Genomic DNA, 115,343 nt, shown 5'->3' with positions numbered 1-115,343 from the left:
AAAGTTATAGATGGCGGACTTGCAGCGCACCCACACATACTAAAAGATCCCGCTCCTTTTGTTGAAGTAGAAACTCTTAACAACAGCTCGGTAGACTTTTTAGTAAGACCTTTTTGTAAGGGCGAGCATTACTTCGATATTCTTTACACTGTGCCAGAGTTAATTAAAAAAGCACTGGATGAAAACAACATCGAAATACCTTTCCCACATCGTAAAGTTATTTTAGTTAACGAAAGCAAAGATTAACTAAATTTAAAACGATTTAAACCTAAGGGCACTTTTAAAGTGCTCTTTTTTTGTGTGAAAAAGTTACATACCTGTGTAACCTTTTCTTTTATAAATCACCTCAAATACTACATTGTTATCTGTACAGCCCTTTTTTACTAGGTTGGATGGCTGGTCTTTATTTTGCATTTGCATAGTCGCTTTTAGCTTTAAAGCTCATAAAAACTATTGACCCATTAAATCAAACTGTATGAAGGACTAAACATGGCTGAATCATTTAAATACTCAGGTAATAAAGGGCATGGCGGTGAATTGCATCAAAAAGCGTCGGATGAACACCCTACTATGACTACCGCGCAGGGCTGCCCTGTAAGTGACGATCAAAACTCATTACGTGCAGGAAAGCGTGGCCCAGGATTATTAGAAGATCACATAATGCGCGAGAAGATCTTTCACTTTGATCATGAACGCATTCCTGAGCGTGTAGTGCACGCTAGAGGCTATGGTGCACACGGATATTTTGAAACTTACGACACGCTTGAAGATTTAACCTGTGCAGATATTTTTCAGCGAAAAGGTGAAAAAACCCCAGTATTTACTCGTTTCTCTACAGTTGCAGGTAATAAAGGGTCTCCAGATTTAGCACGTGATGTACGTGGTTTTGCGGTAAAATTTTATACCCAAGAAGGAAACTGGGATTTAGTGGGTAACAATATACCGGTATTCTTTATTCAAGATGCGATGAAGTTTCCAGACTTAGTTCATTCAGCTAAAGCCGAGCCTGATCGTGGTTTTCCACAAGCGCAAACAGCACATGATAACTTTTGGGATTTTGTGAGCTTATCGCCTGAGTCAATGCACATGGTTATGTGGGCAATGTCTGATAGAGCTATTCCACGCTCTTTACGCTTTATGGAAGGTTTTGGCGTTCATACCTTTAAATTTATTAATGCCAAAGGTGAAGAGAAATTTGTTAAATTTCATTGGAAACCAAAAGGCGGCATGCAATCTGTAGTATGGAACGAAGCACTTAAGCTAAATGGCGCAGACCCTGATTTTCATCGCAGAGATATGTGGGAATCTATTGGTAATGGCGACTTCCCTGAGTGGGAGCTAGGTGTACAGGTGTTTGATCAGCAATTTGCTGATGAATTTGAATTTGATGTTTTTGATGCCACTAAGCTTATACCTGAAGAGCAAGTACCAGTGCAAATTGTTGGTCGTATGGTGCTTGACCGTGTTGTAGACAACTTTTTTGCAGAAACAGAGCAAGTAGCATTTTGTACTCAAAACATTGTACCGGGGCTCGACTTTACACCTGACCCGCTACTGCAAGGTCGTAACTTTTCATACTTAGATACTCAAACCAAGCGTTTAGGTGGTCCTAACTTTACGCATATTCCGGTCAATGCGCCTAAATGCCCAATGCGTCATTTTCAGCAAGATGGCCACATGGCAATGCACAATCCAAAAGGGCGTGTTAATTATGAGCCAAACTCATGGAGCGGCGACGAAAACAACCCGCGCGAATGCCCAGTACATGGCTTTAAAAGCTCAAAGGAACCTGAAGTAAGTGGCGGTGATAAACTGCGTTATCGCTCAGAAACATTCAGCGATCATTACAGTCAAGCTCGTCAATTTTATTTAAGTCAAACAGAGGTAGAGCAGGCGCATATTCAATCTGCGTACGTGTTTGAGCTGTCTAAAGTTGAGCATTTGCCAATACGAGAACGTTTGGTATCGCACTTGGTAAATATTGACGAAACCCTCGCAAATAAAGTTGCCGAAGGTCTTGGCTTGCAAGAAATGCCAGATCCGGCAGAAGCTGCTATGCCAACACGTAAAGACTTACCTGTATCTGATGCGTTAAGTATTTTGAAAAATGCGCCCAACACCTTCAAAGGCCGTAAATTAGGTATTTTAGTAAGTGATGGCTTTAATGCAGACATCTTTGAATCGGTTACCAATGCACTTAAAAGTGAAGGTGCAAACTTTGAAATTATTGCCCCGCAAGTTGGCGGTGCTAAATGCAGTAAAGGTAAGCACTTTAAAGCTGATCAGGTTATTAATGGTGGTCCATCGGTTTTATACGATGCGGTACTTGTACTCACCACCGAAGATGGAGCTGAAAAACTAGCTGCCATAGCAGAAGCTAAAGACTTTGTAAGTGATGCGTATGCACATATGAAATTTATAGGCTTTACAAATGAGGCTAAGCCTTTATTTAAAGCGGCAGGCCTTGATGGAAAAGTAGATGATGGTTGGATAGATTTAGAGGCACATTCAGCCGATAAATTTATAAATACATTGCGTAATTTAAGATATTGGGAGCGTTAGTAAGCTCAATAATTAAAAAACCACAGCATGTAATTGTTGTGGTTTTTTTTAGCTCACCTAGTTAAGGTATTAGTTCAAGCCAACAATAAATATTGGATATATTATGAAGCTTAATGGCGCTTGTCACTGTGGCAAAGTGGTATTTACGGTCAACTCAAAACACCCTTATCCTTACAATTTATGTTACTGCTCTATATGCCGTAAAACCGCAGGGAGCGGCGGGTTTGTTATTAATTTAAACGCGCAATACAGCACGCTTGAGGTTACAGGGCGTGAACACATAACTATTTATCATGCAAAAATAGGCGATAAAATCAGCCCTGCAGAGCGTCATTTTTGTAAGCATTGTAGTGCTAGCTTGTGGTTATACGATGCACGTTGGCCTGAGCAAGTTCACCCCTTTGCTGGTGCAATAGATAGTGAGTTACCCATACCGCCAGAGCGCACTCATTTAATGCTTGGTAGTAAAGCAAATTGGGTAAATGCGCCGATTAATGAAGGTGACAAGCAATTTGAAGAATACCCTGATGAAAGTATTGCTGCTTGGCATAAGCGTTTAAACCTCGAAAAGTAACGCAATTTTTTGTATGAGCTAAGCTTAAATTTAGGGGCAATTAAACGCATATTTAGTTTATTAAATATTAAAAATCACCGCGTAAGTAAAGGAGAATATTATGGCAGTCTCAGCAATACCAAAAGGGTTTCATTCAGTTACACCTTATTTAATTATGAATGACGCACAAAAAGCGATAGATTTTTATTGTGATGCATTTAGTGCTGAACACGTAATGCAAATGCCTTTACCTGATGGTGGAATAGCCCATGCAGAAATAATAATTGGTGATTCGCATATTATGCTTTCAGATAATGGTTCTGAAGAGCATTTAAAAAGCCCAAAAGAGCTCGGTGGTACAGCGCTAAGCCTTATGCTTTATGTTGAAGATGTTGATACCGTATTTAAAAAAGCAATTGAGCTTGGTGCAACAGAAATAAGACCCGTACATGACCAGTTTTATGGTGATAGGACCGGCACGCTACAAGACCCATTTGGTCATATATGGATCATTGGTACACACAAAGAAGATGTTAGTGACGAAGAGTTAAATAATCGTATTGGGAATATAACAAATCAAGAGCAAGACGCATAACTAGCATGCTAATTAGATTTATGTACCTTCCTAATCACGTTGACGGCTTTAATGAAAGGCTTGTAGCTTTTGCTTCAGCTTAACTAGGTTTTACCTTGTTATCGAAACCGTTTTTTTACCTAAATGTGGTTCACTTAGCAAAGCGAATTAGTATTAAATTATTAGTTAAATTTTAGATATAAAAAAACCTCAGCCAATAATTAGCTGAGGTTCAAAAAGTGGTACCAGCGGCCGGACTCGAACCGGCACTCCTTTCGGAAGGGGATTTTGAATCCCCCATGTCTACCAATTTCATCACGCTGGCATAATTTTTCTTTAATCTTTTAAGCATAAAAAGATAAAGAAAAACCACTTAAAATAAAAAGGATACTTATATACCTCTTATTCTGTATCCGCATTATACAAACAAAAGAGGGGGCGGCAAGCCTTTTCTTTTATTTGCATAAACAACTGGTTGATAATTAATCGTTTATAGCAAGGAGACTCCATCGGTAAATTTTTTAAGTCTTTTTGGGCTGATATATAAAGCGAATATTTTGGGTTATGAGTGCTATTAAATTGTTATGCGATTGAATAAATAAGCAATTGAACTATTGGTAATAGTTAATCGTATTACAATAATTATTCCTGCTTTATTCCGATGTTGCGCTTAATTCAGGTATTATTTGTACAACAAGGTTTTTAAGACATTATATATGACTCAATTAAGTGCCAAACAGAACATTCAATCGATTGTTAAAGCAATTAAGGCAGAGGAAGCATCACTTCGTCAAAAGCACCCATTACTTGCACATCAAAATACCTTAGGGTTAATTATTTTATTGCTATCGCTTAGCGCACTAATTGGTGTTGGTGTTTTATATTATTTAGCCATCATACCTGCTTGGGTATGCATAGTACTAGCGGCTATTGCTGCATCTATTTCCCATGAGTTAGAGCACGACCTTATACATAAACAATACTTTAGTAATCAGCCTTTCATGCATAACTTTATGATGCTAACAGTATGGTTAATGCGGCCAAATACTATTAGCCCATGGTACCGACGTAAAATGCATTTACACCATCACAAAACCTCAGGCACACAACAAGACCTAGAAGAACGCTTGGTGGGAAACGGTATTAAAAATCCATTTTTACGTGCGCTAGTTATTGTAGATGGGTTATTAGGGTTAGTTATTTCTACTAAACGTTTTAGAAAAGAAATTAATGGCTTTAGTTTTTCGAGTGTTTTTAATGCGGGGTTTCCGATAGCGACTGCGTATTTCGCTATTTTATATAGCGTTATTTTATTTCATATTGTTAATTTATTTATACCACTTTCGCTAAATTCGCCTAGCTGGGTACTAAGTATAATGAACGTGTTTGAATTTTTAATGGTTGTGCTCATTGTGCCTAATATTATTCGCTCAAGCTCGCTTAATTTTGTTACCTCAAGCATGCATTACTATGGCGGCGTTAATAATATGCTTGAACAAACACACGTACTAACGAGTCGTTTATTTATGCCGTTTCACTTGTTTTGTTTTAACTTTGGTAAAACGCATACCATTCATCATTTTGTGCCAAATCAGCCGTTTTATTTGCGCCAAATGCTAAGTGAAAAAATACTTAAAGTAATGGCGCAACACAACGTGCGCTTTAACGATTTTGAGAGCATTAAAAATGCGAATGCATTTAAATAATTACTCCCAACATAAGGGGAGGTTCTACATTGCTATTCTTATTTTATTATCTAAACACATATAAAAAATAATTTAGACGCACCACGTTACGCTATTAGCTTAACGTGGTATTGCTGTTTTATTTAAAACATCGCATCATGTTTGTAGCACTTGCTCAACTTTGAAAAAATCACTCTAAAGAATTAAACATCTAGCCGAGCATACAAATGAACCGGTGAGCAATTTTTTATATTTTAAAAATAATGAATCGATACTGCCGGTCTTATATCTCGATTCAATCTTCATAAGCATTAAGGATTTAAATAATGGAAATTACTGGAAGCTGTTACTGTGGTGAAATTAAATACCAAGCAAAGTCTCAAAATAACAATGCACTTGTTTGCCATTGTAGCGATTGCCAACGTATGTCGAGCGGCCCATTTAGAGCCGTTAAATTGCAGAGCCAAATTCGGTCGTGTTTACCCAAGGTGAGGCAAAAGAGTTTGTTAAGACAGCGCAAAGCGGTAACAAGCGTGCGCAAGGTTTTTGTGGTACATGTGGTACAACACTTTATGCAACTAACGAAGCTAAAACTGACCGTGTATATGGCTTGCGTATTGGTGCGGTTGATCAGCGTGAACAGTTTACGCCAAGGCTAAATCAACATTGAGCTGGTTGAGCGGCTTACACGAAGTACCTGCGTTTGATACAACCCCACAAAACTAGTTAGTTGGGGCTATTAGTAATACTGATAAAAAATCACTTTTTTAGTAAGCGGTTTGAAATTTATTTTACCAAATGACTGTCTACTTATAAGTCAGTCATTTGGAGAATATTATGTGTAGTTCACCTAAAAGCAGCCGAGCAGTTAAAAAAACAGCCATTAGTTTTAATGATGAGCTTACTCAAGAGCAGCGCTTGCGTTTTGCTGCAAAAGCTAATTTAGCACAAGAGCGCCGTGAACAGCGCGAAGCAACGAATAAACGCTATGAGCAAAAGCACGCGAGTAGTAAACCTTCGTCTGGTTTATTTTCGTGGTTACAGCAGCTAGTTAGCTGATTTAGCTAAAGTGGTGTTTTTACCACTGCCCAAACCACATAATGCACACAGTACTCCGGCAATAGCGCACAACCACAATGGCGCACTCCAACTGCCTGTTGTAGTGTGTAATGCACCAGCTAGCATAGGACCAATAGCCGCGAGCAAATAACCTACGCTTTGCGACATTCCTGAAAGCGACGCTGCTTGTTGCGAATCGTCAGTTCGTAAACTAATAAACGACAGCCCCAATATAAAACATGCCCCAGAGCAAAAGCCCAGCATTAGGGTCCAAACAAAAGCAAAGCTAGGCATATAAAGTAGCCCCAATGCACTGAGTGCACTCAACATGGCTAAAATAAAGCTAAGCGCGCTTTGATCTTTTAATTTTGCCAATAGGGGGATTAATATTAAACCCGGTAATGCAGTCGCTATTTGAAAAGCACCATGATAAGCACCTGCTTGGGTAGCTGAGTGACCAGTTTCGGTTAATATGCTTGGTAACCACGTAATAATTATATAATTTAAAAACGAGTTTAAGCCCAGCAGTAGGGTAATTTGCCATGCTAGTAAATAACGCCATACACTTTTTGACGTGTCGGTGTGTTGATCAATACTCGCGGGTTTTGTGTGCTTACTTAATTGTGACATCCATACAATAATACTCGCCAAAGTAATAAGAGCTGATGAGCCCAGCGCAAGTTGCCATCCTAATCCGTTTAACTGACTAAGCGGAAATACTAAAGTAGAAAACCCACCCGATACCACGCCCATAGTAAGCACGTAGGCTGAGGTCATTAACGCAACCTTTGCAGGGAAGTCGCGCTTAATTAAACTTGGTAATAATACGTTTGCGATGGCAATGCCCACACCAATAATAGCGGTGCCTACAAAAAGCATAGCTGAGGTATTTATTACCCGCGCTGCAACCCCTGCAAGTATAAATAACAAAGCCACAAACAAGGTGCGCTCTAACCCTTGCTTTTTAGCAAGAGTTGCGGCCATTGGCGATACAACCGCAAAGGCAATGAGTGGCAATGTTGTTAAAAAACCAGCTTGCGATGCGCTAAGCCCAAAGTGATTAATAATTTGTTCAAGCACAGGTGCAATACCTGTAAATGTGGCGCGTAAATTTGCGGCAATAAGTAATATGCCAAGCACAAGTAATATGCCAGCAAAGCGTGATTTAGGTGTGTTATTTAACAAAAGGGAAGACCATTAAAGCTAATACTTAATGGGCGCTAGTATAAAGGCTTAGCAAAAACTATAATTTAGAGATAATGACATTAAATAACTAAAAACAGACAAAACTATGTTTGATGCAATTGGCTGGGACGACATTAAAAATTTTGAAACTATGGCGCAGCCTATAATAGCGAAAATAGAGCACGCGCATGCAAGTCACGAAATACCACTACATACCCATCCAAAAGGGCAATTAATTTTAGCGCTACATGGTTATGTAACGTGTGAAGTGTCAGCAAAAATGTGGATGGTGCCTACGCATAGTGCAATTTGGATCCCAGCACAAAAGGTGCATAGTAATAGGGCGTCTGATAACGCGCAGCTTTGTCATTTATTTATTGATAGTAGTAAAAACGGTATGCCGCTAAATACTTGTACTTTAGCCATTACGCCGCTGGTTAAAGAGCTAATGTGCGAGTTGGCTGCGCATAATCAGCACTATACTTTAAATAGTAAAACAGCACGTTTAGCGCAGGTGTTATTTGATCAACTTATTGAAATGCCAGTACAACCACTCGATTTTGTATTATCTAAAAATGAGGTAATTCAAACTATGAGCGATCAGCTCATAAACAAGCCAAACAATCGAAAAACACTACCACAATGGGCTAAGCAGTTTGCATTAACTGAGCGCACATTAGCGCGGTTAATTAAAAAAGAAACAGGTATGACATTTGGAAAGTGGCGTACGCAATTGCATATAATTACAGCCTTAAAAGCGCTTTCTGATAAACAAAGTGTGCAGCAGGTGTCGGAGTTATTAGGATATGAGTCGGTGAGTGCATTTATTACTATGTTTAAAAAGGTAATGAAAAAGTCGCCCATGAAATACATGAGCGACTTAAATCAGTTAAATTAGCTTAGCCCTTAAATAAGCATTACCACGTGTAAGTTGCCGAAAGCATCGCGTTACGAGGTTTGCCAGGGAAGTATCTGTCGCCGGTAAAACTGGTGTAGTCGGCGCGCTCTGCATAAGCTTCATTGGTTAAATTAATAATGCGAGCAAGTACTTCAAGATTACTAGTAACTTGCCACTGCGCACGCAGGCTTAAAATATCATGCCCTTGGTATTTATTTAAGTTTTCTGGGTCGGTGTAGTAGTTACCAACGCGTTGCCACTGCAAAGCAAACTGTGCATTGTTTAGTGCCTGCCATGTTAAATCGAAATTAGCAATATTACGCGGCGCGGTATCTATGTCGTTGCCGTTTATATTTAGACCGTTTAGCACTTGGTTGTCAGTGTAAGTATGCTTTGCGTGCGTGCCTGCAAAGTTGAGTGAGAGTGTATTTGTAAGCTGGTAATCAAGTTCAAGCTCAATACCGCGATGGCGAGAGCTGCCATTATTTACCGTAAAAAAGTCACTATCACGGTAAATCGTATTGTGTTTACTCATAGCGTAAACCGACACACCATAACGTAGTTTTTCGTAAATTCCTTTAATACCCAGCTCTGCATTATTAGCTATTTCGGCGCTTAAATTTGCAGTAGTTTGCTCGCGTTGTAATTGGTATAACTCAGCGGCTTGTGGCGCTCTGTAACCACGAGAAAAGTTCGCATAAAGCGTGTTATTTGTATTGTACTGATAACTCAACCCAAGCTTTGGCGATAAATTACTAAAACTATTTTTCCCACTTTCAGGGCGACTGTATCGGCAACCACCAAAGCCGCATTCTGTGCCATCGTCTTTTGTTCTACCAGCTAGCATATTATTGGTGTAGTCGTACTGCATATGCTCGTAGCGTACACCTGCAGTAAGTAACCATTTATTTAATTGCCAATCAATAGATGCAAAAGGCGCATAAAGCGTCGCGTTTACATCGTAATCGTAATGCTTACCTTGTGGCACTGTAGCAACTAAAAATGCAGAACCTTGAGTGGGCTCATTTTGGCTTTGAGTAAAGTCGGCTTGCGTGTATTCGCCATCAAGACCTAGGTTTACTTTTACATTACTTTGTAAATTATGTTGATAAAGCGATTGCACACCAAAGCCGGTTTGGCTGTTTTTTTCAAGCGGTGTGCCGGGTAAAAAATGCTTAAAAAAGTCCATGCTTTGGTCACGAAAATATAACGTAGTAGAGAGCACATCATCGTTATTTAATTGCCATGTTGCATTGCTCCATGCTCTAAATGCGCGTGCTTTTCTAAATGCGTCTGGGTCAAAGTTTTTTTGCGCGAGGTCTTCGTTTTTATAGCTTTCAAAGCCTGTAATAAATCCAGCCGTTTGCTGATCAAGATTTGTATAAGTAAGGCCTGAGGAAAGTAATAAATTATTATTTGAATAGCGATGGCGAATATTTACTTTTTGTTGCTCTACGCTTTCGTCGTCGCGGTAACCGCTATCGTCGGTAACACTTGCGTTAATGCCTATACCGCTGTTGCCGTAATCTTGTCCTGCGCGTAATTTGTAGCGAGTATAACCGTACGAGCCATAATCTAAGCCAACTAAGCCACCGCCTTGTGTGGTGTCGGGCGTTATTACATTAATAACACCATGCACAGCATTTGAGCCATAAAGTGCAGATCCTGGACCTTTTAGCACTTCAATGCGCTGTGCCATTTCGCTGTGCGCCTCAAATAGCTCGTTTATGTTACAAAACCCAGCGGCTCTAAGTGGTATGCCATCTTCTAAGGTTAATATGCCACCACAAGCGCCAGCGCCCGAAAGTACCGGAGAGCGAAGTGCGGGTAAATATTCTTGGCCATTTCCGCGTTGAATATTAGCTCCTGCTACACGTTGCAGGGCTTCTTCAATATGGGTAGGCGCTATGCTATTTAGCTGCGCTTCGCTGAGTGTACTTATTGATAAAGGGAGTGGGGTAGATAGCGCTTCAATACGTGATGCCGTCGTTGTTATGGTTTCTATTACATCGTTGTTTTGATTATCGGCAAACGCGGTGTGGCTAAAGGGTAATATCAGCGGCAAAAAATAAGGTTTCATACATTCCTTGAAAGTAATCTATATTGCATTGCCTCTATAATATGCGGTTTTAATATGCATTTAAACTTGTTGCGTTAAAGCGTACGTAACCTATAAACCCGATACGTAATTGATAAAACAAAACAAGCCACAGCAGGAAACACCAAAGCCAGCACTAAGTAATGCTTAAATAAAACGTAGCCGGTTATACCGCCTATTAAAAAGCCTGCAATAATGAGTAAAAACATAACGCCTTTACGGGTATCAAATTGCTCACCTTTAAGCGCTTTACCTAGCATTAAACCAAGGTCAGTAAAAATACCGGTTAAATGTGTCGTACGTATAACAGCACCACTGTAATTAGTTGCTAGCGCATTTTGTAACCCACACGCAGCTGACGTTAAAACAATGCCGTAAACGAATGTGTTTTTGAGTAAATAAGCACTCGCAAGTAGCAGCAATCCTTCAATAAAAAGCAAAGTGTCGTAATGACGACCAAGTTTTAATGAGCCACCAGAGAGCAAAAAGCCCGACAGTGCCGAACCCAACATAAAGCTAACAATTATTGAAAGTAACAATAAGGCAGTACTAGGATTAGTTATTGCTTTAATACCAAGTAAAGTAACAGAGCCAGATACATGCGAAATAGCCTGGTGCTCAAATCCTAATAAGCCTACAGCGTTTACTATGCCCGCTATAAATGCGAGCGTAAACGCGCCATATTCAACCCACTTTGGTAGTTTTGTAAACATTGGTTATCTCTTAACGTGTACAGTGTTAATTATTGAGTTTGTGCTTTAAAACGCTTTATTTGCTCATCAACTAATTTTGTATCTATTACGCCACGCTTAAAAGCAATGTAAGTAGGAAACGTAAACTCATTGAGCTGCCTAGCGGATACGTTTTTATATTCCTTTGAGTACCACAAACCCGCTTGATAGTTAGTTATTGCGTATTCAACGCGATTTTTTTCTAGCAGCTCAAAAGTGTCTTTAGTTGAAAGTGAACGAAGCAGATTATTCTCATCAAGGCTGTACTTTTTAGCGATAATTTTGGGAAGAATAACACCGCGTAACATAGCTATAGCGGCTTTTGATAAATCATCAATAAGCAGATTATCTTCATTTAACGTGAATAAACCAAACTTAGTGGTATGCAAAGGCTCGCTAGTAAAGTCTAAATATTCTGTACGCTCTTTATAGTTGGCCAATGAGAAATAGCAGTCGTAATAGCCCAGCTCCATCTCTTTTTTAACACGCGCCCAAGGTAAATGAACAACGTCGATTTTGAGGTTTAAGTTTTTTTCAATAAACTTAATGTAATCAATATCTAAACCTGTAAATGTATCGGCTTTTTCATCGTAAATAGTAAAAGGAGGATAGTGCGTTGTAACGCAGCGCAGAGTTTTACTTGGCGCTGCAAGTAATAACGAGGGAAAAGTTAAGGCTAAAAACAGAAATATTGCGCGCATAAATATAAATTCGATATCTTTTAAAGTACATAACTTGAACGCCAATTATACAGTTACTGAGCTTAATTGCATTGATCTAAGTATTTTTACCTAGCGTATAAGTTAAAATTTGTGAGATATACCATGTTTAACGCAGAGCAGCAGTCACGCATTATCGAAATGGCGTGGGAAGATAGAACCCCCTACGAGGCTATAGAGAAGCTATACGGATTAAAGTATCCGCAGCTGGTGGTTTTTATGCGAGACAATGTTTCAAAAGGCAGTTTTAAAGTGTGGCGTAAGCGCCATGCAGGTCGTAAAACAAAACATTTAAAATTACGCGATCCCGCCATTATGCGAAGCCACTGTAAAACACAATATAAACAACGTTAAATAAGTGTTAGTTGTTTCATATGATGTTCATCCGTGTTTGTTAATCTTTAGCTATTAATTATGCTAGAGATTATTTATGAGAGCACCTATACACACAGTACTAATAGCATTGGCTTTATTTTCAATAAGCGCAGATGCAAAACCGCATAAAGATAAGCATGGTCATAAACACGGCCACAAAAAAGCATCATTCACATAAGCATAACGACAATGTCTACCTTTCTAAAAAAGAGGCTAAGCAGCTAATTCGTGCAGGTTGGACGCCACCAGTGCTAAGTAAAAGCTACCACCGAGGCGACTATTTAGATCGTGATTTATACAAACGAGGTAGAGTGATTGAACGCTCTAGAGATAATGGTACAGTGAGTATTGAAATAGACCGTACAGTTATCCATATGGTGCACGATACTCGAGAAATACTTTCAATTTTAAGTCGCTAAATTAACTTTATAAGGATATTAAAATGCTCATTGCGCTGGCTATAATTATTGGCTTTTTTTTACTGGTTACCTTACTACCTATGTCGTACAGCCAGCATTACTTAGTGCGTAGCTGCGACTTTGTTCGTTTACAGGTTTTTTATATTGCCAGTTTTGTCGCCGTTACTTCGTTGTTTTTATTATGGCAAAGTAGCGAAATAGGTTACGTGTTTATAGCCTTAACCTCATTACTTATAATGATTTTACAAGGTAAATGGATTTACCCGTATACGTGGCTTGCTAAAAAAGAAGTGCAAAGCGCACCTAAGCATATAGATCATAGTATAAGGATTATGTCGGCAAATGTACTTATGTCGAACCATAAAAGTGAGCAGTTAATTAGTCTTGTTGATGAGCATCAACCCGACCTACTTATTACGCTTGAGAGCGATAGCTGGTGGGAAAATAAATTATCAGTCATTAAAAAAAATTACCCGTATTACATAGAATGCCCTAAAGACAATCGTTACGGCATGCACTTATACAGCAAGTTTAAAATTCTCGATGCACAAATATGTGAGCTAATAGAAGAAGATATTCCCTCAATTCATATTTTGTTTGAAAACGATGAAGGCCTGCAAATGCAAGGGCACTTTATTCACCCTGCACCACCAAGCCCGACTGAGGAAGATTCATCACGTCCGCGCGACTCAGAGCTAATAATGGTGGCTAAAGCACTTAAAAACCCTACACGACCTACCATAGTTGCCGGAGATTTAAACGACGTAGCGTGGTCGCGCAGCACCCGTTTGTTTATGCAAATAAGTGGCTTTTTAGACCCTCGAAAAGGCCGTGGTTTTTATAACACCTTTCATGCAGGCTACTTTTTTATGCGTTGGCCGCTAGATCACTTATTTCACAGCGAAGGATTTAAAGTAAAACGTATTAAGCGCTTAGCTAAGTATGGCTCTGATCACTTTGCGCTACTCACTGAGCTTTCTTATGAAAACGCTAATCAGCAATCATTAGAAGATAAATCCGATGAACTTAAGCAAGAAGAAATTCAAGAGCTTGCTATGAATAAGGCAGATAAGCGAAAAGTGCCGAGGTTTGAGGAACAATAATAGCCTCAGTCATACTAATCAAAGCTTAGAACTTGATTATATTTAAGCGCTAATCTTCAGTTTCATCTACAAATATTTAAACTTGAAGTATTGATGAATAATTAACTTATTTCAGCAGATAATTGAATTAAAAGTGAAAGAAGACACAAGTTATCAGATTTGTTAGATTGTAATGTATAGATATTTGGCTGTTGATGCATTAAGGAACCTCATGGACGATAGTACACTAGATAGAATTGCTGAATTTATTTGTGGTAATGGAGAAAACCATCCTGAATATCGTTCTAGCTCAAAGATCACAAATTTTTTTGAGCGATCTGGATTACCTCAATTTATCCATGATGGCTCAACTCGACAGTGGTGGGTACATGAAAAGCTTAAAGAATGTAATCGTGAACAATTAGCTGCTGTTCTCAAGCGTCTTTCATCACCAAAAGAATACAAAGGTGATAGAGATAAAATTAAAAGTGCATTAACCATGCTGAATGAAATCCTCTATGTAGAGGGTTTCAAGATTAAATTAGAAGGTCTTGAACCTAAGTTTGAAAAATTTGATATTAACTTTTCAGATGAAAATGTAAAAACTTCTTCACTTTCTCCAATGCCTGCACCTGATTTTATGGCGTTAGGTCTTGAATCAGAAGTAGGAAAGATACTTGTAGATCGTTAGGAAGAAGCCCAGCGTTGCGTCGATTCTAAAGCCCACCTTTCAGCAATAATAATCATGGGTAGTATGCTTGAAGGATTATTATTAGGAGTTCTTCAAAGAAACCCCGGTAAAGCAAATCAGTGTACTACTGCGCCTAAAGATTCAAAGTCAGGAAAAGTAAAAAGTTTCGCACATTGGAAGCTAGCTGAAATGATTGATGTGGCACATAACGTAGATACCATCTCTCATTTTAAGCTTCAAGGTCGTATTTAACTTTCTTGGAGCTTAAACGCTTCTTGGTTTTTTATTACACCAAAACATATATGAATGAGCTTTCGCATATTTGCACACACAGCTTGCATCGGTGTTTTACCATTATTTATTAACGTTAACTTATGTCGTTTTATTGTTTTATTCCATTGCCCTGCAACAATGGCCGCCATATAAAGTTTACATCGAATTCTGGCTGGCCCAAGTTTACTGATTGATGTTCGCCCTTTTAATTTACCCGATTCATTATGCCGTGGAATTAATCCACAATAAGCCGCCGCTTCTTTGGCTTTATTAAATTTTTTAGCCGCAAATAAATACGTCAGCTCTCTCGATAATATGGGCCCTATGCCAGGGATAGACTCAAGTAGTTTCCTGTTTCTTTTTAAATCAGGTTCATTATCTATGTGGTTATCAATGTCAGATTTAAGCTGTTTAATTTCGTCATCTAAAAATGCGATAGTTACTTTTATCGATTGGCAAACACGCGCGGAAACGTTGCTGAATTCACTTGCTTCTAATCGGTTAGCTTCTCGTTGTCGGTTACTCTCAAGCGCATCTAAACGACGGATAAGGGCTTTAAGCTCTCTAACTTCTAATGCATCAGGTTGCCAATAACTAACGACTGCGTGCTTAGCACAGCCGTAATGAGCAAGCATCGTTGCATCAGATTTGTCTGTTTTATGAATTATGTTTAAAGCGTCTGCATACTTTTTAGCTTTACCGGGATTCGCTAAAATAATATTAAAGCCTTGCTCGTGTAAAAAATACATCAGTGCTTCATGATAAACACCCGTTGGTTCGAGGGTGATAACGAGCTCATTAGCAGCGCTTTTAGTTGTATTTAAAAGCCATTTTTCTATTGCTAAAAAGTCTTGATGCTTGTTTTTAAAGACTTTTGTTTTAATTTTGTTTGTAAGCTGGTCTCTCAACCACGATAAATCAATCTTCTCTTTACTAATATCAATGCCGATAAACATCATCTCTACTTACTCCCCTTGTACATACAGCATCTACTTAAAAAAAATGTGCTTGGATACCATTCAGTTTCTGAGAATAGAAAGTCAGGGCCTTATCTACGGAGCAGTATTAAATACTAGACGCACAGGCAAGCTCACTGACTTCGATGTGATAAATGATAGCTAATCATTTATCAATGAGAGATACAAGGTTGGTTAGGTATGGATGTTAGACAGTTCTCTCATGCACTTAGAGGTTTTCGTAATCTAATACATCCTTATGAGCAAATGGCTAGTAAAATGTACCCTGATGCAGATACATGTGATATTTCTTGGTTAGTTGTTCAGGCCGCAGTAAATGATTTAGCTAGAGCATTGAAAAACGACTAAACACTTAGGTGATATAAGTGTCTACGATTAAATATAAAATTAGACCACGATATTTATTCCCCATTAAAGGCTATGTTTGCAGTCTTTGACTCCTCAGATTAAAAGCGCGATGTAAAATCGCCCCTACGAATATATCTAAAACTCGGTACTGTCTCTTACTAAAAACTAAGTACTGTCTCCTGAAAACTACTTTCTAAAAGCAATCTTCTAAAAGTTATAAAAAAAGCCTAAAAGCGGTTACCACTTTTAGGCTTAGTAGTTTTTGTATTTAAACAGGTATTAAAAATATCTATTTAAAACACTTATTTCATTTATGCAGCTAAATTAGCTAGCGATCATAATGCTTTTAACATTCACAAATTCGCGCATACCAAAGCCGCCGTGCTCTCGACCATAGCCACTGCCTTTAACACCACCAAACGGTAAGTTAGGCTGTGCTAAACCATAGCCATTAATGTTGATCATACCTGTGTCAAAGTGCTTTTTAGCAAGTTCAATGGCTTTTTTCTCATCTTTTGAAAAAATACCACCGCCTAAACCGTAGCGAGAGTCGTTAGCGATACGCATTGCATCGTCGTTGTCTTTCGCTTTTATTAGCGAAGCTACTGGGCCGAATAATTCGTCATCGTACGCAGGCATGCCAGGCGATAAGTTATCAAGTAGTGTTGGTGGGTAGTAGTAACCTGTTTGCGATGGTATTTCGCCACCCGTTACTATGTTTGCACCTGCTTTTACTGATTCCATTACTTGGTCGTGAATACCGTCGCGTAAATCTTCACGGGCCATTGGACCTAAGTCTGTGTCATCTGCCATTGGGTCGCCCATTTTCATGGCTTCAAACTGCTCTTTAATTTGCGCTTTAAAGTCATCGTAAAGTGACTCAACAACAACATAACGTTTAGCTGAAACACACGTTTCGCCGTTATTGATCATGCGACCTGTTACACAGGTTTTAACTGCAAGCTCTAAATCGGCGTCATCGAGTACTAAGTAAGCGTCATTACTACCAAGCTCTAACACTGTCTTTTTAACGTGTTTACCCGCTTCTTCAGCTACTTTTTTACCTGTCGCATCACTACCCGTAAAGGTTACGCCGCTAATTGCTTTGTGTGCAATTAGAGAACTGGCGGTTTTGCCGTCGATAAGTAAATTGTTAAAGCAATACTCTGGGAAACCAGCTTGTTTAAATAGCTCTTCAATTTTTTCAGCCATGCCAAATACGTTACCAGCATGTTTTAATACGGTTGTGTTACCTGCCATGATGTTGGCTGCACTGTAACGAATTACTTGATAAAGCGGGAAGTTCCACGGTTGAATACCTAATAATACGCCCGTTGGTTGGTAGCTAATAATTGCTCGGCCGCCGTCCATATCACGTTCTTCGTCAGCAAGTACTTGTGGGCCGTTTTCGGCGGTGTAACGACAAATAGCTGCACATAGTTCAACTTCTTGAAAGCCTTGCTCGTATACTTTACCCATTTCTTCGGTCATGAGTTTTGCAATAGATTCTTTTTGCTCTTCGAAAAGTGAGGCTAACTTATTAAGATATCTCGCACGTTCAGTGAACGACGTTAAGCGCCATTTTAAGTATGTTTCGTGAGATTTTTCGATTACCTGTTCAGCTTCTTTTTGAGAAAGTAGCGTATAGGTTTCAATGGTTTGCTCAGTTGCCGGATTAATCGTTTTAACTGTGTTACTCATTTCTATCTCCTTACAAATTAATTATCTATAAGGGTGCAAAACAAAAGCCAAAATCAAAAAAGCAATGTTAATTAAATTTAAGTCATTGAAATATAGAGTTCATTTCTTGTTTTTATTCTGCTAATAACTTTTTACTACTGTAAATATATTATCCAAGGCAGTAAAAAGTTCTGATTTATGCAAAAGTTACAAGGGTGATTGCTCATGTTTATTTAACTTATAGAAGTTCTTTAGCAATACGTTTTAATAGGTAGGTTTCTCGTAAAATGGAGAGTCCTTGTTTTTCACTGTTAGCAAGTGTGCGCTCGTTATGTGCAATTGCGTCGTTAATGTTAACCCATTTAGCGGTCATGCCATTTTGCTGCTCGTAATGCTCTAACTGCGCTTTGCCAAACTCGTCGGCAATACTGCATACAAAGCAATACGATTTAATATGAATAATATCGAAATCATCTTTATACCAAGGGCGATACTCTTCATAGAGTCCAAAGGCTTTAACTACACTTATTTGTTGTGCACCAGTTTCTTCGCTTAGTTCGCGAATTAAGCCTTGCTCAATACTTTCGCCGTCATCTACTCCACCACCAGGTAAACTGTAGTCTTCATAGCGGTTTGTATACATTAAAAGTATTTTATTATTTTTAATAACAATGGCGCGAGCCGTTAAACGGGTAAATTGACTGCCTTGGTCAATATTAATACCTGAATGTATTAAGGTTTTTAATTGCTGCATTTCGTCTCCTTTTTTAGGTTTTTAATAATAATAGTTGCTACCATTCTATAAATAGAAACGATTTTAATTATTAATCATAATTTATGATCGATTTTTTTCAGCATACGTAAATATTAGGTTGGTAACATTAATAGCATTTAATCGCTTAAGTTTATTTTAAAAATTAGATTCTGGGCGCACCTTTAAATTAATATCTAGGATGCGTAGAATAAGAAAAAAGCATAGGGATTTATCATGTTAGACATACTTTTAGTAGATGACGACGTTGAATTTAGTGACGTTGTTTGCCACATAGTCGAATTCCTCGGCCACAATATAAGCACAGCTACCAGTTTAAAAGAAGCACATCAATGGTTTGAAAATAATGCCTTTGATCATGTGCTGCTTGATTTTATGCTGCCTGATGGTAGCGGTTTGCACTTACTTGATCACTTAAAAACGATTGGGCAATCTCCAAAAATTACACTTATTTCGGGCCATCCTTCAGTTAAAGGTATTTTAGCTGATATGTGTGAGCCAAATGTAGGGCATTTATTAAAACCATTACAACGTGAAGATTTAGAACTCGTTTTAAATGGCCCTAAAAAAGCAGTTAAAAAAGCAAAGTCGAGCGGTATTGTACGCCACTTTGGCGGTTTAATTGGTGAATCTGAGCCAATGCAAAAGCTTTACAACATGATTGAACGCGTAGCTAAAACAAATGCTAACGTGATGCTTATGGGTGAAAGTGGTGCAGGTAAAGAAGTAGTGGCTCAAGCTATTCATAACGCAAGCCAGTGCGAAGGGCCATTAGTTGCTAGCAACTGTGGCGCACTTTCAAAAGAGTTAATTGGTAGTGAGTTATTTGGCCACGAAAAAGGCGCATTTACAGGCGCAATTGCACGTAAAGAAGGTGTATTTGAGCAATCAAATAACGGTACTTTGTTTTTAGACGAAGTAACTGAAATGCCAATTGATATGCAGCCAAATTTACTGCGAGTGCTTGAAACTAAAAAGGTAACACGCGTAGGTGGTAACAGAGAAATACCAACCAATTGTCGCGTTATTTCGGCCACTAACCGCTCGCTTACCGATTTAGCGCAAAATAATATTATTCGTGAAGATATTTACTTTAGGTTGGCTGTTTTCCCTATTGATATACCGCCGCTACGCGACAGAAAAGAAGATATTCCTTTATTAGCGAAAGCATTTTTAGATCAACTTAATGATGAAAATGGCACTGCATTTAGTTGGACACCCGCACAGCTTAAAGAACTGCAAAGTTATGAATGGCCAGGTAATGTGCGCGAAATTCGCCACGCAATACACCGAGCATTCATTATGAGTGACCCGCAAACTAGCGATATTATTTTACCTGATAACTTAGAGTCGCCGTTTTCACGTGTTAATAACCAAACTGCAGATAAGCCAGTATCAGCAGGGCAAACTATTGAAGAAGTTGAAAAAGAGCTTATTCATGCAACGCTTGACAAGGTGCAAGGTAATAAAACGCTTGCTGCACAAATGCTGGGTATTAGTACTAAAACACTTTATAACCGCCTTAATGCATATGGCGGTATTGGCGAATACAAATAGATTTGAGGAAGGGCATGACATCCGATAACCAAACAGAGCAGCTAAACAAGTTAGTTCACGATGCAAGAGCGCCGCTTAATCGTATATCGATGAATGCAGAGCTTATTAAGTTGGTACTCGAAAACGATATGCCAAAAGATAAAGCGCTAGATGCACTTGATAAGATTATTAACAACTGTCAACAATGCAGTGAAAGTTTACAAAAAATAACTGACTCTCAATAAATATTAAGTGTTGTATAAACGCTAATTCGGGAAGCTAAATGAGCAAACAAGAACATCAAGGGAAAGCGAATATTACTTGGGCAGCTTTTATAGTTGTTGTGTTGAGTATTATTGTGGGTAACGCATTTTTAGCATTGAATACGATTCAAGGTTTAACACAAACCCAAAAAAGTTTAGACAACACTAATATGCTGACAACAGCAATTGAGCAACTACATTTGTCAATAGTGCAGGCTGAATCAGGCCAGCGTGGCTATTTATTAACAGAAGAGACTGACTATTTAACGCCTTACTACGATGCTATTGGACAAATTGAGGCGCAGACAGATCATGTTAAGTCGTTGCACTCTGAAATTGACGGTCAGGCTGAGCGTATTGCTCAGTTGCTTGTACTTGTCGATAGCAAAATTAAAGAGCTGAAGCAAACTGTAAACCTGGCACTTGATGATAGAGAAAGGCGTGCATTGTATGTGTTAAATACACATAAAGGCAGGGAGCTTTATAAGCAAATTAGAGAGTATGTTAATGAAATTCAAGACCGTGAATTACTCTTTAAAGTGAGCCATTTTTCAAAGTTAGCGCAAATTAAGAATGAAGCTAAAATCACGTTTGCTATTACAGCAGTCACAAGCATATTACTTATTATAGGTATGTTTGTAATGACGCGGCTTAATTTAAGAAATGCGGCACGGTATCGCTTTGAGCTTGAAAAACAAAACGAAACATTAGCAACTAAAGTGTCTGAGCGTACACAAGAGCTAACGTTGTATTCTGATGAACTGAGCCGAAGTAACCGAGAGCTTGAGGAGTTTGCTTTTGTTGCAAGTCATGATTTACAAGAGCCTCTTAGAAAAATTCAAGCCTTTAGTGACCGTCTCGAAACCATGTTTAAAGATGAGCTTGGTGAAAAAGGGATTGATTATATTGGACGCATGAAAAATGCGGCGCAACGCATGTCTAATTTAATAAACGACTTACTAGAGTTTTCACGTATTACCACCCGCGGTAAAGATTTTGATGATACAAATTTAAACGACGTTGTAACCGATATACTCAGTGATTTAGAAATTGCCATAGGCGAGTCTAATACACAAGTTGATGTAGAGGATTTACCAGTTATTCAGGCTGATAAGAGCCAAATGCAGCAGTTGTTTTTAAACTTGTTGTCGAATGCTGTTAAATTTAGACGCCCAGATGTAAGTCCACATATAAAAATCAGTTACCAGCATGAAGACATTTTTAGCGAGGATCATAATGCTAATTTAAGCTTTCAAGTTATTACTATAGAAGATAACGGTATTGGTTTTTCACAAGACTATGCCGATAAAATATTTGTACCGTTTCAACGTTTGCACGGTCGCTCACAATATAAAGGCACAGGTATTGGCCTTTCTGTATGTAGGCGTATTGTGGAGCGCCACGGCGGAACAATTACAGCCCAAAGTAAAGACGGTGAAGGTGCAACCTTCATTATAAAACTACCTGTGGAAGCTGAGCTTTTCACATTGCAAGGAGAGGCTTAAATGCCCTATTCAAAAGTAAAACCTATTACTATTTTAATGGCAGACGATGATGAAGATGATCGTTTGTTAACACAAGATGCCCTTGCCGAAAGCCGTGTACTTAACGAGCTTCATTTTGTAGAAGACGGCGTTGAGTTACTTGAATATTTAGAACGTAAAGGTAAGTTTGAAGATAAAACAGTGTCGCCGCGACCAGGATTAATATTACTTGATCTAAATATGCCAAGAATGGATGGCCGTGAAGCGCTTGAAGCTATAAAAGGGAACCCTAATTTAAAGGGAATTCCGGTCGTTATTTTAACTACATCTAAGCAAGAAGAAGATATGGTTAAAGGGTATAACTTAGGTGCTGCATCTTATATTACAAAACCAGTGACGTTTGATGGTTTGGTTGATTTGATGAAAACGCTAGGAAAATACTGGGTAGAGTTTGTAGAGCTACCGACAACATTTAACGATTAATGGAGATTGTATGTTAGATAAAGTGACTCAGTTGCTGCTTGTAGAAGACGATGAAGATGATTATATACTCACCTGCGACTATCTGGACCAATTGGATTCACACACGTTTAACATTCAATGGATAAGCTCCCCAGAGCAGGCAATTGCAACGCTTAGTAAAAATGAGCACGACATTTGCCTGCTTGATTACCGCTTGGGTGCATCTAATGGTTTAGATGTATTAAAAGAGGCCATTGCGAATGGCTTTAGCGGCCCAATTATTATGCTTACCGGGCAGTCAAACGATGAGTTAGACTCGGCAGCGCTTGACGCCGGTGCAGTAGATTACTTAATAAAAACAGAAATGAGTTCGAGCCGTTTTGCACGTGCTATTCGTTATGCACTTGCTCGTAAAGATGTTGAAGGCGAGCGAGTTGAACGTTTAAAAGCCGAAGCTGAAAATCGTTCAAAAGACCGCTTTTTAGCTCATTTGAGCCATGAATTAAGAACCCCTCTATCATCTATTTTAGGTTACACCGAATTATTAATGCAGAGCGATTTTAGTCAGCAAGCAGAAAATGAATTGGGTGTTATTTATCGAAATGGTAAACATTTATTGAGCTTGTTAAACGACGTGCTCGATTTATCTAAAATAGCGGCCGATAAACTCGAACTGACCTTAAGCGAAGTTAACCTTGATAGCATGCTTGCCGATGTATACACCTTAATGCGTGTATCGGTGCTTGATAAAGGCCTTACACTGCGTTTTGAATCTCAACAGCCATTGCCCTTAGTTGCACGACTGGATGCAACAAGAGTTCGCCAAATTTTAATAAACTTAATAAACAATGCGGTTAAATTTACCGATAAAGGCGAAATTGTTGTTAATGCGTGGACGCAGTGGGTTGATGATCGTGAAATGCTATTTTTTAGCATTAAAGATTCAGGCATGGGCATTGCCCCTGAAAAACAAGAACTAATATTTAAGCCATTTGAGCAGATAGCCGATGTGGAATCACGCTCTGTAGGTGGTGCAGGCCTTGGCTTGGCAATATGTGCTGAGTTGTTAGCGCGTATGCACGGTAATATTAGTTTGCACTCTGAAATTGGCAAGGGTGCTACATTTACGATTTCGGTGTATCCAGGTGATATTAGCGAAGTAGAACGACAAGTACTTAATTTTAGCAGCGTTCCACAACTACAAAGTAAATCGGCCCCATGCAAAGTGCATGGGCGAGTATTAGTAGTTGATGATTTACGTGATTTACGCATGTTAGTAGGGCATATGATCAGTACCTGTGGTGCGCGCGTAGATTACGCCGAACATGGGCAGCAAGCACTTGAAAAAGTGCGTATTGCAGATGCGTATAAAGCGCCTTACGATATTATTTTTATTGATATTCATATGCCTGTAATGGGCGGCAAGGAAGCTACCATAGAGCTTAGAAAAATGGGTTACAAAGGCCCAATAATCGCGCTCACTGCCGCTACTATGAAAGGCATACATGAGGAGCTTGCTGCACTTGGCTTTAACGATGTAATACCAAAGCCCGTTGATAGCGCTGCTTTATACCAGTGCCTGCAAGATTATTTAGTCGCGCCGGAGCATGCACCGCAAGCTAAAAATATACATTGTAGTAATGGCTTAACCGAGAAAAAACAACGTTTTTTACTAGTAGAAGACGATCACGATGCAGCGCAAATTACGCAGCTACTTTTAGAAAGTTTAGGTGTTGAGACGGTGATTGCGTCAAGTTGCGCGCAATGTTTACAAATACTTAATCACGACCAGCAATTTAATAAAGTATTGCTAGATATGCATTTACCCGATGGACGTGGCACTGATTTAGGCCAGCAAATTAATGAGCGATATCCAGAGCTTCGCTTGGTAATTGTAAGTGGTGCAGAGCCAGATCCTAGAGAAATAAAAGATTTAAATATAGACCGAGTTTTACTTAAACCTATTAATTTGAGCTTACTTGAAACGCTTATTAGCTAGGGCCTGTTTATCTTTCGAGGTTAAATTTGCAGCAGTATGTTTGGTATTTAGGCAAGGCAGAGCCTGTGTAGTGTGGTTATTCCCCATAAATAGGCGATAACGTAGCACAAATGCCAAACATGCGCTGCCCGAAGGGTTCTGCCCAGGGGCTATTTACTCTTTGTTGCTCGGTTTTTACTTAGCCCACTAGGTTACAAACCTCGCGCCGCGATTAAATAGCCTCTAGATTGAACGAATTTTAATCCTGAAAGGTCAACAGGTCCAATAACTGAGACATTATTTATATGCATTCAATAAAGTTAGTATCTGAAGAATTAATACCATCAAAAGTAGTGTGTGTTGGCCGTAACTATACCGCACATATTGCAGAGCTAAATAACGAAACGCCAGATCAAATGGTTTTATTTAACAAACCAAATAGCGCAATTACTAATACGTTACTTGCAGCTCATAACGGCGATACGCTGCATTATGAAACCGAGTTATGCTTTGTAATTAAAGATAAAAAATTTGTAGGTGTTGGGTTGGGCTTAGATTTAACTAAGCGCACAGTACAAAGTAAATTAAAAAATAAAGGGCTTCCATGGGAGCGTGCTAAAGCGTTTGATGGCTCTGTTATTTTAAGTGACTTTGTCGAACTAACTGATGCTATGAAACACTTTACGTTTGAACTTAAAATTAATAATGAAGTGATTCAGCGAGGTGATACTCATTTTATGCTACATAATCCTGACTCGATTTTACAAGAGATTAATGAATTTATGAGCCTCGAGGACGGTGATGTAGTAATGACAGGCACACCTTCGGGCGTAGGTGAGGTAACGGCTAAAAGTATTTTTGCTGTTGCACTTTATGCTAACGATCAGTGTTTACTTGAGCATCAGTGGAAAGTAAGTAAAAATTAATGACTTGCTGTTGGTAGTGTTTATCAAAGTCGGTAAAGGTAGTTTTAAGCCAAGTATGCTGACTTTGTTGGTACTCAGGTGATTGTAGTACGTTGTTTTTTAGCGCGCGGTTAATTTTTTTAAGCGCTTGCTGTGCAAAATTATTTTGGGCGTTAGCCGCACAACCTATTGCTCCTCTTATAAATTGAACATCATTTTCTTCTATTGGTACACTCTCTATATTCGTAAATTCGCCTTGCTTATTAAAGTAATCGGCCATAAACGGGTAATCAATTGAATAGTCTAAAAATCCGTGACTCAAACGCGCTATAACAGCCTGACTTTCGTTTTCACTGCTCCAACTTAACGATGACTCTTTATCTCGTTTTGTATTTTCGATAATAGTATTAATTTCAGTTGTAAATTTACGTGCAGCGGCTTGTCCATATACGTATTGAGGATCAGTTAATAAATTAATAAGATGAATAGGTGAACCGTGCTTTTTCTCTAATTGTGGCTTTAGCTCTTTTGTCGTGATAATTGAAAATGGAGGATATACCGTTGTTGGATTTGAGTAGTTAAGTAGTTGGTTATTATGTTTTTTATAAATAACACACGGGAAGCATACGTTTTTTCCTTCACTTAAATATTTATTTATACGCTGCTGAGGGACAATTAAGCGGGTATGTTTTACACCTGTTATTGTTCTAATGAGTTGCTCGGTTAGGTTGTCGCAAATACCGCCTTGTGGTGCACTTTCGCTTTTAGCTATATGAAAAGGGGGCGTGTAACTTTGCAGCCAAATAATTTCTTCTAGAGGCTGTAATTTTTGTTCAACAGCATGCGCGTTAAATACAATTAATAGACAAAATGCATAGTATCCGTTTCTCAGCATTGATAAGTGTTCGTTGAATTAAGAAAACTTAATTAAAGTATAGTGTTGGTTGTAGTAGGGTCAAATATTTTAGTTAAAAGCAGCCTTGTTCAAGGCTGCTTTTAACTGGTACATGCTTAATAAGGCATAGGATAGTTTTTAAATATAGTGTTAATCTCACTAAGAATTTCGTCGCTTAACGTGATGTTAAATGCATCAATATCTTCTTTTAATTGGGCTATGCTTGTTGCACCAATAATTGAAGAGGTTACGCCATCTACTTGGTTACACCATGCGAGTGCTAGTTGTGCTGGAGTAATATTGTTTGCATGAGCCAGCTCAACATACTGCTTAGTGGCTTGCTCTGCATTGGGTGTATCTCTAAAAATACCGTTGCGCTGCATGAAGGTCCAACGAGATCCTTCTGGGCGAGCACCGTTTAGGTATTTACCCGTTAATAAACCGGCTGCTAAGGGCGACCACGGTAAGTAGGCAATATCTTCGTGTACACATTGTTCTATTAAATACGGCCAGTCTTTAGCGTGCGCTAAACTAAACTCATTTTGAATAGATACCATACGCGGTAAGTTATGCTCTTTGGCCAAACTTAAAAACTGGCTTATACCCCATGGCGTATCGTCAGATAAACCGCAGTGCTTAATTTTACCTGCTTTAACACATTCATTAAGGCCCTCTAGAATATCAAGCATACTAGCTTGCTGCTCTTGTGTATTTACGTCGGTAAATTTAAGAGTGCCGGGCCATTGTCTGCCAAAGTGCGGGGTAGAGCGGTTTGGCCAATGCAGCTGATATAAATCAATGTAGTCGGTTTTAAGGCGCTTAAGTGAATCGTCTACGGCTTCTATTACCGTTTGGCGCGTAATATTGCCACCATCACGTACCCACGATAATCCATTGCCTGCAATTTTTGTAGCAAGTACCACATCGCTGCGCTTTTGCTGATTACGCGATAGCCAATCGCCAATAATTTCCTCAGTTTTTCCATATGTCTCTGGAGAGGGCGGTACTGCATACATTTCGGCTGTATCAATAAAGTTTACGCCTTGCTCTAGCGCGTAGGCTATTTGTTCATCAGCATCGCTTTGAGTATTTTGTTTACCCCAAGTCATACTGCCTAAACATACTCTTGAAACTTTAATACCACTGCTGCCAAGTGGGCTGTATTGCATGAGAATTCCTTATTGCTCGTCTTGAGAGTAGCTAACTAACGCCGATAAAAGAGGCTCTGCAATGAGGGCTTTTTGGCCTGTTTCAAAATCAAACATAACCACTTTTGAAGTGCCTGTTGTTGTTATAGCGTTTTGTGCGTGACTAAATACGGTGTAATTCATAACAAATCGGTCTGTTTTTATATCAGAAATAGTAACACCGACTGTAAGCGTATCTGGGAATGTAACTGGGCGTTTATAACGAATGTTATTTTCGCTTATTACCGGGCCCACGCCATTAGGGCTTATTGTATCGAACAGATTTATTTTATTTAAGAAGTCGATTCGGGCTATTTCAAAGTAACGTAAATACACTACATTATTTACGTGTTGTAGTGCATCCATATCAGCCCACGCTACGGTGATGTCAGTATGGATAGGGTGCTGATCTTTAAACGTTTGCATTATTTATTGGCCCTTAATTTTAAAGTACTTAGATTATCAACATGGGGTTACGAGCTCAAGGTAATTAATGGCAAGTTTTTTTATAAGATGATTGTACCTATTTAATTTTAGGTCTACAGTTAAATTGCACAGACAAACACAAAAACACACAGAGGTAGAAATATGCAGAACATAATTAACTGGTCCTTAGCTTGTTTGGTTTTTATAGCCTCTTTTACCTGTTACGCAATGGGTAACGAATCAGGCGCTATTATTTTGATGTTAGCGGGGTTTTTTTTCGAGGTTATGTTTTGGTTGCGCGGTTATAAAGAGCAAGAAGGTAATAAGCGCTTTTTTTAATCGCTAACTAGGGCCTGTTGACCTTTCAGGATTAAAATTTGTTCAATCTAGGGGCTATTTAATCGCGGCGCGAGGTTTGTGACCTAGTGGGCTAAGTAAAAACCGAGCAACAAAGAGTAAATTGCCCCTAGGCAGAACCCTTCGGGCAGCGTATGTTTGGCATTTGTGCTACGTTATCGCCTATTTATGGGGAATAACCACACTACATAGGCTCTGCCTTGCCTAAATACCAAACATACTGCTGCAAATTTAACCTCGAAAGATAAACAGGCCCTAGGCTTGCTTATCACATTTGATTCTATAATAATGACTGTATAAATAACCAGTTATTGTTGTGGTGATGAAGAAGTTTATTCACATAGACATGGATTGCTTTTATGCAGCAGTAGAAATGCGAGATAATCCAAAACTTGCATGTGTACCGCTTGCTATTGGAGGCAATAGCCGACGAGGCGTGCTCTCAACCGCTAACTATATAGCTAGAGAATATGGCGTGCGATCGGCTATGTCGAACTATCATGCTAAACAATTATGCCCCGATTTAGTTATTGTCCCTGGGCGCATGGCTGTATACAAAGAAGCTTCAAATCAAATACGTGAAGTATTTAGCCGCTACACAGATTTAGTTGAACCTCTTTCTTTAGACGAAGCCTACCTAGATGTAACAGACAGCACCGCTTGTAAAGGCAGTGCCACACTTATTGCACAGCAAATAAGAGCCGATATTTACAATGCCACCGGGCTCACTGCATCAGCAGGCATTGCACCGATTAAATTTATTGCCAAAATAGCCAGCGACGAAAAAAAACCGAATGGTCAATTTGTCGTTTTGCCTCATGAGATCGATGACTTTTTAGCGCAATTACCGCTGGGGAAAATCCCGGGGGTGGGTAAAGTAACGCTCGAAAAGCTAAATTTAAAAGGCTTATATACCGGCAAGGATGTACGCGAAAAAGGCGTTAACTGGATGCAGCAACATGTGGGTAACTTTGGTGTGTCGCTTTATCAAAAATGTGCAGGTGAATATGTTGGTAAAGTATCAACAGATCGCATCAGAAAGTCGCTGAGTGTTGAGCATACCTACGAATACAACAAAACAAGTTTGCAAGAGTGCTTAGATGAGCTGCCAAAATTGTTAGACGAATTAGTTTTAAGACTTAATAAACAGCAATTACAAAACCGTATTAATAAGCTGAGTGTTAAAGTGAAGTTTGCAAATTTTGTAGTGACCTCAGCCGATCAGGCATACCACGAGCTAAACACAGAAATATTTATTCAACTCCTTACTAAGGCCTATCAACGAGGGCTACAACAACCTGTAAGATTACTTGGCATAGGCGTTGGCATTAAAAGCGAGCCAGAGCAAAACTTTCAACTGAGTATTCTCGATTAAGCTGTAAAGCCTGTAACCCCAAGTTGCCATTTATTGGCAACTTGTATAATTAGCTGATCTCACCTTGCTGGTCTTCAATATTTAAATCGACGATAATAGGGGCTTATGTTTTCTAACAGGACTTTATTTATGGCATACCCTCAAGCGGTTAGTGCAAGCCTTGAATGCACATCTCATGATGCGCTTATTATTATTAGTGATGACTTTTCTCTATTACCAAATAACTCATTACGTAATGCTATTTTAGACCAAGCAAAAGTTGATTCTCGTATTGGTAAACAAGTTACTTTATTAGTGATTGAAAACAAACGCGTTGTACTTGCGCCAACGGGTCCGATAAATAGAGATTACGACGATGTACGCCGTTATTTTGATGCTGCTAAATTAGCAATTAACGAAGCAAAAGCGTCGGGTAGTGTTAACCCTGCATTATTTTTACCAAATTTAAATGGCGATAGCCGTTATCAGCATGCTTTAGAAGTTGCTTATTTAGGCGCTTGCCAAGCCTTATGGCAGCCATTAGAAGCGCGTGAATATCACGGTGAAAGTATTGAACCTATTACTCAAATTGGTTTAGTTGGCGCAAGCGAGCAAAAAATTAAAGCAGTTAATGCAATTGCTGCGGGCCAATATGCCGCGCGTGACTTATGTGGCACCGAACCTGAGCGTATGGCTCCACCACGTTTTGCTGATTACTGCGTTGATTTATTTAAAGGCTCAAACATTGCAGTTGACGTAATTGATGATATTGCAGCTATTGATAAAAACTACCCAATGCTAAGCACTGTTGCTCGTGCATCGTATGCAGTTGAGCGCCATCACCCACGTGTTGTTAAGCTTGAATATGTACCAGAGGGCGAAATTACTCGTACACTTATGTTTGTAGGTAAGGGTCTTGTATACGATACAGGCGGCGCCGATTTAAAAGTAGGTGGCCATATGGCAGGCATGAGCCGTGATAAAGGTGGCGCAGCTTCTGTTGCGGGCTTTATGAAAGCTGTTGCGGATTATCAGCCTAAAGGCGTTAAAGTAGTATCGTACTTGGCTGTTGTTCGTAACTCTATTGGCTCGGATTGTTTTGTGCCAGATGAAATTATTACTAGCCGCGAAGGTATCCGTGTACGCATTGGTAATACCGATGCAGAAGGGCGCTTAGCAATGGGCGACCTGCTTAGCGAAATGAAAGATTTAGCTAAAGGCGAAATAAACCCAACGTTGTTTACTGTTGCTACATTAACGGGTCACGCGGCACGTGCAATGGGTCCTTACGGTGCGTATGTTGAAAACGGTCCAGCTCGTAGCGCAGGTGTTTCACGTCAAATAGCTGACCTTGGAGATTTGTGGGCCGATGGCGCAGAAGTATCGCGTTCTCGCCGTGAAGATTACGACTTTATTAAACCACGCACGCTAGCTGACGATGTACTCTCTAGTAATAATGCGGCATCTGCAGTTACTGCTCGTGGACATCAGTTCCCTATGGCGTTTATGGCTATTGTTGGTGGGCTTGATAAGCACGGTAACGACTCTGCGCAACCTTTGCCTTATGTGCATATGGACATTGCAGGAAGCGGTGTTGAAGGCGGTGATTGGCAGCATGGCAAGCCAACGGCTGCATCAGTAACGAGCTTGTTTGCACGTTACTGTTTATAAGCTAAAAACTTACATGCAATAAAAAAGCCCTGTTAATTCAGGGCTTTTTGCATTTTATGAGAACGGTATCGATTAATCTAATTTAAAACGATTAACTACGCTCGAAAGCTCTTGGCTACTTTGTTTAAGATTATCACTGGCATCGGTAAGCTGTTTAGTATTATTTAATGATTGCTCAGTTGATTGAGATAGCTCATTAATACGCAAATTAACCTCGTCGGCAGCTTGAGTTTGCTGCTCTGTGGCGCGTGCGATTTGGCTGTTCATTTCGGTAATAATTGAAACAAGTCGTTCTATTTCATTAAGTGAAGTATTGGCTGATGACGCCTGATCTACGGTAGAAACTGAAAGTGCTTGGCTTGATTTAACTGCTTCTACTGCTGCTTTTGCACCTTCTTGAAGTTTAGTGATCATGGTTTGAATTTCGTCGGTACTTTGCCCTGTACGACTGGCCAGTGTTCTTACTTCATCTGCAACAACAGCAAATCCTCGGCCATGCTCTCCTGCGCGAGCAGCCTCAATGGCAGCATTTAATGCCAGTAAGTTTGTTTGCTCCGATATGCTTCTTATTACATCAAGTACAGAGCCTATATTATGGCTCTCGTTGGCTAAATCTTCTGTTACGCGGCTGACTGTTTCTATGTTGCTTGAGAGTGTTTCTATTGCTGTAATTGTTTGCGCAACTACATTTTTACCCGTTGATGCGTTTTGTGCTGCATCCTTAGCTGCTTGCTCTGCGGCTTCGGCGTTACGGCTTACATCATGTATTTGGTGAGTCATTTGCTCCATGGCAGCTGCAACTTGGGTTGAGCTGTCGTTTTGAAGCTCAATAAACGAGTGGCTTGTTCTACTTGAATCATCAACTGTATGCGCATGTTCGCTTACGTCGTTTGCACTTTGTGATACATGAACAAGAGACTCTCGCATTTTTAAAACAAATAAATTAAATGAGTGTGATAGTTCAGATATTTCATCGTTACCGGATTCATTTAATGTACGAGTTAAATCGCCTTCGCCTTGTGAAATGTCTTTCATCATATCGGCTGCTAAACGAGTAGGTATTAAAATGCTTTTGCCTATAAAGTAACTAAGTAAAATAACAGCAATAATCATAATTGTTGCACTGACGACTATAAGGTTTCGTTGCTCGCTAAATGCTTCGTCAATTGAATCAAGATAAACACCTGAGCCAATAATCCATTGCCATTGATTAAAACCTTTAACAAATGCGATTTTTTCAACCGGTTTTTCTTTACCTGGTTTTGGCCATTTATAAGGAATAAATCCCTCGCCAGAGCGTTTAACTATATTAACCATATCAACAAACAGTGCTTTGCCGTCAGGGTCTTTATTATTGGTTAAATCTTTTCCTTCAAGCGCAGGTTTTATAGGATGCATAACCATTTTTGGCTGGTAATTGTTAATCCAAAAGTAATTGGTTTTGTCGTAGCGCAGAGCTCTTATTGCATTAAGTGCTTGCGATTGAGCTTGTTGTTGAGTGAGAGTATTATTTTGCTCAAGGTCATAAAAGTGCTCGATTATACTGTACGCAGTTTCTACTACATTTTGTGTTTTAAGGTACTGCTCGTTTTTAAGAGAGCTATATTGGTGAGTTAAGCTGGCTATACTAAGCGCTATAAGCCCAAACACCACAATTGCTATAAGTAGCGAGAAACGTTGGAATATACTGAAACTACGTAGACTAGGCATACATTTATCCTCAAAAAGTGTGCGCTTTAGCGCATAGGATAAGCGTAGCTAAAAAGAAAGTTTAATCTAGGTCCGACGAGTAATAATGCAAAAAAAAGGCTGATTTATCAATCAGCCTTTGTCTATTTTTAAAATAGTTTAATTATTTAACATCAAAATGACGATTAAAAAAGTTTGTAATTGTTTGATGTAAGTGTGTTTGCACCTGTTTACCACGTAGGCTGTGCTTAGAGCCTGGGTAGGTCATCATTTCAAACTGTTTTTCGTTATCTTGTAGTTGCTTAAATAATTTAGTTGAATGCGTAAACAACACGTTGTCATCAGCCATTCCATGATAAATCATTAATGGGCCTTTTAAGCCATCAGCATATGGAAATACTGCGCTGTCTTCATACCCTTTAGCATTCGTATCAGGGTGACCTAAATAACGTTCTGTGTAATGCGTATCGTATAGAGCCCAATCGGTTACAGGAGCACCCGATACGCCGGCTTGAAAGTAATCGCCTGCTTTAAACATAGTCATAAGCGCCATGTAGCCGCCGTAGCTGTGGCCATAAACACCGATGCGTTGTGGGTCTACGTAATCAAGTGTACGTAAAAACTCTACGCCTTTAATTTGATCGGCAACTTCAACCACGCCTAGGTTTTTATAAATAGCATCTTCAAACTTTTTACCACGGTTGTACGAACCACGGTTATCTAGTTGAAAAATGACGTAACCTTGTTGTGCCATGTACTGAAAGTACAAGTTTTTACTGCGCCAGCTATTCGTCACTCGTTGAGCATGCGGGCCGCCGTATACGTTAACAATAACAGGGTGCTTTTTGCCATCAGTAATGTTGCTAGGCTTAAATAAACGGTAATGCATAACTTGGCCATCTTCGGCTTTAATTGTGCCGTATTCTGGTTTTGTTAAGTCGCTTAAATAAGGAGTAAGCGGATGGTTACTATCAAGCTTATTTTCTTCAAGCCATGTAATAAATTCGCCGTTTACTTTACGAAGCGCTGCTGAGTTTGGTTTATTATCAGACGAGCTATTATCGATAAAGGTTTTGCTGTCTTTTGCTAGCACAACATTATGGTACTGACCTTTTTCGGTGATACGTTTGGCGTCGCCTTTTTTAAATAAAGGCGCGCTGTATAAATGGCTTTCAAGCGGTGTATCTTTTCGACCGGCAAAGTAAACAATACCTTTTTTCTCATCAATACCTTTTAAGCTATCAACAGCCCAATCACCAGAGGTGATTTGACGTACAAGTTGACCGTTTGTGCGATACAGATATAAGTGTTTAAAACCGTCGCGCTCAGATGCCCATACAAAATGTTTTTTGTCTTTTAAAAACTCAAGATCAAAATGTAAGTTAATCCACGTTTCGCTGTTTTCGGTTAATGCTACTTTTTGGACTTTAGTTTCGCTGTTATAAAAACGAAGCTCTAATTTATGTTGCGAGCGATTTTGCCATTGGTAAGAAAGTGTATTGCCGTCTTTTAGCCACTTAGCACGCGCGATATAAATGTCTTCATCTTTACCTAAATCAATCCAATCTACTTTTTGATCATTTAGCTTAACCACACCGAGTTGAATTTTTACGTTATCAGTACCTGTAAACGGGTAGCGTTGGTTAAATAATTTAACTTCATCAGCGTAAATTTCGTTACGGATAGCTTCTTTTACTGGAGTTTCGTCAACGCGGGTATAAGCAATTTTAGTTTCATCACCTGACCACCAGTAACCCGTCATGCGGCTCATCTCTTCTTGAGCAACAAACTCAGCCATACCATTTTTAATTACGCCACCGCCATCTTTACTAAGCTGAATTTCTTTTCCTGAATCAAGCTCTAAAGCATAAAGATTTTGTTCACGAATGAATGATACATAATTACCTTTAGGTGAAAAGCGTGCATCGGTTTCAAATGTTTCAGTATTGGTTAGCTTTTTACTTTTACCTGAGGCTAAATCGTAATAGTAAAGGTCGCCGTTAAGTGGGAATAAAAGTGCTTTACCGTCTTTCGACCATTTGTACTCAAGTATGCCTTTACCAAAAATACGTTGGCGTTCGCGGCGGGCTTTTTCTTCATCTGATAGGTTTTCTGGGCCTGAAAATAATTTTGCCGAATCAACTAGCACACGATTGGTGTTATCTTTTAAATTATATTCCCATAAATCGTAGCGGTTGTAGTCATCGCTTTTACCTTGCAGGTAAGTTACACGGCTGCCGTCAGGCGAAAATTTAAGTTGTACAGGTGATTTACCTGAAAGGCTCGGATCGTCAAAAATACGCTCCAACGATAAAGGTTTTGCTTGAACACTAATAGCGCCAACCATTAATGGTAGGGCTAGTGAGAGGTGTTTTATTTTTTTTAGCACAAGGTTGCCTTAGCTTATTATAAATATTGCTTTGATGGTAAAGCCAAGCGTGTGCAACTGCAACTAAATGCTATAAAGTGGCGATTATTAAAGACAAAGTAGGACATAACAATGACGAACCTTAAATTTGAACTTGCACCAGAGCTTAAACGCGACTGTATAGAACTTGCCGATTGGCCGCTGTGTAAAGTACTTTTATTAAACGATAGTCAGTATCCGTGGTTTGTATTAGTGCCAAGGCAGGTTAACTTAAGAGAAATAATTGATTTATCTGAGGATGATCAAATAGTTTATTTAAAAGAGTCAGCCAAGTTAAGTAAGTTATTAATGGATGTGTTTAGTCCGGATAAGTTAAACGTAGCGGCTTTAGGTAATATGGTACCACAATTACATATTCATCATATTGCGCGCTTTACGAGTGATGCTGCTTGGCCTGCGCCAATTTGGGGTAAATTTCCTGCAGTCCCTTATAGTGATGAGCAAATAGTAAAATTAAAAACCCATTTTTAATAGCTATTCGGGTTTATTTATCTTTCGGGGTTAAATTTTTAGTAGCCTGTTTAGTTTTTAGGTAAGGCCGAGTTTATGCTTATATTGTGCGTCTGCTTCGCATAAATAGGCGATAACGTAGTATAAATGCCAAATATACGCTGCCCTAGGTAGAAAAAATTTTTATACTGAAGGTCAACAGACTCTAATCAATAAGGAATAAAATGAAACTAATCAATCAACTTTGTACGGGTTTATTTATTGTCGCATTATCAGGTGGGCACTTTGCTGTTGCAGCTGAGCGGGCAGTTAACACTGAAATTATTAAAAAGACAGATATAGAAAATTTAGTTGAACATAGTAATCATGTTTACTCGGGCGCACAGCCCAATGCTGAGCAGATCAAGTTATTATCACAAGCGGGTGTAAGGCATGTCATAAACCTGCGCGCTTTCAGTGAACAAACGTGGGATGAAGGTGAGTTTGTGCGATCTTTAGGGATGAGCTATCACGCATTACCTATTGCAGGTGCGAAGGATGTTACTGTTGAAAATGCGCGTAATTAAACAAACTTACTTAATGAGTTTGAGGGAGAATCGATTTTAGTGCATTGTGCAAGTAGCAATCGAGTTGGAGCGTTGATTGCAATTTCTGCACATGTGCAGGGTCTTGATTTAGAGGCCGCGCTTGATAAAGGAAAACGCTGGGGTATGAAAAGTCTAGAGCCTGTAGTGCGTGAAGTGGTAAACGATAAATAATAAAAAAGCGCTGCAATTATAAACTACAGCGCCCTTAAATTATCACCGTGCTAGGTTATTTTAAACCTAGTACTTCTTTACCTTGTTTAAACGTTACATCTACAGGGATATTTGCTTTACTTAGTTTTTCTAAGTCTTTAGCTAGTTCTTCTTTAATATCGCCATGCGTTGCGATTAGTTGATCTACTTTTTCGTAATCGCCATCACCTTGTAAGGTTAAAATTAAGCGAGATAGGTCTGCAATAGCAGTGCTCATTTTTTCCATGTTTATACTATATAAGCCCGCTTCATTTTTAGAAAACGCGCCTTCTTGTGCAAAAAAGTTAAAGCGGATCATATTCGCTTGACCATGCGCACTTGATGCACCAAAACGTACTGAGCGGAATATGCCAGCCATAAACGTCGTGTAGTAATCTTCAAGCGTACCTTCAGTAATTTCGCCTTTTTTAAGCAATTGCTCAACCATGTACAAACCTAAAATATCGGCTTTACCTTCTTCAAGTGCACTCGCGTGCTCTTGTAATGATTGACGAACAGTTCCTTTACCAGTGATTGTATTTTTAATACCTAAACCGTGAGCGACTTCATGGAACATCGTATTGGCAAAAAAGGCATCAAAAGTAATGTGTTTACGCTGCTCAGGTACAATTAACTGCTCTGAAATTGGCACTAAAATTTTATCAAACTTAGCGCGCATCGCATTTTTAAGTTGCAGACGACGTGTGCCTTTTTCTAACTGTACTTGCTCATCGTTTGGTAAGTTAATTGCAATTGTTTTGCTGCCAGCGTTTGAATGCCCTGCGTAGTAAACAACATCATAGGCATTTAGATCGGCGTCAGAGCCTGGTACTTCTTGTTTGTACTTGGCATCAACAGGTAAGTCTTTTTGAAGTTCAGGTAAAAATGCTGCAAATTTAGCTAAACGTTCGCTCCATTTTAAATCTTTAATAAGTACGTAAGATTCATAAGCAGCACGGTAACCAAATAATTGGTCTTCATAAGTTTCAATTGGGCCAATAACCACATCTACGGGGTTGTTTTTCATGTCCATCCAAGCAAAGTCAGAAACTTGGAAGTCATCTTTTTGTAGAGCGTCAGCACGCAGGTTTAGGTAATTAGCAAACTCTTTATCATCAGCAAGTTTACTTGCTTCGCGTAAAAGGTCAGCGGCTTGTGCAAGCTCAGCAGCATACTCTTTTGAATATGGCACGCTATAAAGCTTACCTTGCTCATCACGCTTAATTACAGAGTAAAGCCCTGTTTTGTCTTCAACGTCTGCGTTTTTTAACTCTTCTTTGGTTATATCTGCAGGGTAAAACTGTGCGCCAAGAGGCTTTTCTTTATAGCTAGATAAAAACGCTTCATCGCCATTTAAACGATCCCATGGACCGTAGTTAATATCGGCAAATTTACGTACTTTTTCGTCACCTAACTTTGTTAAAAAAGCATCTTTATTCTCACCAAAAGATTGCTTCCAAAATAATTCGTCCATTATTTTTGAGGCATCAATAAGCTTTCCAACCATCGCTCTTTGGTTGTCGCTCAAGTGTGATAAATCACTTTTCAAGCTAAAGTCGGTGTAAATATCTAAACGTTGTTTATCTGCATTAATAAGCTTAGGACCTGATTGTGCACTGCTTTTTTGAGCAAGCTCTACGGCTGTGTTGTCGGTAGAAGACGGTGCTTGTTCAGAACATGCACTAAGAAAAACAACACCAGAGAGCATAATTGCTTGGCTAATTTTATTTAAGATCATTATATTGCCTGTTAAAAAGTAAGTTTAATAATTGTACTGTTTTAGTTAAAAGGCTAAATACGTACAAACGCTTCCTTATTGTGAGTGCATTAAAGCAAAACTAAATGGTAAATAGCAAGTATTTGGCGTTGTAAGGCAAGCATGAGCGGTAAAACATTATAAATAAAATAAACTTCTATAATTTTCTTAACTTTATCGGTAAGTTAGACAATACTAATTATATTACTAATACAAAAATTAACTGCCTGAGTTCGCAGTTACTTTACAGGCTGAACACAAAAGGACGGCAGCTTTATGTCTACAGAAAACGCTTTATTAACGATTCTAGTCGATAGAATAAATAACGATACGTTGGTTTTACCAACGCTACCTGAAGTAGCGATTAAGGTTCGCCAAGCTGCAGATAACCCTGATGTTAATTTAATGCAAATGTCAGATGTAATCTCACAAGATCCAGCGCTTTCAGCTCGTATGATAAAAGTAGCTAATAGTGCAATTATGGGACGCTCTGTAAAAGTATCTAATTTACAACAAGCGGTGACTCGCATTGGGTTGCGCCAAATTAAAAATATTGCAACGGCTATGGCGATGGAGCAATTATTTGTATCAAACAATGAGCTGATTAAAGGCTACATGGGTAAGGCTTGGCAAAAAACATTAACCGTTGCTAGCCATTCAATAACACTCATGGAGTTTTACTTAAAAAACAATAAACACACTTCATTAAATCGTGATTCAATTACATTAGCAGCACTTGTTTATAATATTGGTGTATTACCAATTTTAACTGAAGCTGAGCGCCACCCTGAAGTGTTTGCTAATCCAAGCTTTTTAGCTCACGCAATTCAAAAACTGAGTGGAAAAATTGGCTCATCCATCATGCAAGCGTGGGAGTTTCCTAAAGAGTTTGTTGATGTAGCTCTAAGCTGGGCAGATCCAAGTTACAAACCTGATAAAGTTAGTTACGTCGACTTTATTCGAGTAGGCGCTATTTTAGAGGGGACGTTACAGGTTTCTGATAAGTCTGCAGCGCTGCAAACATATATAGATAAAGGTGTAATACCATCTATGCAATTATTCACAAGTGATGAATACAACGATATGCTAACTGATGTGAAAAACATGTTTAGCTAAACATTTTTTATTACACAAACAAAAAGGGTTAACTTGCGTTAACCCTTTTTGTTTTTATTGAATGGCGTCTAATACTATCCCATCGGTTCTACGAGTTGGGTATAGCGATTCAACTACAAAGCTTGGTATAAAGCCTTTAGCTGATGACACCACTACTTTAGATTTAGCACCAATAATACGTGCATTAACAATAACGCCACGATTAGTGTACGTAAGTGTGCCAGTTAAAGTGTATTCAATATGTGGATAGCCTTTAATGTCTTTACCATTTCGGCTAAACGAAAAATCACCCAAAGGCGTCACGTGCACTGTACCTGTATGTTTGTAATCAACAACAGACAAACCAAACTCTTGTAATTCAGTAATAAAGCTTTCAGCTAAATGATTACCAAAAATATTAGTGGTTTGCAGGTTATCGTCTAAATTTACAAACGAAGTGATAGCGATAGGCGTACTACTATTTATGTAATTCATATTTTCAATCAGCTTCATTGCTAATTGCTCTGTATAATTACTTAGTAACTTACTGCTGTTAATTGGGCGGTAATTATTTTCAGGAAATTGCCAGTTACTCACGCGAGGCTGATTATTCTCAGCATAGCGATTATGGGCGTTATTATAGCCAATATTGTTATGTGGTGCATGTCCATTATAAACAGGGTGAGTAGAACAAGCGGATAGTGATAGTGTAAAAAGTGCCGATAAAGTAAGAGATATCTTTTTTGATAACATGTTTTCTTCCTGAAACATAAGGGAATTTTATAAATACCCCTCTTTATCGACACACTTTTTGATTACTTTAACTAAATTTAATAATTACTTTGTTTATTTTTGATTATGGTGTTTTTTTAATCTCTTCTTTTTTATAGCGAAGTTTACCTGCAACCCAGGTTTGTAGTACGTTCGTCTTGTATATCTCGTCAACAGGTACTTTAAAGTAGTCTTTATCAAGTAAAATAAAGTCTGCCCATTTACCTTTTTCTAAACTACCCACCTTAAATTCTTGATGGGCTGAATAAGCGCCACCGAGAGTAAATGCACGTAATGCATCTTCGCGGCTTAGTACTTCACTTGCGCGCCAGCCGTTTTCAGGTAGTTTGTTATGATCCATGCGTGTAATGGCTGAATACAAACCATCAAATGGATTTGCAAGCTCTACAGGGTAATCAGAGCCTGCTGCAACCACCGATCCTTGCTTTAAAAATGTTTGCCAAGCATAGGCACCGCTTAATTGTTTTTCAGTTAAGCGTTGCTCTGCCATATGCATATCAGAAGTGGCATGTACTGGCTGCATTGAAGGGATTATTTTTAACGCTTTAAAGCGAGGGATATCCTCAGGCGTTACAATTTGTGCGTGCTCTATTCGGTTACGTAGTAATATACCGCCCGTTTTTTTAAACACATTTTGATAAGCATCAAGTACTACTTTATTTGCTTTATCGCCAATTGCGTGGGTATTTGCGCTAAAGCCGCTTTTAAAGCTTTGTGTAAAGAGCGCTTCGAGTTTTTCTTGTGTTTCAAGCATTAAACCATGGTGACCAGGTCTGTCTGCGTATTCTTCAATCAGAGCGGCTCCGCGAGAGCCAAGTGCGCCATCGGCGTAAACTTTAACACTGCGAATTTCCATAAAGTCATTTTTGTCGTGGTATCGGCCTGCCTTTAACATTGCGCCTAAATCAGGGCTTGCACCACTTAACATTGCCACAATACGTAGCGGTAAATTACCAAGGTCGCCGCGCTCTTTGTAAACCTCCCATGTGGCTTTATCAATACCTGCATCGTGAGTAGAGGTAATGCCTAAACTTAATAAATGCTTACCTGCTGCATCTAGTGAGTCACTTATATCTTGCTTTGAAGGGGCTGGCATATGCTGGGTAATTAGCGATTCTGCTTTATCTACAAAAATACCTGTAGGATTGCCAAATTCGTCTTTAATTATTTCACCGCCTTCAGGCGCTTTTGTTTGGGCGTTAATCCCAGCAAGTTCGAGCGCTTTTGAATTAACCCAAATGGCGTGACTATCAACCCGCGAAAGAACCACAGGTCGATCGCTAACAACTTTGTCTAAATCTTTAGCTGTAGGAAAGCGTGTATCAGCCCAAAGCTCTTGGTTCCAACCTCGCCCTATAATCCAACCTTGTTTGTTATCGGCAAATACTTTTAGTTTATTCGTTACTTCATCAACCGATTTTGCACCGCGTACGTCAAGTTGCGATAAATTATCTCCTAGGCCAATAACGTGCCCATGAGCATCAATTAAGCCAGGTAATAAGGTATTACCGTGCGCGTCAATTAGCTTAGCATCTGGGTAGCTATCTTTAAGTGTTTCGCTACCGAGCTTAACTACCTTGCCATTTTTAATAACGAGGGTAGAAAACTGCTGTACTTCACCTTTGTATAAAGGGGTATAACCATTGGCGTTATAAATTACTTTTGTTTGTGCGAGAGTGTAACTAGAACTAGCGCAAAGGCTGGCTAGTATGAGTGGTTTGATTATTTTTTTGAGTGGCATAGTTACTTAATTTTTATTGTTAATTTACTTACATTAACAAACTTGATTTTATAATACCAATGAATTGATAGACCTCATTTTAATGTTTTTCTTTATATTAACTGTTTACAAAATAGGTAATTAATGTGATTGTTTAGTATGCAAAACAATCAATAAAGCATAAGGAAACGCTATGAAAGCCCTTTATTTATTTCTACCATTAACTTCATTACTTGCGGCATGTGGATCGACACCTACTGCAGATAATAGTGTAGAAAAGCTAAACCATACTGATGTATCAAATACTGAAATACGCGATTATATAGATTTATCAAGTGTTGAGCTGCGCGACAGGGTGAAAGACTATTGGAATATTTCCACAAGAACAGAACCACGATATCCAATAGCTGCTGCAAAAAAAGGTCTTGCTGGTTGTGTAGAACTCATGACTATTATTAATTCTGAGGGTAAGGCGCAAGGATATAAAGTAATTTCTTCATACCCTAAGGGGTTATTTGATGAAGCCGCAGCGCAATTTTTAAATACATGGGCCTGGCTACCTACTAACGTAAATGTAGCTAAACAACCTGTACTTACTCATATCAGAATTGATTTCATGATTGATTCAATACCAGTAGGTAAAAAATATTTAAAAAATTGTCCGGCTGGCGAAACATTTCAAGTAACAGGTGAAATTAAAAAAACCTCCTACTGATGAAACATTTCAAGTAACGGGAAAGATTATAAGGTTTGAACAAAGTACTTATTTACCTCACTCTAAAGTTACTTTAAGTGTGTGTAACGTTTTAGATCGAACCTTTATAAAATCTGATGGGTATGAGTTTAATACGGATATTACAAATAACTAAATAAGCATCAAGAATAAGGAAATATTGTGAAAGCCCTCTATTTATTACTCCCGTTGAGCATGATGCTAACAGCCTGTGGCTCAACGTCTGATCAACAAGTAAACGATGAAATGCCGAGTTTTATTGATTTATCGAGTCCTGAACTGCGAAGTAAGGCAGGTGAATATTGGGATGTTGCTAAAAGAGTAGAGCCGCGATATCCGATAGAAGCTGCAAAGAAAAGTATTTCAGGTTGTGTTGAGCTTGCTATGTTAATTAATTCACAAGGTGAAGCCCAAGGGTATAAGGTTATTGCATCCTACCCTGAGGGTGTGTTTGATAATAATGCAGCTGCTGCTGTGGGTTTATGGCGCTGAAAAGCGACAACTGAAAATACGAGTAAGCAACCTATTCTAACTTATCTCAAAATGGACTTTATGGTGAGCCCAAAACCTACTGATGAAGAGTATTTGGCGCATTGTTCTAAAAATAAAACCTGAACGTAATTAATAGATATAAATATAATAAGCTAGGTGTTTTTTTACCTAGCTATAAAACTACTTACTTGCATATAAGCCATATTCATTTAATGCTAATTTACCGTCTTTGTCACTGTCGTAGCTTGAAAATCGTGACCACAAAGCCGGGTCTATAGCGGTTTCTGAACGTGATAAAAAACCGTCTTTATCCCTATCTAGCTTTTTAAATTGCTTTGCAATGTCGTTACTTGCGGCAAAACTAAATGCGCTAAAAATACTAAACGCCAGCAGCGTTATATAGCTAATACTTTTCATACAAATCACTTAGTAAAGGTTGTTAGTTAGATAACTTTTAAATTCGACTAGCGAAATTTGGTTATCTTGGTTTTTGTCCCATTTTACAAAGGTGTTTAAAAGTTGTGGTTGGGGATCAAGTTCGTCGTGTGTTAAATAGCCACTTTTGTCGCTATCTAAGTGATCAAAGCGTTGCTTTACATCAAGTGCCGCGGCATCAAAGCTTAATAGCATTAAAATGCTTATAACAAGGGGAAGTATCTTCATGGTGTTCCTTCCAAAAGATGTAATTAAAGTTTGTGGCTAAAATAAAGTGAAAAGGAAAAAGCACTTGCCGTAATTTAACTCCCAACATTAAATCCTTTTACACACTCCCTCAGGGATTATGGCAAATGCTTTTAATTCCAGTTTACCTATAACAAGCTTAAGTAAAGCTTAATCAGTAATTACTCATTAAGGTTTAAAGCTTTCAAATTCTTTTTTTGAGACTTTTTCATCACCGTCTTCATCTAAGTCGGCAAATTGTCTCATTACTTCCTTATCTTCCTTTGCTTCTGCAATTGATATTTGTCCGTCCATGTCTTTATCTAAGTGGGCAAAACGCACATTTGTTGGCGATGCAATTACAGTGGCACTAATTGCTAAAAACATTAATGAAAAAGCGGCTATAAGTTGTTTCATAATCACGTTCCTTATTAAATGAGTTTATTGAATAAATTTTTTGAATTCATCTAGCGACAATTGCCCATCTTGATTAGTATCAATTTGAGAAAAATTCTCGTGTAACACAGCATCTTCACCTGCTTCGGCTTCACTTAATGTGCCGTTACTGTCTTTATCAAGTTCGTTAAAAGTCGCGTGAACGTCCATTGCGTGTGCATTAGCGCCTAAAAAGCCTAAAGCCAGTAATGATGAAATTACTAAAATGCGTTTGTTCATAATTATTTCCTTATTGATTAAAGTTATTACACCTGTTACAAAAATGGTGCCAATAATAATTATTGATATTTTTCAATTGGTTATTATTTTTTCTTTAAGCCAGTGAGAAGTTTTTACTGGGTTTATTGTAATTTTTGTGCGCCTTTTGCAACATTATTTAATGGGGTTAAAAGGGAGTTTATTAAAATCAACGAGTTACGTTGTCTCTATTTGGCGACACATTGTTTTATAGTGCTGGCTGTTAATCGTATTAAATATAATTGCTGGTTCAGCTAGTGTATAAGGTAAGCACTTAATAATAGAGCGCTTAACTTAAAAGGACTAAACGAAATGCCAGCAACCATAGCTAAAAAATACCAAGCAATGCTTAACTGGCGGCCTAATTTAATTGGGCAATTTGCAATGAGTATGCTGCTTTCGCTACTTCCGCTTTCTATAGTGGTGATCGTATTTTTAAATTCGCTTAATAAGCAATTAGCGGTTACTCAAAGTATTGTGAGTAACAACTACCAAGTTACTAAATCGTTTAACACTTTAAAGCAAGAACTCAACAGTCTTGAACGCGCCACTAGGCAAAACTGGGTATTAAAAAGTGAATCGCTAGATAAGCTTATTGTCGATAAATGGCAATCATCCCTACAAAGCATTGATGAACTCAAATTTGTAAACACGAATAAAGAGTATATCAACCAATGGCAACGCTTATATACCACCTTACAAACCGCGCATGTAAAACTCGTTGAGCAAAAACAACAACAAGCTGAGCTATTTGTGCCAGTGAGCGATTTAATTGCTGAACTTACTTTATGGTTACGTGATAAAAACGAAGCGCAAATTACCAATAACCAAAATGAGCTTACAAGCCTGCAAGCGTCATTTATAAACTGGTTGGTGGCACTTATTCCACTGACTTTAATTGTTGGGGGAGGCTTTTTATGGCGTATAAGTGGGCGACTAAAAGGATTAACTACGGTTATTGATAAGCTTGGGCAGGGGCATTGGCAGCAAAAAATATCTGTGAAAGGTTCAGCTGAGCTTGTTGAGCTAGGAGAAAAGCTCCAATGGGTGCAAGAGCAGCTTCATATGCTTGAGCAGCAAAAAGATACTTTTTTACGCCATGTAACTCATGAGCTAAAAACGCCGCTTGCTTCAATGGTTGAAGGCACTGATTTATTAACTGATGAAATAGTAGGTCCAATTACTGCTGAGCAAAAAGCAGTGCTTGAGCTCATTAGTCAATCTATGGTGCGCCTTCGCACAATGATTGACAGTTTATTGAGCTATAATGCTATTCGCAGCAGTAAAGATAGCTTAAGCGAAGTTGAATTTAGTCTTCTTATTAATAAAATTAATAGCCATTTTGAGCATCGCTTAACTGCGCGTCAGCAAGCTCTGCAGTGGCAAAATACTTTACCTAACAAACCGCTTGCTTTACCTAGTGAGCTTATTGAGATGATTTTAATTCAGCTTATTTCAAATGGCTTAAAATTTTCAGACGATAAGCAAAGCGTTACTATTAATTTAGCGCTTGAGCAAAACCAGCTTTGTATCGTTGTACTTGATAAAGGCTGCGGTATTAAAGAGCAAGAAAAAACTCAAATTTTCAGCGCATTTTATCAAGGTAAACACAGTAAAAATGTTACGCTGCAAGGCAGTGGGCTGGGCTTAACTATTGTAAAAGAGTCTGTTGAACAGCTAAGAGGTACACTTACTGTTGAACATAATGAGCCACATGGTTGCCGGTTTTCAATTAAAATTCCCATAACAAAAAATCTAGGAGTTAATTAACATGCGCTTGCGTTTAATCGCTATTTTATGTGTGCTCAGTAGCAGCATGGTTATATCTGGTTGTGAAATTAATAATGGGCAAGAAGAGCGTGTGTCAATTACACCTGCACCTGTGGTCGATACTAAAATAAAAAACGACAAAAACAGCAAACCAAGCCCAAAACCCAGACCAAAAATAGAACCTAGCTACCCTCCAGCAGAGCAAGTTATTGCATGGCACGCTAATCAGTGTGGCGGATTTAAATTGGTGCCAAAAAAAGATATTTTTACAGGCGAAAACGATCTTAAACGCTTTTTTAAATTTATGTGCTTAAACATAAATGATGATCCAAATACGGTAATGACTAAGTTGCTAAAACTCGATCTTGCTTACTTTTGGCCAGATGATATAAAGCAATATTTATGGCTTCAAAAGCAACAAGTGACTATGCAAATAAATGCTAAAAAAGAGCAACAAGCACTTAACAATAAAATGCAAGAAACCCTCTCATCGTTAGCAACAATTGAGCAGCAGCTTTTACTACGAGAAGAAACTAAGGAGCAGTAACTATGGCAGCAACTAAAGTGCAAGGTGCAAAAGTATTACTCGTTGACGACGACGCTAGCTTATTAAAACTGCTCGCTATTCGTATCGAATCAAAAGGGTACGAAGTAACGACCTGTGAAAGCGGCTTAACCGCACTACAAATACTTAAAAGCCAAGTGTTTGACGCCGTAATAACCGACTTGCGTATGGATGAAATGGATGGCATGGCGCTGCATCGTCAGTTGCAAAGCCGCTACCCTGCATTACCTGTCATTATGATGACAGCGCACGGTTCAATTCCTGATGCAGTAGAGGCAACTAAGCAGGGCATTTTTGCATTTATAACTAAACCTGTAGATAAAGATGAGCTATTTGACAGCCTTGCTAAAGCGATAGAAATTCACGGTGTTAACGCTGATGAAGCCGCACCTAAAAGTAATATAGTTACGCGTAGCGGCACAATGCTTCACTTGCTTGAGCAAGTAAAACTACTTGGGCCAACACAAGTTAATGTATTGATTTCGGGGGCTAGTGGTACAGGTAAAGAGCTACTCGCACAGGCGATTCATCAACATAGCCATGTAAGTAACGGACCTTTTGTTGCAATTAACTGCGGCGCTGTACCAGGGGAGCTTTTAGAGTCCGAATTATTTGGTCATAAAAAAGGCTCTTTTACAGGCGCAATTAAAGATCACCAAGGGTTGTTTCAACAAGCTGAGGGCGGCACGTTATTTTTAGACGAGATAGGTGATATGCCACTTAACTTGCAGGTTAAGTTACTGCGCGTATTACAAGAAAAAACAATTCGCCCGGTGGGCTTTCAAGAAGAAATAGCAATTGATGTACGCATAGTGTCGGCTACACATAAAAATCTTCCTGAAGCTATTTTAAACCAACACTTTAGAGAAGATTTATACTACCGTTTAAACGTAGTTAATTTAAAATTACCGCCACTGTGTGAGCGCCGCGAAGATATAAGCTTATTAGTACAGCACTTTAGTGCAAGCATTGCTAAGCGCATGAAGCAAACTGAAAAACACTTTGCAAGCGATGCTATGCATGCGCTTGTGCGTTACGACTGGCCAGGTAATATCCGCCAACTACAAAACGTAGTAGAGCAGGTTGTAGCATTAACGCCAAGCGATGTTATTTCAGAGCACTTAGTGTTAGCAGCGCTAAATAGTAACGAAACAAATGTAGAACCATTATCACTAAACGACGCTAAAAAAGAGTTTGAGCGCGACTATGTAATTAACACTTTAAAAATGGCAGGTGGTAACGTAGCCGAAGGCGCTAAGCTTGCTAAACGTAACCGCTCAGATTTTTATAAGTTGATTAAAAAGCATAATATTGATGTTGATAATTTAGGTTAAGGAAAAGCATGCAGTTATTTATGGTTTATTTAGGTGGCCGGATTCGAGGTTGCCACATTGAAATGCATGATATTCGTTTTGTTGTAGGGGAGAATATAGAGCAAACCTACTCAAAGTTAAAAAGCCAGTGGGTAGGCGACAGAAGTAGTGTTCACATGGATAGTTACATGGCAATTAATCATATTGATGGCTTTAAAGTAGAAGTAGTCGATAGCTATGTGGAGCAAAATAAACAACTCTATTTTGTAAATTTAGGCGCTTACAGAAGTGATTCTATGGCTGAGCAACACGACTTTGCGTTGTATGTTGCAAGTAGTAGCCATGAAGCTAAAGAGCGTGCTAAAAACGATTTACTTGCAGGCCTTAGCCATATTCATAAAGATGATTTACATGACGTAGACGATTGCTTTGCCATTGATTTACTCGATAGCCAGCTAAACATTAAACTCACGCCCAGCGGTATATCGCAGCCGATAAAGCCAGACTGGTTTGGCTACCACGTACTTTAAATCAGCCAAAAAGCAGGATTAAGAGTCCTGCTCGTTTTGTTCATCCTTTTCGCTTTTAGCCGCCATTTTAAACGCCACAATAACCAATCCAAACATAGCAAACGGCAGTGCTGCTAACATGTATTCAACCATATTACTGTCTTGAAAATTTGCTTGTAGTAAAAAGTGACCCGCCACACACATTAAAATAACCATTAATAAAATGGGTAGTAACATAAGTTCTTTTTTTGATGAATGGTTTTTCATTAATTGTGAGGCTATAGCTGAAAATAATGCGCCATTGTAATGAGCTTACTTGAGCTTGGCAAACACCGCAGAATTTTTTAATTAATGTTATGATTAACATCAAACAATTTTATTAATGTTTATGGGAATAAAGTGAAAAGTAACTTAAAACAAGTTTACCTCGTTGGTGGGGCAGTTCGCGACAAGCTGCTAAATATAAAATCAAAAGATAACGATTATGTAGTGATTGGTGAAACGCCAGAAACAATGCAGTCGCTAGGTTTTGTACCAATAGGTAGCGATTTTCCGGTTTACTTACACCCAAAAACAAAAGAAGAATATGCACTTGGGCGTACAGAGCGTAAAAGCGGCAAAGGCTATACTGGCTTTGTGGTTGATGCCAGCCCAACGGTAACGCTCGAAGAAGATTTAGCAAGACGCGATTTAACCATAAATTCAATGGCGCTTGATGAACACGGTAATATTATTGACCCGTTTAATGGCCAAGCTGACTTACAAAATAAAACACTGCGCCACACCACTGAGGCATTTGTAGAAGACCCTGTTCGAGTACTGCGTATTGCCCGTTTTTTAGCGCGCTATGGCAGTGATTGGCGTATTCACCCAAGTACGTATGCATTAATGCGCGAGCTTAAAAATAAAGGTGAGCTAAATCATTTAGTACCTGAGCGCGTGTGGCTTGAAACTGAAAAAGCACTGGGTGAAAAGCACCCTGAGCTTTATTTTGAAGCACTGCAAGGCTTAGGTATTTTTCCAGAACTTGAGCGCATGGTTAACGTACCGCAACCGGCAAACCATCATCCTGAAGGTGATGTATTTGTACATACTATGCTGGTACTTAGGCGTGCAGCCGATTTAAATTTTAATTTAGAAACACGTTTTGCTGCACTAACCCATGATTTTGGAAAAGCGCTTAGTTTTAAAAAATATGGAAACCTACGTGGGCACGAACGCGAAGGTGTTGCAGTTATTGAGGCGTTTTGTGAGCGCTTAAAAGTGCCTAACCGTTTTCGCGATGTTGGTGTACTCACCAGTGATAATCACACCCTTTGCCACACGATTGACCAGTTAAGGCCGCAAACCATTCACAAGCTAATAGTGACTAACTTAAATGCGTTGGTACACCCAGAACGTTTTATGGCGTTTACCCAAGCATGCCAATGCGATGCACAAGGGCGTGGTGAAACACTTGTTGATAAGCCATACCCGCAAGCAGCTAAACTGCGAGCAATTCATACTGAACTGCAAAAAATGGATAAGAAACAAGTAGTGCAAAATGCACTTAAAAATGGCAAAAAAGGCCCTGAAATAGGCGAAGAAGTAAAACTTGCAGAAATAAACTGCATTAAAGCATTTTTAGAACATGAGAAGCCCCAAGCGTAATAAAATTAGACTAAGTAGTGCGATACGCCTTGGTTTTTAGTCGCGTCGTGCTTTCTTAGCTCTTTGTAATTGGTGTTTTTTGGTTTTACCTCTTCAGACTTGGGTTTTTTAGAGGGCCTGTATAAGTCAAAAATAAAGTCTAGTTCTTCACGCTCTAGTGATGGTTTCATGAGTATTCCTTCAATTTAATACTTTAATATGATGTAGGGTATGGTCATTCGACTGAATTAAAAGTGAATAGTTACATTTGAAGTTGTACTAAATTGTAACTGGCAGGTTTTGAGGGGTGAGAGGGGTTTATTTGTTAATTTATATGGAGTTAAGGTAAATTAAAGTAACTATTTTTAACTAAAAATATACAGCTGAATTTAATTTATTGCGTAATTACTATTTGCATATAATGCTGTAGCTATAAATATAACGGTACAAATATAATGGTAAAAATACAGCCTTAGCCAGTAACTAACGGCAGCGTTACGGTAAATACGACACCATCACCTTGCTCGTTATTTTGCGCTGTTACACTGCCTTTATGGTAGTCGCACACCAGCCTTACAATATAAAGACCTAACCCCAAATGTGGCTGTTGCTGCATTTGCTGACTACGTACCGACACCATAGAGTCAAAAATATGTTCAGTTAATCCTTCGGGTAACGCGGGCCCTGTGTTACTCACTGTTAATATTGCTTTATTTTCGCTCTGCTTAAGGCCTACATTAATAGCCGTATTGGCTTCACTAAACTCCAGCGCGTTATTAATAAGCTTATCAAGTAGCTGAGCTATAAACTCCGGTGCACCTTGCATAGGTAATTTGTTTTGGCATACATCAAGCGTAAATAGCTGGTGTGGGTAAGTAAGCTGATAGCCCTGCATGCAGCCATTTATTACTTTTTGTAAATCAAAAGGCTCAGGTTCGTTGCTTTGAATACTTTGTTCAAGGCGGGTGGCTTCGCTCATGGTGGTTATTATTTTACCTAAGCGTTCAACTCCTTCGCTGGCGCGATCGAGATATTTTTGGCTCAGCTCGTTTTGCGGCAAGCTTTGTAAGTTCTCGAGTGACGAGCGTACTACGGCAACCGGCGTGCGCAGCTCGTGTGATAATCGCGACGACATATTTTCTAAGTAATCGGTATAGCCACCAAGTCGACTAACAATGTTTGAAAAACTACGAGACAGATCGCCAATTTCATCGTTAGCATCGCTGTAATTAATACTGCCGGTAACACGCCCTTGTGCATCAATTGCTTGTTCAGCAGTATCGCGCAGTCGCCTAATTCGGTTCGATATACGCGAGGCAAAAAAGAACAAGGTGACAGTACCAATTAGCATTACGGCTAAAATAACGTTGAACAGTTTTTCGAGCGATTTATTACGTAGCGTACGTACGCCGTTAGTGGTTTCCTCTGCTATTACTGCACCAATTACTTGGTCTTGGATCCAAATAGGGTAAGCGGCCGATAAAATAACAGCTTTGCTGTCGGGAGTTAAGCGCCAAGACGATGCTGGTTGCCCTTTTAATGCTTTAGCTAAATGTGTGCCCTGCATAGAAGCTACATCGTGCAGGGTATCTAAAAACTCATTTTCGGGGCGCGTTAATATTTTATAGTAAATTGGGTGCAAGTAATTTTGCTCAAAGCGCTGCCACCAAGTTTTAGGTGCTTGGTTAGCAAGCCCATCAGCCCATACGCCATCTGCATTTTGAATAGTACCCGATTGTGCAAGTACGCGATGATGGTTATCAACTACCCAAATGCGGCTACCACTGTGGCCCATGCCTTTTAAAATACGGCTAATTTCTGGGGAAGGTACGAGTACCGAGCCTAAATCGTTTGGGTTATTTAAGTTTGAGGTCGACATTATTTTAGGCTCTAACAACGCCTCTTTATTATCAACATCAACAATGGCAAAGCCAAGTTTGTTGCCCAGCATGTTAATAGGAAAACGCAGCTCTACGTTATAACCAGATTCGGTACTTTCAAAATAGCCCTGGATTTTAGTAAAAGGGGCTTTGGTTTTTGCATCAAACGCATTAACCCAGCCGTTTTGGCGTGGCGCAATAATGTAAGTATTAAACTGGCCGTCAGGCGTTTTTAGGCCAATTTGTAAATAATCGTTATTAGTAATGCTTAAGCTATTTTTAGCGCGATAAATAAGGGTATTGTCGGTGACTTTAAATGCGGCGTATAAGTAGTTATCAAACTTTCCCACCATATGATCAAACGATAAGTCACTGGCTTGATGTTTGTTATCTGTTTTTTGTAAGTAGCGCTTGTCGTAATGCCAAAATAGCGGTTGGTAGTTGTCCCAATCGTTAAGTTTACCGTCGAGCTGAATAGGATTTTTAAGATTATAAGCGTATAAATCGCGGCCTTTTACTACTTGGTCTAAAAAGTTGGTTTGCTCGTCAAATAATGCGGGGCGCTCATGTAGTGCAGTAGCAAGTGCGCGAGTAGTGCCTACGAGGGTTTTTTCTTGGCCTTGGCGTAAAAACTTTTCCATTTCCCATACGTACTCGTAGCCAAGCCACGGCAGCAAAAACAAAAAACATGAAAGTAATATAAATTTACTGCGCAGACCAAATCGTAGCATTAGTGTTGTTCCCACCGATAGCCCATGCCATACACGGTATCTATGCAATCAAAGGCGCTGTCGAGTGCTATAAACTTTTTACGGATACGTTTTACGTGTGAAGTAATGGTGCTGTCGTCTACATAAATTTTAGCATCGCTCATTAATTCGTTACGGCTTTTAACATGGCCTGGTCGCTGGGCGAGTGAATGCAGCATCCAAAATTCGGTTACGGTTAAATCAACTAATTGTTGTTGCCAAAATACCTGCATACGTTGTGTGTCGAGCGTTAATTGCCCGCGTGTTATGAGTGCGTTTGCATCAGCGGGTTGCTCAAGTGCTTCCATTCGGCGAAACAGCGCACCAATACGTGCAGCCAAGTGAGCCAAGCTTATGTCTTTTGTTAGGTAGTCGTCGGCGCCCATGCGCAGGCCGCATACGGTATCTATTTCGCTATCGCGGGCGGTTAAAAAAATAATAGGCAGTGTTTTAGAAAGCGATCGCAATGTTTGGCACAGTAAAAAACCACCATCTATTTCATGGCCTAGGCCAATATCAACAATGGCTAAATCGGGCAGGGCATTTTTAAATTCAGCTTCTGCGCAAGCGCGATCGGCAAAGCCACTTACTTGGTAGCCCTGTCCGCTCAGCATTTCTATGTAGTTTTCGCGGATTGCGGGTTCATCTTCAACGATGGCTATTTTTTTCATCTTAATCATTATCCTATCGGCTCTGCTGTGCACTATATCGAAGTTTTTAAGCTAAGTACGCTTAAAAAGGCAATTGCCATTTTTTTGCCACAATTGCTCAGCAGTTTGCCATTTTTGATCCCCTTTATTGCCACTTGAGCTTGTTTTAATACACCCATCAAAACAAAACATCACAAATTAAAAAGTAAGTTTAAGGATTAAATCATGAAGAAGACATTAATTGCGTTAACACTCGTTGCTAGTTTTTGTACTCCAGCAATTGCCTCAACATCTAACACGCCATCAAAAGAAGCCCATAAAGAAACGGCTATTGGGCTAGGTGCAGGCGCTATTATTGGCGGCGTAGTGGGCGGGCCAATTGGTGCGTTTATTGGGGCATTTGCCGGTGGTTTAATAGGTGATTCAAAAGTAGCTGATAACAAAATTGCAGAGCAAGAGCGTGCCATTACGGTCATGAAAGAAAAAACCAGCGATTACCAACACGTGCTTAACCACAACAATATGTTAGAGCAGCAGTTAGAAGTACTTGCCAATCAAAATGAGCAGTTAACTCAAGTTCAAATTAATAACTTATTAGCCATGACGGTGCAATTTAAAACAGGCTCAAGCGTTATTGCCCCGCATTTTGCACTGCAGCTAGACCAACTAGTTACCTTGTTAAACAACCAACCACAACTCGCACTTGATTTAAGTGGCTTTGCCGATCAACGCGGCGATGAGCAAGCTAACCTTTTACTTTCTAAAGCGCGTGTAAATGCCGTGCAAAGCTATTTAATAAAACACGGTGTGAGCCACAAACGCTTAAGTACGCAGGCATTTGGCGAGCAGCAAACATTGGCTAACAGCAACACGGTGGAAGATAACTTTTTTGATAGACGCGTAACGCTTACCACTCGCTCAATGAATAGTGTAAATGGCCAAACGGCGAGTAACTAAACCTAACTGAATCTAAGTAAAGCTAAGCGTTCGATGGAGTGATTTATGTTTAAATTGAGTAAACCAACCAAAATGCTTACTAAAGTAAGCATTTTTATATTCATAGTGATTGTGCTGTTAGCGAGCTTTAAAAGCCATGCGCAATCACCCAAGTTAGAGCTTTTTGATAGCAATGGTGCGCCAGCAGGGCCAGCAATAATATTAAAAAGCGACGCCAATATGACCTTAACCGGCCTGATTAATCATGTTGTAGTAACGCAAACCTATCAAAACGAAAACCCGTTTGCGGTTAATGCGCGCTATGTTTTTCCACTGCCAGATGAAAGCGCCGTACATGCCATGACGATGCGTATAGGTGAGCGAGTCATTAAAGGCCAAATTGATAAAAAAGTGGAAGCTGAAAAAAAATACGAGGAGGCTAAAAAAGCAGGCAAGCAAGCGGCACTCGTACGCCAGCAACGCGCCAATATGTTTATTACGAATGTGGCGAATATTGGTCCTGGTGAGCAAGTAATTATTGAGCTTGAGTATCAAGAAATAATTGACTACAGCAGCGGCACATTTGCTATTAGGTTTCCTACTACCATTACACCGCGTTATCACGCAATTAGTGGTGAAGTTGAAGTTAATACTCAAAACCAAACGCATGTTAATCCGCTCCCAACGGGATGGTTGAGCCCTGTTTACAGCACTCAAAACATCACTCAAAATAGTACTCAAACTGATAACGCACCAAGTAGCCAATTTAGCTTAAACATTGATATAGACGTGGGCTTAGAGCTGGTGGATATCAATTCTAAATTTCATAATGTTAATGTGCAAAACACCGCGTTTGGGCAATATAAAATAGCGTTAAATGAGAAAAATGCAGTTAATCGCGACTTTGTACTGGAGTTTAAACCATTGCAAAAAGAGCAAGCTCAAGCCGCATTTTTTACTCAGCAGTTTGAAAATGGTGACCGATACGGGCTTGCTATGCTAATGCCACCAGGGGATCACTTTACACAAACTCAGCGATTACCTCGCGAAATGGTATTTGTAGTTGATACGTCAGGCTCTATGCACGGGCAATCTATGGAGCAAGCTAAAAAAGCCTTGTTTTATGCGCTTTCATTACTTGATAGCGACGACAGCTTTAACATAATTGGTTTTGATAACATAGTGACTCCAATGAGCGATAAACCACTTATAGCCAGCGACTTTAATTTACGCCGTGCAGAGCGATTTATTTATAGCCTAGAAGCCGACGGCGGCACTGAAATACAAGGTGCCCTTAATGCCGTACTTGATGGCAGCGAGTTTGATGGTTTTGTACGCCAAGTTGTATTTTTAACCGATGGCAGCGTAAGTAATGAAGACGCATTGTTTAAAAATATTCAAAGTAAATTAGGCGATAGCCGCTTATTTACAGTGGGTATTGGCAGCGCACCTAACAGCTTTTTTATGCGCCGAGCGGCAGATATAGGCAAAGGCTCATTTACGTTTATAGGCAGCACAAGCGAGGTGCAACCTAAAATGCAGCAGTTGTTTGATAAGCTTGCACATCCGGCTATTACTAATTTGGCGCTAAGCGATGAAAGCGGTAACAGCTTAGATTTTTGGCCATCACCACTACCTGATTTATATTTTGGTGAGCCTATTATGGTCGCTATAAAACTTAATAATACTAAAAGAGTGGTACTTGCTGGGCAAACTGCACAAGGGCCTTTAAGTATTAAATTAAGTACACAAAATAGCTCAGATGCAAAAGGTATAGCAAAACTGTGGGCACGACAAAAAATTAAGTCATTACTTTTATACAACGAGCAAAATACAGTTAAAGATGAAGTACAGCAGCTCGCACTTACTCATCAATTACTTAGCCCGTTTACTGCTTTTATAGCGATTGAACAAACTCAAATAAAAGAAGTGGCAGAGCAAACGGCGCAAGCTACTAATGTAGTACCCCAAGGTATGGCAATGCGTTTACCACAAACCGATGGGCAAAGCAGGCTGCATATAGTATTAGGCTGTATTTTATTATTAGGATTTGGCGCGCTTAAAATAAACCGAGGGCTTAAATTAAGTAGGGAGCATAAATGAAAAAGTGGCTAAGCGCGTGCTTACTAATAGCTGGGCTTGGATTATTTGGGCACGGCGCTTATATGCAGGCAAAAGCGTGGCTTGCTCAAGTATTAATTGAACAAGCATGGCAAGAGGCGCTTAAATCACCCGGCACTAAGGTAAAGCCGTGGTATTACGCCGACAGCTACGTTACTGCAAAGCTTGATTGGCCAAGTCATAATAAAACATTAAGTGTATTGGCTGGAGCGAGTGGTCGTAATTTAGCGTTTGCGCCTAGCCAGTTTTTACCCTCAGGGGAGCTTGGCGGAAAAGAATTTGGAAACGAAAAAGGCGCACTAATAGCAGGGCATAACGACACCCACTTTGCATTTTTACAAAACGCAAAAGTGGGAGAGGCGTTTACTTTGCAACTGCAAAGTGGGGTGATACAAAATTATAAGGTAACAGGGATTGAGGTTATTCATCAATCTCAACATGACTTTTTACAAACACCTGGATTGTACTTGCTTACCTGTTACCCTTTTGATTCGCTTGCCTCAGGTACTGATTTAAGATTGCTTGTATCTGCGCAAATGTCTTCGCCCGATTCACTAAGTGGTATATCAACTACAAGTTCTTGATGGCGCTGGCTTACCATTACACCAATAAATACCACAAATATGCTCAACCATTGCCACACGTTGAGCACTTCGCCCAAAATAATAGCTGACAAAATAAGTGTAAAAATAGGAATTAAATTAGAGTACGCAGCCGCGGTTAATACCGATACTTTGCTAATAGCATAATTGTACATGCCGTAGCCGCCAAGGGTTACACACGAACCTAAATATAAAATACTCATAAGCGCGGTTAAGTCGTGTTGGTTTTCGCTTGGTAGATCGATAAAAAACAAAAAAGGTGCAAAAAACAAGCTGCCGCTAATACCTTGAAGTGCAATTAAAGTAAGGGGGGAGTAGCGATTAGCTAAATGCTTAATACTTACGGTATAAAATGCAGCGCACACCATAGCCATCAGCTCTAAAAAGTTACCTAGTAACGGATTAGGTGCTTGCTCAGAATTGGGTGAAAGAAGCGTAAGTAAAATACTGCCGCCAATACACAGCGTAAAGCCAACAACAATGGCTTTGCTTATGTATTCTTTAAGTAATAAAAAGGCAAGCAGCGCAATAATTATAGGCAAGCACGACACAATAACACCCGCCTGCGAGGCTGATGTATATTCCATTGCGTGGCCTTCAAATAAAAAGTACAAGCAAGGCTCAGCAAGCGACATACCCACTAAATACTTCCAATCACCTTTTAAATACTCAAATCGAATAACGTAGCGCCATAAGCAAAGCGATAAAACTAACGTGGTGAGCATGCGTAAAAATATTACCAAGGCAGGGTCGTAAATGGCAATGGCATATTTAAGCGCTATAAAAGAGCTGCCCCATAAAAAGGTGGCAATAATTAAACACAAACTGGCAGGCATAGAGAGTAATTTATATAATTTAATAAAATCAGATCCTAGCATGAATATTTTTAACTTGTTCAAAAATACCGAGCTGGTATAAATTAATTCATCTTTAATTAATGATTAGTAAAAAGCACATGCAAAGGGAACAGGTAATAGTTGTAAAGCTTGGTACAAGCGTACTTACTGGCGGCACCGATAAACTAGATAAAGCGCACATGGTTGAATTAGTACGCCAATGCTGCGAGCTTAAAAAGCTGGGGCATCACGTTATTTTAGTATCGAGCGGCGCGGTAGCTGCTGGGCGTGAACAGCTATTAAAACCCTGTGGCAGAAGCTTAATTGATAAACAAATGCTTGCTGCAATTGGACAAGGTCAACTTATTCATATTTGGCAGAGCTTGTTTGGTTTATATGGGATAAATGTAGGACAAATGCTGCTTACTCGCGCTGATGTAGACGACAGAGAGCGCTACCTTAATGCCCGCGATACACTCAATGCGTTATTAAATTACGACGTTGTACCCATCATTAACGAAAATGACGCAGTCGCTACCAGTGAAATAAAAGTAGGCGACAACGATAATTTATCGGCGCTTGTCGCTATTTTGGCTAATGCTAATAAACTATTGCTACTTACCGATCAAGAAGGCTTATTTACCAGCGATCCGCGCACAAACGCCGATGCCACCCTCATTGGTGAAGTAACACATATAAACGATGAGCTGCGCCAACTTGCTGGTGGCAGTGGTACAAACTTAGGTACTGGCGGCATGGCGACTAAACTGCAAGCCGCCGACATTGCAAGGCGTGCAGGCGTTGAAGTTATTATTGCTAAAGGCGCAGGTAAAAACGTTATTTTAAAATGCATGAGTGACGAGTTACCAGGCACACGCTTTTTAAAACTCACCGCCCCAAAAGATGGCCGTAAAAAATGGCTACTAGCTGGGCCTAAAAGTACCGGCCAAATTGTTATAGATACAGGTGCTATTAGTGCCCTTCAAAATAAAGGTGCAAGCTTACTTGCTAAAGGCGTTACTAATGCACTTGGACGTTTTGAAAGAGGCGATTTAATTGATTTAATAGATACTAAAAATCAAGTGATTGCACGTGGCTTAACGCGTTTTAGCAGTACCGAGGTAAATAAAATCAAAGGCGCACATTCAAATCAAATAGGTGAGTTACTTGAATACGATAGTGGTGCAGAAGTATTGCATCGCGACGACTTAGTATTACTTTAATACCTGTTCTAAAGGATTAGTTAATAAGTATTACCTCATAACTTAGTAAATTCATGAGTATTGTCTAGACTAATAAAAGTTTAATTAGTTTAGGCAGTGTAATGAAGGCAAATAAGTGTGGGCACGAATGGATTATTAAGCTTACCCAGCAAGAGGAAGAAAGTGATTTAGATAGCGCATTAATACAAATAATTGGCGACTTGCTCGAAGTTGATAATTTTGCCATTTACGTCAATAAAAATTTTTCAGCCCCCATACCCCCTACTCTTATAAATTCAAATAGTAATTTAGAGCAATTAAGCCCAGATGAAGCATCATTGTTATTACAAAAGGTCACTCAAAATAAAATTAGGGTGAGCTATGCCTTTAGTAGTACTACAAGTTACGTGCCTATTTATCATTTTGGAAAAGTAGTCGGCACTTTATTAATAGAAACCGAGCAAGAATTACCAGAACGAACAACTATGTTAGCTGTACATATTTTAAATATTTATGCTAATCAGCTTGGGCTATTATATAAGTCGCGGTTAGATCCACTTACAGAGCTTTTAAATAGGCAAACATTTGATAAAAAAGTAATTGAGATTGTATCGGGTAACGGTTTTTTGTTACCAAGAAATGATAACAATAAAAAGCGACGTTGGTATTTAGCTATTGCCGATATCGACAACTTTAAAAATATTAATGATAACTACGGGCATGTAATTGGCGATGAGGTTATTTTACTTATTGCACGGCTACTAAAAAATAATTTTAGAATAGAAGACTATGTATTTAGGTATGGTGGTGAAGAATTTGCTATGTTATTTCAAGCAGAAACAGAGGGTGATGCACATGTTGCACTTAACCGGTTACGCCTTAATGTTGCCCAATACCCTTTTCCACAAATTGGCCAATTAACCATTAGCATTGGTTTTTTAGAGTTATTGAGTATTGATACTGTATCGAGTATTGTAAACCAGGCTGATTTAGCGCTTTACTACTCTAAAAATGCTGGTCGTAATAGAGTTACCTCCTACAGTGAATTAGAAGTTAATAACGAACCAAAGATAGATAACAGTATTGAGCTTTTTTGATTGTAAATTTGTGCTAAAATCTGGCTCCTTAAATTGTTGTAAGCAGAGCACAGAACATGAAATTAGTTCGTTGGTTTTTAGGTTGTATAATCTTATTCTTTAATTTTGTATTTACTCCTCGCAGTAAAAAGCGTGCAAGCGACGAGCAAGCACAGCTTGATCAGCAAACCTCACAATTTAAACTGTACCAATTTAAAGCATGCCCGTTTTGTGTAAAAGTACGTCGCGCCATTAAGCGCGAAGGCTTAAACATAGAAACGCGTGATGCAAAAAATAATGAGCAATATCGTCAAGAGCTTCTTGAACAAGGCGGCAAAGTTAAAGTGCCTTGTCTGCGTATAGAGAAAAATGGCCAAGTACAATGGCTGTATGAATCAAACGATATTATTGCTTACTTAAACAAAGTAGCTGCATAAACCACTTTTATTATCTCACTTATTTAAAGAGAATTTACCATGACAATTCGCACCCGTGTTGCCCCGTCGCCAACTGGTGACCCGCATCTTGGCACCGCTTATATCGCCTTATTTAACTACTGTTTTGCTAAACAACAAGGCGGTGAATTTGTACTTCGTATTGAAGATACAGACCAAGTACGTAGCACGCCAGAGTCTGAACTTGCGATTATGGATAGCTTACGCTGGTTAGGGCTTGAGTGGGATCATGGTCCTGATGTGGGTGGCGAATTTGGTCCTTACCGTCAATCTGAGCGTAGCGATTTATATAAAAAATACGCGCATCAGTTAGTTGACGATGGTAAAGCGTTTTACTGCTTTGCAACAAGCGAAGAGCTTGATCAAATGCGTGAAGAGCAAATGGCAGAAGGCTTGCGCCCTAAATACGACGGTCGTGGTTTAAACCATACAGATGAAGAAATTAAAGCAAACTTAGCGGCAGGCAAACCTTACGTTATACGTATGAAAATCCCAAGCGAAGGCACATTTAAGTTTAACGACTACCTACGAGATGAAATTGAGATCCCGTGGGAAAACGTAGACATGCAAGTGCTTTTAAAAGCGGATGGTTTCCCAACGTACTTTTTAGCGAACGTAGTTGATGACCACCATATGCAAATTAGTCATATTTTCCGTGGCGAAGAATGGATTAACTCAGCACCTAAGTTATTAAAACTTTACGAAGATTTTGGTTGGGAAGCGCCGGTACTTGGTCATTTACCATTACTACGTAACCCAGATAAATCAAAGCTATCTAAGCGTAAAAATCCAACGTCTATTAACTACTATAAAGAAATGGGTTACCTGCCAGAAGCCGTACTTAACTACTTAGGTCGTATGGGTTGGTCAATGCCAGATGAGCGTGAAAAATTCACACTTAATGAAATGATTGAAAACTTTGACATGAAGCGTGTATCGCTTGGTGGTCCGGTATTTGACGTAGATAAACTAAGCTGGTTAAACGGCATGTGGATCCGCGAAAACCTAACCGACGAGCAGTTAATTCAGCGCTTTGTTGATTGGAAGTTTAACGGCGAAATGCTCGCTAAAATATTACCAGAAGTTAAAACACGTATTAATACACTGTCGGATATGGTTGAACTAGCAGGGCACTTTGTAGGCGGAATTCCAACTTACGATCCTGCGTTATTAACAGCCGGCAAAGCAGACGAAAACGTAATTCGCCAAGCGCTACAATTTTTTGTATGGCAGCTTGAAGGCTTGCGTAGCTTTGATAAGCCCGCTATTTTTGCAATTGCAAAAGAAGTGGCTACATTCCACGAGCTTAAAATTAAAGACTTTTTAGAGCCAATTTTTGTCGCAATTACAGGCAAAACATCAAGTACGTCAGTGCTTGATGCCATGGAAATATTAGGCTCTGACTTATCACGTGCTCGTTTACGTGTAGCGCTTGCTCATTTAGGTATTTCTAAAAAGCAGGCTAAAAATATAGAGCGTGCGTACCGCGAATACCCAAGTGCATAATTGCTAAACAATGTACTTTTAAAAGCCGAGCTTAGTAAAATAAGTTCGGCTTTTTTGTTTCAGGCTGTTTAGCTATATGACATCGTATTTTGATATTGTTTAACTAAAGTATTCATAATTTACTAAATGCTACAATGCGGCATATAAACTCATAGGAGGCAGTATGATTGCACCTGTAAAAAACAAAGCCATTTTTAGCAGTAACACATTTTCGATAAACCTTGTTACTTACCCAACTAATCATAGCGTAATGAACCATATTGACCCTGTGCAGCAAGGGCGCTATTACAAGCTGAATTTTGTATTAGAGAAACCTAAAGCGGGTGGGGTATTTAAATGCTCAAAATGCATTATAAATTTATTTAATCGCGTGTATTTGTTCAGACCCGATAAGTACGAACACAGCGTATTTAAAATCGAGTCTGGAAAGCGTGTGCTACTGAGCTTTGCGGTTAATATATAATTTGCACTTTTACTTATTAATAGTCGTAGGCCTGTCCGGTGCATAAAACAGATAAGTCGCAGTACGATACAGACGTTCCACTACAAGAATTAATAGTAAAAGCATTCCCGCCCCTGCGCATAGCATCAGCTTTAAGTAAATCAATCGCGTTTGATTTAGAGCGATTGTAACTTACATTATTGTTACCCATACCGTCGCCATCACAGCTTTCACCTTCTATTCGGCCTAAAAGTGTTGCGCCACTTTCGTGTGCTTCTTGGTCGCTATAAAATTGCTGTAAATCTCTTTTATTAACGTAGGTGCCAATTTCTTGAGATAAAACACCGTTGTCTATATCTGTATGATAAGTCATGCCTGAACAACCCGTTATTGTGGCCAGCACTGTTATTGTCATTATAAAACGTGGCATATTTATTAGTCCTTTAATTTATTATTTAAAGTAGTAAATTACTAACAAAATCAAATGCTGGCAATGTTTGCCAACAGGTAAATTGTTAGCATTTGTAAATGTATTTAGATTTTACTGAGCATAGGGTAAGTAAACAAAAAGAAGTGGCAAACATTAACTAACCAATGGCATAAAATAGCCCACGCTAAGCGCTGCGTTTTATAAAAAATATAGCTATATCCTAAGCCTGCAATAAATGAAACCAATACATAGTTAAATCCTCCAGCAAAATGCGCCAAAGCAAACACTGCTGCTGTCATTATTGGGGCAAGTAGCGCTAGGCGAGGAGATGTGATTATTTGGCTAAGTTTGGTTTGTAATAAACCTCTAAACAAAGCTTCCTCAGCTACACAGGTAAATAAAAGATTAATAGCAATAAAGGCTAACCAAAAGTTGGGCACTTTTGGGTTAAAGCTTACAAGTCCAAGTGTTAAAGCCGCAGTGAGCGAAGCTAAAACAGTAGCAATAATTATAAAAATAGGTTGTTTAACGTTTAATGGGCCTGCTTTTAAAGCTTTTTTACTCGAATAAAAGTAAGCACAAAGGAATAACCCAGCCATAGCTTTATCAAAGTTAGCATAAAGGGTAAAAGTAATCGCATCGCTTGTAATACGCTCGTCTATAACAATAGGGAGGTTATTAAAACCAGGTACCCAATGAAGTGCTAATGCCAATGAGGAAACTATAAAAACAGTACTTAATATAGCGCGTATTATTGCCCGCTTTGTATTTAGCACACAGTAGTATAAAACAACGTAAAGCCCAGTGAACAGGAGAGCATATAAATTTATATAACCTTGAAAATACGCACTTACAACACCTAAAGCTAGTAAGTAGTGCCAAAGGGGTTGTCGCATTATTGATATTTTGCAGTACGGAAAAACACATATAATTGATAGCGCTAATAAATAAAAAGTCATTGTTTTTTATTGCTCTGTTTTATTTAGCCATTAATCTAACAGATTCGACCTCTCAATATTTTTTTTCTGGTAATATAGATAGGTTATAAGCAGTTTAAGCAGTGAACAAACTATGTTAAGTCCTTTTTTTCAGCAGCATGCTGATTATGTTTCTATCTCTCGTGAGCAGGGTTGTCGATTCGCTAAATGCGTTGCCGACGATTACAATCCACTTCACGACAAAGATGCCAAAAAGTTTTGCGCGCCAGGAGACTTACTTTTTTCATTGGTACTAGACCGCTACGGTATTAGTGAACAAATGGAATTTACTTTTGCCGGTATGGTTGATGAAAACACCAAACTTAATTTTCCTGAGGGAGCTGATGAGTTTGATGTAACCAATGGCGAAAAAGTAATTTTAAAGGTAAAGCGCAGCGGTAAAACCAGCCAATGCCCAGCATTAACTAATAGTCTTATAAAAAATTATGTTGAGTTTTCTGGTACTACTTTTCCGCATGTAATTATTCCATTAATGGGTAAGCAAGAGGTAATGATAAACCCTGCTCGTCCGATGGTGATTTACGAATCAATGCTTATCAATCTTGATAATCTTGATATTACAGAACCAGAACTTGAGTTTGCAGAGCCTAGTTTTGAGTATGCTGGTAAGCGCGGAAAAATCACACTACGTTTTAACCTGTTGGAAAACGGCGTTAAAGTGGGTAGTGGTGAAAAGCACATGGTGGTTTCGGGTATACGCGAATACTGCCAAGCAACAGTTGACGATTTAATAGCGTTTTACAACGAGCGTAAAGCGACACTAAAGCCAGCTTAAAGCTACAGCAAATTATAAAAGGCGCTAAATACAGCTGTTGTTTAGCGCCTTTTTTATTGGTTTTTTTATTGTTTTAGCGCTAAAGCGAAAGTGAGCAACCACGATTAAATACTTTTCTGGACTGGTTAATTTACGCAGTACAGTAATATGCGTACAATAGCGCTCTTTGTTATTTTAAAGCTAAGCCTATGTCTGCCACTACGTTCTCATCACTTAATCTCGACCCGTTATTATTAACAGCGATTGAGCAAAATAATTACACTCAACCAACCGCAATTCAGATTAGAACTATTCCGCCTATTTTAGCCGGAAGTGATGTAATGGGCAGCGCGCAAACAGGAACGGGTAAAACTGCCGCCTTTGTTTTACCTTTATTACATAAGCTTTTAAATACCCATAAAAAAGATGAGCAAGGCCTTGCACGTGTAGTCATTTTAACGCCAACCCGTGAGCTTGCTCAGCAAGTATTTGCAAGCTTTGAAAAGTACGCACAAGGCACTAATATCAATGGCGCTTTAGCCTATGGTGGCGCAAGTATTGGCCCTCAAATAAAAGCACTTAAAACAGCGCAAGTTATAGTGGCAACACCTGGGCGTTTGCTTGATCATATAGTTAAAGGCAGTGTGGTACTTTCAAGCGTAGACTCCTTAGTGTTTGACGAAGCTGACCGCATGCTTGATATGGGCTTTATTGATGAAATTAGACGTATATTGCGACATATCCCGGGCGATCGCCAAACTTTACTATTTTCAGCTACGTTTGATGACAGCGTGTTTGAACTCAGTAAAAAGTTACTTAAAAACCCAGAACTAATTGAAGTTGATAAACGTAACTCAGCCGCAGTTGAAGTAGAGCAAGTTATTTACGCTGTAGATGAGGATCGTAAGCGCGAACTTGTATCGCACATGATTGGTATGAAAAACTGGCGCCAAGTGCTTATTTTTACTCGCACAAAACAAATGGCTGATCAGCTTGCTAAAGAAATGTGTAAAGACGGTTTAAAAACCGAATCAATCCATGGCGACAAATCGCAAGGCGCACGCGACCGTGCATTGCAAAACTTTAAAGAAGGTATTACACGCGTACTTGTTGCAACCGATGTAGCTGCGCGTGGTTTAGATATTTCTACACTTAGATACGTAATTAACTTTGAACTACCGTACATTGCCGAGGATTACGTGCACCGTATTGGCCGTACAGGTCGTGCTGGCGAACAAGGACTTGCTATGTCGCTGGTAAGTCTTGATGAGCAATGGCTGCTAGAAGAAATTGAAGTACTACTCGATACGCGTTTAACGCCGCAGTGGTTAGAAGGTTACGAGCCAGATCCTAATAAAAAGCCAAAAGATAATCGTAAAAATACTAACAAGTCGCGAAAAGATCGCGATAAAAAACGCATCACTGGTAAAAGAGAGCCAAGTAGACGTCGTAAATAATAGCTTTTACTTTGCTTTCTTGCCTATACTGGAGCTACTAAATAGCCGAGGTAAAGCAATGTTTGAAATTGATCAATGGGCATTTTCTGGTATTGATGGCCAAATATCTTTGCATAAATGGCAAAAAACAATCGACCTTATAACGGGGCTTTTTTCAGCCCCGTCTGGTTATATAGTTCAGGCAACAAGCAAAGGCTATCGCGTTGTTATTAGAAGCAACGAAGGTGGATCTAACTTTGAGACCAATCCTATACTCCCTCCTCAAACACCTCTGTTTTGTCGGTACGTTGCTGAAACTAAAAATATTTTATATGTTAATGATGCAAGCAATAACGATGCATGGAACACCCTCCCAGAAGTAGTTAAGGATGGCGTTGAATCCTACCTAGGCTTACCTATTCATCGGCCAGAAGGTGAAGTATTTGGCACGCTATGCTTAAAAGACACTAAAATAACTAGCTATACCGATGAATACTTTGAGCTCATAGAGCAACTACGCGATTTAATTGAAGACGACCTAGCGCTTGTTTACAGCTATGAACAAATGCGCGAAATAGCTATGTTAGACTCATTAACAGATATTTATAATCGCCGAGCACTTAACTTACTAGCTCAGCAAAAGCTTAATTTAGCACTGCGTTTGGGATTCGACGTATGTTGCTTGTTTATAGATATAAACGACTTTAAAAAATTAAACGACACCTTTGGTCATGAAGTAGGTGATAAAGCCTTAATTATTTTGGCTGATACGCTAAAAAACCATTTAAGAGATGCCGACATAGTAGGGCGTTTAGGTGGTGATGAGTTTGTTGCAGTAATGCAGTTAAGCGATAAAAGCAAAATTAGCTACATCATGGATAAAATATCCTCTGAGTATTCAAAAGCTTTACTCAAAGCAGACGTCTGCGATTTATCGCTCAGCATAGGTTATAGTTTTACTAATAAACAAAAGCAGCCCTTTGAAGCGCTATTAAGTGATGCAGACCACGCAATGTATAAAAATAAACAAGCGTACAAGCTCGCTAAAAAAGCACAATAAAAGGAGGTTCGTCATGACTCATGCCACACAAACTTGGCTGGTTTTTTCTGCGATAGGTTTTATTTTTTCCTTAGCAATAATAAGCTTATTTGAAACGTTTCCTAGCATTAGATTTATATCTAATGAGGGAATAATTTTTGGTGTTATGTGCTCCTCTATGGGGTTTGCCTTAAAAAGGCTTGAGAGTAATAACCAAAAATAGCTTTCATGGATAGCTTAAGCTGCAAATTTTTACTTGTATTTATTAATTAATTTTTCAAAGAACGGACATAAAAAAGCAAGCCATTAGGCTTGCCAAGAAGGGTGTTAATTAGCTCTAACCTAGTCTTTAAGCTATTAGCTTTTCCGCAAGGTTTAATTCCATAATGGCTTTTAATAAACGGTATAGGTTAATTGACGCGTCAATTTCTTCTTTACGGTTTGTTAAGCTTTCAATATTTAGGCCCAGCGGTACATCTAAATGCGCACAGCTTTTAAGTATTAAGTCGAGGTTTTCGCGGCAAATACGGACTGATTCGCTTAATGTATTGTCTGCATCAAGCATGCGCCATTTAGTTGCCTCTGGCACTGAGATACCCAACCATTGCATAAAGTCTAAGGTTTTTTCGCCGCCGCACGGGGTAAACGTTAATATAATACGTTGAGGTGTAATCCCTTGTGCTTTACATGTACGTGCGTAGCTAGTAATTAGCTCTATAGTAGCTTGTGTGTCGTAAACAGCTTGCGATATAAAAAACTGACAACCTTGTGCTGTTTTTTCTATTAATCGTTCGTGCTCATTTCGTTTACTTGAATGGCGCTCAGCAATCGTAACGCCACCTAAAAAGAAATCATCTGATTGCTCAGCCAATGCTTTATACGCATCTGGCAGGCTTAGCTTTATATCGCCTATCGATGATGGGCTACCTACTAAAACAACATTTTGTAAATCGTAGTCGTTTTTAGTTTTACTTAGCCAATCTTTAAATTCGCCTACGCCACGCTGCGCCACACTTTTATAAGTAATCACATCTTGTGCAGATAAATTACGAAGTAAATGGCTGTATTCACGCGGATCAACGGTTTGTTTAAACGCAAATGGGCGGTCTTGATTAGTGCGGCTGCTTTCGTCTTGAATGTCGTAAATTATCACGCCGTCGTATTCAATTTCGTGTAAGCGACCTAATAGCTTTTCTGCAATGATTTTTAATTGCGCTTTATCGGTGCCAATTTTAGGCGGGGTAGTACCAATAAGATAAACACCTTGGTTGGTGTCCACTATCTTCTCTTTTAGTGATAAAGCCATAATCCTCATTCCAGCTAAGTTTGTTTAGATGGATTTAATATAGCAGCCATTTAGACGTCTAGATAGATTTATTTAGTGAAAGTTTTTCAACTAACATGATGTTTATTCATTGTGCTTGTTCCCATAATTTATAATTGACACAGTTGTTTACATAATAAATTCCCTTGGGGCTCTTATATTTATTGGCTTTGGGGCATAATTAAAGAGTTAAATCTGACAACAAATTTGCTCAATTTAAAAAGGGACAACAATGAAATTTAAATTATTAGCAACCAGCTTAGCGGTATCACTGGCGTTTACGGGTTGCGCCATGCAACAAAACCAAAGCACGCAAACAACAGCACAACAAGAACAAGTAAATAAAGCTGATGACCGTGTTTTTTCACAAGATTACTTAATTGAAGAGCTAGAAAACGGCTTACGTGTCATGGTTGTTAAAACCGATTACCCTGATGTAGTGTCGCTGCAAATTCCGGTATCGGTAGGGTCGCGTAACGAAGTTGAAGAGGGCAAAACAGGCTTTGCTCACTTTTTTGAACACATGATGTTTAAAGGCTCACAAAAATACCCTGAAGATGTGTACTCAGACATATTAAAAAATTCAGGTGTTGATAACCGCGCATATACAACAAACGATTACACAAATTACCATTTAAACTTTTCAAAGCAGCATCTTGATAAAGTACTTGAGCTAGAAGCTGATATTTTTCAAAACTTAACCTACACCGAAGAGCAATTTAGAACCGAAGCGCAAACGGTAAAAGGTGAGTACTTAAAAAACAACGCGAGCCCAATTCGTAAATTATTAAGCGCTGTACGCGAAGAAGCGTTTGATAAGCACACGTATAAACACACCACTATGGGCTTTTTTAAAGACATAGAAGCCATGCCTGATCAAATGGCGTACGGAAAAGAGTTTTTTGCTAAATTTTATAAGCCTGAGTATGTGTCACTTGTTATTGTGGGCGATGTAGAGCCAAAAGCTACAATGGCAATGGTTAAAAAGCATTGGGGTAGCTGGAAAAAAGGTAACTATGTTGCCGATATTAAAGCTGAGCCTGTTCAACAAGCGCCAAAATATTTGCACCAGCAAGATGAAGCACTACCAGGGCATTGGTTGCTTGTATCGTACAAAGGCGCTGCGTGGGAGCCTGCTAAAAAAGACAGAGCGGCGCTTGATTTAATCTCACAGCTTTATTTTTCAAATAACTCTGATTTATATCAAGAGCTAGTGGTCGACAAACAAATTGCCAGCCAAATGTTTGCCTATAACCCAGAGACTAAAGATCCGGGTTTATTACACGTATTTGTTAAAGTAGAAAACGCAGACGATTTAGTCACTGCACGCGATGCAATTAACCGAACTTATGCAAAAGCACGCACTGAGCTTGTTGATGAGCAAAAGCTAAATGATTTAAAATCGAACCTTAAATACAGCTTTATTAATGGCTTAGATTCGTCGCAAGCGATTGCATCAACCCTTGCCAGCTACATGCATTTTGAGCGCGATCCTGAGGTTATAAACCAGCTCTATAAATCATCAGATAACATTACCAGCGCAGATATTAAAGCCGTTGCTAATAAATACTTTACTGATAACGCACGTACCACATTAACAATGTCGGCACTTGACAAAGCCCCAGGTTTTGAGCAAGAAGTTGATTTAAATGCGCTTACTGCAAAGCTTGAACAAGCACCTGCGGCACCTGTATTTAAAGTACTTGATAAAACCAATAGCTCGCCATTAATTGATGTTAACTTTTTATTCAATACCGGTGCGGCTGCCGACCCACAAGGCAAAAAAGGTGTTGCTGCGTTAACTGCTGCAATGCTTGCACAAGGTGGCTCTGAGGCGACAAGCTATAAAGATATTCAAAAAGCACTTTATCCGCTTGCGGGTAGCTTTGGCTATCAAATAGATAAAGAAATGCTGTCGTTCCAAGGGCGTATCCATAAAGATAATGCGGCGCAGTGGTATACACTTGTGAGCGATCAATTACTAAACCCAGGTTTTAGAGACGATGACTTTAAGCGCCTTAAAAAAGAAATGATCGACGGTATTAAATCAGGCTTAAAAGCATCTAACGATGAAGAGCTAGGCAAAGAAGTGCTATACAGTGCGCTTTACAAAAATCACCCTTACGAAAGCTACAACTATGGTGATATTTCGGATTTAGAAGCGTTGACGCTAGATGATGTTAAAGCGTTTTATAACAGCGAGCTTACGCAATCTAAACTCACGGTTGGTTTAATTGGGGCTGTACCTGCAAAGCTTAAAGCTAAAATGATGAGCGATTTTGCAACGCTACCAAAAGGTGAGCAAAGCCGTTTAAGTATTCCTGATGCGCCAGCGCTTAAAGGTCATCATGCAACTATTGTAGAAAAGTCAGCGCAATCGACAGCGGTATCGTTTGGTTTTCCTATTGATACAATAAGAAGTAGCGAAGACTGGACAGCCCTTTGGCTTGTGCGTTCGTACTTTGGTGAGCACCGTAGTTCTAACAGCTTTTTATATGAGCGCATTCGTGAAACTCGCGGCATGAACTACGGCGATTACGCATACATTGAATACTTTCCACGTGGTATGTTTCAAACCAAGCCTGATGCAAACCTAGGGCGCTCTGAGCAAATATTTCAAGTGTGGTTACGTCCACTTCGCTCTAATAACGATGCGCACTTTGCAACACGTACCGCCTTGTTTGAGCTAGATAAGCTAATTAAAAATGGTATGAGCGAAGATGACTTTGAAGCTACGCGTAACTTTTTAATTAACTTTGTGCCGCAAATGGTTGCAAGTCAAAACCGCCAATTAGGTTACGCGCTTGATAGCGAATTTTACAACACTGATAACTTTGTAAGTTACGTAACTAATAAACTTAAAACGCTAACGCTTGCTGATGTTAATCGCGTTATTAAAGAAAACTTACAAACAGACAATGTTCACTATGTATTTATTACTGGTGACGGCGCTGATATGCAAAAACGTTTAGCATCGCAGCAAACATCACCAATGATTTATAACACTAATAAACCTGCTGAATTAGTGGCTGAAGATAAAGTGATTGCTGATTATAAATTAGCAATTCCTGCAAAAAATATTGAAGTGATGAAAGTCGATAAAGTATTTCAATAATTTAAGTGTTTTTTAAGCGTTAAAATAATGCCTCGGTGCTATAAGCATCGAGGCATTTTTATTATTTAATAATGAAACTTAATAAACAGTTATACCTAATAACCAGAACAAATAACTAAGGGATTAACACCTTGGTGGTTAAATCCGTTAGACTTGGGAAAAGGCTATTTTATATCAACTTAAGGCAGTGCAGTATTATGCGTCATGCAATTTGGCAACAGCTTCGCGACGAAGCTAACGATGTAGTAAAACGTGAACCATTATTAGCAAGTCATGTTTATTCATGCATTTTGAATCATGATTGTTTAGGTTCGGCATTGAGCTTTATTGTTGCTAATAAATTGGCGGACGCGGTGGTATCGGCATTCACTATCCGAGAGCTTTTTGACCAAGCATTTGTAAAATGTGATCGTATGCTATCTTTTGTTGCCGAGGATATTAAAGCGGTAAAAGACCGCGACCCTGCATCAGAAACCTATCTTACGGTTATATTAAATCTAAAAGGTTTTCATGCTATTCAGGCGCACCGTTTGGCTAATTGCTTGTGGCAACAAAATCGCAAAGAGCTAGCGCGCTTTATTCAAAGCCGTAACTCTGAAGTGTTTGGGGTCGATATTCACCCAGCATGTAAAGTGGGTAAAGGCATTATGTTTGACCACGCAACCGGTATTGTTATTGGTGAAACAGCGGTAATTGAAGATAACGTATCAATACTTCAATCTGTAACGCTTGGCGGTACAGGCAATGAGCAGGGCGATCGTCATCCTAAAATTAGAGCGGGCGTGTTAATTGGCGCCGGCGCTAAAGTACTTGGTAATATTGAAGTAGGTGAGGGCGCACGAATTGGTGCGGGCTCAGTTGTACTTAGCAATGTTCCACCACACACAACCGCTGTTGGCGTACCCGCTAAAATTATTGGTCGACCGGATTGTGAGTGTCCGGCACAAAGTATGAACCAAAACTTTTTGACTCAACAAGAGCCAGAAAACGCATCGCATACTAGCGCAATGCTGTAGCCTTAGGTAAAAATAATGTCTAATAAAAGTAACTCACTTTCAATGTTGCTAAGTTTTATTGCTGGTGTGGGGTTGGCTAGTAGTTACTTTTTGTTTTTTAATAAAATATCTAATGACGCATATCCTCAGTCAGAAAATACGCGTCAGAATGTTACTATTAAAGTCAGTAGCAATAATAAACTTAGTAGTCATGATGTTAGCAATGACTCAAACCTAAATAGCGCTTTAATTACGGCCAACCAAAATGCTACACGGCAATTTGTTGAACAAGAGTATACTCAGCAAATAAGTACGCTTACCGACGAACTTGCCGTTAAAACCAAGGAACTAAAGCGTGCCGAACAACAATTAAAGTCAACTCAGTTAGCGCAATTAGATGATGTTGATTTTTCTAAGCAACTTGATGAAAAATTTGATAATGAAAGTGAAAATACTCAGTGGAGTTATGAAATAGAAACGGCGCTTACCGATTTTTTAATTACCAGCAACTTGAGTAACTCAGCACAGTTAAGTGATTTGGAGTGCAAGCAAACACTGTGTAAATTTGTGATTGTTGCTGAGCAAAGTAATGAGCAAGGACATGCGCAGTGGCGTGAGCTTAACGATAAGCTAACAGCAATGCCCTGGTGGCAGCAATTTAAGCTAACTACATCAAGCTCTAACGACGAGAAAATAGAGTTTGTAGTAAGTATCAAAGAGTAAGTATACGCACTTTATAATGTTTTTTTAACAGCCTTAGCTATGTACTTGTGAGTGCACCACGCCGTCAACAAATTCTGTAATTAGCGTGTCGCCAGCTTTTACATCTCCTACCGATTTAACCACTTTGTTTTTCTCATTTTTTGTAATGCTGTAACCACGTGCTAATACGTTGAGTGGGCTTACTGAGTCTAATCTACTCGCTTGTAACGCCAAATTATTATTAGCTTGTTGCAATTGATGTTGTATAGCCTGATTAAGCCTTGCTTGTATTTGCGCGAGTTGATGGTTTGCTGTAGCGAGTTTTTTATCGGGTGATTGGCGCATTAAACGCGGCGTTAAGTTATTGAGTGTGCGTTCTTGCTGGTATAAACGATTACGCATCGCCTGTTGCAGCGCAATGCTTAGCTCATCCAAACGTTGTGATTTTTGATTAAGCTGATTACGCGGATGACACAAATTAAGGCGGTGTTGTAACTGCGTTGCTAGTGCGCGCTTGTCGGCAATTCCGTGCTTAAACGCGTTAGATAAACGATTAACTAATTGCGTTACTTTGTTGTGTAACTCTTGCGTATTTGGGCTTACAAGCTCAGCTGCGGCTGATGGAGTCGCTGCACGAACATCAGCAACGTAATCGCTAATAGTGGTATCTATTTCGTGGCCTACCGCACTTACTATCGGTAATTCACTTTTGAAAATAGCGCGGGCGAGCTGTTCGTGATTAAAACACCATAAATCTTCAAGTGATCCGCCGCCTCGCCCTAAAATAAGTACGTCTACTTCATCACGAGCATTAGCTAATTCAATTTGGTTAATTAAATGCACGTGCGCTTCTTTGCCTTGTACCATAGCAGGGTAAATGATGACTTCTAGCTGCGGTGCACGACGTTTAAGTACCGTTAAAATATCTTTTATAGCAGCGCCGGTTGCTGAGGTAATAACACCAATGCGATTAATATTTTGGGGTAATGGCTGTTTGTGAGCAGAGCTAAATAATCCTTCGGCGGCTAAACGCATTTTAAGCGCATCAAATTCTTGTTTTAGCTGACCTTCGCCTGCGGGTTCCATATGCTCAACAATAAGCTGGTAGTCACCGCGAGGTTCATAAAGCGATACACGCGCTTTTACTGTAACTTGTGCGCCATTTACAGGGCGGTAGCTTTGGTTGCGATTATTGCCTCGCCACATGGCGGCTTTAATTTGTGCTTTATCGTCTTTTAACGAAAAGTACCAATGTCCAGATGCAGGGGTAATAAAGTTAGAAATTTCGCCCGTGAGCACTAAAGATGCAAAACCTTGCTCAAGAATTGTGCGAATTTCTCTATTAAGGCGTGAAACGGTGTAAACCGCCTGCGAAGGCTTCGAAAACATAAAAAACAACCTAAAACTATTTATAGCAAGGGTCTATTGACCTTTGTAGATTAAAATTCGTTCAAACTAGGGGCGATTTAATCGCGGCGCGAGGTTTGTAACCTAGTGGGCTAAGTAAAAACCGAGTAACAAAGAGTTAATCGCCCCTAGGCTGAACCCTTTGGGCAGCGCTTGTTTGGAATTGATGCTACGTTATCGCCTATTTATGGGGAATAACCACACTGCATAGGCTCTGCCTTGCCTAAATACCTAACAAACTGCTGCAAATTTAACCTTGAAAGGCTAATAGACCCTATATTATCATAAATATTTGCGAAATATTATTTACTCATGCCAACAACGCTGTTAAAATTTGGCCGCAATTCCTTATCTTAGATCCACATGTGAGAAGTTGCCAAAATGCTTAGAATCGCTAAAGAAGCTCTTACCTTTGATGACGTACTTTTAGTACCTGGTCATTCTACTGTTTTGCCACACACGGCAAATATTTCAACTCGCTTAACGCGTGGTATCAAACTTAACTTGCCGCTTATTTCAGCATCTATGGATACTGTTACAGAAGCTCGTTTAGCTATTGCCCTTGCGCAAGAAGGTGGTCTTGGTTTTATTCATAAAAACATGACTATTGAAGAACAAGCGAAAAACGTACGTAAAGTTAAAACCTACGAAGCAGGTATTGTTTCATACCCTGTAACGGTTACTGCCGATTTAACAATTGCAGATGCAATTGAGCTTTCGCACGAAAAAGGTTTTTCAGGCTTTCCGGTTACCGATAGCAATAATGTGCTTGTAGGCATTGTTACTAGTCGTGATATGCGTTTTGAAACTAAGCTTGAACAGCCTGTTTCTACCGTTATGACTAAAAAAGAAAAGCTTGTTACCGTTAAAGAAGGCGCAGCACGCGAAGAAATTTTAGGCTTAATGCACGAACACCGCATTGAAAAAATCCTTGTTGTTGATGATGAATTTAAACTTAAAGGCATGATCACAGTAAAAGATTACCAAAAAGCCCAAGACAAACCTGACGCATGTAAAGACGACCAAGGTCGTTTACGTGTAGGTGCAGCTGTAAGTGTTGGTGCAGGTACTGATGAGCGTATTGCTGCATTAGTAGAAGCGGGTATTGATGTTTTACTTATCGATACATCGCATGGCCACTCTCAAGGTGTTATTGACCGTGTTACTAAAACACGTAAAGAGTACCCAGACTTACAAATTATTGCAGGCAACATAGCAACAGCTGAAGGTGCGATTGCACTTGCTGATGCGGGTGCCGACGCAGTTAAAGTAGGTATCGGCCCAGGCTCTATCTGTACTACACGTATTGTTACCGGTTGTGGCGTTCCACAAATTACCGCTATTTCAGATGCTGTTGAAGGCTTAAAAGGTCGCGACATTCCTGTTATTGCTGATGGTGGCATTCGTTTTTCTGGTGATATTGTTAAAGCACTTGTTGCTGGTGCATCGTGTGTAATGGTGGGTTCACTGCTTGCTGGTACTGAAGAAGCACCAGGTGAAGTTGAATTATACCAAGGCCGTTATTACAAATCTTACCGTGGTATGGGCTCATTAGGCGCGATGGATCAAAAAGAAGGTTCATCAGATCGTTACTTCCAAAAATCAAACGAAGCAGACAAGTTAGTACCTGAAGGTATAGAAGGTCGCGTAGCTTACAAAGGTCCTATTGCAACGATTATTCATCAGCAAGTGGGCGGCCTACGAAGCGCTATGGGCTTAACGGGTTGTGCAACAATTGAAGAGCTAAATACAAAACCACAATTTGTACGTGTTACTTCAGCGGGTATGGGTGAGTCGCACGTTCATGATGTGCAAATCACTAAAGAAGCACCAAATTACCGCTTAGGTTAAGCAGCGTAATTAATTTAATATACTGGGCTTGCTTTGCAAGCCCTCTTTTTAGTCGTTTATATAAATACCAATTGCATTAATAAAGTGGTCAATTATTGCGACAGATAAATGGCTCAATAACGAGGCAAAAATTTCGATTTTTAGTTTCTTCTAAATAAGAAGTTTTTAACGTGGTTAGAGAGTTATTTAGCCTGCAAGAATTAGTAATGTTTAATAAAATTGGTATTCAAAGCGGCATTTAGCATCAGACTTTACGAGATACTCCATGAGCAAAGATATTCACGATTCACGAATTCTCATTTTAGACTTTGGTTCACAATACACTCAATTAATCGCCCGCCGTGTGCGTGAAATTGGTGTTTACTGTGAACTTTGGGCATGGGATGTGACTGAAGAGCAAATCCGCGAGTTCAACCCACAAGGTATTATTCTTTCTGGTGGCCCAGAATCAACAACGCTTGAAAATAGCCCGCGCGCTCCTGAGTATGTATTTAATGCAGGCGTGCCTGTACTAGGTATTTGCTACGGTATGCAAACAATGGCGGCTCAACTAGGCGGAAACGTACACAGCTCAGATAAAAAAGAGTTTGGTTACGCACAAGTAGAAAAAGTGGGCAATTGTGCATTATTTGATGCAATTGAAGACCATATTACAGATGGCGGCAACGGCATACTTGACGTTTGGATGAGCCATGGCGATAAAGTAATGGATATTCCAGCTGACTTTACTACAACAGCTAAAACATCTACTTGTCCACATGCTGCAATGTCTAACGAAGAAAAACGTTTTTACGGCGTACAGTTTCACCCAGAAGTTACACACACGCATCAAGGTCAGCGCCTATTAGAGCGTTTTGCTATTGATATTTGTGGCTGTGAAAAGTTGTGGACTGCTGCAAAAATTATCGATGATGCTATCGAGCGTATTAAAGAAACTGTAGGTGATGACGAAGTTATTTTAGGCCTTTCTGGTGGTGTTGATTCATCGGTTGTGGCTATGCTAATTCACCGTGCAATTGGCGAAAAGCTAACATGTGTATTTGTTGATAATGGTCTACTTCGTTTAAACGAAGGCCAACAAGTAATGGACATGTTTGGTAATAAATTTGGTTTAAACATTGTTAAAGTTGAAGCCGAAGAGCAGTTTTTAAATGATCTTGCTGGTAAGTCAGACCCAGAAGATAAGCGTAAAGCCATTGGTCACACGTTTATTAATGTATTTGATGAGCAAGCCAAAAAGCTTAAAAATGCAAAATGGTTAGCGCAAGGTACAATTTACCCAGACGTTATTGAATCTGCTGCATCTGCGACAGGCAAAGCACATGTTATTAAATCTCACCACAATGTGGGCGGATTACCAGATGACATGAAAATGGGACTTGTTGAGCCATTACGTGAATTGTTCAAAGATGAAGTACGTAAAATTGGCCTAGAGCTAGGTTTACCGTACGACATGCTTTACCGTCATCCTTTCCCTGGACCAGGTTTAGGTGTGCGTGTACTTGGCGAAATCAAAAAAGAATACTGTGATTTATTACGCCGCGCTGATGCGATTTTCATCGAAGAGCTTCACAAAGCTGAGCTTTACCATAAAGTAAGCCAAGCATTTACTGTATTCTTACCTGTTAAATCGGTAGGGGTTATGGGCGATGCACGTAAGTACGATTGGGTTGTATCACTTCGTTGTGTTGAAACAATCGACTTTATGACAGCGCGCTGGTCACATTTACCATATGAGTTTTTAGGTGTGGTATCAAACCGTATCATTAACGAAATAGATGGTATTTCACGTGTAGTTTACGATATTTCTGGTAAGCCACCGGCAACTATTGAGTGGGAATAATTTTTAGACCTGAAACGTCTGGCGCTAACAGGCATTAAATCTTAATTAAGTCCGCGTAATTGCGGACTTTTTCGTTCTTAGCTATGACTGATAATAATACGCTTTTTCACTATATATGAAGGGTTCTTTATGCACTAATTACGAAGAGTAAAAGGGTGGCAAAATGAAATTGAATAATCTTATAAACTTACTATATACTGTATGAGCTCTTTAGCTTAGGACGAATTCGTCTAGTCGGGTGTTTAGCCAGACTCTAATTTATTGAACGGTTTTATGGTTGCGATAGGTTCGCAACCTGATCTCCTCACTCCGTTCGTCAATCAGGTTGCGAACCTATCGCTTCCTCTAGTAAAGAGTTAAGCCCAAGAGTGATGCTCTTGGGCTTTTTTATGGGATTAAAAATGACTTTGATAAAAAAACTAGCATTCGAGTTGAAAAAAAGTGAAGACGAAGTTGCTCACTTTCTCTTAAGTGCACCTAAAAGATACAAAGTGTATACTATTCCAAAGCGTACATCTGGACACAGAGTTATAGCTCAGCCCTCTAAAGAACTTAAAGAATATCAGCGTAAATATATAGAGATTCAACAGTTACCTATCCATGATTTAGCGATGGCTTATCGAAAAGGTGCAAGCATTAAGCACAATGCACTTGCTCACAAAAATAATCCTTACTTACTTAAATTAGATCTAGAAAACTTTTTCAATTCTATCTCTGATAAATTGTTTTGGAAAGTCTGGGATTCAATTCTGCCTTTACCTTCTGATAAAGATAAAAAAACGTTAGAAAACTTGCTTTTCTGGTGCCCAAGTAAAACAACTGGAGGTGCTTTAATTCTCAGTATAGGGGCACCAAGTTCACCACTAGTATCTAATTTTTTTATGTATCAATTTGATTGTATTATTGGCAAGTTGTGTGTTGAAAAAGAAATTGTATATACGCGCTATGCAGATGACTTGACCTTCTCGACGAAGCATAAAGACTCTCTCTTTATCTTGCCTGAGCTTGTAAAGGAAAAGTTGGCTGATTTATTCGGAAGTGCGATTAAAATTAATAGAAAGAAAACTAGGTTTTCATCTAGAGCTCATAATAGACATGTTACAGGTATAACTATTACCAATGATGGTTCTCTCTCGCTCGGGAGAGAGCGTAAAAGATATATCAAGCATTTAGTCCATCAAGTACAATTAAATAAACTTGATGCTGAGAATAGGCAACACCTTAGAGGTCTTATTGCTTTCGCTAAGTATGTAGAACCTGTGTTTGTTCTATCATTGAGACGAAAATATACTTCTGAGTTAATTACTCAAATTATTGAGGAGTCAAATGGCTAAGTCACACAAAAATAGAAGCAGGTCTGTAAAACACCTAGTTCAAAGCTCAGATAAAGGTAATTTTCAATCATCGTTTCAATTGTATCGAAATTACTTTGAAGGTAAGAATGTAGAGCAGAAGAACGAGGAACTAGCTAATCAATATTTTAATAAAGTTGAATCTGCACTTATTGAAAAGAGACTTGTTTTATCTTCAATGCACTTAACTGATTTTAGAAGGTTTACAGAGCTTGAAATTTCATTTGATAACAAAGTTACCGTTCTTATAGGCGCCAATGGGGCTGGTAAAACGAGTATCGCAGATGCTATTGCTAAAACATTATCATGGTTGAATAACAATCTGGAAAAAACAGACGTAGTTGGTAGGCCAGTTACAGAAAGTGATATTCATGTCGATTCTACAGAATTCAGTGAAGTAACGACGAAATTTAAATTTGATAATCAGAATACGTTTGATGCGAGTATTGGTCGTACTGTTTTGGGGTATGATGGCAGTTCACCTACTGATGTGGTTGCCATCAGAGAAGTTGCTGATATGTATAAAAGTATAGCTAAAAATCCATCTATATACATTCCACTTTTAGTATTTTATTCGGTTGAACGTTCAGATTTTTCATTAGCTTCAAAGATCACAGAGGCAGTTTCAGGAGACAGTGTTAGTAATAGGTTTTCTGACCTTAAGACCGCATTAGATGGAAGTGGAAAGTTAGAAGATTTTTCTAAGCTTTATATTGAGCTGGTTAATCGGGCGAAAGGAGAAGAGACTAAAGAAGTTCAAGAACTAAGTGCTCAAATAACTAATTTGCAAGCCACTATTGATGATGTATATGCAGATCAAGTTCCTCCTGAAAATGATGCATTTAGTGCTAAATTAAAAATTAAAAAACAAGAATTAAATAGTTTAATAAAAGCTAAACCTTCAGAAAAATATCAACAGCATTTAAACCTCGTTAATCGAGCAATAGAAGCACTTGTTCCAGGAATAAAAAACCTTGAAGTAGACCGCAGCTTAGGCAAAGTCAGACTCATGGTTGATAATTTTGAGAATAGAGTGAATATAGCTCAGTTATCACAAGGACAAAAGATGCTGGTAGCTCTTTCTGGAGATTTAGCAAGACGTTTAGTTAAACTGAATCCTGACTCTGAAGATCCTTTACATGGTCATGGAATTGTAGTGATTGATGAAATTGAATTACACCTTCACCCCAAGTGGCAACAAGAGATCCTAATCGGTCTCCAAGCGACTTTCCCCAATATACAATTCATCGTGACTACCCATAGTCCTCAAGTGCTGTCTACTGTAGATAAAGGTCGCATTCGTATACTTCGGTTTGATGATAATGGGATTGCTACTATAGACAAGCCAATACACCAGACCAAAGGGGTGTGCAGTTCTGATGTGCTAGAACAGATTATGGGGACGTTTTCTACCCCGCCAGTGCCTGAAGCAAATTGGCTTTCTGACTATTCGGTCATGGTTGAAGAGAACCACTGGAAGTCGGAGAGTGGTATAGAATTATTTGATAAAATCGTTCAGCATTTCGGCACTGAGCATCCTGAGGTAGTAAAAATTAAAGGCGATATTAGAACGCAGGAGTTCAAATTAAAGGTTAAAGCATTGAAAGGAATTTAATTCTAATGAAAAAGTTGGATCGTGGTGATGCTCCCCTTTGTTTAGCTCAATTTAAGCATGGTCGAGATAATTGGTCTGTTATTTCAAGTAATGGCTTGACTGATGGTATTTGGGATAAGCTTAATATCATGCAGAATGGGTTCTGTGCCTATTGTGAATGCCGACTATATACAGATAATGCCAAAAGACATATTGAGCACTTTATTCAAAAGGGTCTAAATCCTAGTATGACCTTTAACTGGAATAACTTATTTGGTTCATGTAATAACCTGAATCGTTGTGGGAAGTATAAAGATAAAGCTCCAGCAGCTAAGAAAATAAATTTAACCAAGGTTTGTAAACCTGATGTGATGGATCCTAGTGAGTTAATGCTGTTCCTTGGTTCTGGAAAGATTAGACCTAGAACGGATCTAACACCACAAAATAAAGAGCTTGCTGATAACACTATTGCTGTTTTTAATCTTGATGGTGATAGCGCACTAGAGAATTCACGAAAAGCAGCCATCGCTGGAGAAAAGAATTTGGCAGGTAGTTATTGGGAAGAGTTAGTCGATGATACAGGTGAGCTAGCTGAACTTTTGGAAGAACAGTTGTTAGAAGCATTAATCAGAATTAAAAAAGTCGAGCATTCAACTGCATTAGAGCATTTATGGAAGTATAACGAAAAGTTCTAAATGGTTAATTTTTTACTATTTAGAAATATTCGAGTTCATAACCAAGGAACTAAATGATGGCTTGTCAGGGTATACTTACTAAATCATTTACTGAAGACCTTGTTGATTAAAAAACGGCGAATTAGCATGCTAATTCGCCGTTTTGTTTATTTAAAAAGCAGTTAAACTAAAAGAGTGATTTTTCTCTTTACCTTTGGCGAAACTTCTCTATAATTCGTCGTCATTGCAGGGGCGTAGTTCCAATTGGTAGAACAGCGGTCTCCAAAACCGATGGTTGGGAGTTCGAATCTCTCCGCCCCTGCCATTTCTTCTTTACATCGTTTTTATTACTTCTTATATTGTTCAAATGTCTAATCTACTGAGTTGTTATGCATCCACGTTACGCAGCTATTTTTGATATAGAAAATCTTGAACTCAATCAATATTATTGTTCTCAAGCAAATGACCAAGCAGATACTTTATCGCAAAGCACGACAGCTAGTTCTTTAACGCTCAATGAGCAACTATTTGCAGACATTAAGCTCAGTGCAGGGGCTATTATTATAAATAGCGTTGTACAGGGTAGTGAGATGCAATTAAACGATAATGAGCTTACATTGCCAACCCCACAGCTCAACGCTTCTGAAAAGCGTGCTTTATGGGCTTTAATGAGTGAACACCTTGATAAACTTTAAACCAGTAGATGAAACTGCAATATCTCAATTAATGGCCATCGAAACAGCGTGTCATAGTCATCCGTGGACTTTAAATACAATGGGTTCATGTATAGGCGGGCGCTATTTTAATGTTGCCGCATTTAATGAGGCGAGCATGATTGGTTTTTATATTGGTGAAAAAGCAGGGCCTGATTTTACACTTATGGATATTTGTGTAACACCAAGTCACCAGGGGAAGGGAATTGCAAGGCAGTTGTTAGCTCAGTTTATTGAATATGGTGAGCAGCAAAATGCTGAAAACCTCTTTTTAGAAGTACGCGAATCAAATACGCGTGCTATTGCACTGTACGAGCGCGCAGGCTTTGCTGAGATGTCAGTGCGTAAAAACTACTACCCAAGTGATAACCCTGCTAAAAATGGCTTTGAAGACGCTATTTTAATGGGTATGGCGCTAGGTTTAAACTTTTCATAATTAAAGTCGGTAATTAGCATTTAAAATACAGAGCTGCTAAAAACAGAGTAATTGCACCGCTATGTAAGTTAACTTTTAGCTTACTTTGTCGCTAATTGCTTGCTCAATGGCTGTTATTAAATCATTTACCAGCTCGTCTCTTGGCACTTTATTGTTACTTTTTAAGTTCTCTTCAAGTGCCGCAGCGCTTTGATAAATTTTATCAAAGTTAAAGCATCCAGAACTACCTTTAACACTGTGCGCTATACCTCTTAATGCTTCCCAATCATCACAATGCTGCAAAGCTTTAACTTCTTCTAAATATGTAGGTAAGTTAGCTAAGTAATTATCGGCAATTTGCTGAAACTTTTCGCTCTTTAATAGGCTATCCCATTTATTTTGATTATCTTTTTCAAGATGCAGGTAGCTTACGAGTACGTTTTCCAGAGCATCTTTATCAATGGGTTTAGCCAGTGCTTTGTCGCATCCAGCTTCTAGATAAGTGCCTATATCATGGTTCATTACATTGGCAGTAAGGGCAATGATAGGGCCATCATACGCTGCATGACGAAGCATTTTAGTCGCTTCTAATCCGCCCATTACAGGCATTTGCATATCCATAATAATAAGTTGGTAGTCGTTTACGAGCGCCATTTCTACAGCTTGTGCGCCATTACTGGCAATATCGGGTTCAAGGCCCCAGGTTTGCAGTAATAATTTAATTAATAGTTGGTTATCTGGGTTATCCTCAGCCACTAATATATTGGCGTCGAAGCTATTGGTTGCAAACGATAAGAGAGGGTCTTTTTCTGGTATTAACTGGCTGTCTTGCGTTAAAAATTCAAGCATGGGTTGATCATCAGATAGCTGACATGCCACCCTAATTGTAACTCGGCTACCTACACCCACTTCACTTTCAAGGTTTACATCGCCACCAAGTAACAGTGCTAAGTTTTTAGAAATACACAACCCAAGACCTGTACCACCAAAACGACGTGTAGTTGTGGCATCGGCCTGTTCAAACGGCTTAAATACACGTTCTATTTGATGCTCAGACATACCAATACCAGTATCTTTAATTACAAACTCTAGCTTTTGACTTGCTTGTAAATAATGCACACAAATAGACACGCTGCCATTTTCGGTAAATTTAACAGCGTTATTAGCAATGTTTATAAGTATTTGTTTTAAGCGGGTCACATCACTATAAATGGTGCGGGGTAGCGGCAGTTGATAGTCGATATTAAGGGTTAATTGTTTTTCTTGTGCCAGTGGTTGAATAATTGATTCAATGTCGTGCACAAGCTGCACTACGTTTAACGCTGACAAATCAACAGCCAGCTTTTCAGCTTCAATTTTAGATAAATCGAGTATGTTATTTATTAACTCTAGTAAGTGTTTGGAATTACGTAAAATAGTGCTTAGGTGTTGTTTGTCATTCGCTACTTTATCGTTATGTAGTAACTGCTCTGTAAAGCCCATAATGGCCGTGAGCGGCGTGCGTATTTCGTGACTCATGTTGGCTAAAAAACGACTCTTAAGTTGATTAGCTTGCTCAGCTTGGCCAATAGCTAACTCAAGTTGGCTGTTCATAGCTTCAAGTGCTTGGGTACGACTTTCCACTTTATCTTCAAGGTGGTGTTTGTATTCTTCAAGCTGTTGTTGGTAGTGCCTTATTTGATTAACCATGTGGTTAAAGTCGTTAAATAAAACACCTACCTCATCATTTGTATGAGCTGGTAAGTGCACCGACAAATCGCCATCACCAACACGATGACTCGCAGCCCCGAGTAACTCAATTGGGTTAAGTAATAAATTGCGGACCACTACAAAAATTAATATTGGCAGGGTGATCACCGAAATAATAACAATTAAGCCTGTTATTAAACTTATGGCTTTACCTGATTGATAAAGCACCCCTTTGGGAATGGTTGATACGTAATAATATCCGCCGGGCATTTGCACTGCAAAAATCATTCGCTCTATTTTGTCTATGCTTGAGAGTTCAATAGTTGAAAGCATGCCGATATCAGCGAGGTCGTGCACTTGATTAAGTTCGTACTCGCTTATGTATTGGCCACGCATATTATAATCGGAGCTAAATAAAATTTTCCCGTCTTTAGTCAACATTAAATTAAGCGTGTTGTTATATGGCGCTTCTAAAATACTAGAGTTTAGTATTGAAGGTTCTATATGTATTACAATAAAACCAAGCTGCTGTGGCCGTTTTAAATAGTAATCAACACTATAAATTCGTTGAATAAAATACAAACTAGTGGTGCCATCATCCTTTTGAATCATAAATTGCTGTTTACTTAAATTACTTTGCAATACTTGATTAAAAAACGGGTAGCTTTTAGGCGCTGTTGTTAGGTTGTTAGAATAGTAGGCATCGCTTTTCCCACTTGTTGAAACTAGATTAATGCTAATTATATCGGGATAAGCCTCACTGTAACTGGCAAATACATCCATAAGCGCGCCAAGTTTTCGGGTGTAATTACCGTTGGCACGAATGTCGTTTGCTAAAAAATCACTAAGTACTGGCGAGGTTGAAAGTAGTTTTGCAGTAGAGTGAAAAGAGTCGATATAATTAAATATTTTTTGCTGTTGTTGCTCAACAAAACGGCTCATTATTAAATCAGCTTGTTTTTGTGTTGAATTAGTTACATTGGTGAGCGTAAAGCCACCTAAAAATAGCAGCGGTAGAATAACAAGGGGTGTTATATACCATAATAATCTAATACTTAACTTACTGGTTTTCATGACCAAACGACTTATCCTCCATGCAATCTATCAATAATATGCGTTACGACTTTATTACACAAGCTTGTGGCGGTCTTGGTGGCTAAATTACAATCAGTAGTTGCATGGTATTTAGCTCTGTATTGGTGTTTTTTTATTTTATTAAGTTATTTTAATTTAATAAGTTACATGCTTATAACCGTTATTTTATCGTTCAAAAAAGTTTACATAAATTTACATCTTTTAAAGTCATTTTTTTAAAGATAAATGCTATCACTTAAAATTGAATTTTCTAATTTACTCTTAGTTATAAATACCAGTGGGTTAACGCAGGGCTGTTAGCCGGGCCACTAGGTTATATTCTCAAGCAAGGCTTAAAAATTCTAATGGTGTGCAGAGGCTTGGTGTATTGTGTGCTGATTCTATTTATTTGGCTTATTACTGATTTTTTTGTACCTCATTTGCAGTTAGGCTTCCCAAAATCCATATTAATAAAAAAGATCAGCTAATAACCAACCATTGATTGTTTATAAGGCCAAGATCAGCGAAAATAGTCTCCAATTACGATTAACATAACGGATCGCATGTGAAGGGCCAATTTAGGGCTTTTCTGATGGTGTGTTGAGCTTTCGAGGTTGCTCTATACCAATTTTATTAAAACAAGATCGTTCTAGCGTATTAAATAACTCACTAACTACGTTAAAAATTATTCATAGAGAATAACTCTATGTGATAATTTCGCCTTGTTATTGCGCTATTTTATTATCGCTATAATAGAACGCTAATTTAATGCAATTGGTATTATTTAAGCCTTGAAAGCTCAGCATACTTAAAGTGGATAATATCCGTATACAAACTAAAAGAACTTTTTTAATGGCAGATCAAAATCTCCTTAGCGAAATTAATAAACGACGAACCTTTGCTATCATCTCTCACCCAGATGCTGGTAAAACAACCATTACCGAAAAAGTATTGTTATTCGGACAAGCTATTCAACGAGCCGGCACTGTAAAAGGCCGTGGCTCTAACCAGCATGCAAAGTCTGACTGGATGGAAATGGAAAAAGAGCGTGGTATATCTGTTACTACCTCTGTAATGCAGTTTCCATATAACAACGCACTTGTTAATTTACTTGATACTCCAGGACATGAAGATTTCTCGGAAGATACTTACCGCACATTAACTGCGGTAGATTCGTGTTTAATGGTTATTGATGCGGCAAAGGGTGTAGAAGATCGTACCCGTAAGCTAATGGAAGTTACACGCCTGCGTACAACGCCAATTGTTACGTTTATGAATAAATGTGACCGTGAAATTCGCGACCCAATGGAAGTGCTTGACGAAGTTGAAACAGAGCTAAATATTGCCTGTGCACCCATTACTTGGCCAATTGGCTGTGGTAAAGAGTTCAAAGGTGTTTATCACATTCATAATGACGAAGCTGTTTTATACAAAACAGGTCAGGGTCATAAAATTCAAGAAGTTCTTACCATTAAAGGTCTTGATAACCCAGAACTTGATATTGCCATTGGTGAAGATTTAGCTGCGCAATTACGCGATGAGCTTGAGCTTGTTATTGGCGCATCAAACGAATTTGATTTAGATCTGTTTTTAGCCGGTGAGCTTTCGCCAGTTTATTACGGTACCGCACTTGGTAACTTTGGTGTTGACCACGTTTTAGATGGTTTAACTAAATGGGCACCAACGCCACTGCCTCGTGAAACCGAAGACAGACTTATTGTTGCAACTGAAGAAAACTTTACTGGTTTTGTATTTAAAATTCAGGCCAACATGGACCCTAAGCACCGTGACCGTATTGCATTTATGCGTATTGTATCGGGTAAGTATAGCCAAGGCATGAAAATGAATCACGTGCGAATTGGCAAGCAAGTGAGCATTTCTGATGCGGTAACTTTTATGGCGGGCGACCGTGAGCGTGCAGCCGACGCTTACGCGGGCGACATTATTGGTTTGCATAACCACGGTACCATTCAAATTGGTGATACATTCACGCAAGGCGAAAAACTTAAATTTAGTGGCATTCCTAACTTCGCGCCTGAACTATTCCGCCGTATTCGTCTTCGCGATCCGCTTAAGCAAAAGCAATTATTAAAAGGCTTAGTACAGCTTTCTGAAGAAGGTGCTGTGCAAGTATTTAGACCGCTTATAAACAACGATTTAATTGTGGGCGCAGTAGGTGTACTTCAGTTTGATGTAGTTGTAGCGCGCTTAAAAGCCGAATATAACGTAGATGCTATTTACGAAGGTGTAAACGTAAATACAGCGCGTTGGGTAAGCAGCGACGATGTTAAAAAGTTTGAAGACTTTAAGCGCAAGTGTGAAAGTAATTTAGCACTCGATGGTGGCGATAACTTAACTTACATTGCGCCGAGCCGTGTAAATCTTAATTTATCAGTAGAGCGTTACCCAGAAGTGACATTTAACCACACTCGCGAAAACTAGAATCGACTGACTACAGTTAACTGAAAGCCTGCTTTGGCGGGCTTACAAAGGTAAAAAATATGAATATTCGTACTATTTTAATCGAAAAAGCCATTGCCGCTATGGCGGGCGCAGGCTTACCTGAAGACACAAACCCAGCAGTAACGCAAAGCACACGCCCACAGTTTGGTGATTACCAAATTAATGCAGCAATGGGCGCGGCTAAAAAAATGAAAAGCAACCCACGAGAGCTTGCGCAAAAAATTATAGATAACCTTGATGTAAGCGATATCGCAGAAAAAACTGAAATTGCGGGCCCAGGTTTTATTAATATTCACTTAAAGCCTGAGTTTTTAGCGCAAAGCGTTAAAGCAGCTAATAGCGATGCAAAGCTTGCTGTAAACGAGCACGCTAACCCACAAAAAGTAGTGGTTGATTACTCATCGCCAAACCTTGCTAAAGAAATGCACGTAGGCCATTTACGTTCAACCATTATTGGTGACTCAATTGTACGTGCGCTGGAATTTAGAGGCGACACAGTAGTACGCCAAAATCATATGGGTGATTGGGGCACGCAATTTGGTATGTTAATCGCGCATTTAGAGGATCAAATTAGCCAAGGTGTTGACTTAGATACTGTAGCACTTGCCGATTTAGAAACCTTTTACCGCGACGCTAAAAAACGTTTTGACGACGAAGAAGGCTTTGCAGATAAAGCCCGTAATTACGTTGTTAAACTACAAGGCGGCGACGCACACTGTGAAAAACTTTGGAAACTATTTATAGCCACCTCAGTTAAGCACTCTGAAGAAGTATACAAACGTTTAAATGTAACGCTTACCCAAGCCGATATTATGGCTGAAAGCGCATACAACGCTGAGCTTAAAGATATAATTAGCCTGCTTAAAGATAAAAACATTGCAGTAGAGTCGCAAGGTGCACAAGTTGTATTTTTAGATGAGCTGGCTAACAAAGATGGCGAGCCATCTGCGTTTATTGTGCAAAAATCTGGCGGTGGCTTTTTATATGCAACAACCGATTTAGCTGCATGTGATTATCGCTCAAATAAACTAGGTGCTGATCGTATCTTAATTTTTGTTGATGCACGTCAAAATCTACACTTTACTCAAGTAGAGCTTACAGCGCGTAAAGCAGGTTTATTACGAGACGAAACAAGCTACGAGTTTTGCCCGTTTGGCACCATGATGGGCGCCGATAATAAACCATTTAAAACACGTACCGGCGGTACGGTAAAACTTGCTGACTTATTAGAAGAATCAATTAACCGTGCAGCTGCAAAACTAGCTGAACGTGAATCGGATTTAAGTGATAGCGATCGCAGTGAGATTGCACGTAAAGTAGGTATTGGCGCAGTTAAATACGCCGACCTTTCTAAGCACCGTACCAGTGATTACATTTTTAACTGGGACAGCATGCTAAGCTTTGAAGGCGCAACCGCTCCTTACTTACAATATGCTTATACACGTATACGCAGTATTTTCCGTAAGTCAGGCGTTGATGCAGCTACATTAAATTCAGATGTTGCAATTATTGAGCCTCAAGAAAAAGCACTAGCACTTAAGCTACTACAGCTTGAAGAAGTACTTGATTTAATGATCAGCGAAGCAACACCGCACGTATTATGTGGTTACTTATATGAGCTAGCAAGCTTATACATGACATTTTACGAAGCCTGCCCAGTACTTAAAGAGGGCGTAGAGCCAAGTGTGCGCGACAGCCGTTTAGTGTTGTGTAATTTGGTTTCTAAAACACTAGAAACGGGATTAGATTTGCTAGGCATTGAAGTTATGGAGCAAATGTAATCACCGTCGTATTTTAACCTAATACTGCGTTATCCAATCCGACTTACCCTAATCACATACAAACCGTATGCTCATAGGGATAAGTCAGGTTGGACGCCTTGTCTTAGGCTAAACTTCTTAGGTGAACCGTCTGCTGCGTGTAGTTCGCTTTGACTGCGTTGTCGTGCTTTTTTAGCTAGCCTAAGTCACATACTAAATGTATGCTCCTTGGCATAAAAAAGCACTCCGTCTTGTCAGCACTTCTACACTTGCAGATATCTGAGTTGTGTAGTTTACGTTATAGGTTGGGTTGAGTGAAACGAAACCCAACGATCCACCTGAGACTCTATGTTTACTGCTATCGAATGCATCTGAGGCTCTGTGTTTATTGCTATCGAATGCACCTGAGACTCTATGTTTACTGTTATCGAATACACTCAAGACTCGGTGTTATTGCTATCGCATACACCTGAATCTTAATATTTGTTATTACTCAACATCTATTGTTTTAAGCTCGCTACTCTAAGCTCTTTTCTAAGGCTTTATTTAAAGGACTTGTTATGAAACTCGAAGATATCCGCCGTGAATACCTGCAAGACGCGTTAAGCGAAGATAATTTGCAAGATGATCCGTTTAAGCAGTTTGAAACGTGGCTTGAGCATGCGGTAGCAAGCAAACTACCCGATCCAACAGCAATGGTTGTAGCAACTGTTGATGAAACGGGTCAGCCTTCACAGCGCATTGTGCTTTTAAAGCATCTGGATGATAACGGTTTTGTATTTTTTACCAATACAGGTTCGCGTAAAGCGCAAGAGCTTAAAGGTAATAACAAAATATCGCTGCACTTTCCGTGGCACCACATGGAACGCCAAGTTATTGTGTATGGCGAGGCTAAACCATTACCTACATCTGCCGTGGCAAAGTACTTTTTATCTCGACCTAAAGAAAGCCAATTAGCTGCGTGGGCGTCAGCGCAAAGTCGTCCGGTGTCATCACGTAAAGTACTCATGGAAACCTTCGCCAACATGAAAAATAAGTTTGCTAAAGGTGAAATTCCATTGCCTGATTTTTGGGGCGGATATTGTGTAGTACCCACTAAAATTGAGTTTTGGCAAGGTGGGGCGCATCGTTTGCATGATCGCTTTATATATCAGCGCCAAGCAGATAACAGCTGGCAAATTACGCGCTTAAATCCTTAATAAATAGATGAGTAAGTAACCGTGCAATTTATTGACTCTCATTGCCACCTCGACTTTAGCGAGTTTGATTCGAATCGTGAATCGCTCATAAACGTGTGTGTAGCAAAGGGAGTTAATCAGTTTGTTGTGCCGGGTATTACGCTTGCTCAATCGCATACTCTCATAAAACTCAAAGCAACTTACCCAAGTATAAAAATAGCCGCAGGGCTACATCCTTACTTTTTAGAGCAACATAAAGAATCGCACATAGAAGCATTATTTGAATTCGCGACTGCAAACAAGCATCAGTTAGTAGCTATTGGTGAGTGCGGGCTTGATCGAAGTATTGAAAACCTTCCTAAACAAACTTATTTATTTGAGCAGCAAATAGGGCTTTCTAATGAGCTTAACTTACCGCTCATTGTGCATCATAGGCAAAGCCATGATTTAATTGCGCAATCGTTTAAGCGGTGTAAGCCAAAAAATGGGGGAGTGATCCATGCATTTTCAGGATCGCTTCAACAAGCGCAATATTATATTAAACAAGGCTTCAAACTTGGCGTAGGCGGTGTTATTACCTATGATCGCGCAGTTAAAACACGCGCTGTTATTGCTGCTATTGAGCCAGAGCACTTAGTACTTGAAACCGACTCACCTTCAATGCCGTTAAGCGGTCATCAAGGTGAAGTTAACACGCCACTGCATATACCTGATGTATTTAACGCGTTATGTGATTTAAAGCCACATAGTGAAAGAGGGACGCTTGCAAAGCAGCTTTACGATTCTTGTTCAGATGTTTTTTGCATATAGCGATTTACCTGCCAACGTTTTAGTCCACGCCCTAACTGCCACGTAAAAATACATGCAATCACTAGCATTAATAGTACCTGCCGACCTAAGTCATGAAAATGATTATGGCTGTCTGATATTGCGGCGCGAGTTAAATAAGTAACAGACACAAAGCCTATAGGGCGGTCATCATCGCTTATCACGGGTTCCATAAAAGGTGTTTTTAGTTTACTAATACCCGGTGTAGAGTCAGGGAGTTGTCCATAAATATGATGTGACTGCCAATTGTCACTACTAGCAATTAAAATGCCCTGTTGATCATAAATAGTCGCAGAAAGTACAAATTCATCTTTACTTATATCGTTACAAATGGCGTTGAGCTGTGGTTTGTTTTTTTCAATAAGCGGTGTTTTAACATTTAAAGCCATAAACTGAGTGAGGCTTTTTGCCGTGCTATCGGCACTATCATAAAGTAACTGATGACTCTGAAAACTACTATTAACACCTACCCAGCTTAGTAATACAAAACAACCAGCCGCTAGTATTAAGCGAACAAGTCGTTTTCTTTGAGAAGCAGTAATAGGGTTTTTAATATGGTTATTTTTCATAGTCACCGTTTATGCTACTGACAGCATTTTGATTTGATGTTACAACTACACTAACTATAACCTTAAACCCCACCTGATGGCGAATTTAGTGTTGAGAATACCAGTTATGATATGCCAATTATCAGGAAAATAAAAATAAACACGGAGATTCCATGTCGCAAATCAACATGGCACAGCAAGCTGCTGAGCAACCATTACAACACTTAACTCTAAATAAATGGTTTAGCTATAGTGGTGGTGTATTTACACCTCTTGATTATATACCAAACAAAGCATTAGGGTTATTTAGCATCGCATTTGCGGGTGATTTTGAAGAAAAACACATTGTTAGCATTATTGATTTTTTAGCTACGCATAACCAAACAGTCAGTGCTATATGTCAATATCAACCAGATTTAGGGTTAGCTCCAGCACTGTGTTTTTACGCGCAAAACTCCGATCAAGCTATAAACCCGTTAGTACTACAAGAGTTTTCAAACACCCTAGATTGTCAATTAGTGCAAGTTTCTACTGCGCCTAATTTATATGAGCCTGGTTTATTGGTTATGGATATGGATTCAACTGCAATAACTATTGAGTGCATAGACGAAATAGCACGGCTTGCGGATGTTTACGACGAAGTTGCCTCTGTAACCGCACTTGCAATGGCGGGTAAACTTGATTTTAGCGAGAGTTTAAATCAGCGTGTAGCTAAACTGGCTGGTATTGAAAAAAGCTTAATTGAAGAACTAAAAAGTGCATTGCCACTCATGCTGGGTATTAAAGTGCTGTGTCAAATTCTAAAACAGCATGACTGGTATTTAGTAATCGCATCAGGTGGTTTTGTACCGTTTGCAGAGCGCGTTCAAGAGCTTATTAATTTAGATGAAGTGCACGCTAATGTACTCGAATTTAAAGACGATAAACTAACAGGTAAAGTACTGGGTACAATTGTAGATGCACAACAAAAAGCAATTATTCTAGAGTCGTTACAACATAAACTAGGGCTTGAGAAGTCGCAAACAGTTGCTATTGGCGATGGCGCAAACGATTTAATCATGATGGCTAAAGCTGGCCTAGGTGTAGCAGTGCATGGCAAACCTAAAGTAGTTGAGCAAGCACAAGCGGCTATTTGTGAAGGGTCATTATTGCAATTGCTGTATATGTTGGCTATTCCGTTAGAAAATGAGCCCGCTCTTTAAAGCTGTTTAAGTTAAACCGCTTAGCGTAAGCGGTTTAACCAGATTAGTTTACGGCGGCCCATTTGTTCAACTTGCTCTTTTTTAAGCTCTAAATGGCTTAGAGCTTCTTCAGTTATATCTACTACGTCCCCCACGCCTGCAACAGCCCATAATGCTTCTTCTAAGTCTTTTGCTTTATGCATTGCATATTGGCTTACGTATTTAAGCTCATTAGATAGGTAGTCAGTATCGGGGCGACCTGTGCGCGAAATATACAAACGCATCACAAATATAAGTTGTGATGTAATGCCTTTACTAATTTGTTTGTAAAAGCTTGAGTAGTCTTCACCTAAAGCGCATTGGCTAACAATAGCCTCTTCAATTTTGCCCTTACGAGGGTCGAAATTAATAGCGAGTGTAAAAGCAAGCGGTGCATCTTGGCGACTGCGATCTTTAATATTAGGCGTTATTACATTAATAATTTGCTCTTCGGTAAGAATACTCGAAAAATCAGTTTTGTTACCTAATAAGCCAAAATTTTGCAAAATAACATGCACAGGACTGGCGTATAAGCCATAACCAATTGCACCTGTTTTAAAGTGTGCAGCTTCCTTGTGTAAATACAGCGGAAATTGGCATACACTTTTTGTAACCATATTTCTAAGCGCGGTAGATAAGCCTTCTACTTTAGCGGCTTCTTCAGATACTTTAAGTTTGTCTTTATTCCCTTCTATTAGCTGAGTGAAAAAAGTCACGCCAGCATGGGGTAAATCAGCAATACGATTCGCTTTTAGGTTGATAGTAGTGAATGACTTACTAATGGCCATTATTTCGTACTTTAGTTCGCTAAGCTTATGCTTTTTAGTTATTTTTTGAAGCTCAGGAAATGTTAAAAGTACTATATCACCTTTTTTAAATGTGACTGGTTGCTCGCACTCTAATTGCAAACCCATTACAGAAAAGTCACGTGTATAACCGTTAAATACTTCATCATTAATAGTGACGCTAACCGGTGTTTTATAAAGGTAGCGCTTATGCGAGCGTAAATTTACGTATTCAAGTGGCACAATATCTAAATAAGGTGGCGTTTTATGTTTTGCGTGGCCAAAATGTTTAAGCTGATTTACTAACGCTTTATCAAAAGTAAGTTGTTTATAATCTGCTTGCTCTGTTTTATTGCCAATACTTGTAAGTACAACAATATATTTAACGTCTTTTATAAGGCCTTTAACTCGAGGGGAAGGCGGCTTGTTGAGTTTTTCAATATTAGCGCCAACACTATTAGGTAATGAAAGCGGTATAAAAGAATCATCTGGATGACTTGGCATTATTTGTATTTTAAAGCACTGCCAACTTTCTTTTTGGCTACCAAAACCTAAAAATAGATCACGTAATTTAGGGTTATTATTTAGCTCAGTTCGTGTCGCAGAGTAATAGTAAATTTTACCCGATGATATATGTGTAAATGTATAGAGGTAATCTTCTTTGACCGCGGTAATTTGGGTTAGTAATTGTGTAATGCGCTGATGATTGAGTATATTGTACAAACACGGTGTTTTTCTTTCATCGGTAAAATAGCGCTGGATAAAAATATTATTTTCAGTAGTAAGGCTAAGGCTTGGGTAATACTGTTCATCTTTTTTGCTTAAAAATACATATAAAGACGTTACACGAGGGATGTAGTATTGCTCATACCCCTTTGATACTACAGCATCGAGCGTGTTATCTAAATTTACTTTATAACGACGTTTATTACCGTGAATAAAGCTTTCTAAAAAGTCATTAAAGGCATCGTTATTTTCGATATAAGTGCGTTTTAAGCGAATGTGGTTGTATTCACGAGAGATATTTTCAACGGCAACAACCTCGTATTGAATACCGTTTTTTAGGCCAAGTTCAAAGTCTTGTTCAAGGCCTACCAAGCGCATTGCTATTAGTTCACCTTTTTTTATAGAGTAGCGCGTTGCAAGCTTAACTTTACAACCGCTTAAAGATATATCTGAGGTGCTAGCAGCAATGTTCTTTTTATCTTTGTAATCAATAGTTACTTTTATTGAGTAATTCATCCGTTCTTCACGTCGGCTCTCGTAAGAGGCAAACTTAATTACTTCAGTGCTTAAGTTACTTTCTGATTCTTGTAGTTCTGATTTTTCGGCGGCTTGTTTTTGTAATACGCGGTGGTTATTTTCTGTATTCATTACGGCTTCGTAAACGGCTAGAGTATATTCACCATGCTGTTTAAGTGCTTTTTCAAACACTTCAATGGCTGTGTCATCCATAAAGTGCTGTTTACCGTTATGCTCATACGGTTTTACTTGGCCCGTCACTAATCCACGAAGATCAACAAAGCGTGCCACTGGCTGAGATAAGCGTGACATTTCCATTTTCATCAAAAATTGCTCAGGTTTGGTTAACCCAGCGGTTTTTGATTTGAAAATTAGGTCAAATTTAGCATTGCCTAAATATGTTTTTAACTCATTCACGAGGTCTTCGTGTTTGAGCATTATGTCATCAGCCATTTATAAAACCATCACCGTCTAATTGAAAAAGTAGGTATACTGTTAAGTCCATTTATTAGAAGTTCAATAAACGTTAAATCGCGCTATGTTATTAATATAGGTACAATTATTTTAGTTACTACTGTTTAGCTCTTGTTATTATGTGTTATATGCCATTTTGTTGGCAAGTTACTTTAAACTATTTCAAAGCAAAAAGTATGCCCTAAATTATAGCTAAAAAGAAACACCATGTGTATTTAATGATTGTGACGCTAGATTTTTACGCAGGCAAGAGTTTGTTGCTAAGTAAATGCTTGAAGTGGCAAAATAAGTTATTAACAGTAAATGTTTTTAAAATTAGAGAATCGTAGATAAGGTTATAAATGACTAAAGCGGCAAAAATAGAGTTTGTGTGTACAGAATGTGGCATGAACTACCCACGTTGGCAGGGTCAATGCCGCTGCGGTGCGTGGAACACATTAGCAGAATTTAAACCTTCAGCAGGGCAGAGTAAAAAAGCGTCAGTTCGAGCAAATGTAGGTGGTTATGCTGGCGGTGCTGGTGGCGGCTCTAAAAAAATTAATGATATTGCTACGTCAGAGGCAGAAAAACAGCTGACAGAAATTGGCGAGCTCGATCGTGTGCTAAGCGGTGGTGTAACTACCGGCTCTGTTAATATAATTTCGGGTGATCCAGGTGCTGGTAAAACAACATTGCTATCTGACCTAGTAGCGAGAATGTCACAACGTATGCCGTCACTTTACTGTACGGCCGAGGAGTCATTATCGCAGTTTAAAAACAGGGTAAATCGTTTAAAGTTAAACTATAACCCTGACGAGCTTTATTTACTTTCAGAAACCAGTGTTGAAACCATCATTGAAGAGCTCGAGAAAAATAAAATTAAGTTTGCTGTTATTGACTCTATTCAAGCGGTTGTAACCGAAACGGCAAATGGTAGCCCAGGTTCCCCTTCGCAAGTAAAAAGTGCCGCCCAAGCATTGACTCAATACTGTAAGCAAAATGATGTAACCATGTTCATTATTGCTCATGTAAATAAAAATAACGAAATAGCAGGTCCTCAAACACTTGTACATATTGTCGATGCGCTTTTACACATAGACACCAACGATGGGCAAATTAGAACCCTTAGGGCAAATAAAAACCGCTTTGGTGATATTGATACTGTTGGTATTTTTAAAATGTGCGAACGTGGTATGTTGAGTGTTGATAACCCGAGCGAAATATTTTTATCGGGGTCTACAACCGACTCGCCAGGCTCTACAATTACCTGTATCCGTAAAGGTAATCGAAATTTACTACTTGAAATTCAGTGTTTAACTACCGAAACCGAGGCGGAATTTCCGCAGCGTGTTTGCGTTGGTTTAAACATGAACCGCATAAAAATGCTGACTGGCATATTACGAAAACACACTAAAACCAAAATATTCCACGATACGTTTTTTAATATTGTGGGTGGCCTAAGAATAGATGAAACAGAAACTTGTATTGATTTAGCATTAGTAACCGCGTTACTTAGCAGCTTAAACGAATTTGTTGTGCCTCGTACCACGTGTATTATGGGTGAGCTTAGCTTAAATGGCGATGTGCGCCCAATTGACAGTGGCGTACCACGTGTTAAAGAAGCGGCACAACATGGTTTTACAGAAATATATATTCCATTTCGTAATTACCATAAGTCGATGGAAGGGCTGGGCGCTAAAATTACCCCAGTTAAAACAGTACATGAGTTGCTTAGTTTAATTAATTAATACTTACGGGTGTTAATGTGTAATGTTACTCTTAATAAAACTCGGTTTACACAAAGAATAGAATAAGGAAATAACATGAAAAAGTTAGTAATAGTTGCAGCGATTGTAGCTGCGGGCGTTGGTGGCGTGAGCTATGCAAATTATGTAGCTACACAAGAAGTGCGTGCAGAAGTAGATAAGCAACTTGCTTTAGTAAGCGAGCAAACTGGCGCTACATTTAAATACGCTGGTTTATCGGCAAGTGTTATTTCAAAAAGCGTAGAAATAACAAACATGGAAGTAATAAGCCCAGAGGGCGACAATGTTGCTAATATTCAAAGCATTGAAATAACAGGTTACGAGCCAGATAAAATATCACCGCATACATCATTTGATGTAAAAAGCTTTCAGTTTGATAAAGATTTTGTTTCAAAATTACCTGCTGATACAAACGAAATGCTCGCGTCGGCAAGTTACGACTTACATTCATCACTTGATTACGATGAAGAGTCTGGCAATAGTGATGTAGTAGTTAAGCTTGATGCAAAAGACATTGTTAGTTTTAATATGGATATGGGCTTGGCTAATTCAAAAGCATTAATGGATGCTTCATTGGCGATTAGTAAAGCGCAGCAAGAAGCGGGTAACCAGCCACTTACTTATGAGCAAGAGTTACAGCAGCAAACACTTGTTATGCAAGCAATGAGTAAGTTAGAGCCGCGCAATGTTAGCTTTGCCTTAAATAACCAAGGTAAGTTAAAAGACTTACTATCAAGTGAGCTTGAAAAGCAAGGCATGACGCTAGAGCAAATGGAAATGATGTTAGAGCAGCAGTTACAACAAGCTCCTGTAACTGAAGATATTGCAGAGGCTTTAACCAGCTTTGCGAAAGGTTTAAATTCATTCAGTGTGTCAGCAAAGCTACCTGAAGGTAAAACTATGATGGAAATTAACCAACAAGTTATGATGCTAGTAGGGCAACCTGAAGAGCTAGTTAAGTTTATTAACTTAGAAGTTAAAGGTGATTAGGCCTTAGTTTTGTATTAATAAAGGCGCCAATTGGTGCCTTTATTATTTTGTGTTGTTAGCAGTTAGTGACTCTGATTGCTAAAGCAGTTTGCTTTTATGATATTGGTGATTATTTGTTGCGATGGTTTTATTTTTTCCAACGCTAAAAACTCATCAGGCTGATGCGCTTGGTTAATTGAGCCTGGGCCCATTACGATTGTTTCACAACCGAGTTGCTGGATAAACGGCGCTTCAGTGCAATAATTTACTGCGACCGCTTTTTGCCCCGCTATTTTTTCAGCCATTTTAACTAAAGCACTGTCGGTGCTCCCACTAAATGCCGGGATTGGTTCATGTAAATCAATAACGCTCACCGCATTTGGGTATTGCTGATTTATCTCTTTTGTTGCATCAAGCACTAATGCTTGTAGTTCTTGTACACTTAAACCTGGTAATGGGCGCATATCTATATGCATTTCACAGCAACCACAAATTCTATTCGCATTATCGCCACCATGAATATTACCTAAGTTTAATGTTGGATAAGGAATTTTAAAGTGATTTATTGAATACTTATGCTTTAATTGCTCTTTTAAGATCATCAATTTTGTAATCACTTTATGCATTACTTCAATGGCGTTAAGGCCACGTTCGGGATCTGAGCTATGCCCAGAGCGACCAACCACTCTTATTGCTGTACTCATATGGCCCTTGTGCATAAATACTGGCGTCATATCAGTAGGTTCGCCAATTATACAGCGTGCAGGTTTTAAATTAGGGTGCTTACATATTTGCTGTGCACCTGCCATAGTTGTTTCTTCATCGGCAGTGGCGAGTATTAAAATAGGTTGAGTTTGCTGCTTTTCATCAAGTTCACTAATCGCTTGTAATACAAAAGCAAAAAAACCTTTCATATCAATGCTTCCTAGCCCGTACAATTTATTGTCTAGTTCGGTAAGTTTAAACGGATTGTGGTTCCAGCGGCTGTCATCAAAAGGCACTGTATCCGTGTGGCCCGCAAGCATTAACCCGCCATCGCCTTTTCCACGCTTTGCTAATAAATTAAAGCGGCCTTTACCTCCTTCTAATTCAATAATTTCACACGTAAAACCGAGTGTTTCGCACCACCTCGCAAGGAGTTCAATTACGTTTTTATTGCTCATACACAAGCTGTCTTCAATTGCACTAATAGAAGGGGCTGCAATCAATTGTTGATACATAGAAATAAACGAAGGCAAAGGCATAAAAAAAATCCAAAATTATTATTCAATTTAATTGCATAACAATATAAAAGTATTTATGATGAATATCAATTCACTTTTTAAGCATAAATATATTAAAGTAAAGCTATGAAAATAATGCGACGATAATCTACAAATTCATTAAATTAAGTCTTAATTTAGCGTCTTAGCTAGTTTAAGCGAACAACATATATATTTAGCAGTAAATTTTAAAATAACGAGTAATCAATGAATGTAGTTATTATTGGCGCAAGCGGTTATAGCGGCGCAGAGTTAGCAAGCTTAGTTGCTAATCATCCAAACCTTACCTTAACAGGCTGTTATGTATCTGAGGGTAGCTTAGATAAAAATAAATTACTAAGTGATTTATACCCAGAGCACCTTGGCTTACTAGATTGTCCTTTACTTCCTCTTAGTGCATCAGCTTTTGATGACATTCAAAGTTATGCTGATTATGTATGCTTATGTACCGATCACAAAGTAAGTGTTGATTTAGCGCCTCAATTTTTAGCTATGGGTAAAAAAGTATTTGATTTATCTGGTGGCTATCGCCTAGCAAATAATGATGATTACGTTACTTACTATGGTTTTGAGCATCAACACCCAGAGCTTTTAAATGAAGCGGCTTACGGTTTAGCAGAGTGGAACCATGATGCTATCGCTAACGCAAAGCTAATTGCTGTTGCAGGCTGTTACCCAACTGCCGCACTTAATGCACTTAAACCGCTTAAAAAAGCAGGCTTATTGAGCAGCGAAAGTATTATTATTAATGCCGTATCGGGTGTTACGGGTGCCGGGCGTAAAGCGAGTGTAGGAACACATTTTTGTGAGGTATCGCTTGCACCTTATGGTTTGTTTAACCACCGCCACGGTCCTGAAATTGAACAACACCTTGGTCACAAAGTGTTATTTACACCGCATTTAGGTAATTTCCCGCGCGGTATTTTAGAAACTATTTATGTACAACTTAAGCCAGGCGTTACCAAAGAAAACGTTGCATCGGCTTATCAAGTACTTGCTAACGAGCCATTAATTCGTTTATTAGGCGATAAAGTACCTTCAATTAAAGGTGTAGCTAAGCAGCCATTTGTTGATATTGGCTGGCAGCAACAAGGAACGCAGTTAATTGTGATGTCTGCTATTGATAACTTATTAAAAGGCGCTGCTGGACAAGCTTTGCAGTGTATTAATATTTCTATGAATTTAGATCATACCACTGGATTAAAAGGAGCGTTTTAAATGAGTAAAAAAACGTGGGTAATTAAGCTAGGTGGTGCAGTACTTAATACAGAAAATGCAGCAAAAGCGTTGTTTGATGTATTAAATGAGCAAAAAAATGATGAATTTGTCATTGTACATGGCGGTGGCGCTTTAGTTGATACATGGTTAAAACAAGCGGGTTTTGCCAGTGCTAAACACCAAGGATTACGTATTAGCCCAGCAGAGCAAATGCCTTATATAGTGGGTGCACTCGCAGGTTGCGCTAATAAACAATTAATGACTCAAGCTATTAGTGCTGGGCACAAGCCTGTGGGCTTAAGCCTTTTTGAGGCAGGTGTTACTGCCACTCAAAAGCTAAAAGCGCTTTGCTTAGTGGGTAAATGTAAAAGCAACGACGATTCTATTGTTAATGATTTACTTAAAATCGGTCGCCTACCGATTGTTAGCTCTATAGGCTTTGATGAGCAAGGGCTTTGGTACAACGTAAATGCAGATGAAGCAGCAGCGGCTATTGCTAGTAACTTAAATGCTGAGCTTATTTTTATGACGGATGTTGAAGCAGTGCTTGACGAAAATAAACAGCCGTTACATCAACTTGACACAAAACACATTGATACTTTAATTACAAATGGAGTAATTGTGGGCGGGATGGAGGTCAAAGTTAAGACCAGCCTTCACGCTGCCCAACATTTACGACGCGGTGTGTATATTTCCAGCTGGCAAAAGCCAGAAAATTTAACTGCTCTGCTACAAGGCGAGCATGTCGGAACTAAGATTACACCATAGGTTTATTATGTTTGAGAATTTTTTAACGGGTTTAGAGTTAGACCAAGAAGGCGCACTTAATTTATTAAAGTTAGCGCAAGATATAAAAGTAAAACCAGAAAAATACAGCAACGTATTAGCGGGAAAATCAATCGTAACATTGTTTGAAAAACAAAGTTTACGTACTCGCTTATCGTTTGATATAGGTATTAACCGCCTTGGTGGCCATGCAGTTTATTTAGATCAGCAAAATGGCGCTATGGGTGCACGTGAATCAATTAAAGATTTCGCACTTAATATTTCTACTTGGGCCGATGGTATTGTTGCTCGCGTAAATCAGCACAGCACATTAACTACATTAGGTGAATACGCATCAGTACCGGTAGTAAATAGTTTGTGTGATTTATACCACCCATGCCAAGCTCTTGCTGATTTTTTAACGCTTCAAGAAGTTCACGGCGATGTGAGCGAGCTTAAAGTGGCTTACTTAGGTGAGGGCAACAATGTAACTCATTCATTAATGCTTTTAGCGGCAACGCTTGGCACTGATTTTGTTGCTGTAACGCCAAAAGGCAGCTCGCCTGATTCGCAAATCCTTAAAAAGGCAGAGCAAATAGCGGCAATGAATGGCGCATCAGTGATGGTAAGTGACCGTGTTGAAGCGGCTGTTGGTGCAAACGTTGTATATGCAGATACATGGGTATCAATGGGTGATACAACACCGCTTGAGCAAGTTAAAGAAAAATATATGCCTTATCAATTAAATCAGGCATTGCTAGATCAAACAGGTGCAACTACGGTATTACATTGCCAACCGGCACACCGTGAATTTGAAATTACCTCTGAGGTAATGGATGGTCCAGCATCGAAAATTATTCAACAAGCAGAGAATCGCATGCACGCGCAAAATGCTTTGCTAGTTACATTACTAAATCCAAATTTTGTTAAGGAACACCTATGAGTTCAATTAAAAAAGTCGTTTTAGCCTATTCAGGTGGTCTTGATACATCGGCTATCGTGCCATGGTTAAAAGAAAACTACGGTTGTGAAGTTGTTGCGTTTGTAGCGGATGTAGGTCAAGGCGCAGAAGAACTTGAAGGCGTAGAAGCTAAAGCAATCGCTTCAGGTGCTTCAGAATGTTACGTAGTTGATTTAAAAGATGAAATGGTAAGTGATTACATTTATCCAGCACTTAAAACGGGCTCGATTTACGAAGGTACTTATTTACTAGGTACGTCTATGGCGCGTCCTATTATTGCTAAAGCACAAGTTGAAATTGCACGTAAAGTAGGTGCTGATGCACTTTCTCATGGTTGTACTGGTAAAGGTAATGACCAAGTTCGTTTTGAATCATGTTTTGCAGCCCTTGCTCCAGATTTAAAAGTAATTGCGCCATGGCGTGAGTGGGACTTATCGAGTCGTGAATCATTACTTGATTACTTAGCAGAGCGTGACATTCCGTGTTCAGCATCTGCTACAAAAATTTATAGCCGTGATGCTAACGCTTGGCATATTTCGCACGAAGGTGGTGAGCTTGAAGATCCATGGTGTCAACCAACTGAGCAAGTATGGACTTGGACTAACTCTCCAGAGCAAGCACCAGATAAATCAGAACTAGTAACTTTAAAAGTTGTTGAAGGCGAAGTGGTTGCTGTAAATGGCGAAGAACTTAAACCATATGACTGTTTAGTTAAATTAAACGATATTGCATCACCTCATGGCGTTGGGCGTGTTGATATTGTAGAAAACCGTTTAGTAGGTATGAAGTCACGCGGTTGTTATGAAACACCAGGTGGCACAGTAATTATGGCTGCGCTTCAAGCCATTGACGAGCTAGTGCTTGATAAAGCAAGCCGTAAATGGAAAGAAGTACTGGGTGGTGAATTTTCACATTTAGTGTACGACGGACGTTGGTTTACACCACTTAAAGATTCTATTTTAGCCGGTGCAGAAGCACTTTCTAAAGTGGCAACAGGTGAAGTGGTACTTAAGCTATATAAAGGTCAAGTAACTGCGGTTCAAAAGCAATCACCAAATAGCTTATACAGCGAAGCATTTGCTACATTTGGCGAAGATGATGTATATGACCAGTCACACGCTGAAGGCTTTATTCGTTTATTCTCGCTTTCAAGCAGAATTTCAGCATTGGCTAAAAAGTAAATTATTTATAGCCCCTTATAAAAGGGGCACTACAGGGTTTGGAGAGATTTCATGGCATTATGGGGCGGACGTTTTTCTACGGGTCCAGATGAGGCGTTTAAGCAATTTAACGACTCTCTTCCCTTTGACTACCAGTTAGCAGAGCAAGATATTATTGGCTCTGTGGCATGGGCTGGTGCACTTGAACAGGTAAATGTACTTTCAAGTGATGAGCATACAAAATTAGTTGCTGCATTAAATGAGCTACTTGAAGAAGTTAAAGCTGATCCACAATCAGTTGCTACTTCAGGTGCAGAAGACATTCATTCACATGTTGAAGCTGCTCTAATTGAAAAAGTAGGTGATTTAGCTAAAAAATTACATACAGGCCGAAGCCGTAATGACCAAGTTGCCACCGATTTTAGACTATGGTGCCGTGATACAGCCGATCATTTACTAGATGCCATTGCACAGCTAAAAGGCGAATTTGTAGCGCTTGCAGAGCGAGAGCTTGGCACAATATTGCCAGGTTACACGCATTTACAGCGCGCACAACCAGTATTGTTTAGCCACTGGTGTATGGCGTATGTAGAAATGCTAGAGCGCGATGAAAGCCGCCTGCAAGATGCTAAAGCGCGCATGAATTTTTGCCCATTAGGCAGTGGTGCATTAGCAGGTACAGCTTATCCGATTGATCGCCAAGCATTAGCCCACGGATTAGGTTTTACAGCGGCTACAAAAAATAGCCTTGATGGCGTATCTGATCGTGACTTCGTGTTAGATCTTTTAAGTTGTGCGTCTATTTCGATGATTCACTTATCTCGTATGTCTGAAGATCTGATTTTTTATAATTCGGGTGAAGCCGGATTTATAGAGCTTGCTGATAACGTCACGTCAGGCTCATCGCTCATGCCTCAGAAAAAAAATCCTGATGCACTCGAGCTTATTCGCGGTAAAACCGGACGTGTATTTGGTGCATTTAGCGCTATGATGATGACATTAAAGGCGCTGCCACTTGCATACAATAAAGATATGCAAGAAGACAAAGAAGGCCTGTTTGACGCTATGCCAACATGGCTTGCATGTATTCATATGGCGCAAGCGTGTATTAAAGGCGTAAAAGTAAATGGTGATAAAACGTTAGCAGCGGCAAAAGGCGGCCACGCTAATGCCACCGAACTTGCTGATTACTTAGTTGCGAAAGGTGTGCCATTTAGAGAAGGGCATCATATTGTGGGTGTACTTGTACAGCTTGCGATTAGCGAAGGTAAAACACTTGAGGAGCTATCACTTGAGCAGTACAAATCAGTAAACACTGTGTTTGAAGATGATGTTTACCCAGTACTTGAAATTGATGCGTGTATAAAAGCGCGTCAAGCGCTTGGTGGGACGTCTATTGAGCAAGTAACTAATGCTGTTAAAGAAGCCAAAAAAAAACAGCAAATAACGGTACGTGATGCAAATTTAGATGATGTAGAGGCAATTGCAACACTTATACAGCATTGGGCAACGGTAGGCGAAAACCTACCTCGTGCAAAAAGCGATATGGTGCACTCTATTAACGAGTTTGCAGTTACTGAAATAAATGGAAAAGTGTCAGGTTGTGCATCGTTATACATTTACGATACCGGCCTTGCTGAAATACGCTCATTGGGTATAGACCCAAAAAGTAAAGTGACGGGGCAGGGTAGACAGCTTGTAGAGCACCTACTTACTAAAGCCAAAAAATTGGCACTTAACCGAGTTATTGTATTGACCCGTGTCCCCGATTTTTTTGAACAACAACGTTTTACTTTTTGTAGCAAAGACTCTTTGCCTGAAAAAGTAATGAAAGATTGTGAACTTTGCCTTCGTAAAGAAAATTGTGACGAAGTAGCAATGGAATATATTTTGAAGCTAAGTACACGTGCGGAGATCCCGTGTAAATACGTAGCTTAAACTCCCTGGATACAAAAAACGTACGGTTATCCCTGTGCGTTTTTTTATATTTGCAGTAAACTGGTCGGAGTTGTTTGGTTGGGTTATATTTTTTGAGTGAATTTTAATGTGTCAAAAAAAGTTGGCACATTGGTTGCTATGTATAAGATAGATAGCAAAATAGCTATCACTGCTTAAAACAGGTAATGCATTTATCTACATAATAATGTGGTTAAAAGTTGCACCAAATATAATTAAAACTTTTACAAGGATCAATCACATGCAAGTTTCAGCTAATAGCCAATTACAAATGCAAGCATACAACAAAACACAACAATTAAAGCCTGCAATGGAACAAACTGCTAGCCCTAAAACCCTGCAATCTGATACAGTAAGCTTCTCTCAAGAGGCTATTTCTGCAGCGAGCAGTGATAATCTACAGCGTGGTGGGGTTATACTTGATACAAGTAAACCAAAATAAATATTGAAGGTCATGAATGTTTCTAACTGAGTTTTTTGGTTTTTTTTCGTTATCAGCTTTTGCTTCATGGGGCTTTTTGATGGCGTTCTTTTTTAATGTTTTTGTTTTTTCATTAGATATAAAAAGAAATACAACCTTATTGCTCAGTTCTTTCATTATGATGCTTTCATATACCGCATCAGATTATTTTTTTACATGGTTATCAATAGAAAACTCTCTTTACCTTGATTGGGCTCTTTATGATTATGCTACTGTAATAGCTCTACTATCAGTTTATTTACTATTAAAAAAAACAACTCCCTCATTTATGTATATATTAATAGGTCTTATAGTTAATTCATTATTGAGTTTGTGTATGTACCTAGATATGTATGTTAACAATAACAGAGAACCTTGGTTTTTATGGGACTTGTATACATTTTCGGTCAATATAATCGACCTTATAATGATTGTTATTTTAATTGTAGATAGGGACTTACTTGGTCTTCATAAATTAAAAAATAAACTCCTTAATTACTTCAAGCCAAACGATACCCACAAAGTCACTTAGCTTAAATGTACGTTACTGAACCCCTAATGGTTTATGTAAAAGCCTTCACTCAGTGGGGCTTTTTAATGGCCTTCCTGTACTCTTTGGCCTCTACGATAAATAAAGAAAATAAGTCTCCTGTTTATTTATCTGCGCTTATGCTCTGCTCATATATTTCCAGTGGTTATATAAACTTATTAGAAAGTTTATATTTAAACTGGGCGCTTTATGATTTAATCACAATTTTAGCTCTATTAATTTTAGAGCACTTAAAAGTACTCCAACGTTCTGCAGCCTTTCACTTCATCATCTTTGCGTTAACAACAAATGCTGTACTCACTCTCATAATGCATTATGACCTATACGTTTTATATAACTATGAGCCTTGGTGGTATTGGAGTGTTTATTCTGTTGGCGTTAATATGTTCGATGTTTTAATGATTCTGTCACTAGTATTCAATAAAAATCTCAAAAAAAATGGATAATATTCTAGTTAATCCAGCAATTTCTTTTTACATAGGTGCATTTGTACAGTGGGGCTTTTTAATGGCCTTTTTGTACGCATTAGTTGTAAGTATTAACACACCTAAAAAAGAAGCTGTATGGTTATCATTTGTTATGTCAATTTCTTACTCCTCAAGCCTGTTTATCGATATACAACACATATCGTACCTTGAACTCTTTTTGTTTGATATAGCAACTATTTTAGCCATCTTTATTTTAAGGTTTTTCATTATTGAAAATCTTATATCGATCTACTTGTTGTTAGGGCTGACTATAAACTCATCATTATTTCTTGGTATGTATATAGATGTGTCAGTTTTTAATAATTATGAACCTTGGTGGTTTTGGTTTTTTTATTCAATTGTTGTTAATTTAGCCGACTTTATGATGGTAGCTATATTTTTTATAAACAAAGATTTTTTATATTTAATGAAATTTAAAAATGGTTTGATTACGAGTTTGAAGGGGATAGTTGATGGCTGACCTGCTCTGGAGTCTTGTCGATTTAGGCGATAATATAGGGCTGTTATTTACTTGGTTTTTTTTAATTTCATTTTTATATAATCTATCAGCAAGTATAAATAAGGCAGATAAAAGCCTGCTACAGTTATCATTCATTATGCTGGTTTCTTATACCTCAAGTCTTTTTATGGATCCTCGAACTTCGACTCCTCACTTAAATTACTTTTATTTTGATTTTGTTACCATAGTTACTTTATTACTTTGGCGAGCTGTATGTAAAAATCCTGTCCCCATTGCTTTTGACTATTTAATTGTAGGGCTTTTTATTAATGCATGTTTATTTTTAGGTATGCATTACGATATTGAAATTGCAGGTACTCTTTACTATTGGTGGTTTTGGACAGTTTATATTTTTGGAATGTATTTTGTCGACTTTACAATGGCATTGGTATTAATCATCAATAAGGATGTTTTAGGCTTAAACAAGCTTTTAAGGTGTGTTAGAAGGTTAAGTTTAGATCGCTGAGGCAGTAAAGCTCAACTTAAAAGAAGAGTGATTTTGTGCATTTTTTATGTTGCCGTTATATGTTAAGCGTTACAATAACGGTTTATATAGTGTTGGGGTAAGATGATTGAGCTACTTTTAAATACAAATATCTCTTTTTATATAGGTGCTTTTGTACAGTGGGGCTTTTTGATGGCTTTTCTATATTCTTTAGTAAGCTCTATAAATAACGCAGATAAAAGCATTGTATGGCTATCTTTCATCATGGCACTTTCTTACTCTTCTAGTATTTTTATTGATATGGATTCGATAACTTACTTCGATTTTTTCTTATTCGATAGTATTACTCTATTTGTTATTATTTTATCTGGTTTTTTTATAAGAATTAGCGGTGTATACATTTATTTATTATTTGGTTTAGGTATAAACACCTTACTATTTTTTGCAATGTATATAGATAATGATGTTATGCACCATTATGAATTTTGGTGGTTCTGGTGGGTGTACATAGTAGGTATAAATTTTACAGATTTGACCATGGTTTTAGTTTTCTTTATAGGTAAAGATGTTTTAAAACTTGCTTGGTTAGAAGGAAAGCTAAATAAAGTGTTTAATAAAAGGGCCTATTAGTAATGGATTTCAGTGCTAACAGGCCTTATTTATTATTAACTGGCACCACAGCCCAGTTTAGTTTTTAGCGCTTTGACAATTACAGGGTCTACAAACTCGCTTACATCACCATTGTGACGAGCGACTTCTTTAACAAGCGTTGATGAAATAAATGAATTTCGCTCTGCGGGTGTTAAAAATACACTTTCTAAATCAGGATTCAGGCGGCGGTTCATGTTAGCTAATTGAAATTCATAGTCAAAATCAGATACAGCCCTAATACCACGAATAAGCACATTAGCATTGTGATCGCGCGCAAGGTCAGCCAATAAGCCAGAAAAACCAATAACCTTAACATTATCTAAGTGACTTAAAATAGAGTTTGCAAGTTCAACACGTTCTTCAAGGTTAAAACAGGGTTTTTTACTTGGGTTGTTCGCAACCGCAACTAATACGGTATCAAACATTTTAGCTGCACGTTGAATAAGATCTGTATGACCATTAGTTAGTGGATCAAAGGTGCCCGGGTAAATTGCAATAACTTTCATAATGTTCACTATTTATGATTTTAGCGCTAGTTTAACAGTGTTTATGCCACAAAGCAGCCTAGCTAATAGAGCATATAAACACTTACTTTCTTTGAACAGATCAGTCCAAGGTTTGAGTGTTTTAATGATTCATATTTGTTTATACTGTTTACCTCTTTTGAGTGTAATGTAGCCTATAGATAATTTGAGTATTAGCATATGAATACCAAGGATAAAATAATACACACCAGTATTTTGTTGTTTAACGAAAATGGTGAGCGTGCAATAACGACAAATCATATTGCATCAAACTTAGGGATGAGCCCGGGTAATCTTTATTATCATTTTAAAAATAAAGAAGACATTATCCGTCATATTTTTGCGTTGTATCGCGATCATTTAAATACTCACTTTAAACCTATTAATAAAGATGATGATGCATTTAATCATTTAACGGCTTATTTAGATTCGTTATTTGAATTGATGTGGCGTTACCATTTTTTTTACGATAATCTCGGGGATATTCTCTCTAGAGATGCTGATTTAAAACAAGCTTACATTGATTTTCAGTTAGAGTTATTAGAGCAAGTTCGCAAAATTATTCTAGGTCTTCGTGATAGTGAAATGATTGCTATTGATGAGCAAGATGTGATTGATTTGGCCCATACACTAAAGTTAACTGTTAGCTTTTGGACGCCTTATATTAAGGCTCGTAGGCCAAGCGGTACCCTTGCTGAGCAAGATATATATCACGGTATTTTAAAAGTACTTACATTATTTAGAGCGTACAGTACCGATAAAAGCATTGATAAAATGAACCTGCTACGTGAAAAATATACTGAATTAGCGCAACAAGCCCCAACAGTAGTTTAATCGATAGTAATAGGCTGTTTCCTAGACGCTGAATTTTTTGCTATAATCCCGCGCCAAATGCCTGGGAGCGCGAATTCCCGCAGTCTAAGAGTGAACTATGCTTAAATTTATCGTCAAACTACATCCTGAAATAGCCATTAAAAGCCGTTCGGTCCGTAAACGCTTTACTAAAGTGTTAGAGAATAACATTAAAATTGTATTGCGCCGTGTTGACGAAAAAGTACAAGTAAGAAATAACTGGGATAACATTTCAGTTGTTACAAAACTTGAAGACGCACAAGTTCGTCTTGATTTTATCGATAGCCTTAAACGCATCCCTGGCATTGTTCAATTTATTGAAGTAACCGAAACACAATTCGAAACTCTTGATGATATCTACCAAAAAACAATAGCGTTAGTTGGTCATACTATTGTAGGTAAAACCTTTTGTGTTCGTGCAAAGCGTATAGGTCAACACGACTTTACCTCAACTGATTTAGAGCGTTATGTTGGTGGTGGATTAAATCAACATATCGAAGGCGCAAGCGTAAAGCTTAGCCGCCCAGAAGTAACAATACGCTTAGAAGTAAAAGATGATAAAGCTTACATTGTTTCGCAAACACATTTTGGTATGGCTGGTTTTCCGCTGCCAACGCAAGAAGATGTGCTTTCGCTTATGTCGGGTGGTTTTGACTCTGGCGTAGCAAGTTACCAAATGATTCGTAAAGGCGCGCGCACACACTTTTTATTCTTTAATCTAGGTGGCGCAGCGCACGAAATTGGCGTTAAGCAAGCAAGCTACTACTTATGGAAAAAATACAGCTCTACACATAAAGTTAAATTTGTAACGGTTGATTTTGAACCTGTTGTTGCTGAAATTTTAGAAAACGTTGAAAACAGCCAAATGGGTGTTGTACTTAAACGTATGATGATGCGCGCAGGGAGTGTGGTTGCGCAAAAGTTAAACATTCAAGCACTTGTTACTGGCGAAAGTATTGGCCAAGTATCTAGTCAAACATTAGCGAATTTAAGCGTGATTGACCGTGTTACTGAAACGCTTATTTTACGCCCGCTTATTCAACACGATAAGCAAGAAATTATTAATATTGCTCGTCAAATTGGTACGGCCGAAATGGCAGAAACAATGCCTGAATACTGTGGTGTTATTTCTAAAAAGCCAACGGTTAAAGCCAAAATAGACGTTATTCTTGGTGAAGAAGAAAAGTTCGACTTTGATGTACTTGATACCGTTGTAAACAACGCACGTATAATGGACGTGCGTGATATTGACGTAGAAGCCAAACAAGAACTTAAAGAAGCTGAATCGGTTGCTGATTTGCCTGTAGGCTCTGTGGTAGTTGATATTCGCTCACCAGAGGAAGAAGAAGCTGCACCGCTTGCAATCGACGGTGTTGAAGTGGTTCATTTACCGTTCTTCCGTCTGGCGACTAAGTTTGGTGATTTACCAAAAGACACCGACTACTATTTATATTGTGATAGAGGCGTAATGAGCCAACTACAGGCACTTATGCTGCACGAACAAGGCTTTGAAACTGTAAAAGTTTACCGCCCATAAGGTTTGTCGTCTTAAAGTTAAGAATTAATATAAGCGTGGTTTATACCACGCTTTTTTTTGCCTGAATTTTGACAAACAACTCATCGTTGTAAGGTGTAGGAATACCGTGAAGTTTACCTTGTTGGCTAATATAGCCACATATAGCTGATATTTCAGTTTCTCTGCAATGCGCTACGTCTTGCTGCATTGAAGAGTAATTGTCAGACGTTAATTCCATTATTTTATAAGCGGTATTAAGTGCTTTAATCAATGGGATATTAAGCCCTTGTACGTTTGCTATATTGCATGCTTCAGTGAGTGCATTAAAAATTATAGCGTTGTACTTAGGTGCGCGTAACTCACCATTTTTTACATTACTTAAAGCGCTTAATGGGTTAATGGCAATATTTACGAGTAGTTTTTCAAAACGAAGCTGCTGAATGTTATTAGTAAACTTTAGGCTGGGTATTACTTTAAAAATATCAGCTATTGGCGCGCTATTTTGAAAAGCTAATTCATTACAAGCACCAATAACACTTTGTCCCTCACCAGTGTGCTGCACAATGTATTGGTTTGATTTAAAGCCCGCTATGCTTGTCGTTAAAAAGTAGAGTGCTTGGTGAGTGCTTAGCTGGCTATTTACCTCATCAACATTACCCATGCCGTTATGCGAAAGTACAACAGAGCAATGACTTGGTAGAAAAGGCTTTATTTGCGTAAATGCATCAAGTACTTGAAAGGCTTTAACGGTAAATAAAACAACATCAAATTCAACCGCTTTATTTAGCTGATTTAATGCAATAAATTGTGCGTCAATTTTTTTAGATGCACCCTTACCTCGACTATAAAAGCGGGTATTTGTTGGGCTTTTGCGAGTTAAAACACTGACATTATGCGACGCACTTAGAAAATGACTAAGTAACAAGCCAATAGCACCATCGCCGATAATTAAAATATTAGCCATATGGGTTCTTTTTTCGAGGTGTAAAAATTACTCTAAGTAAAAAGTAGCTTGCGGCACCTGCAAAATCAGCAAAAAAATCACCGAGTGATGCTTGCCTATATGGAAGTGCGTCTTGCATTATTTCTATAGAGGCGCCATAACCTGCCAATAAAAGTATTTGCGCATATAAAGGAAGCTTAAACGCTTTATCCATTATTATGGCTAGTATAAAAAAAATCCCAAAATGGGCGACTTTATCAACATGAGGAAATAAATTTACAACGCCACCTTTTATTTCTTTGGCAAATAAAAAGGTAAAAGCTACTATGCTGATTAAAAAAATTGCTTGATAAACACGCCTTGTCACGACAAATCCTAAAATCGCTTAAAAAAGAGGCGCAAGTATATCAAACTAATTTAATATCGCACCTGAACAAGATGCAGAAAAATGTAAAGATTTATAATTTTAGCGTTATAATTACCACATAAAATTAAGATTAAATAGTTAGGAGCAAACCAATGCCTTCATTTGATATTGTATCTGAAGTAGAAATGAACGAAGCTAAAAACGCAGTTGATAATGCAAATCGCGAGCTAGAGACTCGCTTTGACTTTAGAGGCGTTGATGCATCTATTGAGCTAAATGACAAAACAATTAAGCTTAAAGCTGAAGCAGACTCTCAGGTTATGCAATTATTTGATATTTTAGCTAACAAAATATCTAAGCGTGGTATGGATGTATCAAGCTTAGAGCTTCAAGATATTACCCGTGCAGGTAAAAATGTATTTCGTAACGTTGGCTTAAAGCAGGGTATCGAAAAGGACATGGCTAAAAAAGTAGTTAAAGCCATTAAAGACTCTAAAGTTAAAGTTCAAGCTGCTATTCAAGGCGAAGAAGTACGTGTAACGGGTAAAAAACGTGACGATCTTCAAGAGGCTATGCAAGTAGTGCGTAGTGCTGAGCTAGGTCAGCCTTTTCAGTTTAAAAATTTCCGCGATTAATCAATAAATAGTTTTAAATTAAGCATGCTTTAATCTGTTTATACTCACAGACAGATTGAAGCTACTTACTCTTTTTAAATATCTCACTATTATCCCTCTTTGCTGCCTAGATACTCCCGTATGTATTAATCTTCTTTTTGATATTTAAGCTATTATATTTAATCACATGCAATTGAGTACTTCACACTAGAAGGTATTAAAATGAAACGTCATCAATTATTTTTGTTATTTGTTTTGCTTACATTTACCAAACCAAGCTTATCAAAAACAGTTGATATTGATGTACTGGTTGAAGATGGCTACTTTCCCATTATTATTAATGCGCAAAAAAAGCAGGGTTTTGCTCCTGAGTTTATTAAGATTTTAAACGGCGCACAGCAGGAGTTTAACTTCCTACTTAAGTCTCTACCTGTAAAAAGGCTTGCTTTGTCAGTTGAAAAAAATAATTTTGATGTTTTATTTTTAATGGCACTGCAATGGATCCCACAATCAGCGCAAGGGAATATTAAAAAAACCGAATTTTATACCATTACCAAAAATGAGCTTTATACGCTTAAAGAAAATACAAATGAGCAAGCTTACTTTGACGACATTACGTCATTAACAAAGGTTGGGGTATTGGGCTAAGGGATCCCCAAAAATAATTATTAAATTTCAATCACATCACTCACATCCATATTTTTCCAATCGAGTTGCACTACCACCTGTACGAAATAGGCTAGCCCTTCCAAGTAATCTCGCCGCCGCAGC

108 protein-coding genes, 2 tRNA genes and 2 pseudogenes (1 of these 112 running past the window's edge) are annotated in these 115,343 nt (G+C 38.9%); 76 read left to right on the top strand and 36 right to left on the bottom strand.

Annotated elements, in window-relative coordinates:
- From QL998_RS01390 to QL998_RS01375, 4 genes are all read left to right on the top strand, one after another.
- On the top strand, positions 1-246 hold the 3' end of the coding sequence (locus QL998_RS01390) for a mechanosensitive ion channel domain-containing protein (RefSeq protein WP_290192028.1). Its footprint begins 537 nt before the window's first position; 246 of the gene's 783 nt are visible here — the last part of the coding sequence; the start codon falls outside the window, past its left edge; its stop codon occupies positions 244-246.
- Between the two features lie 243 nt (positions 247-489).
- The gene (locus QL998_RS01385; protein ID WP_182197817.1) at positions 490-2,562 is read left to right on the top strand and encodes a catalase; all 2,073 of its coding nucleotides are present in this window, start codon (positions 490-492) and stop codon (positions 2,560-2,562) included.
- 103 nt (positions 2,563-2,665) lie between these two features.
- Positions 2,666-3,136, top strand: coding sequence for a GFA family protein (locus tag QL998_RS01380; RefSeq protein ID WP_182197816.1), 471 nt, complete (start codon positions 2,666-2,668; stop codon positions 3,134-3,136).
- Positions 3,137-3,236: 100 nt separating this feature from the next.
- Positions 3,237-3,710, top strand: a complete 474-nt coding sequence (locus tag QL998_RS01375; protein ID WP_010553103.1) for a VOC family protein — start codon at positions 3,237-3,239, stop codon at positions 3,708-3,710.
- 219 nt (positions 3,711-3,929) lie between these two features.
- On the opposite strand, the gene QL998_RS01370 is transcribed toward QL998_RS01375, so the two are convergent.
- A tRNA-Leu gene (locus tag QL998_RS01370) sits at positions 3,930-4,014 on the bottom strand.
- A gap of 391 nt (positions 4,015-4,405) precedes the next feature.
- Between QL998_RS01370 and QL998_RS01365 the strand changes: the two genes are divergently transcribed.
- From QL998_RS01365 to QL998_RS01355, 3 genes and pseudogenes are all read left to right on the top strand, one after another.
- On the top strand, positions 4,406-5,395 hold the full coding sequence (locus QL998_RS01365) for a fatty acid desaturase (RefSeq protein WP_290192005.1): 990 nt from the start codon (positions 4,406-4,408) through the stop codon (positions 5,393-5,395).
- 305 nt (positions 5,396-5,700) lie between these two features.
- Positions 5,701-6,100, top strand: a pseudogene (locus QL998_RS01360) (GFA family protein).
- 111 nt (positions 6,101-6,211) lie between these two features.
- Positions 6,212-6,433 (top strand): hypothetical protein, encoded by a 222-nt coding sequence (locus QL998_RS01355; RefSeq protein ID WP_024605837.1) that lies wholly within the window; start codon positions 6,212-6,214, stop codon positions 6,431-6,433.
- Here the strand turns inward: QL998_RS01355 and QL998_RS01350 are convergent.
- Complete coding sequence (locus QL998_RS01350) at positions 6,422-7,618, bottom strand: MFS transporter (protein ID WP_024605836.1); 1,197 nt, start codon at positions 7,616-7,618, stop codon at positions 6,422-6,424. The genes QL998_RS01355 and QL998_RS01350 overlap by 12 nt on opposite strands.
- Positions 7,619-7,724: 106 nt before the next feature.
- Here QL998_RS01350 and QL998_RS01345 point away from each other — a divergent pair, with 106 nt between their 5' ends.
- Positions 7,725-8,516: a helix-turn-helix transcriptional regulator gene (locus QL998_RS01345; RefSeq protein WP_024605835.1), complete on the top strand. Its 792-nt coding sequence runs from the start codon at positions 7,725-7,727 to the stop codon at positions 8,514-8,516.
- A gap of 19 nt (positions 8,517-8,535) precedes the next feature.
- Here QL998_RS01345 and QL998_RS01340 read toward each other — a convergent pair whose 3' ends face one another.
- The 3 genes from QL998_RS01340 to QL998_RS01330 form a co-directional block, all read right to left on the bottom strand.
- Positions 8,536-10,596 carry a TonB-dependent receptor gene (locus QL998_RS01340; protein WP_290192004.1) on the bottom strand — a complete coding sequence of 687 codons (2,061 nt, stop codon included), beginning with the start codon at positions 10,594-10,596 and terminating at the stop codon, positions 8,536-8,538.
- Between the two features lie 74 nt (positions 10,597-10,670).
- Positions 10,671-11,327 (bottom strand): YoaK family protein, encoded by a 657-nt coding sequence (locus QL998_RS01335; protein ID WP_290192003.1) that lies wholly within the window; start codon positions 11,325-11,327, stop codon positions 10,671-10,673.
- A gap of 29 nt (positions 11,328-11,356) precedes the next feature.
- The gene (locus QL998_RS01330) at positions 11,357-12,046 is read right to left on the bottom strand and encodes a transporter substrate-binding domain-containing protein (protein WP_290192002.1); all 690 of its coding nucleotides are present in this window, start codon (positions 12,044-12,046) and stop codon (positions 11,357-11,359) included.
- A gap of 123 nt (positions 12,047-12,169) precedes the next feature.
- Between QL998_RS01330 and QL998_RS01325 the strand changes: the two genes are divergently transcribed.
- From QL998_RS01325 to QL998_RS01305, 5 genes and pseudogenes are all read left to right on the top strand, one after another.
- The gene (locus tag QL998_RS01325; RefSeq protein ID WP_024605832.1) at positions 12,170-12,418 is read left to right on the top strand and encodes a TIGR03643 family protein; all 249 of its coding nucleotides are present in this window, start codon (positions 12,170-12,172) and stop codon (positions 12,416-12,418) included.
- 76 nt (positions 12,419-12,494) lie between these two features.
- Positions 12,495-12,858: pseudogene (locus tag QL998_RS01320) on the top strand (hypothetical protein).
- A 23-nt stretch (positions 12,859-12,881) separates the two neighbouring features.
- Positions 12,882-13,961, top strand: a complete 1,080-nt coding sequence (locus tag QL998_RS01315; protein WP_290192001.1) for an endonuclease/exonuclease/phosphatase family protein — start codon at positions 12,882-12,884, stop codon at positions 13,959-13,961.
- 211 nt (positions 13,962-14,172) lie between these two features.
- Positions 14,173-14,631 (top strand): hypothetical protein, encoded by a 459-nt coding sequence (locus QL998_RS01310; protein ID WP_290192000.1) that lies wholly within the window; start codon positions 14,173-14,175, stop codon positions 14,629-14,631.
- A gap of 63 nt (positions 14,632-14,694) precedes the next feature.
- A complete protein-coding gene (locus QL998_RS01305; RefSeq protein ID WP_290191999.1) occupies positions 14,695-14,883 on the top strand; it encodes a hypothetical protein in 189 nt (62 codons plus the stop codon).
- Here the strand turns inward: QL998_RS01305 and QL998_RS01300 are convergent.
- Entirely contained in the window at positions 14,880-15,863 is a 984-nt protein-coding gene (locus QL998_RS01300) for an IS110 family transposase (RefSeq protein ID WP_290191998.1), read from the bottom strand. The genes QL998_RS01305 and QL998_RS01300 overlap by 4 nt on opposite strands.
- A 198-nt stretch (positions 15,864-16,061) precedes the next feature.
- On the opposite strand from QL998_RS01300, the gene QL998_RS01295 reads away from it, so the two are divergent.
- Positions 16,062-16,229 (top strand): hypothetical protein, encoded by a 168-nt coding sequence (locus tag QL998_RS01295; protein WP_208611578.1) that lies wholly within the window; start codon positions 16,062-16,064, stop codon positions 16,227-16,229.
- 324 nt (positions 16,230-16,553) lie between these two features.
- On the opposite strand, the gene QL998_RS01290 is transcribed toward QL998_RS01295, so the two are convergent.
- Both QL998_RS01290 and QL998_RS01285 read right to left on the bottom strand, forming a co-directional pair.
- Entirely contained in the window at positions 16,554-17,930 is a 1,377-nt protein-coding gene (locus QL998_RS01290; RefSeq protein WP_002958084.1) for an NAD-dependent succinate-semialdehyde dehydrogenase, read from the bottom strand.
- Between the two features lie 217 nt (positions 17,931-18,147).
- On the bottom strand, positions 18,148-18,663 hold the full coding sequence (locus QL998_RS01285) for an NUDIX hydrolase (protein WP_290191997.1): 516 nt from the start codon (positions 18,661-18,663) through the stop codon (positions 18,148-18,150).
- A 234-nt stretch (positions 18,664-18,897) separates the two neighbouring features.
- Between QL998_RS01285 and QL998_RS01280 the strand changes: the two genes are divergently transcribed.
- The 6 genes from QL998_RS01280 (at position 18,898) to QL998_RS01255 (ending at position 25,330) form a co-directional block, all read left to right on the top strand.
- Entirely contained in the window at positions 18,898-20,238 is a 1,341-nt protein-coding gene (locus QL998_RS01280; RefSeq protein WP_290191996.1) for a sigma-54 dependent transcriptional regulator, read from the top strand.
- A gap of 14 nt (positions 20,239-20,252) precedes the next feature.
- Positions 20,253-20,462 carry a histidine kinase dimerization/phospho-acceptor domain-containing protein gene (locus QL998_RS01275; protein WP_002958087.1) on the top strand — a complete coding sequence of 70 codons (210 nt, stop codon included), beginning with the start codon at positions 20,253-20,255 and terminating at the stop codon, positions 20,460-20,462.
- 38 nt (positions 20,463-20,500) lie between these two features.
- Positions 20,501-21,985 (top strand): sensor histidine kinase, encoded by a 1,485-nt coding sequence (locus QL998_RS01270; protein ID WP_024604346.1) that lies wholly within the window; start codon positions 20,501-20,503, stop codon positions 21,983-21,985.
- Entirely contained in the window at positions 21,986-22,447 is a 462-nt protein-coding gene (locus tag QL998_RS01265) for a response regulator (protein ID WP_002958089.1), read from the top strand. It begins immediately after the preceding gene.
- Positions 22,448-22,457: 10 nt separating this feature from the next.
- Entirely contained in the window at positions 22,458-24,425 is a 1,968-nt protein-coding gene (locus tag QL998_RS01260; RefSeq protein ID WP_290191995.1) for a response regulator, read from the top strand.
- A 284-nt stretch (positions 24,426-24,709) separates the two neighbouring features.
- Positions 24,710-25,330: a fumarylacetoacetate hydrolase family protein gene (locus tag QL998_RS01255; RefSeq protein ID WP_024598670.1), complete on the top strand. Its 621-nt coding sequence runs from the start codon at positions 24,710-24,712 to the stop codon at positions 25,328-25,330.
- On the opposite strand, the gene QL998_RS01250 is transcribed toward QL998_RS01255, so the two are convergent.
- The 3 genes from QL998_RS01250 to QL998_RS01240 form a co-directional block, all read right to left on the bottom strand.
- Entirely contained in the window at positions 25,281-26,204 is a 924-nt protein-coding gene (locus tag QL998_RS01250; RefSeq protein WP_290191994.1) for an ABC transporter substrate-binding protein, read from the bottom strand. The two genes, QL998_RS01255 and QL998_RS01250, sit on opposite strands and share 50 nt — an antisense overlap.
- A gap of 116 nt (positions 26,205-26,320) precedes the next feature.
- Positions 26,321-27,373: an aldo/keto reductase gene (locus QL998_RS01245; RefSeq protein WP_024604348.1), complete on the bottom strand. Its 1,053-nt coding sequence runs from the start codon at positions 27,371-27,373 to the stop codon at positions 26,321-26,323.
- A 9-nt stretch (positions 27,374-27,382) separates the two neighbouring features.
- Positions 27,383-27,817: a thioesterase family protein gene (locus QL998_RS01240; protein ID WP_010553137.1), complete on the bottom strand. Its 435-nt coding sequence runs from the start codon at positions 27,815-27,817 to the stop codon at positions 27,383-27,385.
- 679 nt (positions 27,818-28,496) lie between these two features.
- On the opposite strand from QL998_RS01240, the gene dinB reads away from it, so the two are divergent.
- Together dinB and QL998_RS01230 are read left to right on the top strand one after the other, a co-directional pair.
- Entirely contained in the window at positions 28,497-29,549 is a 1,053-nt protein-coding gene (dinB, locus tag QL998_RS01235; RefSeq protein ID WP_033011491.1) for a DNA polymerase IV, read from the top strand.
- Between the two features lie 129 nt (positions 29,550-29,678).
- The gene (locus QL998_RS01230; RefSeq protein WP_290191993.1) at positions 29,679-31,199 is read left to right on the top strand and encodes a leucyl aminopeptidase family protein; all 1,521 of its coding nucleotides are present in this window, start codon (positions 29,679-29,681) and stop codon (positions 31,197-31,199) included.
- A 72-nt stretch (positions 31,200-31,271) separates the two neighbouring features.
- On the opposite strand, the gene QL998_RS01225 is transcribed toward QL998_RS01230, so the two are convergent.
- Positions 31,272-32,909 carry a methyl-accepting chemotaxis protein gene (locus tag QL998_RS01225; RefSeq protein WP_290191992.1) on the bottom strand — a complete coding sequence of 546 codons (1,638 nt, stop codon included), beginning with the start codon at positions 32,907-32,909 and terminating at the stop codon, positions 31,272-31,274.
- A 142-nt stretch (positions 32,910-33,051) separates the two neighbouring features.
- A complete protein-coding gene (locus QL998_RS01220) occupies positions 33,052-35,277 on the bottom strand; it encodes a S9 family peptidase (protein ID WP_290191991.1) in 2,226 nt (741 codons plus the stop codon).
- A gap of 111 nt (positions 35,278-35,388) precedes the next feature.
- Here QL998_RS01220 and QL998_RS01215 point away from each other — a divergent pair, with 111 nt between their 5' ends.
- Entirely contained in the window at positions 35,389-35,787 is a 399-nt protein-coding gene (locus tag QL998_RS01215) for an HIT domain-containing protein (protein WP_024604352.1), read from the top strand.
- 203 nt (positions 35,788-35,990) lie between these two features.
- Positions 35,991-36,332, top strand: a complete 342-nt coding sequence (locus QL998_RS01210; RefSeq protein WP_290191990.1) for a hypothetical protein — start codon at positions 35,991-35,993, stop codon at positions 36,330-36,332.
- 247 nt (positions 36,333-36,579) lie between these two features.
- Here the strand turns inward: QL998_RS01210 and QL998_RS01205 are convergent, their stop codons facing one another.
- The gene (locus QL998_RS01205) at positions 36,580-38,280 is read right to left on the bottom strand and encodes a Zn-dependent hydrolase (RefSeq protein WP_290191989.1); all 1,701 of its coding nucleotides are present in this window, start codon (positions 38,278-38,280) and stop codon (positions 36,580-36,582) included.
- A 294-nt stretch (positions 38,281-38,574) separates the two neighbouring features.
- Between QL998_RS01205 and QL998_RS01200 the strand changes: the two genes are divergently transcribed.
- Positions 38,575-39,414 (top strand): HDOD domain-containing protein, encoded by an 840-nt coding sequence (locus QL998_RS01200; RefSeq protein WP_024604355.1) that lies wholly within the window; start codon positions 38,575-38,577, stop codon positions 39,412-39,414.
- A gap of 54 nt (positions 39,415-39,468) precedes the next feature.
- On the opposite strand, the gene QL998_RS01195 is transcribed toward QL998_RS01200, so the two are convergent.
- Positions 39,469-40,146: a FlgO family outer membrane protein gene (locus QL998_RS01195; protein WP_024604356.1), complete on the bottom strand. Its 678-nt coding sequence runs from the start codon at positions 40,144-40,146 to the stop codon at positions 39,469-39,471.
- A gap of 103 nt (positions 40,147-40,249) precedes the next feature.
- Complete coding sequence (locus QL998_RS01190; RefSeq protein WP_290191988.1) at positions 40,250-41,926, bottom strand: amidohydrolase family protein; 1,677 nt, start codon at positions 41,924-41,926, stop codon at positions 40,250-40,252.
- 172 nt (positions 41,927-42,098) lie between these two features.
- On the opposite strand from QL998_RS01190, the gene QL998_RS01185 reads away from it, so the two are divergent.
- Together QL998_RS01185 and QL998_RS01180 are read left to right on the top strand one after the other, a co-directional pair.
- Entirely contained in the window at positions 42,099-42,620 is a 522-nt protein-coding gene (locus tag QL998_RS01185) for an energy transducer TonB (protein ID WP_290191987.1), read from the top strand.
- A 180-nt stretch (positions 42,621-42,800) separates the two neighbouring features.
- A complete protein-coding gene (locus tag QL998_RS01180) occupies positions 42,801-43,130 on the top strand; it encodes an energy transducer TonB (RefSeq protein WP_290191986.1) in 330 nt (109 codons plus the stop codon).
- 180 nt (positions 43,131-43,310) lie between these two features.
- Here the strand turns inward: QL998_RS01180 and QL998_RS01175 are convergent, their stop codons facing one another.
- The 4 genes from QL998_RS01175 to QL998_RS01160 form a co-directional block, all read right to left on the bottom strand.
- On the bottom strand, positions 43,311-43,547 hold the full coding sequence (locus tag QL998_RS01175; RefSeq protein ID WP_290191985.1) for an EF-hand domain-containing protein: 237 nt from the start codon (positions 43,545-43,547) through the stop codon (positions 43,311-43,313).
- Positions 43,548-43,556: 9 nt separating this feature from the next.
- Positions 43,557-43,793, bottom strand: coding sequence for a calcium dependent protein (locus tag QL998_RS01170; protein WP_024598658.1), 237 nt, complete (start codon positions 43,791-43,793; stop codon positions 43,557-43,559).
- A 186-nt stretch (positions 43,794-43,979) separates the two neighbouring features.
- Positions 43,980-44,207: a hypothetical protein gene (locus QL998_RS01165; protein ID WP_024597597.1), complete on the bottom strand. Its 228-nt coding sequence runs from the start codon at positions 44,205-44,207 to the stop codon at positions 43,980-43,982.
- A 24-nt stretch (positions 44,208-44,231) separates the two neighbouring features.
- Entirely contained in the window at positions 44,232-44,465 is a 234-nt protein-coding gene (locus tag QL998_RS01160) for an EF-hand domain-containing protein (protein ID WP_002961641.1), read from the bottom strand.
- Between the two features lie 330 nt (positions 44,466-44,795).
- Between QL998_RS01160 and QL998_RS01155 the strand changes: the two genes are divergently transcribed.
- Genes QL998_RS01155 through QL998_RS01140 form a run of 4 tightly spaced genes read left to right on the top strand, consistent with a single transcriptional unit; the run spans position 44,796 to position 48,661 of the window.
- Entirely contained in the window at positions 44,796-46,253 is a 1,458-nt protein-coding gene (locus QL998_RS01155; RefSeq protein ID WP_290191984.1) for a HAMP domain-containing sensor histidine kinase, read from the top strand.
- A gap of 1 nt (position 46,254) precedes the next feature.
- Positions 46,255-46,800, top strand: coding sequence for a hypothetical protein (locus QL998_RS01150; RefSeq protein WP_024598655.1), 546 nt, complete (start codon positions 46,255-46,257; stop codon positions 46,798-46,800).
- Positions 46,801-46,802: 2 nt separating this feature from the next.
- Positions 46,803-48,152 carry a sigma 54-interacting transcriptional regulator gene (locus QL998_RS01145; RefSeq protein WP_290191983.1) on the top strand — a complete coding sequence of 450 codons (1,350 nt, stop codon included), beginning with the start codon at positions 46,803-46,805 and terminating at the stop codon, positions 48,150-48,152.
- A gap of 8 nt (positions 48,153-48,160) precedes the next feature.
- The gene (locus tag QL998_RS01140) at positions 48,161-48,661 is read left to right on the top strand and encodes a DUF1543 domain-containing protein (protein WP_076923624.1); all 501 of its coding nucleotides are present in this window, start codon (positions 48,161-48,163) and stop codon (positions 48,659-48,661) included.
- An 18-nt stretch (positions 48,662-48,679) separates the two neighbouring features.
- On the opposite strand, the gene QL998_RS01135 is transcribed toward QL998_RS01140, so the two are convergent.
- Positions 48,680-48,907, bottom strand: coding sequence for a hypothetical protein (locus QL998_RS01135; RefSeq protein ID WP_024598652.1), 228 nt, complete (start codon positions 48,905-48,907; stop codon positions 48,680-48,682).
- A gap of 132 nt (positions 48,908-49,039) precedes the next feature.
- On the opposite strand from QL998_RS01135, the gene QL998_RS01130 reads away from it, so the two are divergent.
- A complete protein-coding gene (locus QL998_RS01130; RefSeq protein WP_290191982.1) occupies positions 49,040-50,290 on the top strand; it encodes a multifunctional CCA addition/repair protein in 1,251 nt (416 codons plus the stop codon).
- A 5-nt stretch (positions 50,291-50,295) separates the two neighbouring features.
- Here the strand turns inward: QL998_RS01130 and QL998_RS01125 are convergent, their stop codons facing one another.
- The 3 genes from QL998_RS01125 to pdsR form a co-directional block, all read right to left on the bottom strand.
- Complete coding sequence (locus tag QL998_RS01125; RefSeq protein ID WP_182196201.1) at positions 50,296-50,460, bottom strand: hypothetical protein; 165 nt, start codon at positions 50,458-50,460, stop codon at positions 50,296-50,298.
- A 281-nt stretch (positions 50,461-50,741) separates the two neighbouring features.
- Positions 50,742-52,880 (bottom strand): proteobacterial dedicated sortase system histidine kinase, encoded by a 2,139-nt coding sequence (gene pdsS / locus QL998_RS01120; RefSeq protein WP_182196198.1) that lies wholly within the window; start codon positions 52,878-52,880, stop codon positions 50,742-50,744.
- The gene (pdsR, locus tag QL998_RS01115; RefSeq protein ID WP_290191981.1) at positions 52,880-53,569 is read right to left on the bottom strand and encodes a proteobacterial dedicated sortase system response regulator; all 690 of its coding nucleotides are present in this window, start codon (positions 53,567-53,569) and stop codon (positions 52,880-52,882) included. Before pdsR ends, pdsS begins: the two co-directional genes overlap by 1 nt.
- A gap of 204 nt (positions 53,570-53,773) precedes the next feature.
- Here pdsR and pdsO point away from each other — a divergent pair, with 204 nt between their 5' ends.
- From pdsO to QL998_RS01100, 3 genes are read left to right on the top strand one after another with little or no spacing between them, the layout of a single operon-like run.
- The gene (gene pdsO / locus QL998_RS01110) at positions 53,774-54,505 is read left to right on the top strand and encodes a sortase-associated OmpA-like protein PdsO (protein ID WP_290191980.1); all 732 of its coding nucleotides are present in this window, start codon (positions 53,774-53,776) and stop codon (positions 54,503-54,505) included.
- 45 nt (positions 54,506-54,550) lie between these two features.
- Positions 54,551-56,587 carry a marine proteobacterial sortase target protein gene (locus QL998_RS01105; RefSeq protein ID WP_290191979.1) on the top strand — a complete coding sequence of 679 codons (2,037 nt, stop codon included), beginning with the start codon at positions 54,551-54,553 and terminating at the stop codon, positions 56,585-56,587.
- Positions 56,584-57,189, top strand: a complete 606-nt coding sequence (locus QL998_RS01100) for a class GN sortase (protein ID WP_290191978.1) — start codon at positions 56,584-56,586, stop codon at positions 57,187-57,189. The genes QL998_RS01105 and QL998_RS01100 overlap by 4 nt, the downstream gene beginning before the upstream one ends.
- Here the strand turns inward: QL998_RS01100 and QL998_RS01095 are convergent.
- Positions 57,084-58,043 carry a DMT family transporter gene (locus QL998_RS01095; protein ID WP_024604368.1) on the bottom strand — a complete coding sequence of 320 codons (960 nt, stop codon included), beginning with the start codon at positions 58,041-58,043 and terminating at the stop codon, positions 57,084-57,086. The two genes, QL998_RS01100 and QL998_RS01095, sit on opposite strands and share 106 nt — an antisense overlap.
- Positions 58,044-58,162: 119 nt before the next feature.
- On the opposite strand from QL998_RS01095, the gene proB reads away from it, so the two are divergent.
- The 5 genes from proB (at position 58,163) to QL998_RS01070 (ending at position 62,745) form a co-directional block, all read left to right on the top strand.
- The gene (gene proB, locus QL998_RS01090) at positions 58,163-59,266 is read left to right on the top strand and encodes a glutamate 5-kinase (protein WP_290191977.1); all 1,104 of its coding nucleotides are present in this window, start codon (positions 58,163-58,165) and stop codon (positions 59,264-59,266) included.
- A 101-nt stretch (positions 59,267-59,367) separates the two neighbouring features.
- Complete coding sequence (locus tag QL998_RS01085) at positions 59,368-60,342, top strand: GGDEF domain-containing protein (protein WP_290191976.1); 975 nt, start codon at positions 59,368-59,370, stop codon at positions 60,340-60,342.
- A gap of 56 nt (positions 60,343-60,398) precedes the next feature.
- On the top strand, positions 60,399-60,758 hold the full coding sequence (locus QL998_RS01080; protein ID WP_002961611.1) for a glutaredoxin domain-containing protein: 360 nt from the start codon (positions 60,399-60,401) through the stop codon (positions 60,756-60,758).
- 39 nt (positions 60,759-60,797) lie between these two features.
- Positions 60,798-62,282 (top strand): glutamate--tRNA ligase, encoded by a 1,485-nt coding sequence (gltX, locus tag QL998_RS01075; protein WP_024606065.1) that lies wholly within the window; start codon positions 60,798-60,800, stop codon positions 62,280-62,282.
- A gap of 163 nt (positions 62,283-62,445) precedes the next feature.
- On the top strand, positions 62,446-62,745 hold the full coding sequence (locus QL998_RS01070; RefSeq protein ID WP_290191975.1) for a 2OG-Fe(II) oxygenase: 300 nt from the start codon (positions 62,446-62,448) through the stop codon (positions 62,743-62,745).
- 16 nt (positions 62,746-62,761) lie between these two features.
- On the opposite strand, the gene QL998_RS01065 is transcribed toward QL998_RS01070, so the two are convergent.
- Together QL998_RS01065 and QL998_RS01060 are read right to left on the bottom strand one after the other, a co-directional pair.
- On the bottom strand, positions 62,762-63,154 hold the full coding sequence (locus QL998_RS01065; protein WP_024606063.1) for a hypothetical protein: 393 nt from the start codon (positions 63,152-63,154) through the stop codon (positions 62,762-62,764).
- 104 nt (positions 63,155-63,258) lie between these two features.
- On the bottom strand, positions 63,259-63,867 hold the full coding sequence (locus QL998_RS01060; RefSeq protein WP_290191974.1) for a CPBP family intramembrane glutamic endopeptidase: 609 nt from the start codon (positions 63,865-63,867) through the stop codon (positions 63,259-63,261).
- Positions 63,868-64,225: 358 nt separating this feature from the next.
- Between QL998_RS01060 and QL998_RS01055 the strand changes: the two genes are divergently transcribed.
- The 4 genes from QL998_RS01055 to QL998_RS01040 all read left to right on the top strand — a co-directional run bounded on the left by QL998_RS01055 (position 64,226) and on the right by QL998_RS01040 (position 67,604).
- The gene (locus QL998_RS01055) at positions 64,226-64,927 is read left to right on the top strand and encodes a DUF3581 domain-containing protein (protein WP_024598641.1); all 702 of its coding nucleotides are present in this window, start codon (positions 64,226-64,228) and stop codon (positions 64,925-64,927) included.
- Positions 64,928-65,115: 188 nt separating this feature from the next.
- Positions 65,116-66,363, top strand: a complete 1,248-nt coding sequence (locus QL998_RS01050) for a DEAD/DEAH box helicase (RefSeq protein WP_024606061.1) — start codon at positions 65,116-65,118, stop codon at positions 66,361-66,363.
- 58 nt (positions 66,364-66,421) lie between these two features.
- The gene (locus QL998_RS01045; RefSeq protein ID WP_290191973.1) at positions 66,422-67,402 is read left to right on the top strand and encodes a sensor domain-containing diguanylate cyclase; all 981 of its coding nucleotides are present in this window, start codon (positions 66,422-66,424) and stop codon (positions 67,400-67,402) included.
- Between the two features lie 13 nt (positions 67,403-67,415).
- The gene (locus QL998_RS01040; RefSeq protein ID WP_024606059.1) at positions 67,416-67,604 is read left to right on the top strand and encodes a hypothetical protein; all 189 of its coding nucleotides are present in this window, start codon (positions 67,416-67,418) and stop codon (positions 67,602-67,604) included.
- 126 nt (positions 67,605-67,730) lie between these two features.
- Here the strand turns inward: QL998_RS01040 and QL998_RS01035 are convergent, their stop codons facing one another.
- Complete coding sequence (locus tag QL998_RS01035; protein ID WP_290191972.1) at positions 67,731-68,687, bottom strand: methylenetetrahydrofolate reductase; 957 nt, start codon at positions 68,685-68,687, stop codon at positions 67,731-67,733.
- Between the two features lie 250 nt (positions 68,688-68,937).
- Here QL998_RS01035 and QL998_RS01030 point away from each other — a divergent pair, with 250 nt between their 5' ends.
- From QL998_RS01030 to QL998_RS01020, 3 genes are all read left to right on the top strand, one after another.
- The gene (locus QL998_RS01030; protein WP_290191971.1) at positions 68,938-71,820 is read left to right on the top strand and encodes a pitrilysin family protein; all 2,883 of its coding nucleotides are present in this window, start codon (positions 68,938-68,940) and stop codon (positions 71,818-71,820) included.
- Between the two features lie 197 nt (positions 71,821-72,017).
- On the top strand, positions 72,018-72,836 hold the full coding sequence (cysE, locus tag QL998_RS01025) for a serine O-acetyltransferase (RefSeq protein ID WP_121955565.1): 819 nt from the start codon (positions 72,018-72,020) through the stop codon (positions 72,834-72,836).
- A gap of 15 nt (positions 72,837-72,851) precedes the next feature.
- A complete protein-coding gene (locus QL998_RS01020; protein ID WP_121955564.1) occupies positions 72,852-73,538 on the top strand; it encodes a hypothetical protein in 687 nt (228 codons plus the stop codon).
- 33 nt (positions 73,539-73,571) lie between these two features.
- Here the strand turns inward: QL998_RS01020 and xseA are convergent, their stop codons facing one another.
- Entirely contained in the window at positions 73,572-74,906 is a 1,335-nt protein-coding gene (gene xseA / locus QL998_RS01015; RefSeq protein ID WP_290191970.1) for an exodeoxyribonuclease VII large subunit, read from the bottom strand.
- A gap of 399 nt (positions 74,907-75,305) precedes the next feature.
- Between xseA and guaB the strand changes: the two genes are divergently transcribed.
- The 8 genes from guaB to rimI all read left to right on the top strand — a co-directional run bounded on the left by guaB (position 75,306) and on the right by rimI (position 83,387).
- Positions 75,306-76,775: an IMP dehydrogenase gene (guaB, locus tag QL998_RS01010; RefSeq protein WP_002958783.1), complete on the top strand. Its 1,470-nt coding sequence runs from the start codon at positions 75,306-75,308 to the stop codon at positions 76,773-76,775.
- 265 nt (positions 76,776-77,040) lie between these two features.
- Entirely contained in the window at positions 77,041-78,618 is a 1,578-nt protein-coding gene (gene guaA, locus QL998_RS01005; RefSeq protein ID WP_290191969.1) for a glutamine-hydrolyzing GMP synthase, read from the top strand.
- A gap of 389 nt (positions 78,619-79,007) precedes the next feature.
- A complete protein-coding gene (locus QL998_RS01000; protein WP_290191968.1) occupies positions 79,008-79,952 on the top strand; it encodes a retron St85 family RNA-directed DNA polymerase in 945 nt (314 codons plus the stop codon).
- Positions 79,945-81,585, top strand: a complete 1,641-nt coding sequence (gene ptuA, locus QL998_RS00995; protein ID WP_290191967.1) for a retron Ec78 anti-phage system effector ATPase PtuA — start codon at positions 79,945-79,947, stop codon at positions 81,583-81,585. The genes QL998_RS01000 and ptuA overlap by 8 nt, the downstream gene beginning before the upstream one ends.
- 5 nt (positions 81,586-81,590) lie before the next feature.
- On the top strand, positions 81,591-82,259 hold the full coding sequence (gene ptuB, locus QL998_RS00990; protein ID WP_290191966.1) for a retron Ec78 anti-phage system effector HNH endonuclease PtuB: 669 nt from the start codon (positions 81,591-81,593) through the stop codon (positions 82,257-82,259).
- A gap of 227 nt (positions 82,260-82,486) precedes the next feature.
- A tRNA-Trp gene (locus QL998_RS00985) sits at positions 82,487-82,563 on the top strand.
- A 64-nt stretch (positions 82,564-82,627) separates the two neighbouring features.
- Positions 82,628-82,933 carry a hypothetical protein gene (locus tag QL998_RS00980; RefSeq protein ID WP_290191965.1) on the top strand — a complete coding sequence of 102 codons (306 nt, stop codon included), beginning with the start codon at positions 82,628-82,630 and terminating at the stop codon, positions 82,931-82,933.
- Entirely contained in the window at positions 82,920-83,387 is a 468-nt protein-coding gene (gene rimI / locus QL998_RS00975; protein ID WP_290191964.1) for a ribosomal protein S18-alanine N-acetyltransferase, read from the top strand. Before QL998_RS00980 ends, rimI begins: the two co-directional genes overlap by 14 nt.
- Before the next feature lie 75 nt (positions 83,388-83,462).
- Here the strand turns inward: rimI and QL998_RS00970 are convergent, their stop codons facing one another.
- On the bottom strand, positions 83,463-86,129 hold the full coding sequence (locus QL998_RS00970) for an ATP-binding protein (RefSeq protein WP_182197378.1): 2,667 nt from the start codon (positions 86,127-86,129) through the stop codon (positions 83,463-83,465).
- Between the two features lie 852 nt (positions 86,130-86,981).
- Between QL998_RS00970 and prfC the strand changes: the two genes are divergently transcribed.
- The 4 genes from prfC (at position 86,982) to QL998_RS00950 (ending at position 92,340) form a co-directional block, all read left to right on the top strand.
- Complete coding sequence (gene prfC / locus QL998_RS00965; RefSeq protein ID WP_290191963.1) at positions 86,982-88,571, top strand: peptide chain release factor 3; 1,590 nt, start codon at positions 86,982-86,984, stop codon at positions 88,569-88,571.
- Positions 88,572-88,630: 59 nt separating this feature from the next.
- Complete coding sequence (gene argS / locus QL998_RS00960) at positions 88,631-90,373, top strand: arginine--tRNA ligase (protein WP_290191962.1); 1,743 nt, start codon at positions 88,631-88,633, stop codon at positions 90,371-90,373.
- Positions 90,374-90,912: 539 nt separating this feature from the next.
- Positions 90,913-91,551, top strand: coding sequence for a pyridoxamine 5'-phosphate oxidase (gene pdxH, locus QL998_RS00955; protein WP_033028926.1), 639 nt, complete (start codon positions 90,913-90,915; stop codon positions 91,549-91,551).
- A gap of 21 nt (positions 91,552-91,572) precedes the next feature.
- Positions 91,573-92,340: a TatD family hydrolase gene (locus QL998_RS00950; protein ID WP_024603819.1), complete on the top strand. Its 768-nt coding sequence runs from the start codon at positions 91,573-91,575 to the stop codon at positions 92,338-92,340.
- Here QL998_RS00950 and QL998_RS00945 read toward each other — a convergent pair.
- Positions 92,307-92,927 (bottom strand): AhpA/YtjB family protein, encoded by a 621-nt coding sequence (locus QL998_RS00945; RefSeq protein ID WP_007581635.1) that lies wholly within the window; start codon positions 92,925-92,927, stop codon positions 92,307-92,309. The two genes, QL998_RS00950 and QL998_RS00945, sit on opposite strands and share 34 nt — an antisense overlap.
- A 152-nt stretch (positions 92,928-93,079) precedes the next feature.
- Here QL998_RS00945 and serB point away from each other — a divergent pair, with 152 nt between their 5' ends.
- Entirely contained in the window at positions 93,080-94,108 is a 1,029-nt protein-coding gene (gene serB, locus QL998_RS00940) for a phosphoserine phosphatase SerB (protein WP_290191961.1), read from the top strand.
- A 20-nt stretch (positions 94,109-94,128) separates the two neighbouring features.
- On the opposite strand, the gene QL998_RS00935 is transcribed toward serB, so the two are convergent.
- Positions 94,129-96,606 carry a PilZ domain-containing protein gene (locus QL998_RS00935; RefSeq protein WP_290191960.1) on the bottom strand — a complete coding sequence of 826 codons (2,478 nt, stop codon included), beginning with the start codon at positions 96,604-96,606 and terminating at the stop codon, positions 94,129-94,131.
- 362 nt (positions 96,607-96,968) lie between these two features.
- On the opposite strand from QL998_RS00935, the gene radA reads away from it, so the two are divergent.
- Positions 96,969-98,354, top strand: coding sequence for a DNA repair protein RadA (gene radA, locus QL998_RS00930; RefSeq protein ID WP_024590039.1), 1,386 nt, complete (start codon positions 96,969-96,971; stop codon positions 98,352-98,354).
- A gap of 75 nt (positions 98,355-98,429) precedes the next feature.
- Positions 98,430-99,362 (top strand): hypothetical protein, encoded by a 933-nt coding sequence (locus QL998_RS00925; RefSeq protein ID WP_007581645.1) that lies wholly within the window; start codon positions 98,430-98,432, stop codon positions 99,360-99,362.
- A gap of 62 nt (positions 99,363-99,424) precedes the next feature.
- Here QL998_RS00925 and argE read toward each other — a convergent pair whose 3' ends face one another.
- Positions 99,425-100,585 (bottom strand): acetylornithine deacetylase, encoded by a 1,161-nt coding sequence (argE, locus tag QL998_RS00920; protein WP_290191959.1) that lies wholly within the window; start codon positions 100,583-100,585, stop codon positions 99,425-99,427.
- Between the two features lie 225 nt (positions 100,586-100,810).
- On the opposite strand from argE, the gene argC reads away from it, so the two are divergent.
- The 10 genes from argC to QL998_RS00865 all read left to right on the top strand — a co-directional run bounded on the left by argC (position 100,811) and on the right by QL998_RS00865 (position 109,735).
- The gene (gene argC, locus QL998_RS00915; RefSeq protein ID WP_290191958.1) at positions 100,811-101,821 is read left to right on the top strand and encodes an N-acetyl-gamma-glutamyl-phosphate reductase; all 1,011 of its coding nucleotides are present in this window, start codon (positions 100,811-100,813) and stop codon (positions 101,819-101,821) included.
- Entirely contained in the window at positions 101,822-102,589 is a 768-nt protein-coding gene (gene argB, locus QL998_RS00910; protein WP_182716083.1) for an acetylglutamate kinase, read from the top strand.
- 7 nt (positions 102,590-102,596) lie between these two features.
- Entirely contained in the window at positions 102,597-103,529 is a 933-nt protein-coding gene (locus tag QL998_RS00905; RefSeq protein ID WP_290191957.1) for an ornithine carbamoyltransferase, read from the top strand.
- Positions 103,526-104,728 carry an argininosuccinate synthase gene (locus QL998_RS00900; RefSeq protein ID WP_290191956.1) on the top strand — a complete coding sequence of 401 codons (1,203 nt, stop codon included), beginning with the start codon at positions 103,526-103,528 and terminating at the stop codon, positions 104,726-104,728. The genes QL998_RS00905 and QL998_RS00900 overlap by 4 nt, the downstream gene beginning before the upstream one ends.
- 51 nt (positions 104,729-104,779) lie before the next feature.
- A complete protein-coding gene (argH, locus tag QL998_RS00895) occupies positions 104,780-106,645 on the top strand; it encodes an argininosuccinate lyase (protein WP_002958762.1) in 1,866 nt (621 codons plus the stop codon).
- A 259-nt stretch (positions 106,646-106,904) separates the two neighbouring features.
- Positions 106,905-107,105, top strand: a complete 201-nt coding sequence (locus tag QL998_RS00890) for a hypothetical protein (protein WP_290191955.1) — start codon at positions 106,905-106,907, stop codon at positions 107,103-107,105.
- A 576-nt stretch (positions 107,106-107,681) separates the two neighbouring features.
- Positions 107,682-108,119 carry a hypothetical protein gene (locus QL998_RS00880; protein WP_290191953.1) on the top strand — a complete coding sequence of 146 codons (438 nt, stop codon included), beginning with the start codon at positions 107,682-107,684 and terminating at the stop codon, positions 108,117-108,119.
- Positions 108,112-108,621 (top strand): hypothetical protein, encoded by a 510-nt coding sequence (locus QL998_RS00875; protein ID WP_290191952.1) that lies wholly within the window; start codon positions 108,112-108,114, stop codon positions 108,619-108,621. Before QL998_RS00880 ends, QL998_RS00875 begins: the two co-directional genes overlap by 8 nt.
- Positions 108,614-109,126, top strand: coding sequence for a hypothetical protein (locus tag QL998_RS00870; protein ID WP_290191951.1), 513 nt, complete (start codon positions 108,614-108,616; stop codon positions 109,124-109,126). Before QL998_RS00875 ends, QL998_RS00870 begins: the two co-directional genes overlap by 8 nt.
- Before the next feature lie 102 nt (positions 109,127-109,228).
- Positions 109,229-109,735 carry a hypothetical protein gene (locus tag QL998_RS00865; protein WP_290191950.1) on the top strand — a complete coding sequence of 169 codons (507 nt, stop codon included), beginning with the start codon at positions 109,229-109,231 and terminating at the stop codon, positions 109,733-109,735.
- 35 nt (positions 109,736-109,770) lie between these two features.
- On the opposite strand, the gene coaD is transcribed toward QL998_RS00865, so the two are convergent.
- Positions 109,771-110,262: a pantetheine-phosphate adenylyltransferase gene (gene coaD / locus QL998_RS00860; protein WP_024595945.1), complete on the bottom strand. Its 492-nt coding sequence runs from the start codon at positions 110,260-110,262 to the stop codon at positions 109,771-109,773.
- A gap of 198 nt (positions 110,263-110,460) precedes the next feature.
- Here coaD and QL998_RS00855 point away from each other — a divergent pair, with 198 nt between their 5' ends.
- Positions 110,461-111,114 carry a TetR/AcrR family transcriptional regulator gene (locus tag QL998_RS00855; RefSeq protein ID WP_007581663.1) on the top strand — a complete coding sequence of 218 codons (654 nt, stop codon included), beginning with the start codon at positions 110,461-110,463 and terminating at the stop codon, positions 111,112-111,114.
- A gap of 97 nt (positions 111,115-111,211) precedes the next feature.
- Positions 111,212-112,669, top strand: a complete 1,458-nt coding sequence (thiI, locus tag QL998_RS00850) for a tRNA uracil 4-sulfurtransferase ThiI (protein WP_024604433.1) — start codon at positions 111,212-111,214, stop codon at positions 112,667-112,669.
- Positions 112,670-112,709: 40 nt separating this feature from the next.
- On the opposite strand, the gene QL998_RS00845 is transcribed toward thiI, so the two are convergent.
- Together QL998_RS00845 and QL998_RS00840 are read right to left on the bottom strand one after the other, a co-directional pair.
- Positions 112,710-113,612 (bottom strand): 2-dehydropantoate 2-reductase, encoded by a 903-nt coding sequence (locus QL998_RS00845; protein ID WP_290191949.1) that lies wholly within the window; start codon positions 113,610-113,612, stop codon positions 112,710-112,712.
- Positions 113,605-113,958 carry a VanZ family protein gene (locus QL998_RS00840; RefSeq protein ID WP_007581666.1) on the bottom strand — a complete coding sequence of 118 codons (354 nt, stop codon included), beginning with the start codon at positions 113,956-113,958 and terminating at the stop codon, positions 113,605-113,607. The genes QL998_RS00845 and QL998_RS00840 overlap by 8 nt, the downstream gene beginning before the upstream one ends.
- A 152-nt stretch (positions 113,959-114,110) precedes the next feature.
- Here QL998_RS00840 and QL998_RS00835 point away from each other — a divergent pair, with 152 nt between their 5' ends.
- Together QL998_RS00835 and QL998_RS00830 are read left to right on the top strand one after the other, a co-directional pair.
- Complete coding sequence (locus tag QL998_RS00835; RefSeq protein WP_007377833.1) at positions 114,111-114,593, top strand: YajQ family cyclic di-GMP-binding protein; 483 nt, start codon at positions 114,111-114,113, stop codon at positions 114,591-114,593.
- A gap of 201 nt (positions 114,594-114,794) precedes the next feature.
- Complete coding sequence (locus tag QL998_RS00830) at positions 114,795-115,220, top strand: hypothetical protein (RefSeq protein ID WP_290191948.1); 426 nt, start codon at positions 114,795-114,797, stop codon at positions 115,218-115,220.
- Positions 115,221-115,343: the final 123 nt, after the last annotated feature.

It is taken from the genome of Pseudoalteromonas sp. APC 3691, from assembly GCF_030408135.1.
Classification (GTDB): Bacteria; Pseudomonadota; Gammaproteobacteria; order Enterobacterales; family Alteromonadaceae; genus Pseudoalteromonas.
This window is presented reverse-complemented; position numbering and strand designations above follow the sequence as displayed.

Excerpts from the sequence above, each read along its gene's own strand:
- QL998_RS01100 (WP_290191978.1), top strand. The coding sequence starts at position 56,584 with ATGAAAAAGTGGCTAAGCGCGTGCTTACTAATAGCTGGGCTTGGATTA.
- QL998_RS01195 (WP_024604356.1), bottom strand. The coding sequence starts at position 40,146 with ATGTTATCAAAAAAGATATCTCTTACTTTATCGGCACTTTTTACACTA.
- QL998_RS01305 (WP_290191999.1), top strand. The coding sequence starts at position 14,695 with ATGCTTGAAGGATTATTATTAGGAGTTCTTCAAAGAAACCCCGGTAAA.
- proB (WP_290191977.1), top strand. The coding sequence starts at position 58,163 with ATGCAAAGGGAACAGGTAATAGTTGTAAAGCTTGGTACAAGCGTACTT.
- QL998_RS01340 (WP_290192004.1), bottom strand. The coding sequence starts at position 10,596 with ATGAAACCTTATTTTTTGCCGCTGATATTACCCTTTAGCCACACCGCG.
- QL998_RS00870 (WP_290191951.1), top strand. The coding sequence starts at position 108,614 with ATGGCTGACCTGCTCTGGAGTCTTGTCGATTTAGGCGATAATATAGGG.
- QL998_RS01160 (WP_002961641.1), bottom strand. The coding sequence starts at position 44,465 with ATGAACAAACGCATTTTAGTAATTTCATCATTACTGGCTTTAGGCTTT.
- QL998_RS00830 (WP_290191948.1), top strand. The coding sequence starts at position 114,795 with ATGAAACGTCATCAATTATTTTTGTTATTTGTTTTGCTTACATTTACC.
- QL998_RS01170 (WP_024598658.1), bottom strand. The coding sequence starts at position 43,793 with ATGAAGATACTTCCCCTTGTTATAAGCATTTTAATGCTATTAAGCTTT.
- QL998_RS01295 (WP_208611578.1), top strand. The coding sequence starts at position 16,062 with ATGGATGTTAGACAGTTCTCTCATGCACTTAGAGGTTTTCGTAATCTA.
- QL998_RS01285 (WP_290191997.1), bottom strand. The coding sequence starts at position 18,663 with ATGCAGCAATTAAAAACCTTAATACATTCAGGTATTAATATTGACCAA.
- QL998_RS01250 (WP_290191994.1), bottom strand. The coding sequence starts at position 26,204 with ATGCTGAGAAACGGATACTATGCATTTTGTCTATTAATTGTATTTAAC.
- QL998_RS01145 (WP_290191983.1), top strand. The coding sequence starts at position 46,803 with ATGGCAGCAACTAAAGTGCAAGGTGCAAAAGTATTACTCGTTGACGAC.
- QL998_RS01300 (WP_290191998.1), bottom strand. The coding sequence starts at position 15,863 with ATGATGTTTATCGGCATTGATATTAGTAAAGAGAAGATTGATTTATCG.
- QL998_RS01290 (WP_002958084.1), bottom strand. The coding sequence starts at position 17,930 with ATGAGTAACACAGTTAAAACGATTAATCCGGCAACTGAGCAAACCATT.
- QL998_RS00970 (WP_182197378.1), bottom strand. The coding sequence starts at position 86,129 with ATGAAAACCAGTAAGTTAAGTATTAGATTATTATGGTATATAACACCC.
- QL998_RS01105 (WP_290191979.1), top strand. The coding sequence starts at position 54,551 with ATGTTTAAATTGAGTAAACCAACCAAAATGCTTACTAAAGTAAGCATT.
- QL998_RS00980 (WP_290191965.1), top strand. The coding sequence starts at position 82,628 with ATGCATCCACGTTACGCAGCTATTTTTGATATAGAAAATCTTGAACTC.
- gltX (WP_024606065.1), top strand. The coding sequence starts at position 60,798 with ATGACAATTCGCACCCGTGTTGCCCCGTCGCCAACTGGTGACCCGCAT.
- QL998_RS01080 (WP_002961611.1), top strand. The coding sequence starts at position 60,399 with ATGAAATTAGTTCGTTGGTTTTTAGGTTGTATAATCTTATTCTTTAAT.
- QL998_RS01380 (WP_182197816.1), top strand. The coding sequence starts at position 2,666 with ATGAAGCTTAATGGCGCTTGTCACTGTGGCAAAGTGGTATTTACGGTC.
- argH (WP_002958762.1), top strand. The coding sequence starts at position 104,780 with ATGGCATTATGGGGCGGACGTTTTTCTACGGGTCCAGATGAGGCGTTT.
- QL998_RS01095 (WP_024604368.1), bottom strand. The coding sequence starts at position 58,043 with ATGCCTGCCAGTTTGTGTTTAATTATTGCCACCTTTTTATGGGGCAGC.
- QL998_RS00925 (WP_007581645.1), top strand. The coding sequence starts at position 98,430 with ATGAAAAAGTTAGTAATAGTTGCAGCGATTGTAGCTGCGGGCGTTGGT.
- QL998_RS01020 (WP_121955564.1), top strand. The coding sequence starts at position 72,852 with ATGTCTAATAAAAGTAACTCACTTTCAATGTTGCTAAGTTTTATTGCT.
- QL998_RS00900 (WP_290191956.1), top strand. The coding sequence starts at position 103,526 with ATGAGTTCAATTAAAAAAGTCGTTTTAGCCTATTCAGGTGGTCTTGAT.
- QL998_RS00865 (WP_290191950.1), top strand. The coding sequence starts at position 109,229 with ATGATTGAGCTACTTTTAAATACAAATATCTCTTTTTATATAGGTGCT.
- QL998_RS01345 (WP_024605835.1), top strand. The coding sequence starts at position 7,725 with ATGTTTGATGCAATTGGCTGGGACGACATTAAAAATTTTGAAACTATG.
- QL998_RS01055 (WP_024598641.1), top strand. The coding sequence starts at position 64,226 with ATGTTAAGTCCTTTTTTTCAGCAGCATGCTGATTATGTTTCTATCTCT.
- thiI (WP_024604433.1), top strand. The coding sequence starts at position 111,212 with ATGCTTAAATTTATCGTCAAACTACATCCTGAAATAGCCATTAAAAGC.
- QL998_RS01035 (WP_290191972.1), bottom strand. The coding sequence starts at position 68,687 with ATGGCTTTATCACTAAAAGAGAAGATAGTGGACACCAACCAAGGTGTT.
- QL998_RS00935 (WP_290191960.1), bottom strand. The coding sequence starts at position 96,606 with ATGGCTGATGACATAATGCTCAAACACGAAGACCTCGTGAATGAGTTA.
- xseA (WP_290191970.1), bottom strand. The coding sequence starts at position 74,906 with ATGTTTTCGAAGCCTTCGCAGGCGGTTTACACCGTTTCACGCCTTAAT.
- QL998_RS01200 (WP_024604355.1), top strand. The coding sequence starts at position 38,575 with ATGTCTACAGAAAACGCTTTATTAACGATTCTAGTCGATAGAATAAAT.
- QL998_RS01190 (WP_290191988.1), bottom strand. The coding sequence starts at position 41,926 with ATGCCACTCAAAAAAATAATCAAACCACTCATACTAGCCAGCCTTTGC.
- QL998_RS01385 (WP_182197817.1), top strand. The coding sequence starts at position 490 with ATGGCTGAATCATTTAAATACTCAGGTAATAAAGGGCATGGCGGTGAA.
- guaB (WP_002958783.1), top strand. The coding sequence starts at position 75,306 with ATGCTTAGAATCGCTAAAGAAGCTCTTACCTTTGATGACGTACTTTTA.
- coaD (WP_024595945.1), bottom strand. The coding sequence starts at position 110,262 with ATGAAAGTTATTGCAATTTACCCGGGCACCTTTGATCCACTAACTAAT.
- QL998_RS00835 (WP_007377833.1), top strand. The coding sequence starts at position 114,111 with ATGCCTTCATTTGATATTGTATCTGAAGTAGAAATGAACGAAGCTAAA.
- argS (WP_290191962.1), top strand. The coding sequence starts at position 88,631 with ATGAATATTCGTACTATTTTAATCGAAAAAGCCATTGCCGCTATGGCG.
- pdxH (WP_033028926.1), top strand. The coding sequence starts at position 90,913 with ATGAAACTCGAAGATATCCGCCGTGAATACCTGCAAGACGCGTTAAGC.
- QL998_RS01330 (WP_290192002.1), bottom strand. The coding sequence starts at position 12,046 with ATGCGCGCAATATTTCTGTTTTTAGCCTTAACTTTTCCCTCGTTATTA.
- QL998_RS01085 (WP_290191976.1), top strand. The coding sequence starts at position 59,368 with ATGAAGGCAAATAAGTGTGGGCACGAATGGATTATTAAGCTTACCCAG.
- QL998_RS00880 (WP_290191953.1), top strand. The coding sequence starts at position 107,682 with ATGGTTTATGTAAAAGCCTTCACTCAGTGGGGCTTTTTAATGGCCTTC.
- QL998_RS01070 (WP_290191975.1), top strand. The coding sequence starts at position 62,446 with ATGATTGCACCTGTAAAAAACAAAGCCATTTTTAGCAGTAACACATTT.
- QL998_RS00855 (WP_007581663.1), top strand. The coding sequence starts at position 110,461 with ATGAATACCAAGGATAAAATAATACACACCAGTATTTTGTTGTTTAAC.
- QL998_RS01165 (WP_024597597.1), bottom strand. The coding sequence starts at position 44,207 with ATGAAACAACTTATAGCCGCTTTTTCATTAATGTTTTTAGCAATTAGT.
- QL998_RS01265 (WP_002958089.1), top strand. The coding sequence starts at position 21,986 with ATGCCCTATTCAAAAGTAAAACCTATTACTATTTTAATGGCAGACGAT.
- QL998_RS01065 (WP_024606063.1), bottom strand. The coding sequence starts at position 63,154 with ATGCCACGTTTTATAATGACAATAACAGTGCTGGCCACAATAACGGGT.
- QL998_RS01050 (WP_024606061.1), top strand. The coding sequence starts at position 65,116 with ATGTCTGCCACTACGTTCTCATCACTTAATCTCGACCCGTTATTATTA.
- QL998_RS01355 (WP_024605837.1), top strand. The coding sequence starts at position 6,212 with ATGTGTAGTTCACCTAAAAGCAGCCGAGCAGTTAAAAAAACAGCCATT.
- QL998_RS01045 (WP_290191973.1), top strand. The coding sequence starts at position 66,422 with ATGTTTGAAATTGATCAATGGGCATTTTCTGGTATTGATGGCCAAATA.
- QL998_RS01000 (WP_290191968.1), top strand. The coding sequence starts at position 79,008 with ATGGGATTAAAAATGACTTTGATAAAAAAACTAGCATTCGAGTTGAAA.
- QL998_RS01230 (WP_290191993.1), top strand. The coding sequence starts at position 29,679 with ATGGCATACCCTCAAGCGGTTAGTGCAAGCCTTGAATGCACATCTCAT.
- QL998_RS01225 (WP_290191992.1), bottom strand. The coding sequence starts at position 32,909 with ATGCCTAGTCTACGTAGTTTCAGTATATTCCAACGTTTCTCGCTACTT.
- QL998_RS01245 (WP_024604348.1), bottom strand. The coding sequence starts at position 27,373 with ATGCAATACAGCCCACTTGGCAGCAGTGGTATTAAAGTTTCAAGAGTA.
- QL998_RS01280 (WP_290191996.1), top strand. The coding sequence starts at position 18,898 with ATGTTAGACATACTTTTAGTAGATGACGACGTTGAATTTAGTGACGTT.
- QL998_RS01155 (WP_290191984.1), top strand. The coding sequence starts at position 44,796 with ATGCCAGCAACCATAGCTAAAAAATACCAAGCAATGCTTAACTGGCGG.
- QL998_RS00945 (WP_007581635.1), bottom strand. The coding sequence starts at position 92,927 with ATGAAAAATAACCATATTAAAAACCCTATTACTGCTTCTCAAAGAAAA.
- QL998_RS01030 (WP_290191971.1), top strand. The coding sequence starts at position 68,938 with ATGAAATTTAAATTATTAGCAACCAGCTTAGCGGTATCACTGGCGTTT.
- QL998_RS01315 (WP_290192001.1), top strand. The coding sequence starts at position 12,882 with ATGCTCATTGCGCTGGCTATAATTATTGGCTTTTTTTTACTGGTTACC.
- serB (WP_290191961.1), top strand. The coding sequence starts at position 93,080 with ATGTCGCAAATCAACATGGCACAGCAAGCTGCTGAGCAACCATTACAA.
- argC (WP_290191958.1), top strand. The coding sequence starts at position 100,811 with ATGAATGTAGTTATTATTGGCGCAAGCGGTTATAGCGGCGCAGAGTTA.
- QL998_RS01140 (WP_076923624.1), top strand. The coding sequence starts at position 48,161 with ATGCAGTTATTTATGGTTTATTTAGGTGGCCGGATTCGAGGTTGCCAC.
- QL998_RS01150 (WP_024598655.1), top strand. The coding sequence starts at position 46,255 with ATGCGCTTGCGTTTAATCGCTATTTTATGTGTGCTCAGTAGCAGCATG.
- QL998_RS01335 (WP_290192003.1), bottom strand. The coding sequence starts at position 11,327 with ATGTTTACAAAACTACCAAAGTGGGTTGAATATGGCGCGTTTACGCTC.
- QL998_RS01310 (WP_290192000.1), top strand. The coding sequence starts at position 14,173 with ATGGACGATAGTACACTAGATAGAATTGCTGAATTTATTTGTGGTAAT.
- guaA (WP_290191969.1), top strand. The coding sequence starts at position 77,041 with ATGAGCAAAGATATTCACGATTCACGAATTCTCATTTTAGACTTTGGT.
- cysE (WP_121955565.1), top strand. The coding sequence starts at position 72,018 with ATGCGTCATGCAATTTGGCAACAGCTTCGCGACGAAGCTAACGATGTA.
- argB (WP_182716083.1), top strand. The coding sequence starts at position 101,822 with ATGAGTAAAAAAACGTGGGTAATTAAGCTAGGTGGTGCAGTACTTAAT.
- pdsR (WP_290191981.1), bottom strand. The coding sequence starts at position 53,569 with ATGAAAAAAATAGCCATCGTTGAAGATGAACCCGCAATCCGCGAAAAC.
- pdsS (WP_182196198.1), bottom strand. The coding sequence starts at position 52,880 with ATGCTACGATTTGGTCTGCGCAGTAAATTTATATTACTTTCATGTTTT.
- QL998_RS01255 (WP_024598670.1), top strand. The coding sequence starts at position 24,710 with ATGCATTCAATAAAGTTAGTATCTGAAGAATTAATACCATCAAAAGTA.
- QL998_RS00845 (WP_290191949.1), bottom strand. The coding sequence starts at position 113,612 with ATGGCTAATATTTTAATTATCGGCGATGGTGCTATTGGCTTGTTACTT.
- argE (WP_290191959.1), bottom strand. The coding sequence starts at position 100,585 with ATGCCTTTGCCTTCGTTTATTTCTATGTATCAACAATTGATTGCAGCC.
- QL998_RS00890 (WP_290191955.1), top strand. The coding sequence starts at position 106,905 with ATGCAAGTTTCAGCTAATAGCCAATTACAAATGCAAGCATACAACAAA.
- QL998_RS01365 (WP_290192005.1), top strand. The coding sequence starts at position 4,406 with ATGACTCAATTAAGTGCCAAACAGAACATTCAATCGATTGTTAAAGCA.
- QL998_RS01205 (WP_290191989.1), bottom strand. The coding sequence starts at position 38,280 with ATGATCTTAAATAAAATTAGCCAAGCAATTATGCTCTCTGGTGTTGTT.
- QL998_RS01175 (WP_290191985.1), bottom strand. The coding sequence starts at position 43,547 with ATGAAAAGTATTAGCTATATAACGCTGCTGGCGTTTAGTATTTTTAGC.
- QL998_RS01375 (WP_010553103.1), top strand. The coding sequence starts at position 3,237 with ATGGCAGTCTCAGCAATACCAAAAGGGTTTCATTCAGTTACACCTTAT.
- QL998_RS00875 (WP_290191952.1), top strand. The coding sequence starts at position 108,112 with ATGGATAATATTCTAGTTAATCCAGCAATTTCTTTTTACATAGGTGCA.
- QL998_RS01215 (WP_024604352.1), top strand. The coding sequence starts at position 35,389 with ATGACGAACCTTAAATTTGAACTTGCACCAGAGCTTAAACGCGACTGT.
- ptuB (WP_290191966.1), top strand. The coding sequence starts at position 81,591 with ATGAAAAAGTTGGATCGTGGTGATGCTCCCCTTTGTTTAGCTCAATTT.
- QL998_RS01275 (WP_002958087.1), top strand. The coding sequence starts at position 20,253 with ATGACATCCGATAACCAAACAGAGCAGCTAAACAAGTTAGTTCACGAT.
- QL998_RS01135 (WP_024598652.1), bottom strand. The coding sequence starts at position 48,907 with ATGAAAAACCATTCATCAAAAAAAGAACTTATGTTACTACCCATTTTA.
- pdsO (WP_290191980.1), top strand. The coding sequence starts at position 53,774 with ATGAAGAAGACATTAATTGCGTTAACACTCGTTGCTAGTTTTTGTACT.
- radA (WP_024590039.1), top strand. The coding sequence starts at position 96,969 with ATGACTAAAGCGGCAAAAATAGAGTTTGTGTGTACAGAATGTGGCATG.
- QL998_RS01040 (WP_024606059.1), top strand. The coding sequence starts at position 67,416 with ATGACTCATGCCACACAAACTTGGCTGGTTTTTTCTGCGATAGGTTTT.
- prfC (WP_290191963.1), top strand. The coding sequence starts at position 86,982 with ATGGCAGATCAAAATCTCCTTAGCGAAATTAATAAACGACGAACCTTT.
- QL998_RS01125 (WP_182196201.1), bottom strand. The coding sequence starts at position 50,460 with ATGAAACCATCACTAGAGCGTGAAGAACTAGACTTTATTTTTGACTTA.
- QL998_RS00905 (WP_290191957.1), top strand. The coding sequence starts at position 102,597 with ATGTTTGAGAATTTTTTAACGGGTTTAGAGTTAGACCAAGAAGGCGCA.
- QL998_RS01185 (WP_290191987.1), top strand. The coding sequence starts at position 42,099 with ATGAAAGCCCTTTATTTATTTCTACCATTAACTTCATTACTTGCGGCA.
- QL998_RS01210 (WP_290191990.1), top strand. The coding sequence starts at position 35,991 with ATGAAACTAATCAATCAACTTTGTACGGGTTTATTTATTGTCGCATTA.
- QL998_RS01270 (WP_024604346.1), top strand. The coding sequence starts at position 20,501 with ATGAGCAAACAAGAACATCAAGGGAAAGCGAATATTACTTGGGCAGCT.
- dinB (WP_033011491.1), top strand. The coding sequence starts at position 28,497 with ATGAAGAAGTTTATTCACATAGACATGGATTGCTTTTATGCAGCAGTA.
- ptuA (WP_290191967.1), top strand. The coding sequence starts at position 79,945 with ATGGCTAAGTCACACAAAAATAGAAGCAGGTCTGTAAAACACCTAGTT.
- QL998_RS01240 (WP_010553137.1), bottom strand. The coding sequence starts at position 27,817 with ATGCAAACGTTTAAAGATCAGCACCCTATCCATACTGACATCACCGTA.
- QL998_RS01325 (WP_024605832.1), top strand. The coding sequence starts at position 12,170 with ATGTTTAACGCAGAGCAGCAGTCACGCATTATCGAAATGGCGTGGGAA.
- QL998_RS01260 (WP_290191995.1), top strand. The coding sequence starts at position 22,458 with ATGTTAGATAAAGTGACTCAGTTGCTGCTTGTAGAAGACGATGAAGAT.